108 protein-coding genes, 2 tRNA genes and 1 pseudogene (2 of these 111 running past the window's edge) are annotated in these 112232 nt (G+C 70.6%); 44 read left to right on the forward strand and 67 right to left on the reverse strand.

The window, feature by feature from the left end; all coding sequences use genetic code 11:
* The 5 genes from QOL88_RS13570 to QOL88_RS13590 form a co-directional block, all read right to left on the reverse strand.
* A protein-coding gene (locus tag QOL88_RS13570; protein ID WP_097216674.1) for a hypothetical protein crosses the window boundary here: on the reverse strand, positions 1-300 show its 5' portion. Its footprint begins 171 nt before the window's first position; only the first 300 of its 471 coding nucleotides appear in the window; its start codon is at positions 298-300; its stop codon lies off the left edge, out of view.
* A 187-nt stretch (positions 301-487) separates the two neighbouring features.
* A complete protein-coding gene (locus QOL88_RS13575; RefSeq protein ID WP_097216675.1) occupies positions 488-1894 on the reverse strand; it encodes a Cys-Gln thioester bond-forming surface protein in 1407 nt (468 codons plus the stop codon).
* 278 nt (positions 1895-2172) lie between these two features.
* Positions 2173-2649: a single-stranded DNA-binding protein gene (locus tag QOL88_RS13580; RefSeq protein ID WP_097216676.1), complete on the reverse strand. Its 477-nt coding sequence runs from the start codon at positions 2647-2649 to the stop codon at positions 2173-2175.
* A 368-nt stretch (positions 2650-3017) separates the two neighbouring features.
* Complete coding sequence (locus tag QOL88_RS13585) at positions 3018-4643, reverse strand: YfjP family GTPase (RefSeq protein WP_373559282.1); 1626 nt, start codon at positions 4641-4643, stop codon at positions 3018-3020.
* A gap of 312 nt (positions 4644-4955) precedes the next feature.
* The gene (locus QOL88_RS13590) at positions 4956-6563 is read right to left on the reverse strand and encodes a dynamin family protein (protein ID WP_097216678.1); all 1608 of its coding nucleotides are present in this window, start codon (positions 6561-6563) and stop codon (positions 4956-4958) included.
* A 321-nt stretch (positions 6564-6884) separates the two neighbouring features.
* On the opposite strand from QOL88_RS13590, the gene QOL88_RS13595 reads away from it, so the two are divergent.
* Positions 6885-6957 (forward strand) — tRNA-Arg (locus QOL88_RS13595).
* 181 nt (positions 6958-7138) lie between these two features.
* On the opposite strand, the gene QOL88_RS13600 is transcribed toward QOL88_RS13595, so the two are convergent.
* The 11 genes from QOL88_RS13600 to QOL88_RS13650 form a co-directional block, all read right to left on the reverse strand.
* Entirely contained in the window at positions 7139-8533 is a 1395-nt protein-coding gene (locus QOL88_RS13600; RefSeq protein ID WP_097216679.1) for a tyrosine-type recombinase/integrase, read from the reverse strand.
* Entirely contained in the window at positions 8533-8730 is a 198-nt protein-coding gene (locus QOL88_RS13605) for a helix-turn-helix transcriptional regulator (protein WP_097216680.1), read from the reverse strand. Before QOL88_RS13605 ends, QOL88_RS13600 begins: the two co-directional genes overlap by 1 nt.
* Complete coding sequence (gene repSA / locus QOL88_RS13610) at positions 8727-10091, reverse strand: replication initiator protein RepSA (protein WP_097216681.1); 1365 nt, start codon at positions 10089-10091, stop codon at positions 8727-8729. The genes QOL88_RS13605 and repSA overlap by 4 nt, the downstream gene beginning before the upstream one ends.
* Entirely contained in the window at positions 10084-10269 is a 186-nt protein-coding gene (locus QOL88_RS13615; RefSeq protein ID WP_097216682.1) for a hypothetical protein, read from the reverse strand. The genes repSA and QOL88_RS13615 overlap by 8 nt, the downstream gene beginning before the upstream one ends.
* An 88-nt stretch (positions 10270-10357) precedes the next feature.
* Positions 10358-10681 (reverse strand): SpdD-like protein, encoded by a 324-nt coding sequence (locus QOL88_RS13620; RefSeq protein ID WP_097216683.1) that lies wholly within the window; start codon positions 10679-10681, stop codon positions 10358-10360.
* Between the two features lie 18 nt (positions 10682-10699).
* Positions 10700-10855 (reverse strand): hypothetical protein, encoded by a 156-nt coding sequence (locus tag QOL88_RS13625; RefSeq protein ID WP_097216684.1) that lies wholly within the window; start codon positions 10853-10855, stop codon positions 10700-10702.
* 11 nt (positions 10856-10866) lie between these two features.
* A complete protein-coding gene (locus QOL88_RS13630) occupies positions 10867-11058 on the reverse strand; it encodes a mobile element transfer protein (protein ID WP_030894994.1) in 192 nt (63 codons plus the stop codon).
* A gap of 1 nt (position 11059) precedes the next feature.
* The gene (locus tag QOL88_RS13635) at positions 11060-11254 is read right to left on the reverse strand and encodes a hypothetical protein (RefSeq protein WP_097216685.1); all 195 of its coding nucleotides are present in this window, start codon (positions 11252-11254) and stop codon (positions 11060-11062) included.
* Between the two features lie 19 nt (positions 11255-11273).
* Positions 11274-11954, reverse strand: coding sequence for a DUF2637 domain-containing protein (locus QOL88_RS13640; RefSeq protein WP_097216686.1), 681 nt, complete (start codon positions 11952-11954; stop codon positions 11274-11276).
* An 83-nt stretch (positions 11955-12037) separates the two neighbouring features.
* Entirely contained in the window at positions 12038-13393 is a 1356-nt protein-coding gene (locus QOL88_RS13645; RefSeq protein ID WP_097216687.1) for an FtsK/SpoIIIE domain-containing protein, read from the reverse strand.
* A 2-nt stretch (positions 13394-13395) separates the two neighbouring features.
* The gene (locus QOL88_RS13650) at positions 13396-13749 is read right to left on the reverse strand and encodes an SCO3933 family regulatory protein (protein ID WP_097216688.1); all 354 of its coding nucleotides are present in this window, start codon (positions 13747-13749) and stop codon (positions 13396-13398) included.
* 332 nt (positions 13750-14081) lie between these two features.
* Here QOL88_RS13650 and QOL88_RS13655 point away from each other — a divergent pair, with 332 nt between their 5' ends.
* The gene (locus tag QOL88_RS13655; protein ID WP_097216689.1) at positions 14082-15215 is read left to right on the forward strand and encodes a helix-turn-helix domain-containing protein; all 1134 of its coding nucleotides are present in this window, start codon (positions 14082-14084) and stop codon (positions 15213-15215) included.
* Here QOL88_RS13655 and QOL88_RS13660 read toward each other — a convergent pair.
* Both QOL88_RS13660 and QOL88_RS13665 read right to left on the reverse strand, forming a co-directional pair.
* The gene (locus QOL88_RS13660; protein ID WP_097216690.1) at positions 15199-15993 is read right to left on the reverse strand and encodes an NUDIX domain-containing protein; all 795 of its coding nucleotides are present in this window, start codon (positions 15991-15993) and stop codon (positions 15199-15201) included. The genes QOL88_RS13655 and QOL88_RS13660 overlap by 17 nt on opposite strands.
* A gap of 481 nt (positions 15994-16474) precedes the next feature.
* Entirely contained in the window at positions 16475-18838 is a 2364-nt protein-coding gene (locus tag QOL88_RS13665; protein ID WP_143668856.1) for a hypothetical protein, read from the reverse strand.
* A 286-nt stretch (positions 18839-19124) separates the two neighbouring features.
* Here QOL88_RS13665 and QOL88_RS13670 point away from each other — a divergent pair, with 286 nt between their 5' ends.
* Entirely contained in the window at positions 19125-19670 is a 546-nt protein-coding gene (locus tag QOL88_RS13670; RefSeq protein WP_097216691.1) for a GIY-YIG nuclease family protein, read from the forward strand.
* Positions 19671-20880: 1210 nt separating this feature from the next.
* On the opposite strand, the gene QOL88_RS13675 is transcribed toward QOL88_RS13670, so the two are convergent.
* The 5 genes from QOL88_RS13675 to QOL88_RS13695 form a co-directional block, all read right to left on the reverse strand.
* A complete protein-coding gene (locus QOL88_RS13675) occupies positions 20881-22815 on the reverse strand; it encodes a DNA/RNA helicase domain-containing protein (protein ID WP_097216692.1) in 1935 nt (644 codons plus the stop codon).
* 242 nt (positions 22816-23057) lie between these two features.
* Positions 23058-24599, reverse strand: a complete 1542-nt coding sequence (locus QOL88_RS13680; RefSeq protein WP_097216693.1) for an HsdM family class I SAM-dependent methyltransferase — start codon at positions 24597-24599, stop codon at positions 23058-23060.
* On the reverse strand, positions 24596-25999 hold the full coding sequence (locus QOL88_RS13685) for a restriction endonuclease subunit S (protein ID WP_306456201.1): 1404 nt from the start codon (positions 25997-25999) through the stop codon (positions 24596-24598). Before QOL88_RS13685 ends, QOL88_RS13680 begins: the two co-directional genes overlap by 4 nt.
* Before the next feature lie 346 nt (positions 26000-26345).
* Entirely contained in the window at positions 26346-26642 is a 297-nt protein-coding gene (locus QOL88_RS13690; RefSeq protein ID WP_097216695.1) for a hypothetical protein, read from the reverse strand.
* A gap of 595 nt (positions 26643-27237) precedes the next feature.
* Positions 27238-27516, reverse strand: a complete 279-nt coding sequence (locus QOL88_RS13695; RefSeq protein ID WP_097216697.1) for a hypothetical protein — start codon at positions 27514-27516, stop codon at positions 27238-27240.
* A gap of 78 nt (positions 27517-27594) precedes the next feature.
* Here QOL88_RS13695 and QOL88_RS13700 point away from each other — a divergent pair, with 78 nt between their 5' ends.
* Both QOL88_RS13700 and QOL88_RS13705 read left to right on the forward strand, forming a co-directional pair.
* On the forward strand, positions 27595-28353 hold the full coding sequence (locus QOL88_RS13700) for a GntR family transcriptional regulator (protein ID WP_097216698.1): 759 nt from the start codon (positions 27595-27597) through the stop codon (positions 28351-28353).
* Positions 28354-28428: 75 nt separating this feature from the next.
* Positions 28429-28504 (forward strand) — tRNA-Arg (locus QOL88_RS13705).
* Positions 28505-28651: 147 nt separating this feature from the next.
* On the opposite strand, the gene QOL88_RS13710 is transcribed toward QOL88_RS13705, so the two are convergent.
* Positions 28652-29428: a hypothetical protein gene (locus tag QOL88_RS13710; RefSeq protein WP_257027767.1), complete on the reverse strand. Its 777-nt coding sequence runs from the start codon at positions 29426-29428 to the stop codon at positions 28652-28654.
* Complete coding sequence (locus tag QOL88_RS13715; RefSeq protein WP_257027768.1) at positions 29425-29721, reverse strand: hypothetical protein; 297 nt, start codon at positions 29719-29721, stop codon at positions 29425-29427. The genes QOL88_RS13710 and QOL88_RS13715 overlap by 4 nt, the downstream gene beginning before the upstream one ends.
* A 384-nt stretch (positions 29722-30105) precedes the next feature.
* On the opposite strand from QOL88_RS13715, the gene QOL88_RS13720 reads away from it, so the two are divergent.
* The 3 genes from QOL88_RS13720 to QOL88_RS13730 all read left to right on the forward strand — a co-directional run bounded on the left by QOL88_RS13720 (position 30106) and on the right by QOL88_RS13730 (position 31417).
* Complete coding sequence (locus QOL88_RS13720; RefSeq protein WP_179878855.1) at positions 30106-30375, forward strand: type II toxin-antitoxin system Phd/YefM family antitoxin; 270 nt, start codon at positions 30106-30108, stop codon at positions 30373-30375.
* Positions 30365-30820 (forward strand): type II toxin-antitoxin system VapC family toxin, encoded by a 456-nt coding sequence (locus QOL88_RS13725; RefSeq protein WP_097216700.1) that lies wholly within the window; start codon positions 30365-30367, stop codon positions 30818-30820. The genes QOL88_RS13720 and QOL88_RS13725 overlap by 11 nt, the downstream gene beginning before the upstream one ends.
* 168 nt (positions 30821-30988) lie before the next feature.
* On the forward strand, positions 30989-31417 hold the full coding sequence (locus tag QOL88_RS13730) for a VOC family protein (protein WP_097216701.1): 429 nt from the start codon (positions 30989-30991) through the stop codon (positions 31415-31417).
* A 432-nt stretch (positions 31418-31849) separates the two neighbouring features.
* Here the strand turns inward: QOL88_RS13730 and QOL88_RS13735 are convergent, their stop codons facing one another.
* Positions 31850-32470: a TetR/AcrR family transcriptional regulator gene (locus QOL88_RS13735; protein ID WP_097216702.1), complete on the reverse strand. Its 621-nt coding sequence runs from the start codon at positions 32468-32470 to the stop codon at positions 31850-31852.
* Positions 32471-32573: 103 nt separating this feature from the next.
* On the opposite strand from QOL88_RS13735, the gene QOL88_RS13740 reads away from it, so the two are divergent.
* From QOL88_RS13740 to QOL88_RS13750, 3 genes are all read left to right on the forward strand, one after another.
* A complete protein-coding gene (locus tag QOL88_RS13740) occupies positions 32574-33485 on the forward strand; it encodes an alpha/beta fold hydrolase (RefSeq protein WP_097222982.1) in 912 nt (303 codons plus the stop codon).
* A 491-nt stretch (positions 33486-33976) separates the two neighbouring features.
* The gene (locus tag QOL88_RS13745) at positions 33977-34936 is read left to right on the forward strand and encodes a D-2-hydroxyacid dehydrogenase family protein (protein ID WP_097216703.1); all 960 of its coding nucleotides are present in this window, start codon (positions 33977-33979) and stop codon (positions 34934-34936) included.
* Between the two features lie 149 nt (positions 34937-35085).
* On the forward strand, positions 35086-35367 hold the full coding sequence (locus QOL88_RS13750; protein WP_097216704.1) for a chaplin: 282 nt from the start codon (positions 35086-35088) through the stop codon (positions 35365-35367).
* Between the two features lie 78 nt (positions 35368-35445).
* On the opposite strand, the gene QOL88_RS13755 is transcribed toward QOL88_RS13750, so the two are convergent.
* The 7 genes from QOL88_RS13755 to chpG all read right to left on the reverse strand — a co-directional run bounded on the left by QOL88_RS13755 (position 35446) and on the right by chpG (position 39709).
* Entirely contained in the window at positions 35446-36312 is an 867-nt protein-coding gene (locus QOL88_RS13755) for a tyrosinase family protein (protein WP_097216705.1), read from the reverse strand.
* Positions 36296-36688, reverse strand: a complete 393-nt coding sequence (locus QOL88_RS13760; protein WP_373559283.1) for a tyrosinase family oxidase copper chaperone — start codon at positions 36686-36688, stop codon at positions 36296-36298. Before QOL88_RS13760 ends, QOL88_RS13755 begins: the two co-directional genes overlap by 17 nt.
* Before the next feature lie 193 nt (positions 36689-36881).
* Positions 36882-37397: a hypothetical protein gene (locus QOL88_RS13765; protein WP_097216707.1), complete on the reverse strand. Its 516-nt coding sequence runs from the start codon at positions 37395-37397 to the stop codon at positions 36882-36884.
* 137 nt (positions 37398-37534) lie between these two features.
* The gene (locus QOL88_RS13770; protein ID WP_097216708.1) at positions 37535-38140 is read right to left on the reverse strand and encodes a vitamin K epoxide reductase family protein; all 606 of its coding nucleotides are present in this window, start codon (positions 38138-38140) and stop codon (positions 37535-37537) included.
* The gene (locus QOL88_RS13775) at positions 38137-38421 is read right to left on the reverse strand and encodes a hypothetical protein (protein WP_097216709.1); all 285 of its coding nucleotides are present in this window, start codon (positions 38419-38421) and stop codon (positions 38137-38139) included. Before QOL88_RS13775 ends, QOL88_RS13770 begins: the two co-directional genes overlap by 4 nt.
* 170 nt (positions 38422-38591) lie before the next feature.
* Entirely contained in the window at positions 38592-39221 is a 630-nt protein-coding gene (locus tag QOL88_RS13780; protein ID WP_097216710.1) for a hypothetical protein, read from the reverse strand.
* Between the two features lie 248 nt (positions 39222-39469).
* Entirely contained in the window at positions 39470-39709 is a 240-nt protein-coding gene (chpG, locus tag QOL88_RS13785; protein ID WP_030838293.1) for a chaplin ChpG, read from the reverse strand.
* A 405-nt stretch (positions 39710-40114) separates the two neighbouring features.
* Between chpG and QOL88_RS13790 the strand changes: the two genes are divergently transcribed.
* From QOL88_RS13790 to QOL88_RS13825, 8 genes are read left to right on the forward strand one after another with little or no spacing between them, the layout of a single operon-like run.
* Positions 40115-41278, forward strand: coding sequence for a glycosyltransferase family 4 protein (locus QOL88_RS13790; protein WP_097216712.1), 1164 nt, complete (start codon positions 40115-40117; stop codon positions 41276-41278).
* On the forward strand, positions 41275-42699 hold the full coding sequence (locus QOL88_RS13795) for an exopolysaccharide biosynthesis polyprenyl glycosylphosphotransferase (protein ID WP_097216713.1): 1425 nt from the start codon (positions 41275-41277) through the stop codon (positions 42697-42699). The genes QOL88_RS13790 and QOL88_RS13795 overlap by 4 nt, the downstream gene beginning before the upstream one ends.
* A gap of 6 nt (positions 42700-42705) precedes the next feature.
* Complete coding sequence (locus tag QOL88_RS13800) at positions 42706-44049, forward strand: O-antigen ligase family protein (RefSeq protein ID WP_097216714.1); 1344 nt, start codon at positions 42706-42708, stop codon at positions 44047-44049.
* Entirely contained in the window at positions 44046-45803 is a 1758-nt protein-coding gene (gene murJ / locus QOL88_RS13805) for a murein biosynthesis integral membrane protein MurJ (RefSeq protein ID WP_097216715.1), read from the forward strand. Before QOL88_RS13800 ends, murJ begins: the two co-directional genes overlap by 4 nt.
* Positions 45787-46548 (forward strand): polysaccharide deacetylase family protein, encoded by a 762-nt coding sequence (locus QOL88_RS13810; protein WP_097216716.1) that lies wholly within the window; start codon positions 45787-45789, stop codon positions 46546-46548. Before murJ ends, QOL88_RS13810 begins: the two co-directional genes overlap by 17 nt.
* Complete coding sequence (locus QOL88_RS13815) at positions 46545-47696, forward strand: glycosyltransferase (protein WP_097216717.1); 1152 nt, start codon at positions 46545-46547, stop codon at positions 47694-47696. The genes QOL88_RS13810 and QOL88_RS13815 overlap by 4 nt, the downstream gene beginning before the upstream one ends.
* On the forward strand, positions 47693-48343 hold the full coding sequence (locus QOL88_RS13820) for a YveK family protein (RefSeq protein ID WP_097216718.1): 651 nt from the start codon (positions 47693-47695) through the stop codon (positions 48341-48343). The genes QOL88_RS13815 and QOL88_RS13820 overlap by 4 nt, the downstream gene beginning before the upstream one ends.
* Complete coding sequence (locus QOL88_RS13825; RefSeq protein ID WP_097216719.1) at positions 48340-49440, forward strand: GNAT family N-acetyltransferase; 1101 nt, start codon at positions 48340-48342, stop codon at positions 49438-49440. The genes QOL88_RS13820 and QOL88_RS13825 overlap by 4 nt, the downstream gene beginning before the upstream one ends.
* A gap of 37 nt (positions 49441-49477) precedes the next feature.
* On the opposite strand, the gene QOL88_RS13830 is transcribed toward QOL88_RS13825, so the two are convergent.
* Complete coding sequence (locus QOL88_RS13830) at positions 49478-50800, reverse strand: glycoside hydrolase family 26 protein (RefSeq protein WP_097216720.1); 1323 nt, start codon at positions 50798-50800, stop codon at positions 49478-49480.
* A 173-nt stretch (positions 50801-50973) separates the two neighbouring features.
* Between QOL88_RS13830 and QOL88_RS13835 the strand changes: the two genes are divergently transcribed.
* Positions 50974-51183: a hypothetical protein gene (locus tag QOL88_RS13835; protein ID WP_143668857.1), complete on the forward strand. Its 210-nt coding sequence runs from the start codon at positions 50974-50976 to the stop codon at positions 51181-51183.
* 49 nt (positions 51184-51232) lie between these two features.
* Here QOL88_RS13835 and QOL88_RS13840 read toward each other — a convergent pair whose 3' ends face one another.
* The 3 genes from QOL88_RS13840 to QOL88_RS13850 form a co-directional block, all read right to left on the reverse strand.
* A complete protein-coding gene (locus tag QOL88_RS13840) occupies positions 51233-51811 on the reverse strand; it encodes a chaplin (RefSeq protein WP_097216722.1) in 579 nt (192 codons plus the stop codon).
* Positions 51812-51917: 106 nt separating this feature from the next.
* Positions 51918-52145 carry a chaplin gene (locus tag QOL88_RS13845; protein ID WP_097216723.1) on the reverse strand — a complete coding sequence of 76 codons (228 nt, stop codon included), beginning with the start codon at positions 52143-52145 and terminating at the stop codon, positions 51918-51920.
* Positions 52146-52336: 191 nt separating this feature from the next.
* A complete protein-coding gene (locus QOL88_RS13850) occupies positions 52337-52732 on the reverse strand; it encodes a rodlin (protein ID WP_030838260.1) in 396 nt (131 codons plus the stop codon).
* A 244-nt stretch (positions 52733-52976) separates the two neighbouring features.
* On the opposite strand from QOL88_RS13850, the gene QOL88_RS13855 reads away from it, so the two are divergent.
* Positions 52977-53372 carry a rodlin gene (locus QOL88_RS13855; protein WP_097216724.1) on the forward strand — a complete coding sequence of 132 codons (396 nt, stop codon included), beginning with the start codon at positions 52977-52979 and terminating at the stop codon, positions 53370-53372.
* A 63-nt stretch (positions 53373-53435) separates the two neighbouring features.
* On the opposite strand, the gene QOL88_RS13860 is transcribed toward QOL88_RS13855, so the two are convergent.
* From QOL88_RS13860 to QOL88_RS13875, 4 genes are all read right to left on the reverse strand, one after another.
* Positions 53436-55361, reverse strand: a complete 1926-nt coding sequence (locus QOL88_RS13860) for an AMP-dependent synthetase/ligase (RefSeq protein ID WP_097216725.1) — start codon at positions 55359-55361, stop codon at positions 53436-53438.
* Positions 55362-55457: 96 nt separating this feature from the next.
* A complete protein-coding gene (locus QOL88_RS13865; RefSeq protein ID WP_097216726.1) occupies positions 55458-56951 on the reverse strand; it encodes a vWA domain-containing protein in 1494 nt (497 codons plus the stop codon).
* Positions 56952-57099: 148 nt separating this feature from the next.
* The gene (locus tag QOL88_RS13870) at positions 57100-57966 is read right to left on the reverse strand and encodes an ABC transporter permease (protein ID WP_097216727.1); all 867 of its coding nucleotides are present in this window, start codon (positions 57964-57966) and stop codon (positions 57100-57102) included.
* Positions 57963-60617 (reverse strand): CocE/NonD family hydrolase, encoded by a 2655-nt coding sequence (locus tag QOL88_RS13875; protein ID WP_097216728.1) that lies wholly within the window; start codon positions 60615-60617, stop codon positions 57963-57965. Before QOL88_RS13875 ends, QOL88_RS13870 begins: the two co-directional genes overlap by 4 nt.
* A gap of 1193 nt (positions 60618-61810) precedes the next feature.
* On the opposite strand from QOL88_RS13875, the gene lxmK reads away from it, so the two are divergent.
* From lxmK to QOL88_RS13915, 7 genes are all read left to right on the forward strand, one after another.
* Positions 61811-62932 (forward strand): class V lanthionine synthetase subunit LxmK, encoded by a 1122-nt coding sequence (lxmK, locus tag QOL88_RS13885; RefSeq protein WP_097216729.1) that lies wholly within the window; start codon positions 61811-61813, stop codon positions 62930-62932.
* A complete protein-coding gene (locus QOL88_RS13890; protein ID WP_097216730.1) occupies positions 62929-63990 on the forward strand; it encodes a T3SS effector HopA1 family protein in 1062 nt (353 codons plus the stop codon). Before lxmK ends, QOL88_RS13890 begins: the two co-directional genes overlap by 4 nt.
* 63 nt (positions 63991-64053) lie before the next feature.
* Complete coding sequence (locus QOL88_RS13895) at positions 64054-65871, forward strand: ABC transporter ATP-binding protein (RefSeq protein WP_097216731.1); 1818 nt, start codon at positions 64054-64056, stop codon at positions 65869-65871.
* On the forward strand, positions 65868-66509 hold the full coding sequence (locus QOL88_RS13900) for a flavoprotein (protein ID WP_097216732.1): 642 nt from the start codon (positions 65868-65870) through the stop codon (positions 66507-66509). Before QOL88_RS13895 ends, QOL88_RS13900 begins: the two co-directional genes overlap by 4 nt.
* Positions 66510-66529: 20 nt before the next feature.
* The gene (locus QOL88_RS13905; RefSeq protein ID WP_097216733.1) at positions 66530-67333 is read left to right on the forward strand and encodes a class I SAM-dependent methyltransferase; all 804 of its coding nucleotides are present in this window, start codon (positions 66530-66532) and stop codon (positions 67331-67333) included.
* Between the two features lie 68 nt (positions 67334-67401).
* Positions 67402-68415: an ABC transporter ATP-binding protein gene (locus tag QOL88_RS13910; protein ID WP_097216734.1), complete on the forward strand. Its 1014-nt coding sequence runs from the start codon at positions 67402-67404 to the stop codon at positions 68413-68415.
* A complete protein-coding gene (locus QOL88_RS13915; RefSeq protein WP_097216735.1) occupies positions 68412-69716 on the forward strand; it encodes an ABC transporter permease in 1305 nt (434 codons plus the stop codon). The genes QOL88_RS13910 and QOL88_RS13915 overlap by 4 nt, the downstream gene beginning before the upstream one ends.
* A gap of 320 nt (positions 69717-70036) precedes the next feature.
* Here QOL88_RS13915 and QOL88_RS13920 read toward each other — a convergent pair whose 3' ends face one another.
* Together QOL88_RS13920 and QOL88_RS13925 are read right to left on the reverse strand one after the other, a co-directional pair.
* A complete protein-coding gene (locus QOL88_RS13920; RefSeq protein WP_097216736.1) occupies positions 70037-71380 on the reverse strand; it encodes a M16 family metallopeptidase in 1344 nt (447 codons plus the stop codon).
* A complete protein-coding gene (locus QOL88_RS13925; RefSeq protein ID WP_097216737.1) occupies positions 71377-72699 on the reverse strand; it encodes a M16 family metallopeptidase in 1323 nt (440 codons plus the stop codon). The genes QOL88_RS13920 and QOL88_RS13925 overlap by 4 nt, the downstream gene beginning before the upstream one ends.
* 181 nt (positions 72700-72880) lie before the next feature.
* Here QOL88_RS13925 and QOL88_RS13930 point away from each other — a divergent pair, with 181 nt between their 5' ends.
* Positions 72881-73060, forward strand: coding sequence for a hypothetical protein (locus QOL88_RS13930; RefSeq protein WP_179878856.1), 180 nt, complete (start codon positions 72881-72883; stop codon positions 73058-73060).
* Between the two features lie 103 nt (positions 73061-73163).
* Here QOL88_RS13930 and QOL88_RS13935 read toward each other — a convergent pair whose 3' ends face one another.
* Together QOL88_RS13935 and QOL88_RS13940 are read right to left on the reverse strand one after the other, a co-directional pair.
* Complete coding sequence (locus tag QOL88_RS13935) at positions 73164-73631, reverse strand: hypothetical protein (RefSeq protein ID WP_143668858.1); 468 nt, start codon at positions 73629-73631, stop codon at positions 73164-73166.
* A complete protein-coding gene (locus QOL88_RS13940) occupies positions 73628-73900 on the reverse strand; it encodes a helix-turn-helix transcriptional regulator (protein ID WP_097216740.1) in 273 nt (90 codons plus the stop codon). Before QOL88_RS13940 ends, QOL88_RS13935 begins: the two co-directional genes overlap by 4 nt.
* Before the next feature lie 95 nt (positions 73901-73995).
* Here QOL88_RS13940 and QOL88_RS13945 point away from each other — a divergent pair, with 95 nt between their 5' ends.
* Together QOL88_RS13945 and QOL88_RS13950 are read left to right on the forward strand one after the other, a co-directional pair.
* Entirely contained in the window at positions 73996-74985 is a 990-nt protein-coding gene (locus tag QOL88_RS13945; protein ID WP_283445893.1) for an LLM class flavin-dependent oxidoreductase, read from the forward strand.
* A complete protein-coding gene (locus tag QOL88_RS13950; RefSeq protein WP_143668859.1) occupies positions 74978-76105 on the forward strand; it encodes a phosphotransferase family protein in 1128 nt (375 codons plus the stop codon). The genes QOL88_RS13945 and QOL88_RS13950 overlap by 8 nt, the downstream gene beginning before the upstream one ends.
* A 44-nt stretch (positions 76106-76149) precedes the next feature.
* Here the strand turns inward: QOL88_RS13950 and QOL88_RS13955 are convergent, their stop codons facing one another.
* The 7 genes and pseudogenes from QOL88_RS13955 to iolC form a co-directional block, all read right to left on the reverse strand.
* Positions 76150-76842, reverse strand: coding sequence for a GOLPH3/VPS74 family protein (locus QOL88_RS13955; protein ID WP_097216742.1), 693 nt, complete (start codon positions 76840-76842; stop codon positions 76150-76152).
* A 350-nt stretch (positions 76843-77192) separates the two neighbouring features.
* Positions 77193-78584: an APC family permease gene (locus QOL88_RS13960; protein WP_097216743.1), complete on the reverse strand. Its 1392-nt coding sequence runs from the start codon at positions 78582-78584 to the stop codon at positions 77193-77195.
* 203 nt (positions 78585-78787) lie between these two features.
* The gene (gene mmsA / locus QOL88_RS13965) at positions 78788-80290 is read right to left on the reverse strand and encodes a CoA-acylating methylmalonate-semialdehyde dehydrogenase (protein WP_097216744.1); all 1503 of its coding nucleotides are present in this window, start codon (positions 80288-80290) and stop codon (positions 78788-78790) included.
* A 14-nt stretch (positions 80291-80304) separates the two neighbouring features.
* The gene (iolD, locus tag QOL88_RS13970) at positions 80305-82188 is read right to left on the reverse strand and encodes a 3D-(3,5/4)-trihydroxycyclohexane-1,2-dione acylhydrolase (decyclizing) (protein ID WP_097216745.1); all 1884 of its coding nucleotides are present in this window, start codon (positions 82186-82188) and stop codon (positions 80305-80307) included.
* Positions 82189-82280: 92 nt separating this feature from the next.
* A pseudogene (locus tag QOL88_RS38845) lies at positions 82281-82397 on the reverse strand (5-deoxy-glucuronate isomerase); the annotation flags it as partial.
* Between the two features lie 64 nt (positions 82398-82461).
* Positions 82462-83343 carry a Cgl0159 family (beta/alpha)8-fold protein gene (locus QOL88_RS13975; RefSeq protein WP_097216747.1) on the reverse strand — a complete coding sequence of 294 codons (882 nt, stop codon included), beginning with the start codon at positions 83341-83343 and terminating at the stop codon, positions 82462-82464.
* On the reverse strand, positions 83340-84290 hold the full coding sequence (iolC, locus tag QOL88_RS13980) for a 5-dehydro-2-deoxygluconokinase (RefSeq protein WP_097216748.1): 951 nt from the start codon (positions 84288-84290) through the stop codon (positions 83340-83342). Before iolC ends, QOL88_RS13975 begins: the two co-directional genes overlap by 4 nt.
* Before the next feature lie 376 nt (positions 84291-84666).
* Between iolC and QOL88_RS13985 the strand changes: the two genes are divergently transcribed.
* Complete coding sequence (locus QOL88_RS13985; protein ID WP_097216749.1) at positions 84667-84864, forward strand: helix-turn-helix transcriptional regulator; 198 nt, start codon at positions 84667-84669, stop codon at positions 84862-84864.
* An 83-nt stretch (positions 84865-84947) separates the two neighbouring features.
* On the opposite strand, the gene QOL88_RS13990 is transcribed toward QOL88_RS13985, so the two are convergent.
* A complete protein-coding gene (locus QOL88_RS13990) occupies positions 84948-85991 on the reverse strand; it encodes a zinc-dependent alcohol dehydrogenase family protein (RefSeq protein ID WP_097216750.1) in 1044 nt (347 codons plus the stop codon).
* 235 nt (positions 85992-86226) lie between these two features.
* Between QOL88_RS13990 and QOL88_RS13995 the strand changes: the two genes are divergently transcribed.
* Entirely contained in the window at positions 86227-86466 is a 240-nt protein-coding gene (locus QOL88_RS13995; RefSeq protein ID WP_097216751.1) for a heavy-metal-associated domain-containing protein, read from the forward strand.
* A gap of 109 nt (positions 86467-86575) precedes the next feature.
* Positions 86576-88816, forward strand: coding sequence for a heavy metal translocating P-type ATPase (locus QOL88_RS14000; protein ID WP_097216752.1), 2241 nt, complete (start codon positions 86576-86578; stop codon positions 88814-88816).
* A 747-nt stretch (positions 88817-89563) separates the two neighbouring features.
* Here the strand turns inward: QOL88_RS14000 and QOL88_RS14005 are convergent.
* Positions 89564-90853 carry a citrate synthase gene (locus QOL88_RS14005; protein WP_097216753.1) on the reverse strand — a complete coding sequence of 430 codons (1290 nt, stop codon included), beginning with the start codon at positions 90851-90853 and terminating at the stop codon, positions 89564-89566.
* A 179-nt stretch (positions 90854-91032) separates the two neighbouring features.
* Positions 91033-93312, reverse strand: a complete 2280-nt coding sequence (recD2, locus tag QOL88_RS14010) for an SF1B family DNA helicase RecD2 (protein ID WP_097216754.1) — start codon at positions 93310-93312, stop codon at positions 91033-91035.
* A 526-nt stretch (positions 93313-93838) separates the two neighbouring features.
* Between recD2 and QOL88_RS14015 the strand changes: the two genes are divergently transcribed.
* Positions 93839-94009, forward strand: coding sequence for a hypothetical protein (locus QOL88_RS14015; protein WP_157851227.1), 171 nt, complete (start codon positions 93839-93841; stop codon positions 94007-94009).
* A 72-nt stretch (positions 94010-94081) separates the two neighbouring features.
* Entirely contained in the window at positions 94082-94585 is a 504-nt protein-coding gene (locus QOL88_RS14020) for a GNAT family N-acetyltransferase (protein WP_097216755.1), read from the forward strand.
* On the opposite strand, the gene QOL88_RS14025 is transcribed toward QOL88_RS14020, so the two are convergent.
* The 6 genes from QOL88_RS14025 to QOL88_RS14050 form a co-directional block, all read right to left on the reverse strand.
* Positions 94566-95078 carry a hypothetical protein gene (locus QOL88_RS14025; protein WP_097216756.1) on the reverse strand — a complete coding sequence of 171 codons (513 nt, stop codon included), beginning with the start codon at positions 95076-95078 and terminating at the stop codon, positions 94566-94568. The two genes, QOL88_RS14020 and QOL88_RS14025, sit on opposite strands and share 20 nt — an antisense overlap.
* A 256-nt stretch (positions 95079-95334) precedes the next feature.
* The gene (gene rbsD / locus QOL88_RS14030; protein WP_097216757.1) at positions 95335-95724 is read right to left on the reverse strand and encodes a D-ribose pyranase; all 390 of its coding nucleotides are present in this window, start codon (positions 95722-95724) and stop codon (positions 95335-95337) included.
* A complete protein-coding gene (locus QOL88_RS14035; protein ID WP_097216758.1) occupies positions 95721-96623 on the reverse strand; it encodes a ribokinase in 903 nt (300 codons plus the stop codon). Before QOL88_RS14035 ends, rbsD begins: the two co-directional genes overlap by 4 nt.
* Before the next feature lie 75 nt (positions 96624-96698).
* The gene (locus QOL88_RS14040; RefSeq protein WP_097216759.1) at positions 96699-98648 is read right to left on the reverse strand and encodes an ABC transporter permease/substrate-binding protein; all 1950 of its coding nucleotides are present in this window, start codon (positions 98646-98648) and stop codon (positions 96699-96701) included.
* Positions 98638-100182, reverse strand: coding sequence for a sugar ABC transporter ATP-binding protein (locus QOL88_RS14045; protein ID WP_097216760.1), 1545 nt, complete (start codon positions 100180-100182; stop codon positions 98638-98640). Before QOL88_RS14045 ends, QOL88_RS14040 begins: the two co-directional genes overlap by 11 nt.
* On the reverse strand, positions 100179-101198 hold the full coding sequence (locus tag QOL88_RS14050; RefSeq protein ID WP_097216761.1) for a LacI family DNA-binding transcriptional regulator: 1020 nt from the start codon (positions 101196-101198) through the stop codon (positions 100179-100181). Before QOL88_RS14050 ends, QOL88_RS14045 begins: the two co-directional genes overlap by 4 nt.
* A gap of 229 nt (positions 101199-101427) precedes the next feature.
* Here QOL88_RS14050 and QOL88_RS14055 point away from each other — a divergent pair, with 229 nt between their 5' ends.
* Entirely contained in the window at positions 101428-101793 is a 366-nt protein-coding gene (locus QOL88_RS14055) for a cupin domain-containing protein (protein ID WP_097216762.1), read from the forward strand.
* Between the two features lie 119 nt (positions 101794-101912).
* On the forward strand, positions 101913-102560 hold the full coding sequence (locus tag QOL88_RS14060) for a dihydrofolate reductase family protein (RefSeq protein ID WP_097216763.1): 648 nt from the start codon (positions 101913-101915) through the stop codon (positions 102558-102560).
* Positions 102561-102567: 7 nt separating this feature from the next.
* Here the strand turns inward: QOL88_RS14060 and QOL88_RS14065 are convergent, their stop codons facing one another.
* Positions 102568-103368 carry an MBL fold metallo-hydrolase gene (locus tag QOL88_RS14065; protein ID WP_097216764.1) on the reverse strand — a complete coding sequence of 267 codons (801 nt, stop codon included), beginning with the start codon at positions 103366-103368 and terminating at the stop codon, positions 102568-102570.
* Positions 103369-103454: 86 nt separating this feature from the next.
* On the opposite strand from QOL88_RS14065, the gene QOL88_RS14070 reads away from it, so the two are divergent.
* A complete protein-coding gene (locus tag QOL88_RS14070) occupies positions 103455-104048 on the forward strand; it encodes a CGNR zinc finger domain-containing protein (protein ID WP_097216765.1) in 594 nt (197 codons plus the stop codon).
* An 11-nt stretch (positions 104049-104059) separates the two neighbouring features.
* On the opposite strand, the gene QOL88_RS14075 is transcribed toward QOL88_RS14070, so the two are convergent.
* On the reverse strand, positions 104060-104368 hold the full coding sequence (locus QOL88_RS14075) for a hypothetical protein (protein ID WP_097216766.1): 309 nt from the start codon (positions 104366-104368) through the stop codon (positions 104060-104062).
* A gap of 329 nt (positions 104369-104697) precedes the next feature.
* On the opposite strand from QOL88_RS14075, the gene QOL88_RS14080 reads away from it, so the two are divergent.
* Together QOL88_RS14080 and QOL88_RS14085 are read left to right on the forward strand one after the other, a co-directional pair.
* Positions 104698-105522, forward strand: coding sequence for a helix-turn-helix domain-containing protein (locus QOL88_RS14080; RefSeq protein WP_097222985.1), 825 nt, complete (start codon positions 104698-104700; stop codon positions 105520-105522).
* A complete protein-coding gene (locus tag QOL88_RS14085) occupies positions 105509-105718 on the forward strand; it encodes a DUF397 domain-containing protein (protein WP_097216767.1) in 210 nt (69 codons plus the stop codon). Before QOL88_RS14080 ends, QOL88_RS14085 begins: the two co-directional genes overlap by 14 nt.
* Here the strand turns inward: QOL88_RS14085 and QOL88_RS14090 are convergent.
* From QOL88_RS14090 to QOL88_RS14100, 3 genes are read right to left on the reverse strand one after another with little or no spacing between them, the layout of a single operon-like run.
* Positions 105715-105885: a hypothetical protein gene (locus QOL88_RS14090; protein WP_179878857.1), complete on the reverse strand. Its 171-nt coding sequence runs from the start codon at positions 105883-105885 to the stop codon at positions 105715-105717. The two genes, QOL88_RS14085 and QOL88_RS14090, sit on opposite strands and share 4 nt — an antisense overlap.
* Complete coding sequence (locus QOL88_RS14095; protein ID WP_097216768.1) at positions 105882-106685, reverse strand: sugar phosphate isomerase/epimerase family protein; 804 nt, start codon at positions 106683-106685, stop codon at positions 105882-105884. The genes QOL88_RS14090 and QOL88_RS14095 overlap by 4 nt, the downstream gene beginning before the upstream one ends.
* Positions 106686-106729: 44 nt before the next feature.
* Positions 106730-107722, reverse strand: coding sequence for a bifunctional helix-turn-helix transcriptional regulator/GNAT family N-acetyltransferase (locus QOL88_RS14100; protein ID WP_097216769.1), 993 nt, complete (start codon positions 107720-107722; stop codon positions 106730-106732).
* Between the two features lie 247 nt (positions 107723-107969).
* Here QOL88_RS14100 and QOL88_RS14105 point away from each other — a divergent pair, with 247 nt between their 5' ends.
* Complete coding sequence (locus QOL88_RS14105; protein ID WP_097216770.1) at positions 107970-108542, forward strand: dihydrofolate reductase family protein; 573 nt, start codon at positions 107970-107972, stop codon at positions 108540-108542.
* Between the two features lie 594 nt (positions 108543-109136).
* Here QOL88_RS14105 and QOL88_RS14110 read toward each other — a convergent pair.
* The gene (locus QOL88_RS14110) at positions 109137-110186 is read right to left on the reverse strand and encodes a LacI family DNA-binding transcriptional regulator (RefSeq protein WP_097216771.1); all 1050 of its coding nucleotides are present in this window, start codon (positions 110184-110186) and stop codon (positions 109137-109139) included.
* Between the two features lie 338 nt (positions 110187-110524).
* On the opposite strand from QOL88_RS14110, the gene QOL88_RS14115 reads away from it, so the two are divergent.
* Both QOL88_RS14115 and QOL88_RS14120 read left to right on the forward strand, forming a co-directional pair.
* Complete coding sequence (locus QOL88_RS14115; RefSeq protein ID WP_097216772.1) at positions 110525-111676, forward strand: Gfo/Idh/MocA family protein; 1152 nt, start codon at positions 110525-110527, stop codon at positions 111674-111676.
* Positions 111673-112232, forward strand: the 5' end (the start) of a protein-coding gene (locus tag QOL88_RS14120; RefSeq protein ID WP_097216773.1) for a dihydrodipicolinate synthase family protein. The gene runs 592 nt beyond the window's last position; the window shows 560 of its 1152 coding nt (coding positions 1-560); the start codon lies at positions 111673-111675; the stop codon falls past the right edge of the window. Before QOL88_RS14115 ends, QOL88_RS14120 begins: the two co-directional genes overlap by 4 nt.

The raw sequence follows: 112232 nt of genomic DNA on the forward strand, positions 1-112232 counted from the left end.
TATGTCGGCGGTCGCAGTGAGAACCAGCCGCTCTCGCGCCTCATCGCACCCGGAGGCCTGGAACACCTGCCGGATCTTGGCCGCCCTCGTCTGCGGATCCGTGTGGTTCTCGTCGGCGACCAGTCGCATCGCCTCGTGTGCTCTGCGAAGAGCGACCAGGCAGTCCACGTACATGGTCCGGCGGTCCTGCAGCCTGCTGTCCCTGACAGTACGTCGCCACCGCAGATGCTCACCGGCCAGCGTCGCCCCGACACCGAGCACCGCCCCCAGAGCCGTACCCACGAGAGTCACCCACTCCACGCGGTGGATCGTGCCACACGGGGACCTCTGGCGTCGCCGCTTTCGACCTCCGCCACCGAGACCGGCCGGGGCCCTCGGAGCCTGCACTGAACAGACCTCCGGCCCCCCCCTGGTCGAATGGGCCGACGGCGGACCGGCGGCCGCTGTCAGCTGACGTGATTGATCAGCGGCCGGCCGTGCGCCGCCGTCACTCCCCCGCCGCCTCCCTGCGCCGCAGCACGATCAGGGTCGTTCCGCCGATCAGGACCAGGCCGATGGCGACGCCTGCGATCAGGGGGGTGATGCCGGAGCCGCCCGTCTCGGCGAGGTTGGTGTCGGGGGCCGTGCCGCCCACCGTCGCCGGGCTCGGTTCGCTGAGGGTCTGGGTGGTGGTACCGGTGTCGCTGCCGCGCGTCTGGCAGTCCAGCACGCCGGTGAAGCGCTTCTCCAGGGCGCCCGGGCCGTGGATCGTGAAGTCGTAGGCCTGGTCCTCCTGGATCGGGACCGTCACCGTGCGGGACTCGCCCGCGGCGATGGTGTGCTCCAGACCGGCCAGTTCGAAGGTGAACGGCTCGTCGCCCTTGTTGGAGGCGATGATGTCGACCCCGCCCTCGGCGCAGTTCTTCGCCGCCGACAGCGCCGGGATCGGGCCCTGCTGCGCCCAGGTCACCCCGGCCGTCGCGGACACGGTCGACTCGCTCGAACCGGCCAGGATCTGCGTCTGGCTGCGGCTCTCGGAGGCGAAGGCCCGGCCGACCGGCACGGTGGTCGAGGCCTGCACGGTCAGCTCCGCCGTACCGGCTGCCGCGTCCGCGGGGACGTCGAAGAACACCTGCCCGCCGTCGGGCGTGGAGGTGACGGCCTTGCCCTGCTTGTCGACGAGCCGTACTCCGCTCGTTGCGGCGTCCGCGGGCGGGGTGACCGTCGCGCTGCCCGCGTTGGTGCGCACCGTCACCGGTCCGATCCGCTCCCCCGGCCGCCCGGAGACCGCGGAGGGCTCCACGGTGAGCGAGGCACGGGGCTCGGGCAGATTGCGGGCGTGCTTCTCCAGGTAGTCGGCGAGCTGCTCGGCCTGCGGGTCGAGGGCGTCGACGGCGATGTCGTCCGAGTAGCGCCAGATCGCCACCTGCGTGCCGGCGGCGGCGTCCTGCTCGGTGAGCGCTCCGCGCACGCCCGCCTTGCGCGCGAGCGTCGCGAGGTCGTTGACCTGCGGGTAGGAGTTCTGCAGGATCCAGCGGATCTTGCCGGCGTCCTTGTTGGCGCCCAGGGACGTGCCGCTCCAAGACGTCTCGTGGTACCTGGCGTCCCGTTGCGTGGGGTTGTGGAGGTCGACGCAGTACGTCTGGAGCATGCCGCCGCCGTCGACGGACATCTCGAACAGGCCCGCCGAGATCTCCTGGTCGCCGGTGCCGGCGTGTATGACGGCCGCGCCGTACGTCTTGAGGCCGCCTATCGTCGCGGCCGCGCCGCCCTGACTCTGCGTCGTCTCGTCGGCGGCGGCCGGGCCGGCACCGGCCAGCCCGGCCGCGGCGACGAGGCCGGTAAGGACGGTCGCGGTAGCGAGGCGGGTCGCCCCTCGCCTGCGTACGAACAGCTCAGAGAACGAAGCAAACACCAAATTCCCCTTCGAGCAGGACCGTTGACGTGGGGGGACGGTCCCACCAGCAGAATCAGAGGACTCTCAGGACACAAGAGTCCCAAGAGCCATGTCCGGCATCCTAGGGACGTGGGGGAGCCCGCCCGCCGGTCGGACGGTCGGACGAGTGATCCGAATCGGAATCGTTATCGCCAAGATCCCTGGTGAGCAGGGCGTATCGACAAATCAACCCCTCGTAGTTCGGTGCGCACTCGTCGATATGCCGCAGTTCGGGCAGGCGGGGCCAGTGAGTGACGTCACGTCAGTACCGCTGCCTCCGGCGGGTGTTGCACGCGAGAGACGCCCGGCTCTGCGGAACCATCCGGCGGTGTCTCCCAGTTGGGCTCCGGTTGCGTCGGCGAGGGCGCCGTCTCCGCCTTGCCCGCCCGCCTGAAGGCCGAGGTGCCCCATGCCAGGTCGTGGCCGATCGCCACCGCGTCGATGTCCGCCGACGTCCAGCTCTGTCCCTCGCGCACGTCGGTCCGCACCTTCAGCCTGCCCTGCACGATCACGGGCTCGCCGACCGTGAGCGACGCCGCCGTGTTCGTGGCCAGCTGACGGTTGGCCCACACCGTGAAGAAGTTGGTGTGCCCGTCCGTCCACGTGTTCTTCTCGCGGTCCCAGTAGCGCGCGGTCACCGCCATCCTGAACCTCGCCGACGGGCCGGACGCCATCTCCCGGTACACCGGCTGCGTCGCCACCCTGCCGACCGCGCAGACCATCGTCTCGTTCATCGCGAACCCTCCCTCGCCCGGACCACGGCACCCGCGCCGGGCCGACACGCGTACGGGCCCGTCCCGTACGGCTGTGTCTGCCAGACTGCCGCCGCCGGGCCGGGCCCGCTGAGCGCTGTGGATCACCGAACGCCTGTGGACAACGCCGCCGCCCGCAGGGGTGATGCCCCCGGGTAGCCGTTGCGTCAGTGCCGCGCCGCACCTTCGAAATGGCCGTAGCGTCCGCGCCCGGCCCTCACCCTTGGGTGGCCGTACCGTCAGCGCCGCGCCGCGCCTCGCCCCCGGGACGGCCGTACCGTCAACGCCCCGTCCCACCCCCGGCCAGAATGCTCCTCAGCACCCCGCCCCGCCTCCAGCCAGGACGCCCGTCAGCGCCCCGTCCCCACCACCCTCCCGTACTGCTCCCGGACCTCCCGGTACCGCAGCAGCTCCGCCGCCACCGGGTCCAGAACCCGGGCCCTGCCGCATCCGGCCGCCGCCTCCCGCAATCGGCGTTCCGCCTCCAGGCCGTAGCGCCGGGCCGGGCCGCGGGCGGCCATCCGGCAGCTCCACTCGATGAGCGGGCCGCCGACGATGCCGATCACCATCAGCAGCACCGGCACCCCCAGGTTGGGCGCCACGACCCCGATGATCTGCCCCAGCAGCCACAACCCGCCCAGGAACTGCAGGATCGTCATGGACGCCTGGACGAGGACGGCGACCGGCCACCACCCCGGGCGCGGCGGCCGCCCCGTCGGCACGCCCGCGCGCGCGGTCAGCTCGTCCAGCGCCTCCGGCAGCCCCTGTGAGCCGCGGACGGCCGCCTCGCGCACCGCCTGCGCCCAGGGCGCCGGCAGCCCGGCCGACGCCCGGTCGGCCACGGTCCGTACCGCCTGTTCGACCCGCTGACGGGCCGTCGCCTCCTCATCGGACTGCGTACGTCCGGGGAGCCGGCCCGTGGTGGGCTCGCCGCGGTCCTGGTACCAGCGCCACAGCCGCAACCAGGGCGTACCGCAGGCACGGTTGGCGTTGCGCAACCACGCGCGTTCGGCCGCCTCACCCGCCGCCGTGGCGCCCACCGCGTCCGCGAGCCGGTCGGAGAACTCCTCCCTGGCCTGTTCGCTGAGCCCGGTCCGGCGCTGCGTGGCGTAGACGGGCCAGAGGCGGGCCGCGGCGATGTCCACGTCCGCCGCGATACGGCGGTTCGGCGCCCCGCGTTCCGAGACGAACTGACCGAGGGTCTCGCGCAGTTCGCCGACGCCGTCGCCGGTGAGCGCGGACAGCGCGAGCACGGTCGTACCCGGTTCGCCGTACTCGCCGAGGGCGATGCCGTCCTCGTCGAGGAGCCGCCGCAGATCGTCGAGGACCTGCTCGGCGGCCTCCCCGGGCAGCCGGTCGATCTGGTTGAGGACGACGAACATGACCTCGGCGTGCGCCGCCATCGGCCGCAGGTAGCGCTCGTGGAGGACGGCGTCGGCGTACTTCTCCGGGTCGACGACCCAGATGACGGCGTCGACGAGCGCCAGGATGCGGTCCACGTGCCGGCGGTGCTGTACGGCCGCGGAGTCGTGGTCGGGAAGGTCGATGAGGACGAGTCCGCGCAGCGGCGATTCGCCGTCCCCGGTCGGCAGCGGCCGGCGGCGCAGCCGGGGCGGGATGCCGAGCCGCTCGATGAGGCTGGCGGCCCCGTCGCTCCAACTGCACGCGATGGGCGCGGCGGTGGTGGGACGGCGTACGCCCGTCTCCGAGATGGTCACCCCGGCGAGCGCGTTGAACAGCTGTGACTTGCCGCTGCCGGTGGCGCCCGCGATGGCGACGACGGTGTGCTGCCCGGAGAGCCTGCGCCGCGCCGACGCCTCGTCGAGCACCCGGCCGGCCTCCGACAGCGTCCGGCTGTCGAGCCGGGTGCGGGAGAGCCCGACGAGTTCGCGCAGGGCCTCGAGCCGGGAGCGCAGCGACCCGTCGTACACCAGGGGGGTGACCGTCTGCGGGGCGGCGGAGCGGTTGTCCGTCATGGGGAACCGGTCTCCTTCGGCTGTCTCGTTGACCCGGCGCGCGATGAGTCCGTCGTCCCAGGCCGCCTCGGTCGAATCGGTGCGAGGGGCGCGCTCGCCGTCCGGGGCGCCTCGGGAGGAGTCGCGGGCGCTCCCCGTCCCCGCGTCGCGGACGCCCGGCTCATGGGCGCCTGCGTCGCGGGCGTCTGTGCTGCGTGCGAATGCCCGACGGGCCGTACGGGAGTCTGTCTTACGGGCGTCTGGCTTATGTGCGTCGTCGTCCGGCTGATCGGTGTGCTCGGTGTGGTCCTGGTCAGTGACGGCGGTCACCGGTCACCTCTCCTTCTGCAGTACGGACAGCGCGGCGATGAGTTCGGCCTGGGGTTCGGGGTGGACGTCGAGCGCGTCGAGGGGGGCGAGCCGGCGTTCGCGCTCGGCGTGCAGGACGCGGTCCACGTGCTCGGTGAGCAGCCGCCCGGCCCGGTCGCGCAGCCGCAGGGCGCCATGGGCGCCGATCCGCTCGGCGAGCCCCTCTCCGGCCATCCGGCCCCGGCGGCCGCCCAGCAGGGAGGTGGCGACCAGGGCGGCGACCAGTTCGGGGTCGGGTGCGAGGTTGCGGTCGAGTTCGCGGACCTCGTCCTCGGCGTGCTCCTCGAGCTCTCGCCGCCAGCGCCGTACGGCGAGTCCGATGCGGTGCTCGGCGCTGTCCGCGCCGGTCTCGCGGGCGGCGAGTTCCGGGGCGGCGGACGCCGGTTCGCGCCGCCAGGCGTCGTCGACGCGCTCGTCGGCGGCGGTGACGGCGCACAGCAGCAGCGCGCTGAGGCTCTCCACGAGCGCGTCGAGGAGTTCGGCGGCGGTGCAGTCCAGGGGGAAGGCGCGCCACCGCTTGAGCGCGTCGCCGGCGAGGACCGCGCCGCTCTGCAACCGGCCCCGCACGCGCGCGTGCTCGTTGTCGTACGCCCCCTCCACGGCGGAGGTGAGCCGCAGAGCGGCGGCGTACTGCGCGGCGGCGGCACCGGCCAGCTCGGGCATGCGGGACTTGAGGGAGTCGAGGACGCCGTACGCCGTACGGGCGAGGACGTGCTGCCGGGCCGCGGGGTCCTGGGCCTGGTGGATCAGCCAGTTGCGCAGCTGGGCGACGGCGGAGGCCGGCAGGAGCCCGCCGCCCCAGGCGGACTCGGGCAGTTCGGGCACGGTGAAGCGCGGTACCTCGCCGAGTCCGGCCTTGGTGAGCAGGGCGCCGTACTGCCGTGACACCTCGTTGACGACCTGGTGGGGCACGCGGTCGAGGACCGTCACGAGGGTGACGTCGTAGTCCTTGGCGGTGCGCAGCATGTGCCAGGGGACGGCGTCGGCGTAGCGGGCGGCGGTGGTGACCATGACCCAGATGTCGGCGGCGCAGATGAGTTCGGCGGCCAGGACGCGATTGTCGGCGACCAGGGAGTCGATGTCGGGCGCGTCGAGGAGGGCGAGGCCGGGCGGGATGGTCTCGGCGGTCTCGACGCGCAGCACGCGCGCGGGGTTCTCGCCGGGGAGCAGCAGGTCGTCGGTGGAGTCCTGCTGGGGCACCCACACGCGGGTGAGATCGGGCAGCACTCTCATCCCGCTGAACCAGTGGTGGTCCTCCGGATGGCAGACCAGCACGGGGGTGCGTGTCGTCGGCCGCAACACGCCCGCCTCGCTGACCCGCCGTCCCACGAGGGAGTTCACGAGCGTCGATTTCCCGGCTCCGGTCGACCCGCCCACGACGGCCAGAAGCGGCGCTTCGGGCTCCCGCAACCGGGGCACCAAGTAGTCGTCGAGCTGCGCGAGGAGTTCGTCGCGGTTGGCACGCGCGCGTGGGGCCCCCGCCAGGGGCAGCGGGAAGCGTGCGGCGGCGACACGGTCGCGCAGGGCGGAGAGTGCGTCGAGCAGCTGAGGCCGTACGTCCAAGGTCACCACATGTGAAGAATGCCCAATTTTAGGGGAATTCTGAAGCATATGAGCATGTCTGCGCGCCGACAGAACACAAGGGATGGAAGGGACGACTGGGACACGGGCACACTCCAGGCATAACGAGTGCACAACACCCGATGCCTGTGACGCCAAAAGCGGTGCACGATTCGTACCTGCCTGCGATTATCAGGACCGCTTCACTGAACCTCCACATCGAGCCACGGAGGCGAAGCAACAGGGACACGGACGCGGGAGCCCTATCCTTGTCCCCGGCGACGTCACGGATCGGCCCACACCAGGGCACCAGGACAGAGGCCACCACACCCGGCCCCCGTAGCTCAGTGGATAGAGCAGGCGCCTTCTAAGCGCTTGGCCGCAGGTTCGAGTCCTGCCGGGGGCGCAAGTCTCCGCCCTCCCTTTGGGGAGGGCTTTTTGCTGGTCAGGGTGGGTGCGGGGCGGCGCGGCGAAGCCCCGGGCGTCCCCTTGATGATCAAGGGCGTGCTCCGGGGCTGTCCGGCTGTTACCGGGTTTTTGCGGGTGGCCGTGTCGAATACGTGTCGAAGTTTCTGCGGGCCGCGAGGTCAGTCGGCGGACGACCGCTCGGGGAGATCTCCGGCAGCTTCGAGCCGCCTCTTCAGGTCGGGCAGCTGACCCTCGACGCATCGGGCATAGGTCGCCAGGAGCACGGCAACGCTGTTTCCGGCCCACTCGGCTACCTGGGCGGGCGGGATGCCGTCGTTCAGCCACTTCGTCAGGCGCGTGTTGCGGTTGTCGTAGACACGCCGTCCGGTGGGTGACTCGAAGACGTGCGGGGGCAGTACGGCCTTTCGGGCGTTGCGCCACGCTCGACGGATGACGGAACCGGCGAGGATGCCGCCCGACTCGCCTTGGAACAGCAGGTCACCTGGCTTGAGCTCTTCGGTCTCGATGTGCTGCCGCAGGATGCGCGTGAGGGCGGGATGCCCCGGGACAGTGCGGGTCTCACCCTCCGCACGGCCTTTCAGGTCGCGTTGTTCGTGGATCTCCCCCGTGTCTGTCCACTGCTTTCCGACCTCGGGGGTCGCGGTGTGGATCAGCAGCTCGCACCACTGGTCGGCAGCGTCGGGCTCGGGCAGGGTCACGTCCTCCACTCGCATCGCTACGGCCTCCTCGGGCCGGGGACCGCAGTAGTACAGCGTGGCGAAGAAGGCGTGAAGTCGCTCGCCGCCGCGTGGCCGGCGCCGTATCCAGTCGAGGATGGCCGCCGCTTGCTCCGGGTTAAGCAGGGACCGTTTGTCCACGGCGTTCGTGGTCTTTACGACGGCCGTCGACTCCTTGCCCTTGGGAAGCGGGTTGGTCCGTAGGATGCGCCGCCGGATCGCGTACTTCATAGCGACGTTGAGGATGCGGCGGTTGCGCTTGCGGGACCAGGCCGCCGCTTGCTTGCCGTCGAGGCGGGTGTCGATGGCGCGTAGGACCTGGTCGACCTTCTCCGGGTCCTCCCAGGCCGAGACGGGCAGGGAGTTCCGCTCGACCCATCGGAGGATGGCCACCACGTCTCGGGGTGCGTCGGGGCGTCGGTTGGTGTTGAACGCCCACTCACGCAGGGCGGTGCGCACGGCCGGAGGTGCGAACTGGGTGGGCTTGGCCCGCAGCAGCGCAATTGTGGTCGCCGTCAGGGTCTTGGCGATGTTCTTACGGCTGTTGCCGCCGAGCTGAGGCCAGCGGGCATCCACGTACTCGACGGCGAACTTGTACCAGCTCATGGCAGCCGACTTGGAGCGGTGGGACACCGGGAGCCCGGTGGCGATGACGAACGCCTCGCCCTTGCCAGTGGCCCGGATGAGGTCGGAGCGGAAGCCCTCGGCGAGGGCGACGGTGTCGAAGGGCTCACGCCAGCGCTTCCCCGCGACCACCCAGCGCACGGTGTATGTGGTCTTCCGGGCGCCCTTGTAGGTGAGGATCTTGTAGACCTTCACGTCGTACGTCGTCTCCATCAGGCGGCGTCCTCACGGTCGTCAAGCCAGTGGTCGAGGTCGCTCCGCCGGATCCTGAGGTCGCCGTTCGGGAGCTTGATGCAGCGCGGTGCGCGCCGCTTGGCCCGCCAGTCGTAGAAGGTCGAGCGCGAGATGGCCAGTTCCTCGCAGACCTCCGCGAGGGTGAGCATGGTGCGCGATCTGGTGGCCGTGGTCATGTACTGCTCCCTTCGCTGAGCAAGGCTTCGCGGGCGGTTTCGCGGTTGAGCTGGAGGTCGCGGGCGATGGTGGCGGCGAGTGCGGATTCGCCGGGGGTATGGCCGTGTCCGGCGTACTGCCAGTCGGCCAGGACCAGGACGGTGTCCGGCTCGCGTTCCTCCAGACCGAGGGCGGCGTGTTCCTGGGCGGCGCGGTAGTCGGCGCGGGCCTGGCGGAGGGCGCCGAGGGTGGTGGAGTAGCGGCGGGACTTGGAGGAGAAGTGGCCGCGGAAGCCGAGCATGTGTGCCCAGGCCCACAGGCGCCGGTCGGGGTAGAGCGGGTCGAGCTGCTTGCAGGCCTCGATGAGGCGGCGGGTGTGGTCGGGGACCTGGTGGCGGTCGAGCTCGGAGAGGTCGCCGATGCGGCGGTCCAGGGTGCCGGTGTTCTCGGCGGCCTTGGTGGCGTACTTGGCCACGTAGGAGGCGACGGCCTGTTCGGTGATGTCGGAGCCGTCCCCGAAGGCCTTCACGGGCCGGACGTCGAGCTGCGTGCCCCAACGGAAGGTGCGGGCGGGCTGGTCGTCGGCGGCCGGGACGGAGACCGAGGTGTATGAGTGCGCGGTAGCTGCTCGGATCGCGTCGGCGAGGAGGTCGACCGTGGCCCAGGACGGCGGGGCGGTCTCGGGTCCGTCGGGGCCGTCGATGCGGATCACGGCATGGAAGTGAAGGGCGCCGCGCTTTTGGAACTCGGCGACCTTGCCGTACGAAAGGCGGGCGCACTCCTTCAGGTCCCGCTGTGTGATGCCGGCGCGGGCGGCTATCTCGCGGCGGAGCCGGTTGGTGAAGCGCTGCCACAGCTGCCCGGCATGGTTGTTGAACAGCACGGCGCCCGCATAGTCGTACGTCGCCGGGTCCAGGGCGGTGCCCAGTTCCGGGGCGTTCGGGGCATGGCGGGTGCCGCAGCGGCATGTGCCGTGGTCGGGCCGGTTGTGCACGCGACCGAACGAGGGGGCGGTGAGCGTGGCGAAGACGCGCGCGTGGTCGCGGACGGTGGCGGGGATGTCGCGTCGGTCGTCTCCGGCCAGGCCCGCGCGGATGAGGTGGTAGGTGTCGCCCGCGTAGGTCCAGGCGCAGGACGGGCAGCGGGAGGCCCGGCGGTTGCCGCAGGCGAGGCGGAGGCGTCCCCCCGGCTCGTTCGCGGTGGTGTAGTGGTGCAGGGTCTGGCCGGTGGTCTTGTCTTTGGTGAGGGTCCAGCCGGTGAGGTGGATGGGGTCGGCGCAGCCGCCGGTGCGGCGGATCTGCTCGTGCCAGCGGTCGTAGTCAGAGGCCGAAGCCACCCTCAGCAGGTCGCCGAGGGTGGTCGGGTCGAGCAGGTCAGGCACGCGCAGCCTCCCGGACACGGCGGCCGGGGACGGTGCCCTGGCCGTGGCAGGCCGGGCAGTTGGCGGTGATGGTGTGCCGGTGGCCGTGCCGGTCGCGGCTGCCGGTGGTGATGGCGGCGGTGGCGAAGCCGTCGCAGTTCGGGCAGATGCGGGCCGTCGGTGTGGGGTGGTGCGTCATGCTGGGGGTTCCTTCCGGTTGTGAGATTGGACAGGGACGGCGCCCGGAGCGGACGAGACTTGGCGGTTGAGGCCGCTCCGGGGGCCGGTCAGCGCCGCTTCATCTCCGAGGCGAGCAGCGAGCGCAGGACGACGGCGCACACGGCGACCGAGGCGCCGGCGATCGCGACGGCGAGCAGCATGGAGACCAGGACGGCGCCGACGACCAGGACCACGGCGGTGCCGCCGCCGACGAGGGCGAGCGCGGTCCCGGGAGTGAGCTGCACCGTCGGCCGGGACGGCGCGGGCGCCGGAGCCGCCGGGGAGGGCTGCGAGGTCTGGACGGCCGGGACGATGGTGGTCGGCTCGACCACGGCGGGCGGCGTGACCTGACCGGTCGGCGTGGGCATGGTCGGGATCTTCGGACGGAACATCAGCGGTTCTCCCTTCGGCTACTTGATGAAGGTGTCGATGGCGGGGGCCAGGACGCTGTCGGCGAGGAGGAAGCCGCCGAGCAGCAGGATGGCGATGAGCCAGGCGGGCGGGCGGATGAGCTTGACGCCGAGGTAGCCGACGACGAGCAGCGCGAGCCAGAGCGGTACTTCCATGGCGGTGCCTCCTAGCGGACGCGGCAGCGGTGGGTGCGGGCGGCGAGCTGGGCGGCGGACTGGCTGCCGTAGTCGGAGGACCAGCCGCACCGGTCGGCGGTGCATACGGCGGCGTACTTGGTCTGGCCGTGGCGGTCGCGGTGGGTGCCGATCTGCACCGGGCCGATCCGCATCACGGAGTGGAAGTGGTCGCGAGCGGGCATGTCAGTCGGTTTCCTCTCGGGTCAGGGCCGGGTCGGGGAAGGCGGCGCGGATGCCAGCGGCGGTGGCCGGGTCGGTGGTGCGGCGGGCGGCTTCCTCGGCGAGCAGGTGCGCGAGGAAGGGCCGGTTCGCGGCGGCCATCTCGCGGGCGGCGTCGAGGTGGTCGGCGGCGGTCAGGTCGGCCGGGTCACTGGTCATGGCGTGTCTCCCGTCGATGTCAGGCGAGTTGGGCAGCGATGGCGTCGGCCAGCTGAGGCGGGACGCCGAGGCGGGCGCGCAGGGTGTCGGTGTCGATCGGCGCACCGGTACGGGCCTGGTGGTCGTCGGCGACCTTGCGGGCGTGGTCGACCAGCGCGGCCGGGACCGGCACAGCGGGAGCGGGCGCGGCCGGGGCGGGGTCGGCAGCCGGAAGTGCGGGAGTGTCGTCGACCGCCGGGGCCAGCTCGGGCTCACGCTCTGGTTCGGTCTCGGTAACCGGCTCAGGGTGCGGCTCGGTGACCGGGGCTGCGGGTGCCGGCGGATCCGGCACCGGGTCTGTGGCGGAGTGGGCGAGGAGGGTGCCGCCCATGAAGGCCAGGGCGGGCCAGGCGGCGACGAGGATGCGCAGCCAGGCCGGGACGTCGGTCAGGTCGAGGAGTCCGGCGGTGGCGACGTTGGCACCGAGCGAGGCGACCAGGGCGATCACGAACCAGCACCAGGCCAGTCGGGACGGGCCGTCGGAGCGGAGCCGTCGCCAGGCAGCGACGAGGAGCAGGTCGACGCTGATGGGGTAGGCCCAGGCTTTCCAGCCGTCCTGTCCGGCAGCGGCGGCGAGGTCGTGGAGGTGGGCGAAGGACAGCGCCCCGGCGATGACGGCCTGGACCAGGACGGCATCTATGCGGAGAGCGGGGCGGGCCATCACGGCTCCTTCCTGTCGTGAGGCATGGGAGGGGTAGGGACCTGGCGCGAAGCGGTCACGCCGACCGGTGCAGCAGGGGAAGGTCAGGCCGTGGCGGGGGCTGTCTTGGACAGCGGCACCCGGGCCGAGGGCAGCGCGGCGACCGCGGGCCGGTAGGCGGTCAGGGCAGGCACGTCGGGGGTGCGGTCGGCGTACTTGTTGCAGGTGTTCACGGCCTGGCGCAGCGAGGTGTGCGGGGCGCGGATGCGGTACCAGCCACCGGTGGAGTCACCGGCGATCGCGATACCGCGTGTCTCAGCAGGGATCTGGATGGCGGCCAGGACGGCGTCCGGGGAGATGTCACCGAAGGCCATGTTGGCGGAGGTTTCGTCGTTGACGCGGTGGGCGGTGCGGCCGGTGAGCTGGGCGCGGAGCATGGTGATGCCCTTGCCGAGTTCGGAGCCGAAGCGCTGCCCGCAGATCTCCAGGTAGATGCCGGCCGCGCGGCCGAGCTGGGCGAGACGCACCAGGGCGGTGATGATGCGGTCCCGGCGCTTCTCCTCGTCCTTGCTGGCGAACAGGGCGAGTTCGGCGACCTCGTCGACCAGGACCACGACCGGGACGGGGCGGATGTCGTCGGGCAGGTCCCAGATGTCGGCGGCGATCTCCGCATCCGGCACGGCGACGCTGATGCGCTGCTCGGCCCGGATCAGTTGGTAGACCTCCTCCATGTGGGACACCAGCGCTTCCAGCAGCTCCAGGGCGGTGTCCGGGTTGTCGGCCAGGGCGGAGAACCGGCGGGCAAGCGGGAACAGCTCAACGCCTTGCTTGCAGTCGATGCCGACCAGGGCGACGTCCATCGGGGCGAGCCCGGCGACCAGGTTGCGCTGGTAGACCGACTTGCCGGACTCCGTCGCCCCCAGGGTCAGCCCGTGGGGAACGGCGCGGTAGTCGCGGTAGTGCACCGAGCCGTCCTCCCGCAGCGCGACCGGAACCCGCATCGGACGCGTCTCGGTCTTGGCGGGCATCTGGACCTGCTTGAGCACGTCATAGCCGGTCATCCGCACCTCAACGACGCCGGAGCGAACCTCTCGGGAGGTCACGCCGTACATCCCGAAGGAGTGCCGAAGCCGGTCCGTCGAGGCCGCCACGTCGAAGGCGTCCTGTCCCGGCCGGAGCTTGAGCCGCAGGACCAGGCCGGTCCGGGTCGGCCGCAACCGCAGGATGCGCGGCACCTGGGACTCCGGCACCGGACGGTAGGCCACCCGGGCCAGAGCCAGGCGCCAGCGCGAGGGCGGGACCGTCAGGCCGCAGGCGTCCATGACCGAGGCGTAGCGGACCAGGACCCGCACGGTCGCGACGAGGACCCCGAAGGTCAGCCAGTACCAGGCGGGCCGCCGCCACCGCAGGAGACCCGCAGCAGCGACGACCACAACCACAGCGACCATGAACCAGGTCATGATCAGGCCGCCTCAGACGCCGACCCGGCGGCGGCCAGCGAGGTGACCGCGACCGCACGGAAGGCGATGCCGTGGCGCTTCTGGCCGTTGAACTCGTTCTCCCACGGCCGGGCGATCAGGCCCGTCAGCGCCACGGGGGTGCCCATGGCCAGGTCGCTGGAGATACCGGGCTCCGGGACGGTGATGGACAGGATCTCGACTTCGTCGTTGGCCGCGAACATCACGTCCACGGTCATCAGCTTGACGCCGTCGGCATCGATAGCGATCTCGCCGGTCCTACGGTCGCGGACCTTGGGCTGCGGGGCCTTGGCGACCATCACGGTCGCGCCGGACGTCTCAACGGGAATCTGACGCATGATGGAACTCCCTTGCGAGGGGCGGGAGCGGCGCACTTGCTTGGCGGTGGGTCGCCGCTCTCGTGCATTGACAGATGAATGCAGCAAAGCTGCGGGGAGTGCGCCCTAACTGGTGCGCACCAGTAGGCTGCATCTGGTGCGCACCAGATGTCAAGCGCTGTCGCTGCTTCGGCATCTCAACTCGCCTTGCTGCGATGGTTCTAGGGAACCGTCTCCGCCAACGCCCCGGTAGCCAACAGGGGTTAACACCTGACGCGTTAACCCCTGCCGACCTGCGGTGATCTCAGGCATGCTGCAATGAGGTCTCTGTAACCCAGGCAGGGCGGCGCCACGTGACGAACGGACTCAAGACAGCAAGGAGCGCACGGGAGTGGTCGCAAGAGCGGCTCGTTCGGGAGATCGAGCGCTATGCGCGACAACACATGCTCGACGTCGCATCAACAGCCAGCCTGCGCGTGTACGTCTCAGAGTGGGAAAACGGCCGGCGCTCCATCTCAGCCCGCTACGCGAAGATACTGCGAGCGCTGCTGGGCATCACGGACGACGAGCTGGCGGGCAGGACAGAGTTGCTGGTGCCTGCCGCCACGACCGACGGATACGACGAGCTCATGGGACGTATCGACGCGGTTCGCAGCATCAGCGTGACCATGGTGAGCACGTTCATGGATCAAACGGAACTGCTCCGGACCGTGGACCGACAGATGGGTGCAGCAAGCCTGGTCGACCAGATGACGGCCCACCTTGCGACGCTTGAGGACGCTCTCACCTTCGCCGTCCTGCCCGAGACACGGCGTCCAGTCGCACGCGCCTTGGCTGGAGCAGCGACACTGGCCGCCTGGCAAGCACTTGACGTCGGAGCCATCGAGCGAGCCTGGCGGCACTACGAGTTGGGCAAGCGAGCCGCCCAAGAGGCTGAAGAGCCGATGTACCTGGCACACGCCACAGCCGAGCAGGCCTACGTCCTCTGCGACGCCGGACGCGCACCCATGGCAGTGCAGCTCATCCACGAGGCCCAGCGACTCGGCGGAAAGGCCATGTCCCCCCGCCTTACAGCCTGGCTGTACGCCGCAGAAGCCGAGATATGCGCCCGGGCGGGTATGCCCGACGCCTGCAAGCGCGCATTGGAGAGCGCGGCGCGCTCCCTGCCCTCGGGTGACGAAGCCCGTGACCCCGACATGCTGAGCATCTTCCTCAACGGCGGGCACCTCGCCAGATGGCGAGGTAACGCGCTGGCTCTGATCGGGGACGAAGAAGCGGTAGAAAGCCTCTACACCGCTCTGGACACCGCCGACCCGACGTTCATACGGGCCTCCGCAGGTATGCGTTGCGACCTGGCCCAGGCACACATAGCCCGCGGCGAGTACGACCAGGCGCACAAGCACCTCCGCCAGGCCCGCTTGATAGCGAACCGCACCGGGTCCGTACGCCAACGGCGTCGAGTCGAACAGCTCACGCAGCGTTTGTAGGCGGAGCTCCAGCACCTCGTGCGGAGAGGACATGGAGCAAGGCCACGAGCGTGCCGGAGCCCATGAGTTCACCCCCGGCCATGAGGCCAGGAATGTCGGCAAGCGGCACCCAGGCGATGTGCCCGGCCTCCTCCAAATCGGAAGGCTCACCAACGAGCTTGGCGCCCTTGCCCACGAAGATGTCGTGCGGCGAATCGACCATGCCCACCATGGGCTGATACGTGACCACGTGCTCCAAGGAATCCGGCCGCCAACCAGTCTCCTCCTCGACCTCACGCAGCGCCGTCTGCAAGGAGTCCTCCCCCTCGTCGACAATGCCGCCCGGGAGCTCCCACCCGAACGAGTCGGGCACGAAGCGGTAGCGCCACATCATCAGGACACGGTCCTGGTCGTCGATGACGGCCGCGATGGCCACGTGGTGAAGTTTCACGACGTGGTGCTCGAAGCGGTCGACCCCTGGCGGTTCGACGTCGACGAGGCTGAGCTTCACCCAGCGGTTGTCATACAGAGTCCGCTCGCCATGGATCTGCCACCGTTCGACATCCGCCGGCGCCTGAGTCGTCACAGACCGATCCGGCACCCGGTAGGAGCTGCGACCGTGCACCTCGATCACACTCTCCGCAACGAGCTTGGCGAGCACCTGCCGTAGCGCGGTCCGGCCGATGGCCAGCTCTTCCGACAAGGTCCGCTCGGACGGGAGCTTGGAACCTGGGGGGTACTGTCCCGTCGCGATCCACTCGCGAATCGTGCGGTAGACCCGCTCCGACTTGGGTCCCATCCGGTTAGCACGCTCCCTGTCGTCCTCTTATGTCGGCTGGCACAAGCGTAGCCCGGAGCCCACTCTCAAGAGTAGGCACTGACGGCGTGGACGATCAGTAGCCAAGAGCGCGGTAGAACTTTCTCTACTTCATCAAGGCGGCTCGCTCCGCTCCCCGCGCGCGGCCCGGCCCCCGGCCGGGCCTGCGCTCCTGTCTCCGCCCCGCTCCAGCCCGGCCGGCGCCCGTGCCGCGCCCCCAGCGATCAGCCACCTGATGCCAGGGAAGGGGTACGTCGTGGCTGGGGCGGTCGGCTCCTCGGCTTTAGGCAGCCACTTTGGCGCGAGCCTCGAAGATCATGGCCCCAACGTCGTGCTTTACCGGGCAGGTCCACAGACTGCCCGACGCGCCGGAAGCTTACGGGGCCATGATCACTCGCACCAAAGCAGCTCCAGCCCAAAGCCGCTCCGCCGACCTCAACTGGTCGATCTACCAAGCACCTACCTAGGAATCGACGTGACTGTTACTGCCGGACTTTGCCCTCGCGCCGCGACGCTTCGGATAGTTAGACCACCGCTTCGTATACTCAGAGTCCTCACGAATAGAGAGACGAAGCACCTCGCTCGAATTCTCATACATGGCCGACCTGAGAACATACTGCGCCTCTGACACAGCAGGCAAGCCCGTCAAATAGTAGGACGAGGGGCGAACCAGTCGAAGAGTTTTTCCGTTTGCAGTGCCTAGTGTCAGCGTGCGGCGACCGTAACTATCCGTTTGCGATTCGCGAAGGCGCGAAACTACTGGCAGAAACCCAGCCTCCTCCGCCTCAGCAAGAACCGTCTCCGCCGCGTTGATTGCACCCAATACATCATCCTGCGTCGGGAATTTTGGGTTCGTATGCTGAAGCACATTTCTGATCTCATCAACCTTACCTGCGTTCAACTTACGCGACGCAGTGGTCAACATCGCTACGATTCGAGATCTCGCGGTCGAATCTAGGTCTAGGTAGGGGTAGATGTGCTTGAAGAGGAACGTGTACGGAGATGCGGAGCGCAGAATTTTAGGGTAATCACTAACACTGCGCTTGGTAGTATCGTCGGATTTCAAAAGCTTCAAGCGGTTAGCTAGAACATCGAACCCTCTAACCATTGGGAAAAGCGTCCACTTACCGTCGCTGGAGAAGTGAATATCTGACTGCTCGCGACTTAGTTCCTCGATAGTGAAAGCAACAGCCTCCTCGGGCGAGTAGACGAACCCCGACGTCGCATAATGATCACGCAGAAGGGCCCAGGTCGCTAGCTTGAGATATTCCTGAAGCAGACCCTCCAACTTCACGAAGAAATTCGAAGCGACTGCTCTGATGTCTGCCTGATCCGCCGACGCGTAGGTGTGGGTCCGCATTGCTAGTTCCCTCAACCTAGTGCCATATTGTCGAAAGTCCAGCAAGACATCGGATTCGGACGGTCCGTCGATACCCAGGCGCCAAGTAATCGCCCGCCGAAGTGCTTCCTCGTTCGACAAGCGCTCCCTGGCACGGGGGCCAATTCCGACGAATTTTTCCGCAGCTACGAGGTTCGCGCCGCTGTCAAAGATCAGCGATCCCAGCGCTCCATCTAGCGGACCGCCGCACACAAACTGGTCCAATTGCTCCTGGAACGAAGTGCCGTCTGTTCCCCTGATCAGCCACTCAAGTCTCTCTCGTTCTGCCGGGTTCCCGAGGTCAAAGAGGTTTGAAATCAGATGGCGACTCCGCAGCAAAGCCAACGAAGAGCTACCGAGAAACCTGACACCTCTACTCGCACACTCAGGCACTAGGTCGAAGTACCCCGTCGCCTTAACGCCTCTAGGAGACTTGCGAATCTCGGCAGGCGGAATATTGATGCTGCCGGACAGAATGAGCGAGTCCAAGGAATCAATGATCTCGTCATCTCGACACAAGAGGATCAGTTGAAGCATCTGAGCCTCATTGAGATCCTCGGTAAACTTTTCGGCTTCCTTGACTTCCCGCCCAAGTTCAGAGATCGATGCTCGCAGTCTGCCTTGGGTAAAGTTGAGTAGGTCGTGCAGAATCAGGCGCATTTCTTCAACGGAAAACGCATCACCGACAAGGCTCGGAATCCCTGCTGAATGCTTCCACGAGAAAGGATTAACATGAGCAGCAATCTGATCACGCAGGAAGTCTTCCCACTCACCTTCCGCGCTATCTTGCCGTGACAGCACCTCGCGCATCTTAGTACGAACCTTCGAAATCTTCGATGTACCCGTTTCGAGGAGGACGTTATGCACCCGCATGCATGACAGGTCATCACAGTGATAAAGGGGAACCCAAACCGAAGGGGGACAGTACCTAACCTCCCGAGAGCGCAGGAGCCCCCACGGTCCAACTACGTAGTCATGCAGCTGAAATACCCCTTGGGGGGACCCAGCCAACAAAGTCATTGTGTCTTTGTGAGTCAAAGTATCGTTGTTGTCTTTGAGCTCATCGAAGGCCTTATCGTAGAGCTCTCGCCCGTAAATATACGGGAAAAGAACTCTCTCCTTTTTAATCTCGTCTGAAACCACCTTCTCAATCGACTCGATGTTGGTTTCATCCGCATCTACTAGCAGCTCATTCCAAGAGACTTGCAGGAACGTAGCCAGCGTGCATTCATTGCGGGGGTTGGCGTTGCTCTGCACTCGCGCAACGAGCCCTGCACCAGCAGAAGTGAGTCTGATTGCCGCCGTCAAACGGGGCGGGACCTCATAAGCTTCTGAGATAATGCAAGACCTGAGGAGGTCGGCCAGGCAATCGATCCGAAGGATTCGTTCCTGTGTCTCAGGGTTCGAATAGAGCTTCTGGATCTGCTCACGCGTCAGCTTTTCGGCCACCTTCTGCCTCCCCAGGCCTTGGAACTCTCACCAGGCTACGGACGGCCACGAGTGTTCGCAGGGGTTTCCGTCTTAAACATGTGGGCAGGCGACAGCTTGACTTGCATCCGATGCGGGAAGGCAGGTTGCCCCTCGGGTGTTCTGCCAACGGGACACGCTTCTGACCACCCCTCAACCCGAGTGATCGCAGCTTCCCAAGCTGATGTCACGGCAGCTGCGCAGGCCAGGGACCTTGTCAGCGTCGACCAGTAGCCTGCGATGATCAGCCGTAGCACCTGGAGGCTTCGTGGACGCTACCGCTCTCGTCAGTCCCAACCGACTGTGGTCAGCGCAGCAGGTCTTGCTGCGCCCGAGCCCTGTCCCGGGAGTTGCAGGGGTTTACGGGTGGCACTTCGAGCAACCGCCCCATCCGGATCTGGACGGCCGGCGCCTGCTCTACGTCGGAATAGCCCCGCGGTACATGGCCAACCGGACCAGCACCCAGAACCTGCGCAAGCGGGTGCGCTACCACTACCGGGGCAACGCGGCCGGCTCGACACTGCGGCTCACCCTCGGGTGCATGCTCGGCCTTGAGCTGCGCCGCGTGGGCAGCGGCAAGCGGATGACCTTCGGCAAGGCCGGCGAAGCGACCCTGAGCCAGTGGATGGCGGACAACGCGCGGGTGTGCTGGATTGAGCAGAGCGAACCATGGGACCTGGAGTCACAGCTCATTGCCCAGCTCGACCTCCCGCTGAACCTCGACCAGAACCGCCACAACGCGTTCCACAGTCGTCTGAAGGAGATGCGAGCCCAAGCACGTCAGCGAGCACGAGAGTTGCCCATCAGCTCGTAGGCCGCCGAACGGGCCGTTGTCTGGGCCGTCCCTGGGCCGTCCGACGCTGCTCAACAATGGCCAATGACGACCAACGACGACCACCAGGCGCACGAGCCCACCGCCCCTGACCAGCAAAAACCCAGCTCACCAAGATCCCCGACAACACCCAGGGCAAGAAGACAGGCCCAGAGCACCCTTCGCAAACCCGGTCCGTCGTTGGTCGCAGGTGGTGCGTGCGCCGTGACCAACGGCGGATCACGGGCCTCAACCAGCAACGCACGAAGGTGCTGGGGGTGGGCCGCTCTCGTCGCCGAAAGCACGCCTGGCCGTGTCTGACATACGCCCCACGGCTCGAAGCCTGACCCGACCAGCGGTGATCACTTCGTCTGCTGAGCCCGTGCCGGAGCGCCACGCATGCACAGCCTTGAACTCGTTGTCGAGGCTCCTACGCGCATGGACGGCCGCCTGCGCCACCCCAGCAGGTCCTTCAACGCTGACGATCGCTTGTGCCTGGATAACGTCAGACAATGCGCTCCGTACGATGGAGGCGCGATCACGGTACTCGTCGTCAGTGATGTTCTCTTCCCTCGCCTCACCGATAAGGCCGGCACATCGGATCGCTGCAGTAATGAACTGCGTGTATGCGTCACGTCGGACGGAGCGCTCCTCAACCGCCCGACGCTCGGCTCTATCTGCTGCAGCTAGCTCTCGTTGTGCTGTGGTCTGATGGCGTACGCTCCGCAACGCAATCCAGGAGGCGAGTCCCGACGCTGCAAACGCAGCACCGGCACTGACGGCGGCGGTGACCAATGTGTCGCTCACTCATCAATCTCACCAGATCTCGGCCGGACAGAAAGTTCCGTGCTGGAGACTGATTGGCAGCGTACGGCTCCAACCTCCGACCGCCCAAGCTCCCACGAGCAGTGGTTGTCGCATCAGGTAGGGCGGCGGCGACACCGGTCAACCACGGTCACAAAGAAAGGCCACCATGCATCCCGATCACCGCTGTTTCCGCAGGTCAGCGGGCTTATAGCGCTGGCCAGCCGGTGATTCCCAAGCTCAGGTTGCGTCTCCCTGAGTCTCGGAACGCTTGCCGCCCCGCCGATAGTTGTCGGCGCGGGGATGCAGGCTCCGCCCTCATTCAGCGCAAGCGGGAGTGGGCTCCCACGGAGTCTGCCCTCATTCGGCCCTTCTTGATCCTGTCGACTAGCGGGTGACCTACGCCTGGTCAGATCTTCGGAACACCGAGGTCCGCGAAGAGCTGCCTCGTAGCCGGGTCGACCGAGTAGAGAACGGTGCCACGGATCGAACGCGTCATCAGAACGCCGTAGGCGTTACGGATTCGCTCCGCCAGCTCGTCATCCGAACGGACTCGGCTGGCTTTGCTTCGCACATGCTCACGATCCAGGACCCAGCAGCCGCCGTCCCAGGTGAGATCGGGTCCCATAATGACGCCGCCCCACTCGTACTCAAGCCCTTGCGCGGTGTGAACACAGCCGATCTGCCCGAAGCCGCCCGGGTCCGTGGCCCAGAACCGGCGCTTCGGTACCCCTGGCGTCGGGTGGTTGTCTCCAGCGTTCCAGGGGCGTGCCCAGTTCTTCTCTGGTGCGACGTCTGGAACAGTGCCGGTATCGTCAGTCCACTCCCAGCACATGCCGGCGGTCATTCGAGCGCTAGATCCCGCATCCACCTTTGCCTGCAGGAACTTCTCCATCCGCGCTGCGCTGTCCGTGTAGTACAGCTCGAACGGTTCCGGATCCTCGTCATCGTCGGTGTCCCATGGAAGGGGCGCGCCCAGGAGGAGACGTTGCACCCACGTGTCGTAGGTGGCACTCCCCACGGCCCGCAGCGCCCTGTCTAGCCGGATCGGCACGACCTCCGCCCTCAGGTCCTGGATCGCCTCAATCAGGTCGGCTTCAGACCACACCTCCTCAGCGAACAGCCGCTGATCGCCGTCGATGAAGAAGACAGGGACCCTCGCCCGCGTCACGATCACGGATACAGACGATTCGCCAGGACGCATGGAGAACGAGCCCGTCTGCGGACGCTCGGTGAGCCGATGCGCCTCGTCGCACAGCAGCAGGTCGAGCTCGTTGGGCCCCATCTTGTCCGCGACCTGGTTCAAGGTCATGAAGGCCTTGCCCTTGCCCTTGACGCCACGCTTGAAGTTCTCCCTGGAGGCGACACCCCCCGACACGAAACGCGCGTCGTAGCCCTCTCTGAGGGCGTCACCTAACAGGGTGAGTGCGACGAGCGACTTCCCTGTGCCCGCGCGACCGCTGACGACATAGACCTTCTTAAGGCCGGATGAAGAGGTCTCACGCACCGAACGCATGATGCCGTTTACAGCTTCGAGTTGTCTCTCCACCAAGCTGAACTTCGTGTGACCATTAACGATGGCCCCGGCCTCGGAGGTGAGGAGCGCACTCGAGCGACGGCGTTGAAGGAGCGCCTGCGCGGCTTCGTCACCCGCAGCCGAACTGAAGTTGGCTTTCAGGAATTTCCGGAGATCTGCGGGCTGGCGCGCGGTGAAGGTGGGGATCCCACGGCATGGAACGACCCGGCTGACCCACTGGGACTCCAGGTCCTTGAGGTTGTGTAGATAAGCGGCGCCGACAAGATGCACATACCGGTCGTCGAACATGCTGTGATAGCGCTTGAGCGAGTCCAAGGCGCCCTTCACCTGCACGGCCGGATGCTTCTTGTGCTCTCCGTACCCAGGCGCGAAGACGAATTCGAGGGCACACTGATCGCAAAGCATGACGGCGGCCGGGTCTTTGCACTGCGAGCAAAGACGCTTCCTGCTTGCCGACAAGGTCGGACGCTGCACCTCGCGCCACTGCTTCAATTCGACGGCGGCAAAGCTGAGCCCGCCCTTCGGGTGAAGGCCAGCGAGGACCACGTCGATGCCGTCCATCCCCGGGTGAACCCGGTACTCCACGAACATCCACACCTTGCCCAGGCCGACGTCGACCAGTGCCGTGGCAACCTCATAGACGCTTTCCCGCCACGAGTCGACTTCACCCACCGAGGGTTGCTTGTCGTTCGGGTGAGCGTCGCGGTAACACTGCTCAATTTTCGGAATCAGCCGATCGTTGTCCCGCAACAGCTGCTCGGCAGGCCAATACGCCTCCAATTCCGACCATGCGCCCCCGCCGGCCATCCTGCTCCCACTCCCCGATGTTGAACGCCTGGCTCAGTGACACACCGGTAGCCTTCAGTTCGCTAGTCGGTGTCCCAGGGACGAGCGAGTATCCCAGCAGCCAAGAGTGTCGGCAAGCGATCATCGGTTGGCTGGGGTGCTAGCCTCAACCCTCCCCGGCGGCGGACACGCGACCGAGCTACGGCTCACCGACTCGCTTCCGTTCCGCCGGGCCCCAGCTTCATCCGGCAGGACGGTTGGGATCAGTCGGCTTCGCCACGCAGCTCTGCGGCGAGCTCTTCGAACTCCTCGAGGGCGAGACGCAGATCCTGCACGACGTCCCGGGCAATCTCCTCAGGAGGCGCCAGCCAGCCGACGCCGGTCTGCTCCAGGGACCACGTGAGGTCCAAGCGTGCCTGGTCCTGGTCCAGCACGTCCTGGACGTCGAAGCATCGAAAGCGGTCCGTCTCGACCCGGTCCGTGCGCGGTCGGCCCGGCAGATACGCAGAGACGAAGTCGTCTAGATCGGTCTGGAGAAGTGGGTCATGCGCGGGCGCGGACTGCCGGCCCGAGCGCATGTCGTAAACCCAGACCTTGGCTGTCTGGGGGCGGTCGTCCGTGCGGTGTGCCGGTCGGTCGAAGAAGAGGACGTTCGCCCTGATCCCGCTGCTGTGGAAGATGCCGACAGGCAACCTGAGCACGGTATGGACGTCGAAGTGCTCGAGTAGATGCCGTCGCACGGTCTCGGCTGCGCTCCCGGCGAAAAGCATGCTGTCCGGTACAACAACGGCTGCACGACCCGGCGTCGCCGTAAGCGACATCACGTGTTGCAGGAAGTTGACCTGTTTGTCGATCGACCCGGTCACGAAGTCTGCTCGCGCGAGCGCGTCATATCGGGCGGTGCTGAAGGATCCGACCGGTACTGCTGCATGCCTGCCGAAAGGCGGGTGCGCAAGCACCAGTGAGGCTCGCCGCTCGGGCGGTTGAGCGAGAGCGTCGCCCACAGCGATCAGTGTCGGCTGCCCGGCAGAGGCGACGCTGTGCAGCAGCAGGTTCGCCGTCGCCAACCGAGCTGTGCTGGGCACCAGTTCGTTTCCCCGGATTTGCTGTGTGCGGTAGCGGACCCACTCTTCGGCGGTCGCGTGAGCCATATGATGCTGCATGAGGTACGCGTGCGCGCCGATCAGGAACCCGCCCGTACCGCAGGCCGGGTCGGTGATGGTGTCGGTCAGCTCCGGTTGGATCGCGTCGACAATGGCGTCGATGAGCGGACGAGGTGTGAAGTACTGGCCTGCGCCGCTCCTGACATCGTTCATCGCCCTCTCCAGGAGGGCGTCATAGGCGTCGCTCAAGACGTCAATGCCGTGCACGCTCCATGTGGACGCGTCGAAGAGGTCGCGCACAAGGCGGCGCAGCAACCCTGCGTCCTGGATATGGTTCTGCGCTCCTGCGAAGACACCATCCAGCATTGAACCGGTCCCATGACGCGATCGATAGTAAAGAACCTCGCTGAAATGGGCTCGAAGATCTTCTCCCTGCCGCTGGGTCAATGAGCCCCACCGGTACGGCTCAGGGGGAGCTGGCCAGCTTTCCCTGAGCCCGGTGAGAGGCGGACTTAGCCGTTCGTCCTCGAGCTTGAGCATGAGTAGATAGGTGAGCTGCTCGACAGCTTCCACGGTGGACAGCCCGCGGTCACACAGCACGGTGCAGTAGTCGACGAGTTTGTCGGCCAGTCTCGCCACCTTGCCGTTCGATACCGCCACTGGCTGGGAGAAGTGACGGGAGAAGGGAAGTGTGCCGGTCATAGCTCGAGCTCCAGCTGCACAGCGGCGATGTTGGTGTTGGGGTCCCGGGCGGCCGTCGGCCATAGGGTGGGCCTCTGGCCTGATCGTTGGATGCTGTCGTCCACCCGGTGCAGCGCCGGCTGGACTGGCAGCACGCCCTCTTGCTGCGGTGTGCCGACGCCAGCGGGACCGACGAACTGCCCGGTACAGGCCGCATCAGTAAGTGCTCGGCGCAACTGCTCCGACTTCTCCTGGGCCATCTCCACCTGGGCATAGAGTCGTTGTGCTCCCAGCGTCCAGGCGGTGGCTTTCTGCCCCAGCCGTTCCTGTTCGCCTGGAGGTGCGATGGGAATCGAGATGCCTCTCAAGCCAGCCTGAGAAATGTGTTGCATCGACGCGACGACGCCCCTGCTCCGTTGCGCGATCTGAGTGCGCACGTAGGTGGTGGCAAGCAGCCGTGCCAGCCAGCGCCCATCGACGTTTTCCTCTGGCACCAGCCGAAGACTCTTGTCGCTCAGGAGCAGGCGCCGGCGGCATGCTATGACTTGGACCGCCGCACCGACATGGTCAGGGGAGTTGGCGCGGCACAGCAAGACATCGCCAGCTCTGATCTCATGTCTCTCATCGATGGGTGCGCCGGCTCGAACAGCCTTGTTCTCGGTCTCCCGGAAGACGCCTCGTGTCATGGCGCTGGTCTTGATCACCCCCCACTCGTTATCCCGCGCGGGCCGCCTGTTGTACTCCAGTGACCGGCCCGCTTCGATCCTCTTGATGACATCGCCGAGCTGCCCCCAGGACCAGCCGGGAGGAAGATCTTCAAAGGGCGCATCACAGCACGGGGTCAGGGCATCATGGGCAGCGTCCTGCAGGAGTGTCACTCCTGCGGCCGCGCGACGCAGAGCCTCACCACCGCGATCCAGGCACCGGAGCCGTTCCCCCAGCATGTCGAGGATGCGATGCTGCTCCGCCAACGGCGGCAAGGGCAGTCTGATCTCATGCAGTGTGCGCATGGCCAGCGAGCGCATGCGGCCGCCGCCCGAAGCTGCATCGAGCTGGTCACGCACCTGGGAGGACTGCCACAGATGACCCAGATACTCAGGGTGCAGGATCTCGGGTCGCACTCGTACACGCACGATGCTGCTCGGAAGGGCCACCGGCGCGGACCCGTCCCCGATCAGCGCCCCGCGACCGAGCCGGTCCAGAGTCCCCGCGCTACGACAGATGAGAAAGTCGCCCTCACAGGCAAGAACCGGAGCCCCTCCCCCAGCACCCCTCACGCTCTCGTCGACATCTCTGCAGTCCACCCCTGCTGGGGACAGTGCCGTTGGACGCAGCACCTTCCATCGGCCGTTGGCTCCGTTCGCCTTCGATCGCCCGCTCGCCAGCGGGCTGCGCAAAACGTCGGCCAGCCGAATCTCCACCCAACCGGGAGGCAGCTCTAACTCCGCCAAAGCGAAATCCCCTCAACGCTCCCACGAGTGTCCGGCACGGCACCCCTGCAACCCAGCCCGAAACCAGCGCACTCACACCCGGCACGTCATATCGCCGCCCTACTGCACAACGTGCCCCTCTGTGGCGATAGCTCTCCGGGAGCTCACCAGGGTAGCCGTGACAATCATGCCTGAGAGGGACGGGCTGGAGCTGGAATCGGCCGTCCCTCGGAGTCGTCCTCATCCAGCGCGAGAGGGAATCAAGGGCAGGGAGCCGGGAGCCCCGGACCGTCACCGGGGCTCCCCGCGGCGCTGCAACAGCGGCCGTTCAGTTTTCTCAGTGGCGACCAGGCGGGACCGGCCTGCGTACGCGGCTGGTCGCCACGCGCAGCACGTCCCGCAAGGCGGTGGTCAGCTGGGCGGCGAGAAGATGCAGCTCCTCCAAGTCTTCGGTCTCGTCGTCGAGTACCTGACGTGCATGTTCCAGCAGTTGAGACGCCATACCGAGTTGGTACGCCTCGATGTGGTCTGCCAGGCGAGACACGTAGCCACCTTGGTCGTCGGTGCTCAGGTAGCACGGTTTGCCGTCCGGCCCCGCCCAGGGGAGGAGCCTCAGTTCGTCCCGTGTCGTCATCTCTGAGCTCGTCCCTCGGTGGCCTCGATGGCGGGCGCCAGCGGGCCGCTGGATGCAAAGTTCGTCACCGCGTCACCCCCAGGCCGAGACTGTTGAGACGCCGCGTGGCACACACAGCCGCAAGCCTCGTAGATCAACGGAAGGTCGACCGGTGCTGCATCCGGAGTGGACTCCGTGCAGGCCTGGTGCGTGCCGATCTGGCAAGCAGTCGAGCGATACGAGGTGGCTGAAGCGTCCGGGCGAAGAATCTGCCGCCGTGTGGGCATCAGTGAGCCCCCAGGCGTGCCGACCATGCGTCGGTCGGCAGGTAAGGAGCAATAGCGACCGTCGAGGGCCGTCGGGCGGCGCGCTCTTCGTGCACCAGTACATATGGGCGGACCAATGCAGCGTCCTCACCCCTGAGCGGGTGATGGTGACCCGGCTTAAGCACGGCCTGCCCCAGGACGAGCGTCGGCTCGTCAGACGCCGAGCGAGCTGGGGCGATCGGTGGCTGGGAGGGCCATAACGGGCGGCGGTGCCTGCCGCCCCCGGGGAAGTGCCGCGCTCTGGTGAGAGCCACGGCACGGCGGATACGGTTGAGCACGCTGGTCAGCTCCTATCGCTGATGGCTCGGTCCCCCGACATCGCCCGTCGTGGGGACCGCTTTGCGTACGACCGCCCAGAGGGTGCGGCCGTTCATGCTGGTGGCGAGGAGCCCGAACCGATCGGCCTCGGCCACCACCTCCAGGACCTCCCGCCATAAGTCGGCGGAGAGCGAGTCCGGCACCTCCGCCTCGACCGACGTGAACTGGTCGTGCTCCCCCACGCGCGCGGGAAGCCCGAGGTCGGACAGCCGGGCAGCGATGGCTGCCGTGCGATCTCCCGAAGCGGGCACAGGGCAGCCTCCGTCACCGGCGATCACTTTCAGTAAAGCTAGTTAACTAGGTTAGAGCTAGTGGACTAGATTTTCTATATGCCTGAGCAGCCGCCCTACCTCCGCATCGCCGACGAACTCCGGCGGCGCATCGCGGAGCACGTGTGGGAGCCGGGGGACCGGCTTCCCTCCCGCGCCCAGATCGGCCAGGATTGCGGCGTCGGCGAGAACGTGGTTCGTCGCGCGCAGGAGTTGCTGATCGCCCAGGGTGTGCTGGAGGGTCGCGCCGGATCAGGTACGTATGTCGCCGAGCCCCGGCAGCGGGTACGGGTTGTCCGTTCGTCGGCTCGCGAGCAGCCCGATGGGTCGCCGTTCCGCGCGGACATGAAGGCCATGGGCAAGCAAGGCGACTGGGAGAGCAGGACCGACGCCAAGGTGCCGTCCCCGGCCGACGTCGCGGCCCGACTGGGCATCGCCGAGGGCGACCTCTGCGTCCGGACTGCCTATGAGTTCCTGGCCGACGGCAGGCCGGTGCAGTTGTCCACGAGTTGGGAGCCGTACGACCTCACCGCCGGCACACTCGTCGTCCTCCCCGAGGGAGGCCCGCACGCAGGCGCGGGAGTCGTGAACCGCATGGCCGCGATTGGCGTCACCGTCAGCCACGCCGTCGAGCAGCCGGAGCCGAGGCAAGCGACCGCCGAGGAGGCGTCCCTACTCGGTATCCAGAAGGCCGCGCTCGTGACGCACATCCGGCGGACGTACTACAGCGACGACGGGCGGCCCGTGGAGACGGCGGACATCGTGGTGCCCGCCGCTCACTGCGAGATCGTCTACGAGATCCCGATCAACCGTCACTAGCCCTGCCCGCCCTCTGTCGAAGTCGAATGCGTGTCGAAAGCAGTTCGACGCGACGCCCGACACCGGAAAAGAAGCAGGTCAGCCGGGGCGGGACACCCGACCCACCAAGCGCCTTCTAAGCGCTTGGCCGCAGGTTCGAGTCCTGCCGGGGGCGCACACACCCTCTCCCTGCGGAAACGCGTGAGGGGTTCTTTGATGTCCGGATGCACATCGCTGTGAGACCAAGCGCCTTGACTGTCCACGCTCGTGGATACATACCCCGAGATCGGGGTTGCAGTTCGCGCCGACGGATGCCTGGCTACCGCTCCTCGTTCAGTACCTGGGCAGCCGCGCGTGGGTCCATGAGGTTGGACCACGCCTGTTCGGCCGGGAGCAGGTCCCGCTCTGGCAGGGCGTACTCCGGATACCAGCCCTCAGCCTCGCAGCCGGGGACGTTGCGCAGAATCAGCACGGTCAGGTTCGGCGGCACGGAGCCGGTGATCCGGACGGCGAGGTAGGTCTCATGGCCGTCGTCCGCGCGCACCTGGAGGCCAAGGGTGAAGGTGTCGAACTCGCGTGTGTGCTCACGGCCGTCGCGCAGCGTGGCGTGCGCCAGGTCCAGCAGAGTCGCCCGCAGGCGGCGCACGAAGCGGACACCAGCCTCGGCACGGTACCGGACATGGTCCTCGCGTTCGGGCAGGAGGTGAGCGGTGTGTGTCGCGGTCTTCAGCCCGTCGGAATGTTCCGCGTTGTAGCGAGCCCGGACGGCGCGGCCGTCGGCCTCCAGGGCTGCATAGAAGTCCTCGCCCGAGCCGTCCTCGCGCCGACCCGCCGCGACCAGCCACGGCAGATCGGCGTCCAGCCATACCGCGCCGCGCCATCGCTGCACCTTGACCTTGAACAACACCTGGTCGTCCACGGACCGGATGCGTTCGTGCTTGCCATCCTCGTCCGCGAACTGCTCGGATGCCTTGGCCAGCACCGGGTGGTCGATCTCGTCCAGCGGCACCGTGACCGGCGGCACCGCGAGGCACAAATCCTCGCGTAAGCAGCGCAGCGTCGGGCGGGCCGGGCGCAGCGGGCCGGGTCCGCTCATTCCTCGATTCCCCCGACCGCGTCGATCTCCTCCGCGGTCAGCCCGGTCAGCAGCATCACATCCGATTTCAGCGAGCCATCCAGCACACTGAGCGCCTCCACCATGCCGGACCGCAGATCCTCACGGCGCTGCTCCAGATACACCCGGACCGCCTCGGCCACCAGGTCCTTCTTCGTCAGCCCCAGGAAATGAGCGCCCTGGCTGATCAATTTGTCCGTCGCCGGGTCCACCTTCAGCGGGGACTGGCGCACCGACTTCGCCGCCGTCGTCATCGTCAACACCTCCGCCGCCATGGTACCCAAATACCTCACGGTGTAGTTGTTCCGGCGTCACCGCCGGCGAAACGCCCTGGCTCCGGCCGACGGCACGCGCCTCGCTACCCGAGACGACCATCGAGCAGGCATCCCGGAATCGTCAGCAAGCGCTTTGACGATTTTCGTTCGTAGGCGACCTGCGAACCCGCAGGTGAGCACATCGCTCAGGCCCGCGCACCTTCTAAGCGCTTGGCCACAGGTTCGAGTCCTGCCGGGGGCGCCTATAGCCTCTCACCTGCGAAAACGCGTGAGGGGCTCTTTTCGTGTCCGGATGTACATCGCTCTAGGGCAGGCGCCTTCACCTGTCCGCGATCGCGGGTAACGGTGTAGCACCGGGTAGCACGCCTTCGTATCGTGGACAGCATGACAGCGCAGCCGGAGATCACTCAGCGCGATCTGCGCACCCGCTCCAAAGAGATCATGGATGCCGTTCAGGGAGGACAGGCGTTCACCGTCACCCGCGACGGGCACCGTGTCGGCGAGCTGATCCCGCTCCGCCGCCGTCGCCGCTTCGTTCCCCGCGCCGAGTTCGCGGCCATGTCACGTACTGCCCCTGACATCTCGCTGGACGCCTTCCGCGACGACCAGGACACCGTCGTCGATCAGGAGTTGGACGACCCGTATGCCCGTTGAGCACGAGCAAGGCCTGCTCGACACCGACATCATGATCCTGCGCAAGTGGATCGACGCCGACGAGCTACCCGCGGAGATGGCCATCAGCGCCATCACCCTCGCGGAACTCTCCGCAGGCCCCCACCAGGTGCGCGGCGGCGAGCAGAGCGACTACGGCGAACACGCCGAGCGGGCCCGCCGCATGGACGTCCTGCAGCGTGCCGAAAATGAATTCGACCCCATCCCCTTCGACGTGGAGGCGGCCCGCATCTACGGCAGGATCTGCGCCGCCGTCGTCTCCACAGGCCGCAAGCCCCGTCGCCGTGTGGCCGACCTGATGATCGCCGCCGTCGCGGCCGCCGAGGGACTCCCCCTGTTCACCACCAACCCCGACGACTTCAAGGGCCTCGACGACTTGATCACCATCGTGCCCGTCACCCGGCCCGAGATCCGGCACGACCGGTAGTACCCCGTCCGCCCCTCCCCGCCCCGCCCTGCGCCGGAAACCAAGCTGGTTCCACTCCCGGTCCACGGACACCACCGCCCGTCACCAACTCACGTCACGCGAGACCTCGATCCGCACGGAGATGGCGCCCCGAGCCTCGATGCCGGCACGCGCCCATACAGTTGCCCGATGACGCCGATCAAGAAGTTCCAAGTCACCTTCGACTGCGCAGAACCCGAGCGGCTCGCTCGTTTCTGGTGCGAGGTGCTGGGGTACGTCATACCGCCGCCACCGGCGGGGTTTGCCACTTGGGACGATTTCACGCGCTCGCAGCCACCTGAGCAGCGGGATTCCTGGTTCGCCTGCGTCGATCCCTCAGGTGTGGGCCCGCGGCTGTACTTCCAGCGCGTCCCCGAGGGGAAGGCGGCCAAGAACCGGGTGCATCTTGATGTGCGGGTCGGCACCGGGCTCATGGGGGAAGAGCGCCTCGCCGCACTCGAGGCGGAATGCGCACGACTGGTCCCGCTCGGTGCGGTGCACGTGCGCACGCTGTACGACGGCCAAGATTCGTGTATCCCGATGCTGGACATCGAGGGCAACGAGTTCTGCATCGACTGAGAGGCTGAACGTGCCTTCGCCCTGTCCCGATGAGCCAGAGCGAAGGCACGGGGCGCGGTCATCAGCCAAAGGTCCCCGGGAAATGACGGCAAGCGCTTTGACGGCAGTCCGTCGCGAGCGACCAGCGAAGACGCAGGTGAGCACATCGCTCAACCCCTGACACCTTCTAAGCGCTTGGCCGCAGGTTCGAGACCTGCCGGGGGCGCAAGTCTCCGCCCTCCCCTTGGGGAGGGCTTTTTGCTGGTCAGGGCACATGCCAGCCGACCCGACGAAGCCCCGGACGCCCTCTTGATGATCAAGGGCGGGCTCCGGGGCCGTCCGGCTGTTGCCGGGCTTTCGCGGGTGGCCGTGTCGAATACGCGTCGAAGTTTCTGCGGGCCATGAGGTCAGTCAGCGCACGGCCGCTCGGGGAGATCTCCGGCAGCTGGTCACTCACGTCAAGACCGCGTCACCGCTACGGAAGACTCGGTTCAGGTGGTGGTCCAGGACTGCGGTCGCGGACTCCGGGCTGCGCTGGCCGACGAGGATGCTGGTGCCGAGTCCCGCAGACATGGCAAGCAGGCCGGCCGCCTCCAACCGTGCGTCCACACCGGGCTCGAGCAGCGCCGCTTCTTGCGCCTGCCGGAGGAGTTCGGTCAGCGCGTCTTCGGCGGCATCGGGGTTCTTGATGAAGGGCTGGGCTGCGAGCGCCGGGTCGTTCACGGCCAGAACCGCATATGACGTGTAGAGGTGGTGGAAGGTGCGGCTCTCGCCGTCTGTCGGTAGCGCCGCCATCAGCAGCGCCTTGACCATCGCGCGCGGACCAGGACTGTCTCCGGCGACCCGTAGACGGGCGGAGACCCGCTCCCCGAATCTCTCCGCCAGAAGCTCAAGCCCGAAGAGCAGCAACTTCTCCTTGGTCTGGAAGTAGTACTGCACCAGCCGCAGCGATACGCCCGCCTCCGCTGCCACATCGCGCATCCCGACGGCATGCAGTCCGCGTCGGTCGGCGACCCGGACGAGGGCCTCGGCGATCTCGGTGCGCCGTTCTGCGTGGTCCACGCGCTTGGGCATCGGCCGGTTCTCCCCTCCTGCTACGACTATCGCATCTTGATGATACAGCTGTACCAACTTCGTGGTACGTTCGTATCACAAAAATGAGACGCCGGAGGTGGCCATGCCCGAGACCGCTGCCCGACCCCGGGCCGATGTCGGCCGTTATGCGAGCGATGCCTGGCGGGATCGCTACTTCACGGCCTGCGACGCGGTGTACGCGATGGGGGCGCCCGCGCTCGCGGAAGAGGACGTGGAGACGTCCTTCGGTACGACTCACGTCTACCGCTATGGCCCCGCGAACGAGGCCGTCCGATCCCGAACCCCCGTCGTCCTGGTGCACGGGGCGGGCTCCTGTTCCGCCATGTGGTACCCGAACACCCCCGCTCTCAGCGCGGACCGCCCGGTCTACGCGATCGACACCTTGGGCGATCCCGGCCGCAGCGTGCAGCGCGAACCCATCCACCACCCCGAACATGCGGCGCAGTGGCTGGATGAGACGCTCGCCGGGCTCGGACTCGACCGCGTCCATCTCGTCGGCTCCTCCTACGGAGGCTGGCTTGCCCTGAACCAGGCGCACCGCGGGGCCGGTCGCCTCGCCTCGGTCACCTTGCTCGACCCCGGCGGCCTGGAGAAGGTGGGGTTGCGCTTCTTCGTCTGGATCTTCGCCAGCCTCTTCGCAACCTTCGCGCCCAAGGTGCTCCGTCCGCGACTCGCCGCCTGGCTCGAACAGCCGGTCCTCGTCGTGCCGGAGCTGCGCGCGATGATCAGAACGGCGGTTCGCGCCTACCGCATACGCCGTCCAGCGCCGCTTCCCCTGTCCGAGGAGGAGCTGTCCACCATCAGGACTCCGCTCTATCTGGTGCTCGGCAGGCGAAGCCTCCTCGTGCACCCGCAGCGGCAGGCAGAGCGTGTGCCGCGTCTGATCCCCGAAGCCCGAGCCGAGATCATCTCCAGCACGGGCCACGGGCCGCAGATCGACCACGCGGAGGAGATCAACCGCCGGATGCTGGACTTCATGGCCTCCGTCGACTGACAACCGCCCCGCCGACGGGCCAGGACAGTGACCAGGGACGGCCGGCCAGAGCCCGGGCCGGTAGCGCCCGGCCGGTTCGGCGTCGGCGGTGACCCCGAGGGGTTCGAGCAGCCCGGCCGCCACCCGTGCCTCCCGCTCCAGGCCCGGCACGCGGTACCCGGCGGACACCGCCCGCACCTCGGAGAACGCGTCCCGGGCGAGGGCCCGGGTGCGTGCCAGTTGCTCCTCGGCGCGCTGCGGATCGCTGCGGACGAGCCACCGGATCTGCTCGCTTCCCGGTCAGCGCCGCCGCACTGCCGACCGAGAGCCCGACGCCAGGTGGCGGAAGCCGGGGTGGCCGACGCGACGGAAGGCCAGGTGGTCCTGGCCGCCACCGTGGACGTGCGGGGCGCGATCGGGTCTGCGGGTGCCAAGGGGAGGCTTCCCGCGCCGTCCCCGAGGCGCGATCATGGCCCGGGGAACCGATCCACAGGCCGTGAAAGGGGCACGACGTGCGGCTGCGATGCGCTGTACTGGACGACTTCCAGCAGGTGGCGACCGAGGTCGCCGACTGGGCGGTGGTCGCGGACGACGTGGAGGTCGTGTCCTTCGACCGGCACATCGAGGGCGAGGACGACCTGACCGCGGCCCTGGCCGGTTTCGACATCGTGGTGACCCTGCGCGAACGCGTGCCGTTCCCCGGGTCGCTGATCGCCCGGCTGCCCCGGCTGAAACTGATCGTCGCCTCCGGCATGCGGAACTCGGTGATCGACTACGCGGCCGCCGAGGCGCACGGCGTCACCGTGTGCGGCACGGCCAGTTCCTCCACCCCGCCGGTCGAACTGACCTGGGCCCTGCTGCTCGGTCTCGCCCGCGGCATCGTCGAGGAGAGCAACGCGCTGCGCTCGGGCGGCCCCTGGCAGAGCACCGTCGGCGCCGATCTGCACGGCCGGTGTCTCGGTCTGCTCGGCCTGGGGAAGATCGGCAGCCGTGTCGCGCGGATCGGGCTCGCCTTCGGCATGCGGGTGAGCGCCTGGAGTCAGAACCTCACCCGGGAGCGCGCCGACGAGGTGGGCGTGGAACTCGCCGGTTCCAAGGAGGAACTGCTCGCGGACAGTGACTTCGTGTCCGTGCACCTCGCCCTCGGCGACCGCACCCGCGGCCTGCTCGGCCGGGCAGAACTCGCCCTCCTCAAACCGACCGCCTACCTGATCAACACCTCGCGGGCGGCGATCGTCGACCAGGACGCCCTCCTGGACGCCCTGCACGCGGGGCGGATCGCCGGCGCCGGCGTGGACGTCTTCGACGTCGAGCCCCTCCCCGCGGACCACCCGATGCGAACGGCACCCCGCCTCCTCGCCACCCCGCACCTCGGCTACGTCTCCCGCGCCAACTACGCGACGTACTACGGCCACGCCGTCGAGGACATCCGCGCGTTCCTCGACGGCACACCTGTGCGACGGCTCCCCTGAACGTCCCTGACCGCCCCTGACACCCTCGTGGCCGTCCAGGACGGGTGATCCGGCCATGATCGCCGTGACCACCCGTGCACGGGCGCGTTGAACGGGAAGCACGGCGGCGCCACCTGCCGCCGTGCTCACCGAGTCAGAAGGAGAACGTGATGTCTCGCATCGCGAAGGCAACCGGTGTCGCGCTCGGCACGGGTGCCGTGGTCCTCAGCGGGGCCGGCCTGGCCATGGCCGACGCGGGCGCCCAGGGCACGGCCGTCGGGTCGCCGGGCGTCCTCTCGGGCAACGTCGTCCAGGTCCCGATCCACATCCCGGTCAACGTGTGCGGCAACACCGTCAACGTCATCGGCCTGCTCAACCCGGCGTTCGGCAACGAGTGCGAGAACAAGAGCGAGCACCAGGGCCACCCGGGTGGCTACGGGTACGGCAACTGATCACACGCACCACCCCGTGCACCACGCGGAGAGCCCTGGCACCTCGAGCGCCGGGGCTCTCCTCGTGTACCCGGAGTCTCACGCGTACCGGTAGATCCGTGCGTGGTCCTCCAGCTGATCCGGTGTCATGTCCCACGGCGGCAGCTTCTCGTGCCGCGCCACGACCCGCCGGTACTGCGCACTGCCCGGAGCGGGCGGCTTCGCCGGCAGATAGCGGTGCTCGCGGTGCCGCCGCTGCCAGCGGGACCACACCAGGTCGATGAAGGCGTGGTGCATCCAGAACACCGGGTCGTTGACGGATGCGCCGCCGACCATGGCCCCGCCGACCCAGCGGTGCACCCGGTTGTGGTTCTGCCAGGAGGCGCTGCCCCGGCCGCTTCCCCATCCCTCCAGCTTGTTGCGGAAGCCCCTGGCGACCGTCGAGTCCCAGGGGGAGGCGTCGTAGACCGGGTCCTTCAGGGCGCGTTCCAGCTCGGCCTTGGTCGGCAGCTGGATCGGGTCGCGGGCACGGCCCAGGTCCCGGGTGAGGAACTCCTCGTCGGTCACGCCCTCCTTGATCTTCCAGTTGCCCTCCGCGTAGGCGAACGGCCCAGTCATCACCTGACGGTCGGAGCGCCGCCCGGTGCCGCCGAGGAGGTCCGCGGTCCAGGGCGCGGACGTGGTCGTGCGGTCGCGCGTCCAGTCCCAGTACGGCACCGACACCGACGCGTCGACCCGGCGCAGCGCCTTCTCCAGGTCCAGCAGGAACTGCCGGTGCCAAGGCAGGAAGGAGGGCGCCATGTGGGCCGTGCGCAGGCCGTTCTCGCCGTCGGAGGTGTAGTACTCGATGTGGGTGCGGACGAACTCGTCGTACTCGCCGCGCCGTTTCACCTCCAGCATCGCCTTCACGAAGCGGCGCTTCTCGGTGCGGGTGAGGGTGCTGACGTCCTTACGCGTGTACGCCATGGGCTCCCCCGTCCAGGTGTCCCGGGGCGTGGGCGGGCAGGTCGCGCAGGTGCCGCCCCGGGCCCAGTTCGTCGACGGCGGCGCGGGTGGCCGCCAGCGGGGTGGGGTAGGAGCGGTAGTGGTCGACCATGCTCAGCCAGCTGCCGTCGGCGCGGCGCATCAGGTGCAGCGGCCGGCCGTCCACGGTGACGTGCCAGTCCTCGTCACCGGCCTGCTGCTCCGGGGAGGGGATCGGCACGCCGCGGATGAGGCGGCCCCGATAGGTCTCCTCGAACATGCCGTCGCCGGCCCGCACGTCCGTGTTCTTGCCGTCGGTCTCCTCGGGCCAGGCGGCCACGGCGAGGGGGGTGAGCGCGGCGCCGGCGGCCACGGCCATCAGCCCCCGCAACACTCCCCGCCGGGTGCCTCTGGCATCCCCGTCTCCCGCCGCTCCCACCGGTACTCCACCGACGCCTACGACCATGTCGTGCTCCTCGTTCCGCTCGGGTTGTCACTGCGGTAACAGCCCGAAGGCCCCCGCGGTCACCACCGCGGGGGCCACACGAGAACACCCGGTGCGATCCGGCGTCCTACAGGCCGGGGCCGATGCCCAGGTCCGCGGTCGGCACCGTCTGCACCAGCGGGGCCAGTACGCCCACCTGCGGGAGCTTGGCCTCGGGCAGGCCGAAGCCGTCGGCGCTGGGCGAGGTGAGCGGGGCGTCGACGGAGGCGCCCGGGGCCAGCGTCCGCAGGTCGGAGGCGGGCGCGTCGACGCCGACGTGGTCGAAGCCGGTGCCGAGGATGTGCGGCAGGGGTGCGCGCAGGTCCGCGCCGGGCAGGCCACCGTGGACGGGCAGCTGCGGGACGGCGCGCTCGGGGAGGAGCCGGCCCTCGACGTAGCGGGGCCCCTCGGGCGAGCCCGGCACCGGCACGGGGAGCTGCCCGGTGGCCTCGGGCAGTTCCACGTCGAGCGCCTTCTCGGCACCGCCCAGCGGCAGGGGGACGGGGACCGTGCCGACCGCGGCGGCGGGGGTGGCGGCGGCACCGGCCGCGGCCGCCACACACGTGATCACTGCGGCGAGGGTTCCTCGGGTGGTCGACTTCATCTGGGGTACGGTCCCTTTCGCGTGTCGGGGGCTCAGCGTGCGTACCGAGTAACGAGCCGGGGAACCGCACCAGCGCACAATTCCCCCGACTGCCGCAGTAATACGACGGACCGGCCCCGCCTTCCGACGGGTGTGCGTCAGCTCGTCCAGAAGTCCCACCAGCGCGTGAGGACCAGCATGCCGACGACGCCGAGGTGCAGCACCGGCGGCACCCAGGTGAACTCGTCGAGGAAGCGGCGCACCGCCCCGGGCGCGGGCAGGAACCCCTGGCGCACGGCGAACGACGTCACGTACCAGAACAGGGGGATCGTCGCGGCCCACGCCAGACAGCACCACAGGCACAGCGCGTTGATCCGGTACAGCGACTCGAACTGGAGCCACGTCACGAAGCCGACGCCGAACAGGCATCCGGCGTCGAAGGCCAGCCAGTACCAGCGGGGGAAGCGGGCGCCGGCGAGCAGGCTCAGGCCGACGCAGATCACGACGCCGTAGGCGACCAGTCCCAGCATCGGGTTGGGGAACCCGAAGGCCTCGGCCTGGTCGCTCTCCAGGACGCTGCCGCAGGACACCACCGGGTTCAGGCTGCAACCGGGCGTGAAGTCCGGGTCCTCGAGCAGCTTGAACTTGTCGAGGGTGATGATCCAGGACGCCAGCAGCCCGGCCGCGCCGGTGACGACGAGCAGCAGGGCGAACGCCCGGCCGGCGCCCGCCGTGCGCGCTCCGGCGGGCGCGGGCGGGGTCACTTCGGCAGCGGAAGACCGCCGAGGAGCCCGCCGTTCGAGTTGAGCTGGGTGGTCGCCTGCTTGACGGTGCTGAGCATCGAGTCCTCGTTCTCGGTGTCGAGCGCGTTGGACTGGTGCTTGAGCGGCATCGGGTCGATGGGCTCCCTGGTGAGCGCGTTGACGGCGCCGTTGAGGCTGGTGGGGGTGACGTTGGCGGGGTCGTAGGCGGCGTGCGCGGGTGCGGCGGCACCGGCGACGACGAGGGAACCGGCAACGACGGCGGCGGCCTTCAGGGACTTCATCGAGAATCCTTTCTTCGGCGACGGATGTCACCGGCGGGGAATTCGGACGCCGTGCCTAACGATGCCCGTGCGGAGCGGAAACCCCGTCGCCGGAACCTCATATGAGTCGCTGAACAGAAGTCGTGCCGGTCCGGGAGGGCCGGCACGACGACCGCCGGGGCGGGCGCGGCTCAGGGGGCCTTCGGCAGGGAGGGCAGTCCGGCCAGGTCGGGGGCGGGCAGTTCGCTGCCGACGAGCGTCGCTGCGACGGCGTTGACGAGCCCGGCGACGACCGCGTTGACGGCCGGGGTGACCTGGGCCGCGTCGTCGGAGGTGACGGCCTTGACCAGCCCGTCGGTCGCCTTCTCCAGGGCCGTCAGCGCCTCGCCCGCGAGGCCCTCGGGCAGCTCGGCCCGGCCGTCGACGGGGGCGGGCAGCGTGCTGGCCTGCGGGAGCGGGCTGCTCGGGGCGGTGGTGCCCGGCGCGGTCGCCGGGGACGCGGCGTGCGCGGTCGCGTGGTCGATGGCGTCCTGCACCGAGGTGCTCAGCTTGGCCGCCTGCGAGTGCGGCAGCTGGCCGCCGTCGGCCTTGAGTACGGCGGTCAGCAGATCGGTGACCGGGACGACGACGCCGCCGAGGTCACCCAGGCTCTCGACCTGGCCGAGCAGTGCGTCCGCGTCGGGGACGGGAGCCCGGGAGGCCGCGTGGGTGTGGTCCGGGGCGGATGCGCTGTCGGCGGCCACGGCCGCGGGCCCGGTGACCCCGAGCAGCAGCGTGGCGCAGAGCGCGGAGGTCGCGATTCGCCGTGCGGGCAGACGCATGGGGGTTCCTTTCGGTGGTGCGTCGGATCTTGTGCCCACCGTGCGAGCGGCCACAACGCTCCGCAACCGAGCGAACGCCCCAGGTCAGCGCCCCTGCTCCCGGGTTCGCGGCGTCCCCCCTGGTGAGGCGGCGTGCGCGAGGCCCGTCCATCGGGCGGCGCGCCCGCCCCCGTTCGGGGCAACGGCGAACCGGCCGTTCTCCCGCGTGGTCCCGCGGGAGAACGGCCGGTCAGGGTTTCGAGGCGACGTCAGTCGTTCTCGCACTCGTTGCCGAACGCCGGGTTCAGCAGGCCGATGATGTCGACCGTGTTGCCGCAGACGTTGACCGGGATGTGCAGCGGAACCTGGACGACGTTGCCCGACAGCACGCCCGGGGAGTGGGCGGCGGCGGCCTGCGCGCCGCTGTCGGCGGCGGCGATGCCGGTGCTGCCCGCGACAGCGGCAGCGGCAGCGGAGGTCAGGACCAGGCCCTTCGCGATACGCGACATGGAGAGGTGCTCCTTGGGGGTTGACACAAACATCCGGGCGGATGCCCGGCGCTGTGTCAACGCGTGGCGTGCACGCGAGTTGTGCCGCCAAAGGAGTGATCTCGCCGGAGGGCCCGTCTTCACCGTTCCGACACACACGCCCGGTTTTGAAGGAAGAGTACGGATAGCGTCTAGAGTCGCAAACCTCTCAACACACCCCTACGGCAAGCAAATCGCACTCAGGGACGAGGGGGGACACCACGGTCCGCGAAGCCCTCCGGTGCGGTGGTGACCAGGTGGCCGTCCGGCTCGTTTCCCAGCGGGACGCGGCGTGCGCCGGGCGTGCTCTTCGGCGCTGTCGGCACCCGGCAGTTCAGGCGCGTTCCCGCCGTCCCGAGCGCCATCCGTGAGCGAGGAATACCGCGCATGCACCTGTCACCGACCGCCCCTCCGCCACGTGTCCTCCACGTCACGCAACCCGTGGACGGCGGGGTCGCCCGCGTCGTGACGGACCTGGCCGGGGCGCAGCTCGCCGCGGGCCTGCACGTCACGGTCGCCTGCCCCGACAGCCCCCTCGCGGCCCGGCTCGCGGACGTCGGCGCGGACGTGCGGCACTGGGCTGCCACCCGTGCGCCGGGGCCGTCCCTCGCGGACGAGGCGCGACGGCTCGCCCGGATCGTCGAGGACGTCCGGCCCTGCCTCGTGCACGCGCACAGCGCGAAGGCCGGGCTGGCCGGACGGCTCGCCGTGCGGGGCCGGATCCCGACCGTGTTCCAGCCGCACGCCTGGTCGTTCGAGGCCGTGGACGGCGTCACCGCGGCTCTCGCCCGCGGCTGGGAGCGGTGGGGGGCCCGGTGGGCCGCACGGGTGGTGTGCGTGAGCGAGGCGGAGCGTCGGCGCGGGGTGGAGGCCGGGGTGCGGGGGCGGTGGAGCGTCGTCCCCAACGGGATCGACGTCGAGCGCTTCCGGCCGGCCGACGCGGATGCCGTACGGGCGCGGCTGCTGCCGGACGGTGACCCGCGCGGGCCGCTCGTGGTGTGCGTCGGGCGGCTGTGCCGGCAGAAGGGGCAGGACGTCCTGCTCACGGCGTGGGAGTCCGTGCTGCGGCGGGTGCCCGGGGCGCGGCTGGCGCTGGTCGGCGACGGACCGGACCACGGTCGGCTGCGGGCCATGGCCCCCCGCTCCGTGCTGTTCGCGGGGGACGTCGCCGACGTCGTGCCCTGGTACCAGGCGGCCGATCTGGTCGTCCTGCCGTCGCGCTGGGAGGGCATGGCGCTGGCCCCGTTGGAGGCCATGGCGTGCGGGCGGCCGGTGGTGGTGACGGACGTCGGCGGGGCCCGGGAGAGCCTGCCGCCGGATCTCCTGCCGCACTGCCTGGTCCCCGCCCTGGCCCCGGCGGCACTGGCCGCGGCCGTCGCGGGGCTGCTGCTCGACCCGCCGCTGCGCACCGCGCTCGGCGACCAGGGGCGGCGGCACGTCCTGTCCACGCACGACGTGCGCCGCACGGCTCAGGCGGTCGCGGACGTGTACCGCGAACTCCTGGACGCGCACGCCGTGTCCACCGAGCGCAGGGAGTCTGTCGCCTCGTGACCGCGGAAAGCACCGTTCCCACTTCGACCGGGCCCTCGCGGGATCCCGGATATCCGCCCGTGTCGGTCCTGCCGCCGCGCGGCGCCGCGGCGGGCTTCCGCTTCCCCGACCGGCGCCCGCCGGTCCGGCCCGTGTCGCCGCTGCCGCTGCTCGCCGCGGACGGCACCGCCGCGGTGCTGGGCGGACTGGCGCTCTCCGGTGCCCAGCGCCACCCGCTGCTGCTCGCGGTGCTGGTGGTCGCCTCGCTGCTGTTGCGCCCGCCCCGGCCCGGGCGCGTGCCGGCCGTGCTGGACGAACTGCCCGCGGTGAGCGGCCGGGTCGCGGTGGCCTGGCTGGCGCTCGCGGCGTTCGTGGCGGCGTACACCCCTCAGCACGTGCTCTCCGCTTCGACGCTGCTCGCCGGTTTCGCGCTCCAGACGGCGGCGAGCTGTGCCGGGCGCGGCGCGGTGCACGCCTGCCGGCGCGCCGAGCTGCTGCACCGGCCGCAGGCCGCGCTGGTGGTCGGGCCCGCCGGGACCGCGCAGCGGGTGGCCGCGGCCGTGCTGCGGCATCCGCGGGACGGCGTACGGCCGGTGGGCGTCGTCACCGACGAGCCGGACGGCATCGCAGGGCTGCCCGTGCTGACCACGGGCGAGGAGGTGCAGCGGGCGCTCATCCAGAACGGGGTGCGCGAGGTGCTGGCCGTGCCCCCCTCCGTGCGGGCCGGGCAGGGGCCGCTGCTGCGGGCGCTGGCCGAGTCGGGCTGCACGGTGTGGGAGGTCGACCCGGACGTGCCGTCGTTCCGGACGGGTGACCGGCTCGCCGGGTTCTCCTGCCGGCGGCTGGACCTCGGGACGGGGCGGCGCGGCAGGACCGGCAAACGGGTGCTGGACGTCGTGGTGTCGGGGACGCTGCTCCTCCTGGTCAGCCCGTGGCTGCTGCTGTGCGCGGCGGTGCTGCGGATGAGCGAGGGGCCGGGGGTCGTCTTCCGGCAGGAGCGGATCGGCAAGGACGGGCGCCCCTTCACGCTGCTGAAGTTCCGCACCCATCGCCCGGTCGACGCGCACGAGTCGGCGACCCGCTGGAGCGTGGCGAACGAACGCCAGATGTCGTGGTTCTGCCGCTTCCTGCGCCGCACCTCCCTCGACGAGCTGCTCCAGCTGTGGAACGTCCTGCGCGGCGACATGAGCCTGGTCGGACCGCGTCCCGAACGCCCGTACTTCGTCGCGCAGTTCGGCCAGACCCACCCGGGCTACTCCGCTCGCCACCGGGTGCGCACCGGCATCACCGGACTCGCCCAGGTGCACGGGCTGCGCGGGGACACCTCGATCGAGGACCGGGCCCGGTTCGACAACGCCTACATCGACGACTGGTCGCTGTGGCAGGACATCTGCATCGTCCTGCGTACGGCGGCCGCGCTCGTGCGTCCGACGGGGAGCTGAGCGCGGATGACCCGGATCGGGGCCCAGGCGCCCGTCCTCGCGCTGCTCGCCGTCGTGGTCCTGCTCGCCCTGCCACTGGCGCCGGGCGGCGAGGGCGGCGCCGGACCGGCCGACGCGGTGTCCGCGCTGGTCGTGCTGTTCTGCGCGGTGCGCCTGGTACGGGAGCGGCGGCGGCCCCTGTCCCGTACGGCCGCCGTGGTGCTGGGACTTCCGGTGCTCGGCGTGGCCGTCGCCGCCGTGGGTGCGGTGTCGCCGGGCGAGGGGCTCGCCGGCCTCGGCCGCTATCTCCAGATCTTCGTACTGGTCCCGGCCGCCGTGCTGCTGCTGGTCCGGGGCCAGGGCGACTTCCGGTTGCTGGCCTGGGCGTTCGTGGGGCTCGCGGTGTGGCAGGGGGCGGTCGGCGTGCACCAGTACGTGACCGGGACGGGTGCCTCGTACCAGGGGCGTCCGGTGCGGGCCGTGGGCACGTTCGGCGCGCAGGACGTGATGGGGATGGCCACGGTCGTCTCTCTCGGGCTGGTGTGCGCGGTGGGGCTGGCACTGGGCAGTGCGCCGGTGCGGCAGCGGGTCGTCGCCCTCGCCTGCGTGCTGGTGCTGCTGCCGCCGCTCGCCCTGTCGTTCAGCCGCGGGGCGTGGATCGCGACGGCGGTGACGTGCGCGGCGCAGCTCCTCCTGGGCGGGCTGCGGCGGGCCTTCGCGACCGGGGCCGTGGTGGCCGCGGCGGGCGTGATCCTGGTGGGCGGCTTCGGCGTCGGTACGGCGATGCTGCAGGAGCGGATCAGCAGCATCACGCAGGTCGCCGACGCACCCGACCAGTCGGTGACCGACCGGTACACCATGTGGGCGGCGGCGACCGGGATGTGGAGCGAGCACCCGCTGACCGGTGTGGGCCTGAAGGGCTTCCCCGAACACCGCGACTCCCACGCCTCGTTGGCCCTCTCGGCGGGCAGCGACACGGAGGGCGCGGGCGCGGCCTTCCGCAAGCAGCCGCTGCTCTCCCCGCACAACATGTATCTGCTGATCCTGGCCGAGCAGGGGCTGCTCGGGCTCCTCGCGCTGGTGGGCAGCTGGCTGGCCCTCCTCCTGTGCGCGGTGCGCGCCCTGTGGCGGACCCGGCGGGCCCGCGCACCGGGCCTGGACTGCGGCCTGGTCGCCTGCGGCCTGCTGGTCTGGCAGCTGACGGACTTCGCCTACGCGGACATCGGGGGCCCGTCCACCGTCCTGACGGCGATGTGCTTCGGGCTGACGGCGTGGTGGGGCCTGGCGGCCCCGGCCGGCCCGGCGACGACCGGCCACGACCGGCCCGGCCCGACCGCACGGGATCTGCCGGAGGAGGCACGGACCCGATGACGGTGACACCGGAACACACGAACACGGACGGCGGACCGACGCTCCCCCGGCCCACGAACGGGGCGACCGTTCCCCGGGCCGCCGCCGCACACGAGCCTCCGGCCGTTCCAGCGGCAGTGGCCGGCACCGGGGCTCCGGCCGCCGGGCCGGCCACACCGTCCGAGGCCCCCCAGCCCTCCCCCGCGGACGCCCCCGTCACCCGCGGGTTCCTCGCCCGGGCCGCCCTCCTCACCGCTGGTCTCTCCTTCGCCGGGGCCCTGCTCGGGCTCGTGCGGGATCAGGCGCTGGCGCGGATGTTCGGGGCCGGGAGTGCGACGGACGCGTTCCTCGTGGCGTGGACCGTGCCGGAGTTCGCCGCCACGCTGCTCATCGAGGACGGGCTGGCCATCGCGCTGATCCCGGCGTTCGCCCTGGCCCTGGCCCGGCGGGCGCGGGGTGCGCCCGGCGACCCGGTCCGGACGCTGGTCGCCGGTACGCTGCCCCGGCTGGCGCTGGCCTTCGCCGGTGCCGCCGCGCTGCTGGCCGCGTTCGCCCCGCAGGTCGTGCGCGTCCTGGCCCCGGGCCTGCCCGACCCGGCGCTCGCCGTGGACTGCACCCGGCTCACCTCCACCTGCGTGCTGACCTTCGGCCTCGCCGGGTACTGCAGCGCGGCCCTGCGCGCCCACCGCCGGTTCCTCGCCCCGGCGGCCATCTACGTCGTCTACAACGCCGGCATCATCACCGTCGTCCTCACCCTCGGCGCACGGTGGGGCGTGCGCGCGGCGGCGGCCGGGGTGGCGATCGGCGGCTGTCTGATGGTCATGGCGCAACTGCCCGTTTTGGGGCGCCTGCTGCGGGTGCGACCGGTGGCCGAGGCCGACGGCGAGGAGAGCGGCGGCCGCCCCGTCGGGGTCGCGCTGCTCGCCGCCGTGCTGCTGTTCGCGCTGTGCCGGCAGTCCCAGGTGCTGATCGAGCGGTTCCTCGGCTCCACGCTGCCCTCCGGCGCCATCTCGCACCTGAACTACGCGCAGAAGATCGCCCAGATCCCCATGACCCTGTCGCTGATGCTGTGCACGGTCACCTTCCCGGTGGTCGCGCGCGCCCTGGCCGACGGGGACACCGAGCGGGCCCGGGACCGGGTGGAGCGGGACCTGGCCCTGGCCGCGAGCATGGTGCTGGCCGGTGCGTCGGTCGTCGTGGCCTGCGCCCCGCAGATCGTCGAACTGCTCTTCCAGCGCGGCGCGTTCACCGGCGAGGACACGGCCTCGACGGTCCGGGTGATGCGCGTGTACGCCTTCGGGCTGCTCGCGCACACCCTGGTCGGCGCACTGATCCGCTCATACTTCTCGGCGGGGCGCGTCACCTGGTACCCGCTCGGCGCGATGGCCGTGGGGCTCGCCGTCACCGCCGGGATCGGCGCGTCTGCGGTGGGCCCCTGGGGCGTCATGGGCATCGCCGCCGCCAACGCCGTCGGCATCACCGTCACCGCCGCCCTGCTGCTCGCCGGCATGGGTCCGCGCAGCATCCCGATCCGCACCCGGCGCGTACTGGCCGAGCTGTCCAGGCCGTTGGCCGCGGCGGCCGTCGCCACGCCCGCGGGCGCCTGGGCCGCGGGCCGGGCGGACACGCCCGTCCCCTCTCTTGTCGCCGGCGGGCTCACCATCGCCGCCGTCTTCCTCCTGCTCGGCCGGGCCCTGGGCGACCAGGGCTGCGTCACCGCGCTGGCATCCCTCCGTTCCGTCTCACGAAGGCTCCCTCATGGCCGCTCCCGTTGACTCCCCGGACACCGGCACCCGCACCAGACCCGGTCCGGCCCTGTTCGTGCCGATGTACCACTCCGTCGCCGACCCCACGGACGACCCCTACCGCATCACGGTCACGCCCGAGCGGCTGGACCGGCAGCTGGGCTGGTTCCGGCGGCGCGGGCTGCGGGGCGTGTCCATGACCGAGTTGCTCGCCGCCCGGGCCCGGGGCGAGGGCCGCGGCCTGGTCGGGCTGACCTTCGACGACGGCTACGCCGACTTCGTCTCCGAGGCCCTGCCCGTCCTGCGCCGGCACGACTGCGGCGCCACCCTGTTCGTGCTGCCGGGCCGGCTCGGCGGCGACAACGCCTGGGACCCGCTGGGCCCGCGCAAGCGCCTCCTGACCGCCGACGGCGTCCGGCAGGCCGCCGCCGAGGGCATCGAGATCGGTTCGCACGGCCTCACGCACGTCGACCTGACCAAGGCGGACGACGTCACCCTGAAGTCGGAGACCGAGGGCAGCAGGACGGTGCTCGCGGAGCTGACGGGCGCCGTACCGGCCGGCTTCTGCTACCCGTACGGCACGCTCGACCAGCGGGCCGTCGACGCCGTACGGGAGGCCGGTTACGCGTACGCCTGCGCCATCGACCCCGGCCCGCTCGGCGGCCCGCACGCCCTGCCCCGGGTGCACATCGGCCAGAACGACACCGCCGTACGGCTGTTCCTGAAGTACCGGCTGCACCGGTTGCGCCGCCGACCCGTCGTGGAGCCGCGGTGAAGGCCCTGCACATCATCACCGGCCTGGGCGTGGGCGGGGCCGAGCAGCAACTGCGGCTGCTGCTGCGGCATCTGCCCCTCGACTGCGACGTGGTGACCCTGACCAACCCGGGCACCGTGGCCGCCGGACTGGCCGCCGACGGGGTGCGGGTCCTGGACCTCGGCATGGCGGGCAACCGGGACCTGGGCGCGCTGCCCCGCCTGGTGCGGGTCATCCGCTCGGGCGGCTACCAGCTCGTGCACACCCATCTCTACCGGGCCTGCCTCTACGGCCGGATCGCCGCGCGCCTCGCGGGCGTCCGGGCGGTCGTGGCCACCGAGCATTCCCTCGGCGACTCGCAGATGGAGGGCCGCCCGCTGAACGCCGGGGTGCGTGCCCTGTACCTGGCGGGCGAGCGGCTGGGCCGTACGACGGTCGCGGTCTCCCCCACGGTCGCCGAGCGGCTGAAGCGCTGGGGCGTGCCCGGGCCGCGGATCGAGGTCGTGCCCAACGGCATCGACGTGGCCCGCTTCCGCTTCGACGCGGCCCGCCGCCACGACACCCGCCGCCGGCTCGGCCTGCCGGACGACGCCTACGTCATCGGCGCCGTGGGCCGCCTCGCCCCGGGCAAGCGCTTCGGCGCGCTGATCCGCGCGCTCGCGCAACTCCCCGAGGACCACTGGCTGCTGCTGGTCGGCGGTGGACCGGAGGAGGACGTGCTGCGCCGCACCGCCCGTGCGGCCGGGGTCGCCGACCGGGTGCTGTTCACCGGTGAGCGCCCCTGCGTCCCGGACGGCACGCCCGGCCCCGATCTGCCGTCGCTGACCTGCGCGATGGACGTCCTCGCCTCACCGTCCCCCGAGGAGGCCTTCGGCCTGGCGATCGTGGAGGCCCTGGCGTCCGGCCTGCCGGTGCTCTACGCCTCCTGCCCGGCCCTGGAGGACCTGCCGCCGTCCGCGGCGCCCGCCGCCCGGCGCGTCACCGGCGGTCCCGGCGCCTACGCCCGTGCCGTGACGGAGGTACGCCGCCAGGGCCCCGCACCACGCACGGCTCCCGAGGCCGCCCGCCACTACTGCATCACCCGCAGCGCCGCCCGGCTCATGGACGTGTACGCCGCCGCGGTCTCCCGTCCCCCGTCCCCCTCCCTCCAGGAAGCCCGCACCTCATGACCGACACCCCCGCAAGGCAGCACCGCCAGGTCACCGCCCGCTCCAGAGCCCTGCCCCCCTGGTCCCTGCTCGCGGCCGGGGCCGTGGCAGGCGGTCTGCTGGGCGGCACGTACGGCCTGGTCAGGACACCGGCGTACACGGCGACCAGCTATGTCGTCGCCGTGCCGACGGAGAAGTCCGACACGGCCACCGCCCTCGGTTTCGCCCAGGTGTACGGCCGGGTCGCCCCCCAGCTCGCGGTGCTCGGCGACGCCCAGGTGTGGGCGGGCGTGCCCGTGCAGACGCTGCGGGACAACGTGCGGACGGCGACCTCGCCGGACGCGCCGATGGTGTCGGTCACGGCCACCTCCTCCCGCCCGGACGAGGCAGCCGACATGGCCAACGCCGTGGCCCGCGCGCTGACCCGGCACGCGGGCGACACCGAGCAGTCCACCCATGTCGAACTCCAGCAGTTCGCCCGGGCGGTGCGGCCCACCGAGCCGTCCTCCGCGTCGGCGGCGGTGACGGGGCTGGTGGGCGCGAGCGCGGGCGCTCTGCTGGGCGGTCTGGCGGTGCTGGTCCGGCCGCGGCGGGCCGCCGACCGCGCCGGGCGGCCCGCCGCCGTGCCCGGTCCGGCCGTCGCCGCCGGCACTCACGGCCAGCTGTGACCTACACGGCGGAACTGGTCACCGACGAGCGGGCCTTCGCGGGCCTGGCCGCCGACTGGGACCGGCTGTACCGGCGGTGCGCGTCCGCCACCCCGTTCCAGAGCCACACCTGGCTGCACTCGTGGTGGCAGTCGTACGGCGGACGCGGCCGGCTGCGGCTGGTGCTGGTGCGGCACGGCGGCGACCTCGTCGCGGCGGCCCCGCTGATGCGCGTACGGCGTCCGCTCCCGGCCCTGGTGCCGCTCGGCGGGGCGATCTCCGACTACGGGGACGTGCTGCTGGACGACGAGCACGGCGAGGGGGCGCTGGCCGCGCTCACCGGCGCGCTAGCGGCCGCCGCCCGGGCGGCGCTGATCGACCTGCGCGAGGTACGGCCGGGCGGTGCGGCCGAGCAGGTCTACGAGCAGTGGTCCGGGCCCCGGAGCCGAGTGAACGACTCGGTGTGCCTGGAGTTGCCGGCCGGGCCGATGGGCGAGCTGCTCGCCCGGCTCCCGGCGAAGACCCACCAGCGGCTGCGCGCCAAGCTGCGCAAGCTGGACGCGCTCGGCATCCAGCGGCGTGTCGTCTCCCCCGGGGAGGTGGAGACGGCACTGCTGCGGCTGCTGGAGCTGCACCGGTTGCAGTGGCAGGGCCGGAAGGTGACGTCGGAGCACCTGCGGGCACGCTTCCGTGAGCATCTGGTGCGGTCGGTCGGGCCGATGGTGCGCGCCGGCGACGCGGTGGTCACCGAGTTCCGGCTCGACGACGAGGTCGTGGCGGTGGACGTGACCCTGCTCTCGCCCCTGCTCGCGGGCGGCTATCTCTACGGCGCGCATCCGGGGCTGCGGGAGCGCAAGGCGGACGTGGCGGCGATGCTGCTCGACTCGACCGCGACCCACACCAAGGACGGCACGCCCGCCACGCTGAGTCTGCTGCGCGGCAACGAGCCCTACAAGCACCACTGGCGCCCGCGGGTGGTGGTGAACCAGCGGCTGCTGCTGGCCCGGCGGCGCACGGCGCCGCTGCTGGGGGCGGCGCTGTGCGACGTGGCCGTCCGGAGGCGGGGCAAGGAGCTGCTGCGGCGCCTGCGGAGCCGCGGTCGCGGCGGCGGCCCCTGACCGGGTCCGCCGCCGACGGCCGCACGTTCCGTCCCGGCTACCTCGTGCGCGACCACCAGTCGAGGCGCAGGCACAGCTTGCCGCCGATCCAGTACTCGACCCAGTCGCCGAGGCTCAGCGGCGAGCAGTTCGCCGGATGCTCCGGGGTGGGCGTGGTCGGCTGCGGTGTGGGGGTGGGCGCCGGGGTCTGGGCCGGGGTGGAGGGGGTGGTGGGGGCCGGGTCCGGCCGGTCGTCGCGGCCGAAGAGGAAGGACCGGTAGACCTGGGAGGCCCGGGGGTTGTCGTCGCACTGCCACACGCCGTGCGGGCAGTAGTCCGTCAGCGTCTGGTACAGCGGTTTGTGCTCGTCCATCCAGGCGAGCATGCGCTTCATGTACTCGGAGTTGTCTCCGTTGCGGAAGAGGCCCCATTCCGGGAAGGAGATGGCCTTGCCGTGTGCCTTGGCGAACTCCACGTGGTGCTGGAGTCCGTAGGGTTCCGTCACCTGCTCGTCGAACGACATCCCGCGCGGCTGGTCGTAGGCGTCCATGCCGATGATGTCGACGGTGTCGTCGCCGGGATAGCACTGCGTCCAGGGCACGGCGTCCCGGCCTCGGCTCGGGGTGAAGTCGAACCGGAACTTCTGGCCCGGCACCGCGCGCATGGTGGTGACGATCCTGTTCCAGTACTGCTTCCAGGACTCCGGGTCCGGCCCGCAGCGGTGGGTGTAGGTGATGCCGTTCATCTCCCAGCCGAGCACGAGGACCGTGTCCGGCACCCCCAGCTCGACCAGCCGCTCGGCGAGCCTGCGGAAGTGGTGGTCGAAGCGGCCTTCCGCGGCCTGGCGCAACAGCCGGCGCACCTCCCAGTCGGAGAGGCCCTCCTCGTTGCGCTCCATCAGGGGCACGTTGAGGACGAGCAGCCGGTCGGCCCGCTCGCGCCGCCAGTTCGCCCACACGTCGAGGAAGCCGGGCAGGCCCTCGATGTTGCTCCAGCGGTCGCCCGGCAGATAGGTGTGGCCGACGCGCAGTTCGGCACCGCCGAGCCAGGTGCTGAGCTGTGCCATCCGGGCCACGCCGCGGGGGCCGTAGTCGAGGTAGGCGCCGAAGGCGGGGACGTCCGCGGCGGGAGGAGCGGAAGCCGAGGCCGAGGGCGCGGCGGATGCCGTGCCGGGTGCCGCGGCGGCCGGGGCGGGCGGCTCGGCCGGGACGGCGGGTGCCGCCGGTGTGGCCGCCGGTACCGGTCCGGGGGGCTCGGCGTATCGCGCCGAACCCGCGCCCGCGGCGACCATGTGACCCGACGTCAGCACAGTCGCCGCGGCGACCGCCGCCGCGACGACTGCCAGCCGCCGGGACCGTACGCGTCGCTGCTGTGTGGCCATGGCAGCCCCTCTCGCTCTTCTCCGCTTACTGACACCCAGTCATATGAATCGCCTGGGTGCCACCTTCGCTGGAGCTTTCGAGTGGTCCGCTCCGCCGCACCGGTGACCCGGTGTCACTCGGCTGGCCTGACAGAAATACGTGCTTTTTACTAAGAAATGCCTAATTTATTCTCATGACTCACATGAAGCGCACCGCCACGGTGCTTTCCAGCCTGGCCCTGAGTGTCGCCGTCCTCGGCGGCACCGCGACGGCCGCCGACACCGACCTCCTCCCCCAGACCGCCGACCAGTCGACCTCCCGGGAGTGCGACGAGTACGACAGCCTGGGGCTGACCCTGCTGGGCATCCCGCTGCTCGGGTTCTTCTTCCCGGACCAGTGCTGATCCCACAGGCCTCACGGGTGCCGGGCGCTTGCGTCCGGCACCCGCTGTGTCAGCGGTGGGTCGCGGCCCGGCCCCGCCGGTAGAGCACGACACCGCCCACGATCAGCGCGGCACTCGTGCCCGCGGCACCGAGCAGGGCGTCGGCGCCGGTCTTGGGGAGACTGGGCGGCTGCTCCTGGCCACCGGGGGGCGGCGGGGGGGTGTGCCGGTCGACCGGGGGCGTCGCCGGAGGGGTCGACTGGTGTCCGCCCGGCGGGGGTGTGTGCGGGGGCTTGGTCGGAGGGGTGTGCGGGGGTTTCGTCGGGGGTGTGTGCGGAGGCTTGGTCGGCGGGGTGTCGTCGTCCCCGTAACCGCCGTCGTCGTCCCCGTAGCCGCCGTGGCTGCCGGCCTCGTCGGCGCAGGAGTTGCCGAAGGCCGGGTTGAGCGCGGCGATCACGTCGACGGTGTTGCCGCAGGCGTTCACCGGTACGTCGATCGGGGCCTGGACGGTGTTGCCGGACACGGCGCCCGGCGAGTCCTTGGTGACTCCGTCGGCCGCGGTGTCGGCGAGAGCGGTGCCGCCGCACAGGGACAGGATGCCCGTCGCAGCCGCTGCCGCGACCATTCCCCTGCTCAGGGTCTGTCGCATCTCGTGATCTTCCTGCTGGTAGAAGTGGGAAAGGCCGGCCCCGGAACGAACGGTGCTGTCCCAGGGCCGGCCGAGTCGCAGCCGATGCTGCTCGTGCGTTACGGCGTCAGTCGTTCTCGCACTCGTTGCCGAACGCCGGGTTCAGGGCGGCGATGACGTCCACGGTGTTGCCGCACAGGTTGATCGGGATGTGCACGGGAATCTGGATCACGTTGCCGGAGAGGACACCCGGGGAACCGACGGCGGCACCCTGGGCCCCGGAGTCGGCGATGGCCGGCCCGGCCATACCCAGAGCCATGATCGCGCCCACGGCGACAGCAGCGCTCTTCTTCATGAACTTTCCCTTCTCTGCGGTCATGCCCACCATGACCTGCAGCCTGCAAACGAGGAATTGACAGCCGAAGAAACTGAACAACGTACGGGGTGGGGGAATTCACTCGATTGCCCCACGAAAAGTTGACAAAGTACGGCCGGGCGGCCCGCCGTGGAATTCGGCGGGCCGCCCGGGCTGCGTACTGGTACGGCTCAGTCGCCGTTCGCCGACAGGACCGACAGGTCCTCCAGGATGTGGTTGAGCGCACCGTCCCGCTTGGTGTTCGTGGAGTTGTCCGCGCACTGCTGCTGGACGTGGTCCGACAGGACGGGGATGTCCTGGACCACCACGCCGATGAGGGCGGCGACGCCGACGTCGAGGTCCTGAACGGCGAGACAGGGCTTGTTGAGCGTGCCGTCCACCAGCGAGAGCTGGGGGCTCATGTCGCCCTTGGTCGCCGAGTTGCCGAACGACGACGAGGCGCCGTTGCCGTTGGCGACGGACGGCCCGGAGTCGTCCCCGACGGCAAGAGCCTGGGGAGCAGCCGCCACCGACATTCCGATGACAGAAGCGGCGGCTGCCGCGGCGACCATTGCCTTCTTGAGCACTTCGCGTTCCTTTCCTCGTAGCGACGCATGTCCTACGGCCTCATCAACCGGGCTCCGGATGAATGGTTGCGGGTGTTCACCCGGTTGGCCCGCAGCGCCGAAAAGCCCTGATAATCACCGGGAACGAAGAACACACAAACTGTCCTGGCATGGGCTGACAGAGTGATGGGGAGAAACCAAGCACCGCCCGGGCAGTTGACCAGAACGCTCCGGAGGACGGGGTTTCCTCAGAAAGGACTGGTCAGTGATCAAGAAGGTTATTGCCACCGCGGCGATCGCCGCTTCCGTCATGGGAGCCTCCGCTGCCGCGGCCCCGCAGGCCCTGGCTCTCGGTGACGACAGCGGCCCCACGGCCGTGAACGGCAACGGGGCGATGCAGAGCTTCGGCAACTCCTCGACGTACGGCAACATGAGCCCCCAGATGGCGCTCATCCAGGGCTCGTTCAACAAGCCCTGCATCGCCGTGAACGACCTGCCCATCGGCGTCGGCGCGCTCATCGGTGTCCCGATCCAGGACATCCCGATCCTGTCGGACCACCAGCAGCAGCAGTGTGCCGAGAACTCCACCAACGCCAAGCGCGACGGTGCGCTGGCGCACCTGCTGGAGGACGTGTCGGTCCTGTCGGCGAACGGCGAGTGACGCACCAGCGCCGAAAGAGGGCGGGTCGTCGAGCGATTGCTCGGCGGCCCGCCCTCGCCGTGTTCAGCGCTTGTTCGCGTACAGCGCCTCGATCTGCTCGGCATAGGCGGCCGTCGCCGCCTTGCGCTTGACCTTCAGGGACGGGGTCAGCAGCCCGTTCTCCTCGGTGAAGTCGCCCTCGACGAGGGTGAAGGCGCGGATCGACTCGGCGCGCGAGACGGCCTCGTTGGCGTGGTCCACCGCCTTCTGGACGTGGGCGCGCAGGCGTTCGTCGCGGACGAGGTCGGACATCGGGGTGTCGGCGGGGAGTTTGCGGACCGCGAGCCAGTGGGCGAGGGCCTCGGGGTCCAGGGTGATGAGGGCGGCGACGTAGGGGCGGTTGTCGCCGACGACGAGGCACTGGCCGACGGGCGGGCGGCTGCGCAGGCGGTCCTCCAGGACGGCCGGGGAGACGTTCTTGCCGCCGGTGGTGACGAGGATGTCCTTCTTGCGGCCGGTGATGGTGAGGTAGCCGTCCTCGTCGAGGGAGCCGAGGTCGCCGGTGGCGAACCAGCCGTCGTCCAGAACCTCCCCGGTCGCGTCCGGGTTGTTCCAGTAGGCGCCGAAGACGATGCCGCCCCGGATGAGGACCTCGCCGTCGTCGGCGATGCGGACGGCGGTGCCGGGGACCGGCAGGCCCACCGTGCCGGGGCGGGGGTCCAGGGGCGGGACGATGGTGGCGGCGGCGGTCGTCTCGGTGAGGCCGTAGCCCTCGTAGATCAGGATGCCGGCCGCGTAGAAGAAGAGGTTGAGGTCGCGGTCGAGGGGGCTGCCGCCGCTGATGGCGTAGCGCATGCGGCCGCCGAGCTCCTTGCGGATACGGCGGTAGACCAGCAGGTCGTACAGGGCCCACGCGGCGCGCAGGCCGGGGCCCGGACCGGGGCCCTTGCCCAGGAACCTGTCCATGTGGGCCGCTCCGAAGCGGACGGCGATGCGGTGGGCGCGCTCGAAGGACGCGCCGCGGCCGAGCTTCTCGGCGGTGGCGCGGCCGGTGTCGTGGATCTTCTCGAAGAGGTACGGGACGCCGACCAGGAAGGTCGGGCGGAACGCCCGGAGGGCCGGGCGGAGTTCGTCGGGCTTGATGCTCGGGCAGTGGCCGATCTCGATCCGGGCCATCAGGCAGGCGATCTGGAGGGTGCGGCCGAGGATGTGGGCGAGCGGGAGGAACAGCAGAGTCGAGGCGGTCTCGCCGGTGACCTCCTTGAACAGGGGGTGCAGGAGCTCCACGGTGTTGGCGGCCTCGGCGTGCAGGTTGGCGTGGGTGAGGACGCAGCCCTTGGGGCGGCCGGTGGTGCCGGAGGTGTAGCAGAGGGTCGCCGTCGTGCCGGGGGTCAGGGCGGTGCGGCGCTTGGTGACCTCCTCGTCGGTGATGTCCCGGCCGAGGGCGGTGAGGTCGTCGAGGGCGTCGCCGTCGAGCTGCCAGATCCGCGGGGGTTCGGGGTGGGCGGCCGTGCCGGTGCGGACGGTGTCGGCGTTCTCCGCGGTCTCCGTGACGACGTACCGGGCGCCCGAGTCGCGGACGATCCACTCCACCTGGTCGGCGGAGGAGGTGGCGTAGACCGGGACCGTCTGGCCGCCGGCGGACCAGATCGCGAAGTCCAGGACCGTCCACTCGTAGCGGGTGCGGGACATCACCGCGACGCGGCCGCCCGGTTCGAGGCCGGCGGCTATCAGTCCCTTGGCCACGGCGGTGACTTCGCGGGCGAAGGCCGCCGCCGCGACGGGCTGCCAGGTGCCGTGCCGTTCGCGGCGCAGGACCACGGCGCCCGGGGCCTCGGCCGCGTTGGTGTACGGGATGTCGGCGATGCTGCCGGTCGTCGGGCGGGGCGCGAGGGGAGCCACGCGGGCCTCGCGGACGACGCCGCGCTCGTCCCTGACGGTCTCGGCTTGCGTGCGGATCGTCAGATCGGTGCGCTGCTTCGCCCGTTGCAGATCCTTGCGTACGCCCATGACGGCTCCCGGTCGCGGATGAGGCTGACGTGCTGCCGTAGTTACTTACTCCAGAGTAAACTTACTCAGAAGTAAGCTCAGGTCAATGGCAGCGGGTCACATCAGGCGGTTCGCGGTGTCGATCGCCTCGGCGAGCCCGCGGATCTCCTCGCTCTCCGTGCTGTCGGCCAAGTCGTCGGCGTGGTCGGCGAGTTCGTCGAGCCGCGGGGCGTCGGGCAGGTCGTGGTCGCCGAGGGCGTCGGCGAAGTAGGCGGCGGTGGCGGTGGTCCGCAGGCCGCGGCTCGCGCTCCAGACGGAGTCGTCGAGGGCGTCGGTCTCCAGGTCGCCGGTCTCCTCGTGCGGGTCGCGGGTCTCGGGGTCGAGCCAGCGGACGGTGGCGGTGGCGAGATGGCCCTTCGCGCCGGGCTCGGTGCGGACGGCGTACAGGGCGGTGACGGTGTGGCCGGGGCCGACCTCGCCGCCGTCGACGCGGTCGTCGCGGAAGTCCTCGTCGGCGACGCGGCGGTTGTCGTAGCCGACGAGGTGGAACTCCTCGACCGTCTCGGGGTCGAAGGCGACCTGGGCCTTGGCGTCGCGGGCGGTGAGGTCGACGTTGCGCGGGAGCTGCTCGGAGAAGACCTTGCGGGCGTCGTCGGAGTCGGACACATAGACGGTGTGGCCGTCGCCCTTGTCGGCGAGCCGCTCCATGAGGGCGTCGCCGTAGTCGCTGCCGACGCCGACGCCGAAGAGGGTGATGCCGTGCTCGCGGCGCTCGCCAGAGACCCGCTCCAGGATGCTGTCCGCGTCGGTGTCGCCGGTGTTGGCGAGGGCGTCGGAGATGAGGACGACCCGGTTGGTGGCGCCCTCGCGCAGGCCCTCGACGGCCGTCTCGTAGCCGGTCTCGACACCGGCGCCGAGGTTGGTGGAGTCCTGGGTGTCCAGGTCGGAGACGGCGTCCTGGATCTCGTCGCGGTTGCCGTCGAGGCGGGTCATCGGCAGGACGGTCTCGGCCTCGTCGCTGAAGGTGACCAGTGCGACCGAGTCGTCGTCGCGCAGCCGGTCCGTCATCACGGAGAGGGACTTCCGGGCGAGGTCGAGGCGGCCCGGTTCGGCCATGGAGCCCGAGACGTCGATGACGAAGGTGAGGGCGGCGGGCGGGCGTTCGCCGGTGCGCTCGGTGGTGCGGGTGGCGAGGCCGACACGGACGAGGGACCAGTCCTCGTCGTCGGTGCGGGCGCCGTCCACGGTGACCGAGAAGCCGTCGCCGTCCGGGCGGTCGTAGTCCTGGCGGAAGCTGTTGACGAACTCCTCGGGGCGGACCGTCGACGGGTCGGGCAGCCGGCCGTCGGCGAGGGCCCGGCGGGCGTAGTCGTAGGAGGCGGTGTCGACGTCGAGGGCGAAGGTGGAGAGGTGGCCGGGGTCTTCGCGGCGGTCGTCCCGTTCGTCGGCGTCCTGGCCTTCGGCGGGGGCGGGCTGGCCCGCGCTGTAGTCGTGGCGGTCGGCCGCCTTGCTGCTCTCGCCGGTGTCGGCGCCCCCGCTGCACGCCGTGAGCAGCAGGCCGCTCGCCGCCGTGAGCGCGAGCAGCGCTGTTCGTGTGCGGAATCGCTCCATCGTCCGTACCCCCTGCGTCCGTTGACGTCGGCTTCTTGCGACTGTGACGGCGCGGGGGGCCGGAACGTGCGGTACGGGGGGTTGCGGAAGCGTCTCGAAGCGGCCACGGAGGCGGCCCTTCGAGACCGGTGGGTGATCTTCCGTTGACCTAGGAGACGACGTCCTTGCGGGCGAAACCGCGGAAGGCCAGGGCGAACAGCACGAGCGCGTACGTTACGGAGATCGACGTGCCCTGGATCATGTCCGACCACTCCGGCTGGGGCCGGACGGCGTCGAGCCAGGCGTACTGCCAGTGCGCGGGCAGGAAATGGCGCCAGTCGCCGAGGGCCGTCACTTCGTCGAGGACGCTGCCGATGATGGTGAGGAACACCGCGCCGCCGACCGCGCCGAGCGGGGCGTCCGTCCGGGTCGACAGCCAGAACGCGAGGGCGGCGGTGACCAGTTGGGACACCATGATGTACGCGACGACGATCAGGATGCGCTGGGCGGCCGTACCGGTGGACAGGCTGCCCCCGGTGGGGAGTTCGAGCGGTCCCCAGCCGTAGGCGGCCGTCCCGACGAGGAGGGCGACGACCGGGAGCAGGACCATCGCCGCCAGGCTCAGGCTGAGTCCGACGGCGAGCTTGGACCACAGCAGCCGGGCCCGGGGCACGGGGGCCGCGAGCAGGTAGCGCAGGGAGGACCAGCTCGCCTCCGAGGCGACGGTGTCGCCGCAGAACAGGGCGACGGGGATGACGAGCAGGAAGCCGGCGGCGGAGAAGAGGTTGACCGCCGCGAAGTTGGCCCCGGACGCGGTCGCCGTGTCCATGAGGTTCACGCGGTTGTTGTTGCCGCCCGGGTCGCCGCCGACCTGGAAGGCGATGAGCAGGATGATGGGCAGGGCGAACAGGACGCCGCCCATGACCATCGTGCGGCGCCGCTTCAGCTGCCGGACCAGCTCGACGCGGAAAGGCAGGGTGCGGCCCGCGCGGTAGCCCTCGGCGACCTCGACGGGCGGCTCGGCGAGCGTGCTCATGCTTCGGCTCCGATCAGGGTGAGGAAGGCGTCCTCCAGGCGGCGGTGCGGGCCGACCGACCGCACCGGCACGTCCAGCCGTACGAGGTCGGCGACCAGGCGCTGCGGGGAGCCGTCGGCGTCGAGCTGGACGAGGAGGCCCTCGTCGGTGCGCACGGCCGAGGCGACGCCCGGCAGCGCGGTGACCTTCTCCACGACGGGCTCGTCCACGGGTGTGGCCGTGCCGACGAGGAGGGTGTCGCCCGAGCCGACGATGTCCGCGACCGGGCCCGCCTGGACGAGCTGCCCGTGGTCCATCACGACCAGGTGGGTGCAGGTCTGCTCGACCTCCGCGAGGAGATGGCTGGAGACGATGACCGTGCGGCCGGCGGCGGCGTAGCGGATCATCACCTCGCGCATCTCGCGGATCTGGGGCGGGTCCAGGCCGTTGGTCGGTTCGTCGAGGATGAGCAGGTCCGGCAGGCCGAGCATGGCCTGGGCGATGGCCAGGCGCTGACGCATGCCCTGGGAGTAGGTGCGCACCGCGCGGGCGAGGGCGTCACCCAGGCCCGCGATCTCCAGGGCCTCCTCCAGGTGCGCGTCCTCGGCGGGCCGGCCGGTGGCGCGCCAGTACAGCTCCAGGTTCTCGCGGCCGGAAAGGTGGGGCAGGAAGCCCGCGCCCTCGACGAAGGCGCCGACCCGGGACAGGACCGGAGCACCGGGGCTGATGGCGTGGCCGAAGACGCGGATCTCGCCGTCGTCGGGCCTGATCAGGCCCATCAGCATGCGCAGGGTGGTCGTCTTGCCCGCTCCGTTGGGGCCGAGCAGGCCGAGGACCTGGCCCTTCTCCACGCGGAAGGAGAGGTCCTTGACGGCGTACCGGTCGGCGGACTTCGCGTACCGCTTGGTGAGGTCCGTGATCTGGAGGGGGACTTCGGCGAGCGCGGGGTCGGGCGGGGCGGGGGCCGCGGTGCGGCGGCGGCCCGTGATGATCAGCGCCGAGGCGATGACGGCGCCGGCGATCGGCATCCACCACACCCAGGCGGGCAGCCCGCCCTCGGTGTCACGCTGACCGAGGACCGAGGGGACCTTCAGGTCGCCCTTGAGGGAGACGGTGTACGTGGCCGGGGAGACCGGGGAGGCGTAGCCGAGGTCCGTCGAGGCGAGGACCAGGCGCAACCGGTGGCCGTCGTCGACCTCGTGGTCGATCGCCGGGAGGGTGACGGTGACGTCCTTGCCGGTCTTGGCGCCCTCGACCTTGAGGGGCGTGACGAGCTGGGAGGGCAGCACCTGCCGCATGCCGCCGCCCGGGCCGACGTCGTAGAGCTTGGCGAAGAGCACGGCGTCGTCGCCGGTGGACTTCACGTGGACGGTGGCGGTGGGCGAGCCGGTGATCTGGACGTCTTCGCCGAAGGGCTTCGACTCGAACGCGGCGAACTGGCCGGGGAAGTCGAGGGAGACGCCGATGCCGAGCGTGGAGAGCTGGCTGAGGCCGCCGGCGCCGCCGAGGCCGGGCAGGGCGGAGATGCCGGGCGGGCTGGCGCCGGGCGGGTTGTCGAAGCTCTGCTCGCGGCCGGCCAGGGCGATGGAGCGCTGCTCGGCCTCCAGGCCGGGGTAGCGGTCCGAGGTCACTCCGGTCAGGCGGGGTTCGCCGTCGCCGGAGCCCTGGCCGAGGGTGCGGGTGACGCGGAAGGCGGGGCCGGTGTCGGCGCCCTTGTCGTCCTTCAGGTAGCGGTCGAACCAGGACGTCACGCGGCCTTGGACGCGGCTGGTCTCCATGTCGCCGCCGTCGTGCCCGCCGGCGATCCAGTCGACGTCGACGGGGGCGCCGCCCGCGCGGATCGCCTTCGCGGCCTGGTCGGCCTGGCCGAGGGGGAAGAGGGAGTCGGACTGGCCCTGTATCAGCAGGGTCGGCACCTTGATGTTCCTGCCGACGGCGGAGGGGGAGCGCTCTTCGAGCAGCTTGCGCGCCTCGGCGTCCGGTTCGCCCGACTCGGCGACCCGCTCGTACATCCGGCACAGCGCCGGCTCGAACTTCTCGCAGCCGCCGCCGGAGTTGACGAAGATGCCGGCCCAGAGCTTCTTGAACACACCGTTCGGGAAGAGGGCGTCGGCGAGGTTCCAGTAGGTGATCGCCGGGGCGATGGCGTCGACACGGTGGTCGTGGCCCGCGGTGAGCAGCGCTATCGCGCCGCCGTAGGAGCCGCCGGCCATGCCGACGCGGGGGTCGCCCTTCGTGTCGAGCTCGACCTGGGGCTGCTTCGCCAGCCAGTCGATGAGCTTCGAGACGTCGGCGACCTCGCCCTTGGGGTCGTTCAGCCCGATCCTGCCGTTCGACGTGCCGAAGCCGCGGGCCGACCAGGTCAGCACCGCGTAGCCGTCCCGGGCGAGGTCCTCGGCCTGCTGCCGTACGTCGTTCTTGCTGCCGCCGAAGCCGTGTCCGAGCAGGACGGCGGGGCGGCGGCCGGCTCCGCCGGAGGTGAAGTACGAGGTGTCGATGCGCACCCCGCCGCCCACGCCGAGGGCACGGTCGGCGCGGTGCACCGCGGGCGGGTCGTCGGACGCGACGGCCGTCCACGTACCGGCACCGGCGAGCACGACGACGACGGCCGCGGCGAACAGCCGCCGCGGCCGCCGGGTCAGCCCTCGCAGCCCGGGCAGGTGAAGATCCATGCGTCAACGGTACGGGGTGAACCTGTCGGTCAGTTGTCGACCGAGGGCCGAACCCGCACCCCTCCCAGGGGAGTACGGAGCCCCTCGGCATACCGCGTCCGCGGTACGGCGACCAGGGGCACTCCGCCTTCACTCGGGGTTCCTTTTTGCCCTTGGATTGGTGAGTACCGATCGGCACGGTCCTTTTACAGGCGAACAAATCGCGAGAGGAAAACCAACCACAATCGGAATCTCAAATTCCGCGAAAGTAATTGTGGTGTGACGTCGATCACATGGGTAAAGCGTTGCCCAAGCGGAGACAGGTCTTCGTATACTGTCCGGGCGGAACGAAGCCGCAGACAGAAAGACCCTTCAATCTCCCGCCCGCGAGGCGCCATCGAAGGGCCGTCTGCACAGTTCGCGTGACCGAACGGCAAGGGGGAAAGCATGCTTCACGCCAACCAACGTACCGTTAGTCCGTACCAGTTCAGTTTCTGACCAGTAGCTCCGCCTGACGCGCGTCCCGGGGATCTTCGTTTCACCGAATTCCTCTCCCTTGACGGCGTGGTGGGCGTGCCGGCCTGGCGAACCGACTGCGGACGTATAACGCCGACATCGACGCCGAGAGAGAACACGGCGTTTTAGCATGCTCGCCCGCGGGACAGTTGAGCGGCCAGGCGATCAGCGCAACTCTCACACCAACAGGCGGAGATCCGATGCCCCACCGTCGGACGAAACCATGAGGTTTGACAGGTGACATTGAACAGTTCCTTGAGAGAGCCCCACCTCATATTTGGGAACGATCACTTGAGAATACTGCAACTCATCTCCCAGGGCTGCACCATGACGCAGGTCGCCCGTCGAATGGAAATGAGCGACCGCACGCTCCGGCGTAAACTCCGGTCGATCTGCGAGCGCGTCGACGTGGAAACCCCGATAGAAGCAGTGGTGTGGGCCGTGCGCCGAAGAGTCATCTGACCCGGGAGCGTGCGCCGGCAGGTCGATGCGGCGGCGGATGACGGTTAGCGGAGGAAACCGTCACCCGCCGCCCTTCTTCCCGCTCCGCCCGGGTCCCGCGACACCGCGCCGGGCGCGGTGACCTGTCACGCGGCCGGGCGGGCGGGGCGAACCGCATCCCACACGGGTCCTGCCGACGGTGGCCGATCCCGGTCAATTCGTTGTCCGGCGGCAGCGCCCCGCGATAGAAACCCCCTGTGGCAGGAGAAAAGACTAAATATCCGCAGGGCCGGTCTTCCGCGTCGGTTGTCGACACTCCCGTGGACTCATCGGTCGAACAGCTGCTGAACCGGATCGGGTTGGGATCGCTGAGCACCTCGGAGATCTACTCCTATCCCGGCCGGAACGACAACTGGTCGGGCATCACGGACACCGGCAATTCGGTATTCGTGAAAAAGCTCAAGGGGAGCCCGAAAGAATCCCTGAAACGGTACCGGAGGGTCCTGCTCTTCGAGCGCCTCGCACGGGACGGCGGCCGCCCTTTCCCTCGCCCCGAGTTCCTGGGGGGCGACGAGGAGCAGCGGCTGCTGGTGTTCCGGATGCTGGACGGCATCAGATCCGGCAGCGAACTCGCCGCGGACCAGGAGTTCACCGAGTCCATGTCGGCGGAGGCCGGACGGACGCTGGCGGCGCTGCACCGGCTCCCGTACAGAACCGAGGACTTCCCGGAATCGGATCCGCATCCGTTTCCACCGGTCGAGGACCTCCGGTCGCTTCCGCTGGAGAGCTACGTCAACGCCACCGGTGCTTTCGTCGAGGCGTGGGGGCTGCTGCAGCGCGACGCCGTGCTGGTCGAGGAGCTGGAGCGGCTGCGAGCGACCGAGGCCGGGGCCGCTCGCGTGCCCGTTCACGGTGACCTGCGGCTGGATCAGTTCCTGGTCACCGACGCCGCGTTCTACGTCAACGACTGGGAGGAATTCCGGCTCGGCGACCCGGCACGCGATGTCGGATCGTACGTCGGCGAGTGGCTGCACCGTGCGGTGCTGCGGATTCCCGCGCAGGAGACGGACGACGCGTTCTCGGCCGTGCTCACCCATGAGGAGGTCGTGGCGCGGGGCAGCGAGGAGCTGACCCGCGTACTGCCGCTGATCTCCGCCTTCCACCGGGGGTACCGCGAGGGCGGCGGTCCCGACGACGACGGGCTTCTGGTGCGTGCCACGTCCTACGCCGGATGGCACCTGATCGACCGGCTGATCGCCTCGACCAGGGAGAGCGGCCGGCTGTCGGCCATCGTCCGGGCGGCGGCGGGCATCGGCAGGACCGCACTACTGGATCCGCGGAGCTTCGTCTCCACGGTCGGACTCGGGGAGGCAGCATGAGCACACGCGTCGAGGAGACCCTCACGGCCGACCGACCGCCGGAGCCGGCCGGCGCACAGGAAGGGGCGCCGGAGCTCGCGGCCGGGCTCCGCCGTGCGCTGGAGGACGTGACGATCACGCCGGACGGCAGGACGGCCTGGGTACGCGACGACGAGGTGACCGCCGAGTCCGCGTCGGCGATGCGCTTCCTGCTCGCCCGCACCCTGTACGAGGTGCTGCACACCGGGCGCGGCGTCAAGGACCGCGAGGCGCCCAGGACACTGCGCGCGCCGGACTTCGAAGCACGACTGGCGCAGGCGACCCCGCACCGCGAGACGGTCGCCGCGGGGATCCTCACCGGGCAGCGGACGGCCGCCGGCCGGCAGGTCGTGCAGATCGACGGCCTGCGCGTGAACGTGCCGGACTCGGTCACACCGCGGGACAGCGGGCGTACGGCGGGCGATCCCGCACGCCCGGTGGTGCGGATGAACCTCCCGTCGGCCCGCCCGCTCGTCTCTCCCGGGTTCTTCCTCGTGGACAGCGGCGCGGGCCGCACCACCGGCGGCGGCGCTCTGCTGCGGCTCTATCTGAGGGTGGCCGACGCCGACGCGGCGCCCGAGCTGTGGCATGCCGTGCTGAGCGCACTGGAGAGCCGCTCGGCGACCTACCGGGCGAAGATCATCTCGAATCCGGCCAGTCTGCCGCGCAACGACGGCATGGTCGTCTACCTGGGCTCGGGTTCCTGGGACGCCGTCGGCACAGTGGTCGAAAGCGCCCTGGCCACCGCCCTGCCGGAGGGACCCGCCCCCGCTTTCGCCCATGTGCTCGCGCCGGGTGTGACGGCCGCGTGGGAACCGAAGGACAACCGCACGGGCATGCGCGGTCTGAGCTTCGGCGAGCACCGGGCGCATGTGGTCGCGCGGGCCTTCGTGAACGCGGCGGAACGGCGCCGCGAGCGTCCGACGGCCGCCGAACTGGCTGCCGCGTGCGTCGCGGCGAACGTGGACCCCGCCGACCCCGCCCGCAATCTCGACTCCGGCGACTGGCCGTGGGAGACGGCCCTCCGGTCCTCGATCTGAGCCGTCCGCCGTGCCGTCGACGGCCGACCGGATGTCACCGCCCCCTGCAGGAGGTCCCTCACCATGGCCAGAGAACCACGCCCGGCCGGCACCGGCGAACTGCGCGTCTTCGCAGAGCTTCTGAAGGGCCGTAAGGCGCCCGTCGCCGCCGCGGTGGTGCTGAGCCTGCTCTCCGCCGCCGCCACCCTCGTCCTTCCCCTCCAGGTGCGCGACCTGGTGATGGCACTCTCCGAGGACGAACGTCCCGTCGGTCCGCTGCTGATGATGGCGGGACTCGCGGTCGGTGCCGGGCTCGCGTCGGCGTTGTCCTCCTACCTGCTCGCCCGTGCCGGTGAGGGCCTGGTCTCCGAGGCACGGCTCCGCATCGCCTCGCACGTGCTGACCCTGCCGCTGCGGCGGGTGCGGCGGGAAGGGGCCGGCAACCTGGTCGCCCGGGCCAACTCCGACAGCACACAGCTGCGTTCCGTGGTGGACGTCGGCGTGGCGCAGATCCCGTCCTCGCTGTTCCTGGCCGTCGGCACCCTGATCGCCATGGGCCTGCTGGACGGAGTCCTGCTGCTCGTCGTGCTCGCCACGTTCACGATCGCCGGTGTCGGCATCTTCCTGTGCGTACGGTCGATCCGCGGCGGTGTGGAACGCCAGCAGAACGCCGTCGGGACCATGTCCCAGCACATGACGGCGGCCGTGCTGTCACTGCCCACGGTCAAGGCGTTCCTCGCCGAACGCCAGATGGCGGCCACGCTGGGCCACAGCGTCGAGGACGCGCGCAGGGCCGCCGTGTCGGTCGCGCGGGTGACCGCTCTGGTCGGACCCACGATGCAGCTCGGCCAGCAGCTCTCGATCGTCGCGGTGATGGTCACCAGCGGTGCCCGGCTCGCCTCGGGGAGCCTGGGCATCGGCGAGTTCGCCGCCTTCATCGTCTACCTCCTGCAACTCGTCGCGCCGCTGACCCTGCTGGTCTCGGGGGTCGCCAGAATGCAGAGCGGCCTGGCGGCGCGCGCACGCCTGAACAGCGTGCTCACCATCGCGCCGGAGGACCCCGGGGCCGCCCACCCGGTCGAGCCGTCACCGACCGCGTCCGCCGTGGAGTTCGATGCGGTCACCTACCGCGACGGCGGGCGCCCCATCATCAACGAGGCGACCTTCGCGGCCCCCGCGCGGGGGCTCACCGCCATTGTCGGGCCGTCGGGGGCGGGAAAGACGACGCTGCTCGGCCTCACCGAACGCTTCCTCCTGCCGGAGTCCGGCCGTATCTCCGTGTGCGGACTGCCCGTCGAGCGGTGGCCCCTGCACCAGTTGCGCGGCGCGATCAGCTACGTCGACCAGAGCTTCACCCTCGTGGAAGGCACGGTGCGGCAGAACCTCCTGCTCGGGCGGGAGGACGAGAGGGATGCCCTGCCGGACGCGGAGCTGTGGCGGGCGCTGGAGGCACTGGCGCTGCGCGACGCCGTGGAAGCGCTGCCGGACGGTCTGGACACCGAGCTGGGACGGGCCGAGGACCTGTCGGGCGGTCAGCGGCAGCGGCTGGCGGCCGCCCGCGTCCTGCTGCGGGACTCGCGCGTCGTCCTGTTCGACGAACCGACCTCCCAGCTCGACAGCGAGAACGAGGAACGGCTGCGGACGCTGATGCGCACCCTCGCCGAGGAGCGCGCGGTGCTGGTGGTCGCGCACCGCATCTCCACGGTGCAGGACGCCGATCTGATCGTGGTCGTAGACGAGGGACGCACCGTCGACCGGGGCACTCACGAGGAGCTGCTGACGCGCTCCGCGCTCTATCAGGAGCTGGTGCACGGACAGTCGCTGCGCGGCGGTGGTGCGCGGCAGCCGGTCGGCGGCGAGCCGGTGCCGGCCACGCCGGCGGTCGGGGCGGTGGTCCGGTGACCGGCGCGGCGACCGCGGCCGAGCCGGTGGAGGCGCGGCGCCTGCTGGTGATCGGGACGGGTTCGGTCACCGCCGCGCATCTGCCGTTCTGGGCGAGCTGGCTGAAGGTCGGGCACCCCGGGACGGACGTGCGGTACGTGCTGACCGGAGCTGCCACCAGGTTCGTCACCCGGGAGTCACTGGTCGCCATCGGCGGCTGTGAGGTGCTGGCGGACCGGTGGCCCGACGAGCCGGAGCCGAGGGCACGGCATGTGGACCTCGCGCAGTGGCCCGACACGGTCGTCGTCTTCCCGGCGACGCTGAACTACCTGGCCAGGCTGGCCCTGGGACTGGGCGACTCGCCCTCGCTCCTCGCGCTGCAGTGCACGCGGGCGGCGATCGCGCTGGCGCCCGCGCTGCCACCCGGTGGCACGGAGAGCGCGGCGTACACGGAACACACCGCCAAGCTGCGCGCGCGGCGCAACGTGGTCGTCGTACCGCCCCATCCCGGCCGCAGCACGACCAGCGGGAAGCGCGAGGCGTGGGCGCCCGCGTCCTTTCCCGAGGTGCTGTCCGCGGCCGACCGGCTGCGGGCGGCGCTGGAGGCACCGGCCCTCGGCGGCCCCGACGGGGCCGAGCCGGAACCCCTGTTCACCTGACATCGCACGGAGGCAGCACGATGACCACCGAAACACAGCGGCCGGCCGATGCCGAGGCGGCATCCGGCTCGGACGCCGAACCGGGCGGGAACAGCAGCGCGTACGGCGAGGCGCTGGCCGACATCTACGACTCGCTCTACCCCGTCGCGGGCCCCGCCATCGACTCGATGGTCGGCTTCCTCAAGGAGCTGCGTCCCGCCCCGGCCTCTTTGCTCGAACTCGGGGTCGGGACCGGCCGGCTGGCCATCCCACTGGCCAGGAACGGCTACCGGGTGCACGGCGTGGACGCGTCCCCCGCGATGCTGGCGAAACTCCACGAGAACGACTCCACCGGCAAGGTCACCACCGCGGTGGGCGACTTCAGCGCGCTGGTCGTCGAGGAGCGTTACGACCTCGTGCTCACCGCGCTCAACACCTTCTTCATGCTGCCCACCCAGGAGCAGCAGATCAGTTGCCTGCGCGGCATCCACGACGCACTCGCGGACGGCGGCGTCGCGGTCTTCGAGACCTACAACCCGCAGGTGTACCACCGGCTCACCGAGGCGACGACCCGGGTCGGGCATCCGGCGCCGGACGCGCTGCTGCTCGACACGGTCCAGGTGAACCAGTCGCTCCAGTCCGTCCTGGTCGTCCACACGATCATGGGCGCCGGCGGGCTGCGGAAGGTGCCCGAGGTCAGCCGGTACGCCTGGCCTGCCGAGTTCGACGTGATGGCCCGCCTCGCGGGACTGCGCGTGACGGGCCGCTGGGCCGACTGGGACCGCAGCCCGGTCACGGATCGCGCGGAGAAGCATGTCTATGTGGTAGAGCGGCAGAGCGTATGACTACCTTGACGGAGTGATGTGTTAACGCAATACTTCATCGAGTTAGTACATCGCTCTGGAGGTGCGACATGACGGGGTCGGCGCTGGAGGTCGACGGCGTACGAAAGCGGTACGGCAGACGTCAGGCAGTCGCCGACATGACCTTCGGCATCCGTGCCGGTGAGCTGTTCGGCTTCGTGGGAAGCAACGGGGCGGGCAAGACCACCACGATGCGGATCATCCTCGGCGTCCTCACGCCCGACGAGGGAGAGGTCCGCTGGCGCGGCCGTCCGGTCGATTTCGCCGCCCGCAGGCAGTTCGGTTACATGCCCGAGGAGCGCGGCCTGTATCCACGGATGAAGGTCGGCGAACACCTGCGTTACCTGGGCGAGTTGCACGGCCTGCGGCCGGCTGCCGCGCGGACGGCGGCCGATCGGTGGATCGAGCGGCTGGAGCTCTCCCGGTACGCCTCCGAGGAGGTCCAGAACCTCAGCCTCGGCAACCAGCAGCGGGTCCAGCTGGCCGCGGCGCTGGTCCACGGACCGGCGGCGCTGGTGCTCGACGAGCCGTTCTCGGGCCTCGACCCGGTGGCGGTGGACGTCATGCACGACGTGCTCGTCGAACGGGCCGCCGACGGGGTGCCCGTCATGTTCTCCAGTCACCAGCTGTCGCTCGTCGAGCGCGTCTGCGACCGGGTCGGCATCGTCTCCGGCGGGCGCCTCATCGCCTGCGGCACGATCGAGGAGCTGAGCGAGAAGGCCGAACGGCGGCTGATGGTCGACGCCCCGGAGGCGGGCGAGAACTGGGCCGCGGGACTGCCCGGCGTGACAGTCGTGAGCCGCGAGGGCACTCGTACGCGGCTTCGCCTGACCAAGGGTGCGGACGATCAACGGGTCCTGCACGCGGCCCTGGCGACGGGGCCGGTCTCCGCCTTCGTGTCCGAACGGCCGCCGCTGTCCGACCTGTACCGCGACCTGGTCACCAAGACCGGCGCGAGCGGGGAGGACGCCGGGCGGACGGCGGACACGGACACGGAGACGGATACGGACACCGCGGCAGGCGTCGCGACGGCGGCGAACGACACAAACGGGGACGAGACATGAGCGCAGTGACACGTGCGCCGGGCGACACGAACGGCCCGGACGACCCCGATGTCCCGGACGGGGAGCACGCCTCCGTCCGGGACGGTGGCACCGCCGGGCCGCAGAACGGCACCGGCGCGCTGTCGGCCCGCCGAGCCGTCGGCCTGGTCGCCCGGCGGGAGATCAACAGCCGGATGCGGACCAAGTCCTTCGTCCTGAGCACCCTGGGCCTGTTGCTCGGCCTCGGCGTCTACGCCCTCGTGATCGTCCTCGCCGAGGACGGCCCGGCCAGGGTCGGCGTCGAGCGGGAGGTCGCGGCGATGCGCCCGGTGCTCGCCGCGGTTGCCGAAAGGGCGGGCGGGTCGGACGACTTCGAGTTCGTCACCGTCGACGGTGACGGTACCGACCGGCTCCTGCGCGACGGGGACCTCTCCGCCGTGCTCGGCGGCACCGCCGGGCAGCTCACGCTGTCCGTGGAACGTGAGGCGGACGAGAACCTGCTCGCCGTGGTGCGCGCCACGGTCGCCGAGGAGAGCACCACCCGGGAGCTCGAACGCGCCGGTGTGGACCCTGTGGAGTTCAGGGAGCGCGTGGCGTCGTCCACCGTGCAGGTCGACGCGCTGGAACCGTCAAAGACCAGCGCGGCCGAGCAGTTCGCGCTGATCGTCTCCTCCACCGGGCTGCTGTACTTCTTCTTCGTCTTCTACGGGATCACCCTGGCGCAGGGGGTGGTGGAGGAGAAGACCAGCCGCGTGGTGGAGTTGCTCCTCTCCACCATCCGCCCCTGGCAGCTCCTCGCCGGGAAACTCATCGGTGTCGCGGTGGCCGGCGTGACCCAGCTCGTACTGCTCGGCGGCGCCGCGGTGGTGCTCGCTCAGGGCACCGGCGCCATCGCCCTGCCGAACGCGGTGGGCGGGTCTCTGGTGACGCTGGGCGTCTGGTTCCTGCTCGGCTTCTTCCTCTTCGCCGCCATGCTGGCCGCGGCCGCCGCGCGGGTCTCGCGCCAGGAGGACCTGCAAGGGGTGGTGCAACCGGTCATGCTGCTCATCACCACGCCGTTCGTGCTGGGCATCGTCCTGCTGAGCAAGGACGCGCACGACCCGTTGATCGAATGGCTGTCGCTCGTACCGCCGCTCAGCCCGATCCTGATGCCGGCCCGCATGCTGCTGGGTATCGCCCCGGCCTGGCAGATCGCCCTCTCCCTGCTGCTGGCGGTCGCCGCGCTGGCGGGGATGACCCGCGTCGCCGGGCGGATGTACGCGGGCAGCGTGCTGCGCAGCGGCTCCCGCGTACCGCTCACCGAAGCGCTGCGGGTGCGCTAGTTCCCCGTCCCCGACCAGCCCCCTCCTGCCCCCGCCCGAACCCTGTCCCCGACCAGCCCCCTCCTGCCCCCGCTCGAACCCTGTCCCCCACCAACCCCTGTCCCCGACCCACTTCCTGTCTCCGACCCACCCCCTCCCGAAAAGCACTGAAGGAGCACCTCATGAGCACCGCCCTCTGGATCGCCATCGGAATCGCCGTCCTCGTCGCCGTCCTCGCGGGGATCAAGAAGGGCCGGGGCTGACCTGCCCGATCGGCTCCCACCGCCGAGGGGGTTGTGCTTTCCGAGTGGTCACTCGGAAAGCACAACCCCCTCGAGCCGTCAGAAGCCGAGTTCGCCGGCGGCGCCCCTGCGCAGTGGTGCCACCGCCGCCTCGTCGGCGACGATCACCCCGGTGAAATCGGCGGGCCGGAAGAACCGGCGGGCCGCCTCGCCGACCTGGTCGTGGGCCACGCCGTCCAGCAGCGGCCCCCAGTTGTGCAACCAGTCCGAACCGACGCCGACATGCAGCAGGTTCGCCAGCCCGGACGCCAGCGCGCCCGGTGACGACATCGCCGTCGCGGTGGAACCGACCGCGTACCTCCTGGCGGCGTCGATCTCCCGCGCGCCGGGCGGATCGGCGGCCATGCGCTCCAGCTCTTCCCTGATCACCGCAAGAGCCGCGACGGTGTGCTCGGCGGCGGTGTCGGCCTCGACCATCAGCGTCGAGGCCCCCGGCACCGACTCCACGCCCGAACCGAGTTGGTAGGCGTACCCCTTGTCCTCGCGCAGGCGCGCGACCAGCCGGGAGGCGAAGGACCCGCCGAAGACCAACTGGGCCAGGTGCAGGGCCGGATAGCCCGGGTCCGTTCGGGGCAGGGCGGGGGCGGCCAGCCGGATCACGCTCTGGACGGCTCCGGGCCGGTCCACCCGCCGCAGGGACCCGCCCGGGAACCAGGGCGGCACTTCGGGTACGTCGCCTTCGGGCCCCGGCTCCCACGCCCCGAACAGCTCGGTGGCCGCGGCGACGGCCTCCTCCGGCTCCAGATCTCCGACCAGCACGAGCACCGCGCCCCTGGCGCCCAGATGCCGCGCGTGCAGTCGTGCCAGGTCGTCCGGCGTGCAGGCGGCGGCCTGTTCGGGCGTCGGCTGCCACCGGGCGGCTCTCTCCTCGCCGTACCTCCGCCGCAGCAGTGCGTGCTGGGCGAGCGCTGCGGGCTGGTGGATGGCCAGCCGTAGGCGGCGTGCCAGCCGTTCGCGTGCGGGTGCGACGGCTTCTTCGGTCAGCCGCGGCCCGCCGACGGCCTCGGCCAGCAGGGCGAGCACGGCGGGCAGGCCGTCGGCCATGGTGTGCCCGGTGACGGTGAGCTTGCGGGCGTCCGCGGAGGTGTCCAGGGTGGCCCCGTGTGCGGCCAGCGCCGCATCGTGGTCGTCGGCGCCCCGCTGGGCGGTGCCGCGCAGCAGCAGCTCGGCCATGAGCTGGCAGTGCGCCACCTCTCCGGGTGCCGTGGCGGCGTACGGGACGGTGAGCCGGATCTCCACCAGAGGGACGACGGGCGCCGAACACACCACGACACGCAGCCCGTTACCGAGGGTGAGGTCGGCATCGGGCAGCGGCAGCCGCCCCTCGTTCGCCTCCGGTCGCCTGCCGTATCCGGGGAGTTTGTTCGCCACACTCCCGGTCATGCCGTCAGCTCCCGTGCGATGTCCCGCTGTACGGCCTGGCGTCCTGGCACGAAGTGCACGACCGCCCGGTGGGAGGACCTGAGCCGGGCCGCCGCCCGGCTCACCTGTTCGCCGGTCACGCCGCGTACCAGCTCCGGTAGCGCTTGGGTCAGCTCTGCCTCGCCGAAGAGCGTCTCGCGCAGGCCGAGCAACCGCGCCCGGGTGCCCGGATCACCGAGTTCGCGCATCGCCCCGGCGGCCTGGCGGGCGGTCGTGGCACGCAGCTGCCCGGCGGCGACGGGGTTCGTCGCCAGTGCTTCCAGCGTGCCGTCGAGCGCGTCCAGGATGTGCTCAGCGCCTCGCTCGTGCTCGTGCACGGCGAACAGCGTCAGCATGTCCGGCCCCACCGTGTCCAGTGGCAGCCCGAAGAGACCGCAGCCCACCGAGAGGCTCGATGCCGCCGCGGCCGCGGTCGGCCCTCGGCGCAGCAGGGCGTGCCTGCCCTGTCCGAGCAGCGCGGCCAGGACGAGGTGCGCGAGGTAGTCGGGGCGCTCGGTGACCGGGTCCGGCATCCGGTAGGCCACCGCCACGGCGGGTGAACCGGCGTGCGGGTCGGCGACCGTCAGCCGCCGCTCCTCTCCCGGCAACGGCTCGTGCGGGTCGGGCGACCGCACCGTCGAACGCGCCGGCAGGTCCTCGAAGTGGCGGCGTACGAGACGTTCCGCCATTCCGCGGTCGAAGGAGCCGGTGATGGTCAGCACGGCATTTCCGGGGCCGTAGTGGTCGGCGAAGAACCTTTCGCACAACGCGATGTCGAAGCCGGCGAGGTCGACGGTTTCGCCGTACCCGTCCCTGGCGTTCTCCGCGCGCCGGTGCAAGGCCCGCGACAGCGCCCAGGGATGAGTCCCGTACGGGCGATTGCGGACCATGAGCCGGATCTCCTCGTCGATCACCGCGGTTTGCGTGCGGAGGTTTCGCGCGGAAATACAGGGCGAGCGCATTCGGTCCGCTTCGAGCGCGAGCAGCATTTCCAGGGCGGAGGCGGGAGCGGCGGCATAGTAAACCGTCACGTCCTGGCGGGTCCGGGCGTCGCCGAATCCGCCGGCGCTCTGCACCCGTGGCAGATAACCCTCGGGCTCGGCACCCCTGCCACCTTGGAACATGAGGTGCTCGAAGAGATGCGCCAGGCCCGTACGGCCCGTGGGTTCCGTGCGGAAACCAACGTCGTAGTGCACAGCAACACCGATCGAGGCGCCCACGGGATTCGGTGCCAGCAACACCCGGAGGCCATTGTCCAATACCAAGCGATGCAGCTGATCTCGGCTCATCCCGGCGAGCATAGGACCGAGTCAAGTACCCGCTCAACAGGGGGCGTTGACCGATTGCGGACAGTGTCCGCATGCGGTCAACTCCGTTGCCAGCACGGCACCGGTCGAGGAATGGTTCTGCCACGGCCGGAGAACGCGGTTGCAGAAATCGCCAGTCCGGTCACCATTCGAATCCGAGAACACGGGAGTCAGCATGAACGCCCAGTCCCTCATCAGCGGTTACTCCACCTACGCCGCCGCCGACGAGATCGTCCCGGCCGTGGAGGCCCCGGCCGCCACGATCACGATCACCACCTCGTCGCAGGCGTGCATCTCCGCCGCGTCCGCCGTCTCGGCCGTCTCGGTCGACAACACCTTCGACCACTCCTGCTGAACCGCGTGACCCGCTGAGAAAAAGGGGCGGGTGCCCACCGCCGCAATCGGTGGGCACCCGCCCTGTCGCACGAGAACCTGATTCCCGCTCCGCGCCGGCCGAATCACTCGTCCTCGTCGTCGTCGGCGTCCTCGACGCCCACGCCGGACATCCCCAGGATGATGGAGGGCACGGCGGACGCGGTCAGCATGAGAGTCGTCAGCAGCGCCGGCATCCGCTCGATCATGTCGGGCTGGTTCTGGAAGACGACCATGAGCAGCACGACGACCATCCCGGCGCCGACCGCGCACTGGTAGCCGATGAAGGAGACCCGGTCGCGCAGCCCGCGCTCGCGTTCGTCCAGTCCCATCTGCGGCCGTTCGGCCACTCCGCGGGTCATCGAGCGCAGCACGCCCCACAGCAGCAGCCAGAGCACGAAGGCCACGAGCCACCACGAGTCGGAGAACGCGTTGCCGTCCGAGATGAACGACAGCACCACCATGGACGCGCTCAGCACACAGAGGGAGAGCGCCACAGGGCGCATGGGGCTGCGCGCCAGATCCGTCGTCCCGTTGGTACCTTGCCGGCTCACGAGCGGTCCTCCTTGTTGTACAGCTGGGCGGAGAGGGGGGCGAAGGGCTTGCGGTTGAAGATCGCTTCCACCGGAAGCTCGAACACGTCGCTGAGCCGGAACGCCAGGTCGAGACTCGGGAAGTAGTCGCCCCGCTCGATGGCACCGATGGTCTGGGGGTGCACCTCCACCAGCTTGGCCAGCGCGACGCGGCTGAGGCCACGCTCGGCGCGGAGCACTCTCAGCTGGTTGTAGATCTGCATTCCCTCGCGATGACTCACTGGGCTCATGGAAAAAACGTAGTAGAAACACAACAGTTCGTCAAGGAACAGCAACAGCTCCGGCAGATGTCAGAGCACCAGCGACATAAGGAAGGTGTCCAGCCGTGATCGCCGACAACGTGCTCCCGAGCGTGCTCGTGCCGAACATGCCGGAGGCCCCGGACTCCCTGCGGCCCTATGCCGAGTTGGTCCGCGACACCGGAGTGCGCCGCCTGTGGACAGGGCAGTCGCTCAAGGTGGAGGCCCACCAGGCGTTCGCCCACCTCGCCGGTGCCGGGATACGCGTCCCCGTCGGCCTCAGCGTGGCTCTCATGCCGCTGCGCCACCCGTACGAGGCCGCCCTCCAGGCCCGCTCGCTCGCCCTGCTGACCGGCCTGCCGGTGGTGGCCGGCTACGGCGTCGGCTCGACGGCGTTCGTCCGCAGCCTCAACGGACGCCCGTTCACCAGCCCGCGCACGATGGCCGCGGACTACCTGCGCACGGTCCGGGCCCTGCTCGACGGGGAGATCGTCGACCACGCGGGCGACTACCACAAGCTGCAGGGCCGGTTGATCCCCATGGAGCATCCGCACGTGGAGGTCGGCGTGGGCGTGCTGCGCCCCAACATGGCCCGGACCGCCGGTGGTGTCGCCGACGTCGCCATCACCTGGATGACCCCGCCCGGGTACGTCGCCGAAACCCTGCTGCCCGCCCTGGAGGAAGGGGCCAAGGACAGTGACCGGGACACCCGCTGCCGCGTCGCGACCGTCGTGCACGTCGGCGTGGAGCGCGACGGCCGGGACCCGCACGTGCTCGCGCACACGGCCGCCTCCGGTCACCTCACCATGGAGCACTACACGGACATGCTGCGCCGGGCCGGTGTGCCCGTCGATCCGGCCGACCCGGTAGCCGGCGCCGCCGCCCTGGTGGACAGTGGCACGTACCTGTACGGCTCGGCCGACCACATCGCCGCCGGGCTGGAGGAGTACCGGAACGCCGGGGTGGACGAGGTGATCCTCAACTGCGCCGGAGTGCTGTTCACCGAGGGGCAGGCAGCCGCGTTGCGGGACGTCCGGGAGATCATCGAGGCGGTCGGGCGACGGAACAGTGGCTGAGCCGGTTACCCCTCGGTCCTCGGCGCCCGCCGGTCCGCCGGCGACACAACCGCCCTCGGAAGCGGCGCCCGTCACCGTACGCGAGTACGGGACCCGCTATCTGCGGATCACCGTGCGCTACCACGGCGAGGCGGGATTCAGCTGGCTGCGCACCCCCGGACCGGCCCACACGGCTCCGCAGCGCCTTCCTCCGGCGGTGGCCTGCGCGGCACTGCGCCGCGTCGACGAGGCCGTGGCCGGCGCCCGCGTCACCGCCGAAGCCCCGCGCGGTGCCCGGCTCACGCTGGGCGAACCGGCCGCCGGCTCCGCGCGGGACGGCGCGACCCCGCCGGGCTCGGGCGTGCTCTACCGCGTGCCGGGCGCCGTCTCGGTGGCGCGGCTGCTGTCCTTGGGCGACGACACCGCCTTCCGGCTCGCGGTCGAGGCGCTGGCGGATCTGGGCAGGACCCTGCGACGGCTGCACCAGGAGCCGTGGGGCCTCCCTGAACGGCCGCCCCACCACGGGGCGCGACGGCTTCTGGCCTGGCTCTCCGGAGAGGAGAACGCTCCTGGAGCGACCCGGCTGCGCGAGCTGGCGCGTACCCGGCTCGGCCCCTCGCTGTGGGCGCGGCTGGCGGACTGGTCCGAAGCCGCGGAGGAGCCACCCGGGGGTGGCGCGGTCCTGCTGCACGGTGCGCCCAGCACCGGCTGGCTGGTCCCCTCCCCTGCCGGTGGCCACACCGCCCTGCTCACCGGCGAGGAGGTCACCGGGGGCGATCCGGCCCTCGATCTCGGCTGGGTCCTCGGCGAGTTGCACGAACTGCGCGCCGCCGCCGCACGTGGCCTCGGCTCCGCCGGAAAGGGCCCGCGGGTCGACCACGCGACCGCGGTCCACGCCCTGCTCTCCGGTTACACCGGCGGCGACGGCACCGCCGCCGTCCCGCCGGGCACCGCACGCGCGGCCACTCTTCGACTGGCCGTCCACATGCGGGACTTCGCGTCGTTCGTCGGCTGGCACGAGGACCTGCGCCACTACTGCGACCTGCTGGCGGAAGCGCTCACCGAGGACGGCGCTCCCTGTCTTCGGTGGCCCACGCCACGGTCGTTGTCCGTCGAGGGCGGCCTCATCCAGTACCTGTGACGAGGCGTTTCCGCGGCGACCCGAGGAGGGGCTGTCGGCTGTCGTCAGCCGCCGGCGATGACGTTCGTCGTCACTGTCACGGCGACGATCACCGCCAGCGCCTCCTCCGCCGCCCGCACGACATGGCGCACCGCCGTCGCGGACCACTGACCGTGTGAGATCGACTCCATGGCCGCCCGGACCTCACGCGCGTCGGCGTCCGGGAAGGCCAGTCGGTGCAGTTTCGCTCCGTGCAGCAGGGCCACCAGGGACGCCGTACGCTCGTCCGGCGCCGCGCCCCGAAGGACGACCGCGTCGAGCCGCTGCCGTACCGCCGCCTCCACCGAGCCGTCCGTCTCCGGATAGCGGCGCACGGAGAAGAGGCCGAGCACCTTCTTCTTCTCCTCCCGGACCAGACCCTTCTCGATCAGGCCCCGGTTCGCCCAGGCCATCGCGTCCGTCTTCAGCCGGGTGATCCAGTCCTTGGCACTGCCCGGCTTGTCCCGGCCGGCGATGTCGGCGAGTGCCGTGTCGAGGGCCGGGTCGCCCAGCGGCGTGGCGTCGAGGACGGTCACCCTGTCGTCGGTCACGCCGATCCGGCCGGCCAGCGCCAGCTCCACCAGCAAGGCACCGGAGATCGCCGGCGCCACCTTCGCCGACTCCTTCGCCGCTCCGGACTCGTCGTCCAGCGAGAGGAGCATGAGCTGCTCGCCCAGGGTCGTGGGGGTCTCCGCGGGGGGTTGCGTCGGTGTGTGCATGCCCACAGTCTCCCCGCTCGACTGCTCGCCCAATGAAGAGTGGCCGGTAGCGGTCAGTGGTTGCGCGGGAAGCCCGGGTCCAGCCCGCACGGCTCACTTCGGGGCGTGCCCGCGGACCGTGTCGCGGAAGGCGGTCGGGCTCTGGCCGGTGCGCTGCTGGACGTACGTGCTGAAGTGGGTGGCACTGGAGAAGCCGAGGCGGTCGGCACCTGGGCGTAGTCCTCGACCCGGCGGGTGCGGGCGGCGAGAGGGTCGGCGGCCAGTCGCGGGGCCCGCGCGTCCTCGGGCAGGGGCCGGGCGCAGGATCGGTGCGTGCGGGTCCGCTACGGCGTACTGCGGACCGAAAGGCCCTACGCCTCGGGTACGGAGACCAGCCACCGCGTCTCCCTGCGCGGGCGCAGGTACAGGGCCCAGTACAGGGTCGCCACGGCCGTGATGCCGCCCGTCCAGAGCAAGTACGCCGGGTCCTGCTGGATCAGGATGTAGACGAGGACCACGATCAGCAGGAGCGGGGCCGCCGGCCACAGGGGCATGCGCCAGGCCTGGGTGTGCTTGTGGTGGCCCCGGCGGGACAGCAGCGCGGCGATCGCGACGAGCAGGTACATGCCCGTCACCGAGACGCCCGTGACGCCGTAGAGGGTGTCCAGGTTCACGAAGCACAGGGCCGCGCCGGGGACGCCCACGGCGAGGGTGGAGACCCAGGGGGAGCCGAAGCGGCCGAGGCGGGAGAAGAGGGTGTTGACCGGCTCCGGCCAGGCCTTGTCGCGGGCCGAGGCGAACAGGACGCGGGAGTTCTGGATGACCATGACGATCCCGGCGTTGATGATCGCGAGAGCCACGCAGAGGCTGACGAACGTACCGACGGCCGAGTTGGACCAGGCGGTGACCATGGCGGAGATGTCCCCGCCGGTCAGGGCGGCGAGGTCCGGGGCGCCCAGCGTGATGGCGGCGACCGGGACCAGGATGATCACGGTGGAGATGGCGAGCGTGGCGAGGACCGTACGGGCCACCGAGCGGCGCGGGTTCTCCAGTTCCTCGGAGAGGTAGACCGCGGTGGAGAAGCCCTGGGTGACGAACAGGGCGATGGCGAGGCCGGAGACCACCAGGAGGGCGGTGACGGTGTCCGGGGCGCCGCTCGGGCCGGCCACGTCCATCGAGACCAGGCTGTCCGGGCCGCGTTCCGCGTGGCTGAAGCCCAGGACCGCCACCACGGCCGCCGCGATGACCTCCAGGACCAGGAAGACGCCGGTGATCCAGGCGTTGGCGCGCAGGTCGAGCAGACCGGCCAGGGTCGCGAGGAGCATGACCGAGGCACCGGTCCAGGACGGGTCGAGGTGGACGAGGGGGGCGAGGTAGTCGGCCGTGCCCATCGCGATGACCGGCGGGACGATCATCACGACCAGCAGGGAGAGCACGAACACCAGCCAGCCCGCGAGGCGTCCGGCCATCGTCGAGACCATGGCGTACTCGCCGCCGGCGCTGGGGATGAGGGTGCCCAGCTCCGAGTAGCAGAACGCCACCGCGACGCAGAGCAGCGAGCCGATGGCGATGGTGAGGCCGGTGGCGGTGCCGAGCGAGCCGAACAGGTCGGGGACCACCACGAACAGCGTGGAGGCGGGGGTCACGCAGGAGAGGGTGAGGAGGGTGCCGCCGACGACTCCGATGGAGCGCTTGAGCTTCCCGGGATGACGGTCCGGCGCCTGCGCGACGGCGGGCTCGACGGGGCGGAGCGTGTCGGTCATGCGGCGGTTCCCTACGGCTCGGCGGTGAACTGCGCAGCATCACACCCCGACGAAAGCAGCACGTCAATGGCTGTTTGCCTACGAAATCCGCAGCAGAAACACGTCAATGCTGTCGTTTTGGGAAGCGGAGGTCGACGGGAACAGGGCGGGGGCTCCCTGCGGTAACCGCAGGGAGCCCCCGGAAAAAACTCTCGGCCTTCGCCTCAGTGGTTGCGCGGGAAGCCCAGGTCCACGCCCGCGGGGGCGTCGGCCGGGTCGGGCCAGCGGGTGGTGACGACCTTGCCGCGGGTGTAGAAGTGCGTGCCGTCGTTGCCGTAGATGTGGTGGTCGCCGAAGAGCGAGTCTTTCCAGCCGCCGAAGGAGTGGTAGCCCACGGGGACCGGGATCGGGACGTTGACGCCGACCATGCCGGCCTCGACCTCCAGCTGGAAGCGGCGGGCCGCGCCGCCGTCCCGGGTGAAGATCGCGGTGCCGTTGCCGAACGGCGAGGCGTTGATCAGGTCCAGGGCCTCCTCGTAGGTCTCGGTGCGCAGCACGGTCAGCACCGGGCCGAAGATCTCGTCCTGGTAGGCCTTGGCGGACGTGGGCACCTTGTCGAGCAGCGAGATGCCGATCCAGTGGCCGTTCTCGAAGCCGTCGACCGTGTGGCCGGTGCCGTCCAGGACGACCTCGCAGCCCTCGGCCGCGGCGCCCTCGACGTAGGAGGCGACCTTGTCGCGGTGGACCTTGGTGATGAGCGGGCCCATCTCGGAGGTGGGGTCGTTGCCCGGGCCGATCTTGATCTTCTCGGCGCGCTCCCGGATCTTCTCCACCAGTTCGTCGCCGATCGAGCCGACCGCGACGACCGCGGAGATGGCCATGCAGCGCTCGCCGGCGGAGCCGTAGGCGGCCGACACGGCGGCGTCGGCGGCCGCGTCGAGGTCGGCGTCCGGGAGCACCAGCATGTGGTTCTTGGCGCCGCCGAGGGCCTGGACGCGCTTGCCGTTGGCGGAGGCGGTGGTGTGGATGTAGCGGGCGATCGGGGTCGAGCCGACGAAGGAGACGGCCTTGACGTCCGGGTGCTCCAGCAGGCGGTCCACGGCCACCTTGTCGCCGTGGACGACGTTGAAGACGCCGTCGGGCAGGCCCGCCTCGGACAGCAGCTCCGCGATCTTCAGCGAGGCCGAGGGGTCCTTCTCGGACGGCTTCAGCACGAAGGTGTTGCCGCACGCGATGGCGATGGGGAACATCCACATCGGCACCATCGCCGGGAAGTTGAACGGGGTGATGCCCGCGACGACGCCGAGCGGCTGGCGGATCGAGGAGACGTCGACGCGGCTCGCGACCTGCGTGGACAGCTCGCCCTTCAGCTGCACGTTGATGCCGCAGGCCAGGTCGACGATCTCCAGGCCGCGCGCGACCTCGCCGAGGGCGTCGCTGTGCACCTTGCCGTGCTCGGCGGTGATCAGCTCGGCGATCGCGTCCCGGTTGGCGTCCAGCAGCGCCCGGAACTTGAACAGGATCGAGGTGCGCTGGGCCAGCGAGGACTGGCCCCAGGTCAGGTAGGCCTCCTTGGCGGCGGCGACCGCCGCGTCCACCTCGTCGACCGAGGCGAACGCGACCTTCGTCGTCACCTCGCCGGTCGCCGGATCGGTCACCGGCCCGTGCGTGCCCGAGGCGCCTTCGACGGTCTTGCCGCCGATCCAGTGGTTGACGATCTTCGTCATGGCCGGGAACTCCTTCACAGATGGCGGCGTCGGGTGGAGACGTGCCGTTCGTACAGCTCACGTGCCTTGACCGCGGACGGCCGTGTCGCGGTCTCGGCCACGGGTACATCCCACCAGGCCTGCGCGGGAGGCGCGCCCGACACTGTGTCTGCCGTTTGGGTCTCGACGTAGACACATGTGGGAGTGTCGGCCGCCCGGGCCTCGGCGAGGGCCTCCCGCAGGTCCCGGACGGTCTTCGCGCGCAGGACGCGCATGCCGAGGCTGGCCGCGTTGGCGGCGAGGTCCACGGGCAGCGGCGGCCCGGTGTAGGAGCCGTCCTCGGAGGGGTAGCGGTAGGCGGTGCCGAACCGCTCGCCGCCCACGGACTCCGACAGGCCGCCGATGGACGCGTAGCCGTGGTTCTGGACGATCAGGACCTTGATCGCGACGCCCTCCTGCACGGCCGTGACGATCTCCGTCGGCATCATCAGGTACGTGCCGTCGCCGACCAGCGCCCACACGGGCCGGTCGGGAGCGGCCAGCTTCACGCCGATGGCGGCCGGGATCTCGTAGCCCATGCAGGAGTAGCCGTACTCCAGGTGGTACTGGTCGGGCGACCTGGTGCGCCACAGTTTGTGCAGGTCGCCGGGGAGGGAACCGGCGGCGTTGATCAGGATGTCCGACTCGTCGGCGATCTCGTCCAGGGCGCCGAGGACCTGGGGCTGGGTCGGGCGCGTGTCCGGTTCGTCCACCTCGTAGCAGGCGTCGACGCGCTGCTCCCAGCGCTCCTTGTCCTCGGTGTACTCGGTGGCGTAGGTGCCCGCGACCCGGTGCGCGTGCAGCCGGAGGGCGCCGGTGAGCTCCTGGAGGCCGCTGCGGGCGTCGGCGACCAGGGGCCGCCCGGCGAGCTTGTGGCCGTCGTAGGGCGCGATGTTGAGGTTGAGGAACCGGACGTCCGGGTTGCCGAACAGCGTGCCGGACGCGGTGGTGAAGTCGGTGTAGCGGGTGCCGACGCCGATCACCAGGTCGGCGGTGCGGGCGAGTTCGTCCGCGGTGGCGGTGCCGGTGTGGCCGACGCCGCCGACGTCCTGGGGGTGGTCGTGGCGCAGGGAGCCCTTGCCGGCCTGGGTGGAGGCGACCGGTATGCCGGTGGTTTCGGCGAACTCGGCGAGGGCGTCCTCGGCGCGGCTGTGGTGGACGCCGCCGCCCGCGACGACCAGGGGCCTCCTCGCCGAGCGGATGATCCGTACCGCCTCGGCCAGTTCCGCCGGGTCGGCGCCGGGACGCCGTACGGTCCAGACGCGCTCGGCGAAGAACTCCTCGGGCCAGTCGTACGCCTCGGCCTGCACGTCCTGGGGCAGGGCGAGGGTGACGGCGCCGGTCTCGACGGGGTCGGTGAGGACGCGCATCGCGTTCAGCGCCGAGGGGATCAGGGCCTCGGGCCGGGTGATCCGGTCGAAGTACCTCGACACCGGGCGCAGGCAGTCGTTGACCGACACGTCGCCCGCGTACGGGACTTCGAGCTGCTGAAGGACCGGGTCGGCGGGGCGGCCGGCGAAGATGTCACCGGGCAGGAGCAGCACCGGCAGGTGGTTGATCGTCGCGAGGGCGGCACCGGTGACGAGGTTGGTGGCGCCGGGGCCGATGGAGGTCGTCACCGCGTGCGTGGACAGACGGTTCGACTGGCGGGCGTAGCCGACCGCCGCGTGCACCATGGCCTGTTCGTTGCGGCCCTGGTGGTACGGCATCTGCTCGGCGTGCTCAAGGAGCGCCTGGCCGATGCCGGCGACGTTGCCGTGGCCGAAGATGCCCCAGGTGGCGCCGATGAGCCGCTGCCGCACGCCGTCGCGTTCGGTGTACTGGGCGGACAGGAAGCGCACGAGCGCCTGTGCCGCCGTCAGCCGTGTCGTCGAGGTCATCGGTGTCCCTCCCTCTGAGTGGTCACGGATACGCGACGGCGACCACGGGCGTTCAGGGCGTTCACCCGGGGAGGCCGCGTACTCCTCGTCGGGGGGACCTCCGGCGCGGGGCCGTAGCGGGCGGGGAGTTGTCGCTCGCTCTTCGCTCCTGCCAAAGCAAAGCGGCCTCCCGCGCCGGAGGCGATCTGGGCCCGGGACCTGCCCGGGAGAGGGAACGCTCGGTCTTCTGTGCTGTCGCCCGCGGTGAAGGTGCGGATGGTCATGAGGCGGCCCTCACAGCAGTCCGACGGCGGTGTCCACGGCGGCGGCCACGTCCCCGTCCGCCGGGTACAGCAACGAACGTCCCACGACCAGCCCGCACACGGTGGGCAGTCGGAGGGCGCCGCGCCATTTCTCGTACGCCCCGTCCTGATCGTCGCCCACCTCGCCGCCCAGCAGTACGGCGGGCAGCGTGGAGGCCGCCATGACCTCGGCCATGTCGTCGGGGTTGTCGGTGACCGGGACCTTGAGCCAGGTGTAGGCGGAACTGCCGCCGAGGCCCGAGGCGATGGCGATCGACTTGGTCACGGCCTCGGCGGAGAGGTCGTTGCGGAGCCGGCCCCGCTCGTCGCGGTGGCTGATGAACGGCTCGACGAAGACGGGGAGTCGCCGGGCGGCCATGGCGTCGACGGCCCGGGCGGTGGACTCCAGGGTGGTCAGCGAGCCGGGGTCGTCGTAGTCGATGCGCAGGAGCAGCTTGCCCGCGTCGAAGCCGAGGCGCTCGATGTCCTCGGGGCGGTGGCCGGTGAAGCGGTCGTCGAGTTCGAAGCGGGCGCCCTGGAGGCCGCCGCGGTTCATCGAGCCGACGACGACCTTGCCGTCGAGGGCGCCGAGCAGGAGCAGGTCGTCGAGGATGTCGGCGGTGGCGAGGACGCCGTCCACGCCCGGGCGGGACAGGGCCAGGCAGAGGCGTTCGAGGAGGTCGGCACGGTTGGCCATGGCCAGGGCACGGCCGCCTACGCCTAGGGCGCCGCGGGCCGGATGGTCGGCGGCGACGATCATCAGGCGGCCGTCGCCGTTCAGCAGCGGCCGGCGGGGGCGGCGGGCGGCGGCCTCGGCGATCGCCTCCGGGCGGTGGCCGCGCAGGCGGACGAGTTCGCCGACGTCGACGGTCACTGGACGGCCCCCGCGGTGACGGCCGCCTCGATCTCGTCCGGCGTGGGCATCGCGGAGGAGCACTCCAGGCGGGAGGCGACGATGGCACCGGCGGCGTTGGCGTGCCGCATGGTCTTCTCCAGGTCCCAGCCGGCCAGCAGGCCGTGAACGAGGCTGCCGCCGAAGGCGTCGCCGGCGCCGAGTCCGTTGAGGACGTTCACCGGCAGCGGCGGGACCTCGGCGCTCTCGCCGGCGCTGTTCACCGCGAGGACGCCCTTGGGGCCCTGCTTGACGACGGCCAGTTCGACGCCCGCGTCGAGCAGGGCGCGGGCGGCGGCGTGGGGTTCGCGCACGCCGGTGGCGACCTCCACCTCGTCGAGGTTGCCGACGGCGACGGTGGTGTGGCGCAGGGCCTCCGCGTAGAAGGGGCGGGCGGCCTGTGGGTCGGTCCAGAACATCGGGCGCCAGTCGAGGTCGAAGACCGTGGTGCCGGCCTTGGCGCGGTGGGCGAGGGCCGCGAGGGTCGCCGTGCGGCTCGGCTCCTCGCTCAGGCCCGTGCCCGTGACCCAGAAGACCCGGGCGTCGCGGATGGCGTCGAGGTCGAGCTCGTGCGCGTCGATCTCCAGGTCGGGGGCCTTGGGCAGCCGGTAGAAGTACAGCGGGAAGTCGTCCGGCGGGAAGACCTCGCAGAACGTGACCGGCGTGGGCAGGCCGGGGACCGGGGTGACCCAGCGGTCGTCCACGCCGAAGCCCCCCAGGGCCTCGTGGAGGTAGGTGCCGAAGGGGTCGTCGCCGGTGCGGGTGATCACCGCCGTGCGCCGTCCCAGGCGGGCCGCGGCCACCGCGACGTTGCTCGCCGAGCCGCCGAGGAACTTGCCGAAGGACGTGACCTGCGGCAGCGGGACGCCGGTCTGGAGCGGATACAGATCCACTCCGATCCGCCCCATGGTGATCAGGTCGTGCGCCATCGGTGTCCCCTCGATGCTCGGCTCTCCCCGGTTTTGTAGCCCCCCTCTCGAGGCCCTGTCAATGTTTTGTCCAGACATTCGGACCAGATCATGACAGCGCTTTCCGTTCGTCGGGGCCCGTGTCAAGGGCCCGTGTCAAGGCACCCCGCCGACGCCGGGGCCCGCCCATGTGCCGCGGCTGTGTCACAAACGCCTCCCTCGTGTCACGCGTGTCGCGAGTACGCGGGTCTTCCGTCACACCCGGCGCACAGGCCCTGCCCCGTATCACCGGGCGTCGTTGACCGGGCACAGGCTTGTTGATCGCCAGCGCAGCGCCCGGCTCCCCCGGACGGCCGTCCACGGCCGCCGCCGCGGTGCGCGCGGGGAGGTGCACGTCATGACCGACCGAAGGCTCTGGTCCTACAAGGAGATCGCGGCGCACATCCGGGTGCAGCCCGACACCGTGCGGTCCTACCGCAAACACGGGCTGCTGCCCCCGCCCGACCACGTCGAGAGCGGCAAGCCCTACTGGTACGCCGACACGGTCCGGGCCTGGGTCGCCTCCCGGCCCGGCAACCGCCGAAGAGCCGACTGACCCACCCCCTGCCCCTCCCGTGCCCCACCGTCGCGTGGGGCACGGCCGTTCGCGCGTACGTCAGTCCCAGGGTTCGACGACCGTCAGCTCCACGGCCGAATGACCGTCGCCCCCGCTCCCGGCGCGGTCCCCATCGCCGCCAGAGCCGCGGGCACCTCGTCCAGGGTGATCGTGGACGTCACCAGCAGGTCGGGGCGGAGCACCCCGCTGCGGACCAGCTCCAGCATCGGCGGGTAGCCGTGCGCGGCCATGCCGTGGCTGCCGAGGAGTTCGAGTTCCAGGGCGATCGCGCGGGCCATCGGCACGGGGGTCGTGCCGGACGAGGAGGGGAGCAGGCCGACCTGGACGTGCCGGCCGCGGCGGCGCAGGCCGTTCACGGAGGCGGCGCAGGTGCCGGGCGAGCCGAGGGCGTCGAGGGAGAGGTGGGCGCCACCGCCGGTCACCTCGCGGACCGCGGCCGCGGTGTCCGGCACGCCCGTCGCGTCGACGCATCGCGCCGCCCCGAACGTCCCCGCAAGGTCCAGGGCGCCGGGCGACACGTCGACGGCCACGACCCGGGCGCCCGCCGCGGCCGCGATCATCACGGCCGAGAGCCCGACCCCGCCGCACCCGTGCACCGCGACCCACTCCCCCGCCGCGACCCTGCCCTGCCGCACCACCGCCCGGTACGCCGTGGCGAACCGGCAGCCGAGCGAGGCCGCCGTCGCGAAGGACAGCTCCCCGGGCAGCGCCACGAGGTTCACGTCGGCGTGGTCCAGTGCCACGTACTGGGCGAAGGAGCCCCAGTGGGTGAAGCCGGGCTGGGTCTGGCGCTCGCACACCTGATGGTCGCCGGCGGCGCAGGACGGGCAGGTGCCGCAGGCGCAGACGAACGGCACGGTGACCCGGTCCCCGGGCCGCCACCCGGTCACCCGGGCGCCCACCGCCTCGACGACCCCGGCGAGTTCGTGCCCGGGCACGTGCGGCAGCGCGATGTCCGGGTCGTGGCCCTGCCAGCCGTGCCAGTCGCTGCGGCACAGCCCGGTGGCCTCGACCCGTACGACGACCCCGTGCTCCGCGGGCTCCGGGTCCGGCACGTCCCGCACCTCGGCAGCCTCCCCGTACCGCTCGAACACCACGGCCCGCATGGATCCACCCGCCTTTCGCTCATGCCGCGCCCGGCCCCGCCGGCGCACGGGGGTGCCCCGGCGCCCCGGGCGGGCGACGCCTCGGGGCACGCTAGCGGTGGGCCGGGGAACGCCGCCGACCCGGGCGCCGCGTCGGCGGCGGGCGTCGTGAACCGATACCCCCTAGGGGTACAGTGGAGTATGCGGGTCCCCAGCGGACCCCACAGCCCCACATGCCTCGACGAGGAGTAACGACATGACCGCCCAGACCGACACCACGGGCCCCGTCACCACCGTCTTCAAGGTGAGCGGCATGAGCTGCGGACACTGCGAGGGCGCGGTCTCCGGCGAGATCTCCCAGATCCCCGGCGTGAGCTCGGTGACGGCCGTCGCCAAGACCGGCGAGGTCACCGTCGTCTCCGCGGCCCCGCTCGACGACAAGGCCGTGCGCGACGCCGTCGACGAGGCCGGTTTCGAACTGGCCGGCCGGGCCTGAGACGCACCAGACCTGGCACTCGTACCCGTGTACGGGCCGTACGGCCGCCGCCCCGGCCCGTACGGCCCGTTCCGTCTCCCGGGCGCCCCGCATCTCCTGGAGTGAGGACATGACCAGCACCACCGCCCAGGCACCGGCCGCTCGCGAGCCGGCCCTCGCCGAGGTCGAGCTGCTCATCGGCGGGATGACCTGCGCCTCCTGCGCGGCCCGCGTCGAGAAGAAGCTGAACCGGATGGACGGCGTCTCGGCCACGGTGAACTACGCGACGGAGAAGGCCCGGATCACCTGCCCCGAGGGCACCGAGGTCGCCGATCTGATCGCCACCGTCGTGAAGACCGGGTACACCGCCGAGGAACCCGCGCCCCCGCGGGAGGAGGCCTCCGCCACCGAGGACGAGGACCCCGAGCTGACGGCCCTTCGCGGTCGCCTCGCCGTCTCCGCCGCCCTCGCCGTGCCCGTGATCCTGCTGGCGATGGTCCCGGCGCTCCAGTTCGACACCTGGCAGTGGCTCTCGCTCACCCTCGCCGCGCCGGTCGTCGTCTGGGGCGGACTGCCCTTCCACCGGGCCGCATGGACGAACGCCCGGCACGGCGCCGCCACCATGGACACCCTGGTCTCCCTCGGCACCCTGGCCGCCTTCGGCTGGTCCCTGTGGGCGCTGTTCCTCGGCGACGCGGGGACGCCGGGCATGCGGCACCCGTTCGAGTTCACGGTCTCGCGCGGCGACGGCGCCTCCTCGATCTACCTGGAGGTCGCCTCCGGCGTCACCGCGTTCATCCTGCTGGGACGCTGGCTGGAGGCCCGCTCCAAGCGCCGTGCCGGAGCGGCGCTCAGGGCGCTGATGGAACTGGGCGCCAAGGACGTGGCCGTGCTGCGGGACGGACGCGAGGTGCGGATCCCGGCGCAGCGGCTGGCCGTCGGTGACCGGTTCGTCGTGCGGCCCGGCGAGAAGATCGCCACCGACGGCACGGTCGTCGAGGGCGCCTCCGCCGTGGACGCCTCGATGCTGACCGGCGAGTCGGTGCCGGTGGACGTGGCGGCCGGGGACCCGGTCACCGGCGCGACGGTCAACACGGCCGGACGGCTGGTCGTCGAGGCCACCCGGGTCGGTGCCGACACGCGGCTCGCACGGATGGCGAAGCTGGTGGAGGACGCGCAGAACGGCAAGGCCGAGGTGCAGCGGCTCGCCGACCGGATCTCCGGGATCTTCGTGCCGGTGGTGCTGCTGATCGCCGTCGCCACGGCCGGGGCGTGGCTCGGGCTGACGGGCGACGGCGTCGCCGCGTTCACCGCGGCCGTCGCGGTGCTGATCATCGCCTGCCCGTGCGCGCTGGGCCTTGCCACGCCGACCGCGCTGATGGTCGGCACGGGCCGCGGCGCCCAGCTCGGCATCCTCATCAAGGGCCCGGAGGTGCTGGAGTCCACGCGCCGCGTCGACACCGTCGTCCTGGACAAGACCGGCACGGTCACCACCGGCCGGATGACCCTCCTGGAGGTCCACGCCGCCGAGGGCACCGACGAGAAGGAGGTGCTGCGGCTGGCCGGCGCCGTCGAGCACGCCTCGGAGCATCCCGTCGCCCGTGCGATCGCGCTGGGAGCCGAGGAGAGGGCCGGGCGGCTCCCGGAGGTCGACGGGTTCGAGAACGTCCCCGGGCGGGGCGTACGCGGGCGCGTGGAGGGCCGGGACGTCGCCGTGGGGCGGCTCTTCGACGACGTGCCGGAGGAGCTGGCCCGCGTGCGGGACGAGGCCGAGCGGGCCGGGCGTACGGCCGTCCTGGCCGGCTGGGACGGGACGGCGCAGGCCGTTCTGGCCGTGGCGGACGCGGTCAAGGAGACCAGCGCCGAGGCCGTGCGCGAGCTGCGCGCCCTGGGGCTCACGCCGGTGCTGCTGACCGGGGACAACCGCGCGGTGGCCGAGACGGTGGCCGCGGCGGTGGGGATCGAGACGGTGGTGGCCGAGGTCCTCCCCGAGGACAAGGTCGACGCGGTACGGCGGCTACAGGCCGAGGGGCGGGTCGTCGCGATGGTGGGCGACGGCGTCAACGACGCGGCCGCGCTCGCCGCCGCCGATCTGGGCCTGTCCATGGGCACCGGCACGGACGCGGCGATCGAGGCGGGCGATCTGACCCTGGTCCGCGGCGATCTGCGGGTGGCCGCGGACGCGATCCGGCTCTCCCGCCGGACCCTGGGCACGATCAAGGGCAATCTCCTGTGGGCCTTCGGCTACAACGTGGCGGCGCTGCCGCTGGCCGCCGCGGGCCTGCTGAACCCGATGATCGCGGGGGCTGCGATGGCGTTCTCGTCGGTCTTCGTCGTCACGAACAGCCTGCGACTGCGGACATTCCGGTGAAGTCCCCCGAATTCCCCCTAAGTTCACGGCGAACGTGATTTGAGCCCCTCTGGAGTCCCGGGCCGGGCTCACATAAGCTCTTCACAAGGCTCGCGCATCATCCTTACGCTTGGGTCCCGGTCGGCATATCCGGGCTCTTGCGCAGCTAACGGACAAATGCAAGAGACGCAGATCACAGTGATGTGAACGTAACCATCGAAGGGGTTCGAAGGTCTAAGTTGACGATGTCAGGGAGCGTCTTGGGGGGCGCCACCTGGCATCTGGAGATGTCTTGGGGGACTTCTCCAGTTGGGGGTACCTCCCGGCTCGAACGGAGTTGAGAGCTTGGGGGAGCGTTGCCGGGGCACGTACGCCGGGAAGCTTTGAGCGGCCCTCCCGGACGTGCGCTGTCCCGGCAGAGCGCGCACCACAGCACGACGAGTTTTGCTCGTTCTGCTCAACAGCGATTCAGGCGCTGTCCTCACAGACGCCCGGCCGGATCCCGTGGGGGGAATCCGCACCGGGACTGGGAAGGCGCCCTGGACGTCGGCCCGTGGGGGGACCGGCGCCGGGGCGCCTTCTTCATTGCGTAAGAAATCACGTGAGGGATCATGCGAGCCGGTCGGTGATCCACGAACCACGGCGTGGATCACGAGAACGGTCGGTGATCCACGAACCACGCCAGGGCTCACGCGAGAGCCCCCGCATCCGGCAACCGGATGCGGGGGCTCTGGCGGTACCGCGCCTCAGGGCTCCTGGGCGGCAGTCTCAGCGCTCCTCGACGGGCACGAAGTCGCGCTCGACCACGCCCGTGTAGATCTGGCGCGGGCGGCCGATGCGGGAGCCCGGCTCCTTGATCATCTCGTGCCACTGGGCGATCCAGCCCGGCAGCCGGCCGAGGGCGAACAGGACCGTGAACATCTCGGTCGGGAAGCCCATGGCCCGGTAGATCAGGCCGGTGTAGAAGTCGACGTTCGGGTAGAGGCTGCGCTCGACGAAGTAGTCGTCGGAGAGCGCGTGCTCCTCCAGCTTCAGCGCGATGTCCAGCAGCTCGTCGGACTTGCCGAGGGCGGACAGCACGTCGTGCGCGGCGGCCTTGATGATCTTGGCGCGCGGGTCGAAGTTCTTGTAGACCCGGTGGCCGAAGCCCATCAGGCGGACGCCGTCCTCCTTGTTCTTCACCTTGCGGATGAAGGAGTCGACGTCACCGCCGGAGTCGCGGATTCCCTCCAGCATCTCCAGCACCGACTGGTTGGCGCCGCCGTGCAGCGGGCCCCACAGGGCGTTGATGCCGGCGGAGATCGAGGCGAACATGTTCGCCTGCGAGGAGCCGACCAGGCGGACCGTGGACGTCGAGCAGTTCTGCTCGTGGTCCGCGTGCAGGATCAGCAGCTTGTCGAGCGCGGAGACCACGGTCGGGTCCAGGTCGTACTCCTGCGCCGGGACCGAGAAGGTCATGCGGAGGAAGTTCTCGACGTAGCCGAGGTCGTTGCGCGGGTAGACGAACGGGTGACCGATCGACTTCTTGTACGCGTACGCCGCGATCGTCGGCAGCTTGGCGAGCAGGCGGATCGTCGAGAGGTTGCGCTGGCGCTCGTCGAACGGGTTGTGGCTGTCCTGGTAGAACGTGGACAGCGCCGAGACCACCGAGGACAGCATGGCCATCGGGTGGGCGTCGCGCGGGAAGCCCTTGTAGAAGTTCTTGACGTCCTCGTGCAGCAGGGTGTGCTGCGTGATGTCGTTCTTGAACACCGAGAGCTCGTCGACGGTCGGCAGCTCGCCGTTGATCAGCAGGTAGGCGACCTCCAGGAAGGTGGAGCGCTCGGCCAGCTGCTCGATCGGGTAGCCGCGGTACCGCAGGATGCCCGCTTCGCCGTCCAGGTACGTGACGGCGGATTTATACGCGGCCGTGTTGCCGTAACCGCTGTCCAGCGTCACCAGACCGGTCTGGGCGCGGAGCTTTCCGATGTCGAAGCCCTTGTCACCGACGGTGCTGTCGATCACCGGGTAGGTGTACTCGCCGTCGCCGTACCGCAGTACTACAGAGTTGTCGCTCACGTCTTCCCTCACCGACGTTGTGCCTCATCTTCGAGGTTGCCCTGACTGTCTCTACCATCCCCCACTTGGCTCAGGAGAGTGCACTCGGGGTCGACCATCGGGCCTATCGACGGCACTGAGTGCCGTCAACTTGCTCATCCTGCCCCCTGAGTTCCCCTTCTGGAAGTGTCTTGTGACCTTCACGACTCGTTTGATCGATCATTTTTCGTTGAACCGAGCCGGAAGTCGAGTGCCGTGCACCGCCGGCCCGCCGAAACCGTGCGCACCGCCTGGCCGATCGCCTTGCGCGAACCGACGAGGACGACCAGCTGTCTGGCCCGGGTGACGGCCGTGTAGAGCAGGTTCCGCTGGAGCATCATCCAGGCGCTCGTGGTGACCGGGATGACGACCGCCGGGTACTCGCTGCCCTGGGAGCGGTGGATCGTCACGGCGTACGCGTGGGCAAGCTCGTCGAGCTCGTCGAACTCGTACGGCACCTCCTCGTCCTCGTCCGTGAGCACCGTCAGGCGCTGGTCGACGGGGTCGAGCGAGGTGACCACGCCGACGGTGCCGTTGAAGACCCCGTTCTCGCCCTTCTCGTAATTGTTGCGAATCTGGGTGACCTTGTCGCCGACGCGGAACACCCGCCCGCCGAATCTCTTCTCGGGCAGGTCGGGGCGGCCCGGGGTGACGGCCTGTTGCAGCAGGCCGTTGAGGGTGCCCGCGCCGGATGGACCGCGGTGCATGGGGGCGAGGACCTGGACGTCCCGGCGCGGGTCCAGCCCGAACTTGGCCGGAATGCGACGGGCGGCCACATCGACGGTGAGCCGCCCGACGGCCTCGGTGTCGTCCTCGACGAAGAGGAAGAAGTCCTTCATGCCGTCCGTGACCGGATGCTGCCCGGCGTTGATCCGGTGCGCGTTCGTCACCACACCGGACTGCTGGGCCTGCCGGAAGACCCGGGTGAGACGGACCGCTGGGATCGGGCCGCCGTCGGCCAGGAGATCGCGGAGCACCTCCCCCGCGCCGACGCTGGGCAGCTGGTCGACGTCCCCGACGAACAGCAGGTGCGCCCCCGGCGGGACCGCCTTCACCAGCTTGTTGGCGAGCAGCAGGTCCAGCATGGACGCCTCGTCGACCACGACCAGGTCGGCGTCCAGCGGGCGGTCCCGGTCGTAGGCCGCGTCGCCGCCGGGCTTGAGCTCCAGCAGGCGGTGGACGGTGGATGCCTCGGCGCACGTGAGCTCGGACAGGCGCTTGGCGGCCCGGCCCGTGGGGGCGGCCAGCACGACCTTCGCCTTTCTGGCGCGGGCCAGCTCCACGATCGAGCGGACCGTGAAGGACTTGCCGCAGCCCGGGCCGCCGGTGAGGACGGCGACCTTCTCGGTCAGCGCCAGCCTGACGGCGGCCTCCTGCTCGGGCGCGAGGTCGGTGCCGGTACGCCCCTTCAGCCAGCCCAGCGCCTTGTCCCACGCCACGGTCCGGAAGCCCGGCATGCGGTCCTCGGCGGTGCGCAGGAGGCGCAGCAGCTGGGCGGAGAGGGAGAGTTCGGCGCGGTGGAAGGGGACGAGGTAGATCGCGGTGACGGGCTCGCCGCCGTCGGGGCCCGGCACCTTCTCGCGTACGACGCCGGGGTCCTCACCGTCCTCGGGGGGTTGGGCCAGCTCGGCCAGGCACTCGATGACCAGGCCCGTGTCGACCTGGAGGAGTTTGACCGCGTCCTTGATCAGCTGCTCCTCCGGGAGGAAGCAGTGGCCCTGGTCGGTGGACTGGGACAACGCGTACTGCAGGCCTGCCTTGACGCGCTCCGGGCTGTCGTGCGGGATGCCGACGGACTGGGCGATCTTGTCGGCGGTGAGGAAGCCGATGCCCCAGACGTCGGAGGCGAGCCGGTAGGGCTGGTTCTTCACGACGGAGATGGAGGCGTCGCCGTACTTCTTGTAGATGCGCACGGCGATGGACGTGGACACCTCGACCGTCTGGAGGAAGAGCATGACCTCCTTGATGGCCTTCTGCTCCTCCCAGGCGTCGGCGATCTTCTTCGTCCGCTTGGGGCCGAGGCCGGGGACCTCGATGAGGCGCTTGGGCTCCTCCTCGATGATCTGGAGGGTGTCCATGCCGAAGTGCTGCGTGATGCGGTCGGCGAAGACCGGGCCGATGCCCTTGACCAGGCCCGAGCCGAGGTAGCGGCGGATGCCCTGGACGGTGGCCGGCAGGACGGTCGTGTAGTTCTCGACGTGGAACTGCTTTCCGTACTGCGGGTGCGAGCCCCAGCGGCCCTCCATGCGCACGGACTCGCCGACCTGTGCGCCGAGCAGGGCGCCGACGACCGTGAGCAGGTCGCCGCCGCCTCTGCCGGTGTCGACCCGGGCGACCGTGTAGCCGTTCTCCTCGTTGGCGTACGTGATGCGTTCGAGTACGCCTTCCAACGTGGCCAGTCGCCGCTCGCCCGTCTGGGCGGCCCCCGCCTGATCGGTCATGATCCGACGGTACCGCCCGGGTACGACAGTGCGGCCGGGCCGGAGCGCCGGTGACCGGCGCATAAAGCGACCGATCAGTATGCGATCAGGGGCTCAGCTTTCACGGTGAGTTCACAAGAGAGTCCGAAACTTTACAGTTCAAGCATCCTGGTCGCCCCTTTTGTGATTCCTTCCGTGGAAGAATTCAGGCGTTCGAGAAATGGGGGGCGGACTCGATTCCGGAGCGACCGTGATGCCGATGCGTTCCCCTGGCCCGAGCGGTCCCCGGCGCGCCCACACCGCGGGCACGGTGCTCGTCGGACTGTGCGCCGTCGGCACGTTGACGCTGCTCGTGATGGCTCCGGCGATTTCCGGGGAGCACGCGATCGTGGCCCCGGGGTCTTCGACGCCGCACGGGAACACGCCCGACCCTCCCCTGCCGCACCGGGCACCCGCTCCGGAATTGCCGCCCCTTCCCAGCCCCGGGCCGGGTTGATTCCGCCCCTTCCCATTCCATTCCCCCGGCTCCGAATGACGACGAGGAACGATGTCACCCCAGGCCCAGAGCGTCGCCCTGTGGATCATGTCCCTGGCCATCAACATCACGGCGGCGTGCGCGGGCATCGTCTGGGGCTGGGAGGCCTTCGCACAGTTCCTGCTGCCGGCGTTCGGATCGGTGGTGGGGGCGTCGATGGTGAGCTACAGCCTGCGGCGCTGAAGGCGCCGGCGGATGTCCGGACGGCGCGAAACCCATTGCCGCTCCGCCTCCCGCCTGATTAGCGTCCGCCCCATGCCCCCGACCCTGCACACCGCGCGCCTGCTCCTGGACTCCTACACCCCCGACGACGAAGAGGATTTCGTCGCCCTGTTCCAGGACGTCAGGCTGTCCCGGTGGATGGGTGACGGGCCCTCGTCCGAGGCGGAGGACCGGGCCCTGTTCGGGAGGATCTTCACCAAGGTCTACGCACAGGACCTGTTCGACGTGTGGGCGGTCCGGCGCGAGGGGCGACTGGTCGGGCACGCGGAGATCAAGCGCACCGACGCGGTGGACGGGCACGAGATCGTCTACGCGCTGGCTCCCGAGGCCTGGGGAAGCGGACTCGGGACCGAACTCGCCGAGGTACTAGTGGCCTACGGCTTCGAAACGCTCGGGCTCGCCGAGGTGCACGCCACCGTCGCCGCGGAGAACGAGGCCTCGCTGCGCCTGCTCGGCCGGATGGGATTCGCGCACGTGCGCGACGTCGAGGAGAACGACGGGGGCCTCACCCGCGTGCTCACAGCCTGCCGAGGATGACCCCGCGCCAGGTCCAGCCGGCCGTGAGCACGACGTCCCGCAGGGGGTCGCGCAGCTCCGCGCTGTCGAAGCGGTAGGTCTCCGTCGCTTCGAGCCGGCCGCTCTCCCCGCGGCCGATCGTGTAGTGGCGGGAGACGGTCCGGTCGGGACCGCGCGTGTACTGCCCGGAGATCTTCAGCCGCGGCGGATCGCCGACCCGGGTGACCTCCCGCCCCTCCTCGATGACGCGCACCTCGTGGGTCTCCGGGACCAAGCGCATCCGGAACCGGACGGCACGCGTCAGCTGCGACCGGACGAAGAGGTCCTGCCAGGCCGGTTCGGCCGTCCGCCACTCCGCGACCACGTCGGCGCCCTGCGCGGCACCGTCGCGGATCACGTACGGCGCGTCGGCGCGGCCCAGCCCGAGCAGGGCCGCGCGCACCTCCTGGGCCGGACGCGGAACGACCCCGGCGGCGGGATGGGTGGTCCCGGTGAGCTTGTCGAAGAGGCGCATGGTGTCAACCTAGGGCGGCCCGCCGGAGCCACGGCCGGGGCCCCTCAAAAATCCGGCAAGAATTTCTTACGTCGCCGTGCAACCCTTTCGGCCCCAAGGCGGTCGTACTATGCGTCAGGACTTCTGGAGGGGGATCCGGGGGGATCGCGGGGGACCTGACGGGAGGGGAAAGGCCGAGGGGGCCTGGTCGACGGACCGGGCTCCCTCGAAACCGTTCGGGCCTGTTCAGAGGCCGTTCAGGGCCCCTTCGAGGCCGTCAGAAGAAGACGCCGCACCTCAGCAGGACGTTGGCGTACGGCCGTGCCTCGCCCGTGCGGACGACGAGCCGGGCACCCGCCGACAGCTCCTTGAGGCGTTCGTGCGACACGAGGTCCAGTCCGGGGAAGTGCCCCTCCAGCAGCGCCGACGCCTCCGGGTTGGCCTCCCGCAGCTCCTGCGCCGCCGTCGCCCCCTCGACCACCAGCTCGGCCAGCAGCCCGTCCAGCACCTCGGCGAACGCCGGCACCCCTGCGCGGAAGGCCAGGTCCACCACCCGGGGGCCGTCGGGGATCGGCATGCCCGCGTCGCACACCAGCACCCCGTCGCCGTGGCCGAGTTCGGCCAGCGCACCGGCGAGATGACGGTTCAGTATTCCGGTCCTCTTCACGGTGCGGCGACCTCCGCCGCCGTCGGGAAGGACGCCTGCGCGCCCTCCTTCGTCACGGTCACGGCACCCACCCGCGCCGCGTACGCCGCAGCCTCGGCCAGCGACGCGCCCGCGCCCAGCCGGTAGGCCAGCGCGGCGGTGAAGGAATCACCCGCGCCCGTCGTGTCCACCGCGTCCACCTTCACGGCCGGCACGCGCGCGACACCCTCCGCCGACGCCACCAGCGCGCCTTCCGCGCCCAGCGTCACCACCACCGACTTCGGGCCCTTGGCGAGCAGAATCCGCGCCCAGTCCTCGGGGGTGTCCCCCACTGCGGAGCCGCCCAGGATCACCTTGGCCTCGTGCTCGTTCACGATCAGCGGGTCGCAGGCCGCCAGCACCTCCTGCGGAAGGGGGCGCGGCGGGGAGGGGTTCAGCACGAAACGGCTTTCGGGCGACAGGCTCCGCACGGTCTCCACCACCGTCTCCAGCGGGATCTCCAGCTGCGCCGACACCACCCGCGAGCCCTGGAAGAGGCACCCGGCCGCGCTCACGTCCTCCGCGGTCAGGCGGCCGTTCGCGCCGGGCGACACCACGATGCTGTTGTCCCCGGACGGATCGACCGTGATCAGCGCGACGCCGGTCGGTGCGCCGCCCACCAGGACTCCCACCGTGTCGACGCCCGCCGCGCGCTGCGACTCCAGCAGCAGCCGGCCGTGCGCGTCGTCGCCGACCCGGGCCAGCAGCGCCGTACGGGCACCGAGCCGGGCGGCGGCGACCGCCTGGTTCGCGCCCTTGCCGCCCGGGTGGACGGCCAGGTCGGAGCCGAGCACGGTCTCTCCGGCGCCGGGCCGGCGCTCCACTCCGATCACCAGGTCGGCGTTGGCCGACCCCACGACCAGGAGGTCGTAGTCGTACATGAGTTGTCTCCCCACGTGAGTGAGATGGGCGGGCGGTCACGCACACCGTGTGCGACCGCCCGCCGTTGCCCGATGTCAGCCGCTGAAGCCGGCCACGTTCTCCTCGGTGACCACCTTCACCGGCACCTTCACCGTCTCCTCGACCTTCTCGCCCTTCAGGGCCCGCAGGGCGTTGTCCACGGCGATCTTCCCGAGCTGGGACGGCTGCTGCGCCACGGACGCGTACAGCGTGCCGCCCTCGACCGCCTTCAGTCCGTCAGGCGTGCCGTCGAAGCCGACCACCGAGACCGACTTGCCGGCCTTGGAACCCAGCGCCTTGATCGCGCCGAGCGCCATCTCGTCGTTGGCGGCGATGACTCCCTGGACGTCCGGGTGGGCCTGGAGCAGGTTCGACATGACGTCCAGGCCCTTGGTGCGGTCGAAGTCGGCGGGCTGCTGGGCGACGACCTGGATGCCCGGGAAGGCCTTGAGGCCGTTCGCGAAGCCCTGCGCGCGTTCCCGGGCCGCGGACGTGCCGGCCTGACCCTGGAGGATCACGATCTTGCCCTTGCCGCCCAGCTTGTCGGCGACGGTCTTGGCGGCGAGTTCACCGCCGGCGACGTTGTCGGAGGCGACCAGGGCGTCCACCGACGCCTTGTTGACGCCTCGGTCGACCGCGATGACCGGGATCTTCGCCTGGTCGGCGGCCTTGACGGAGTTGCTCGCCGCGTCGGAGTCCACCGGGTTGACGATGATCGCGCCGAGGCCCGAACTGGTGAAGTTCTGCAGCTGGTTGGCCTGCTGGGAGGCGTCGTTCTGAGCGTCGGTGACGGTCAGGTCCACGCCCCGCTTCTTCGCCTCGGCCTGGGCACCCGCCCGGATCTGCACGAAGAAGGGGTTGTTGAGGGTGGACAGCGACAGGCCCAGCTTCGGGCTGCTCGTGGCGGAGGAGCCGTTGTGCAGGAAGGACGTGGCGCCGACGATCGCGACGGTGGCCACGGCCGCGAGCCCGTACGTCGCCGCCTGCTTGCCCTTGCCCCCTTGGGAGGCACCGGCCACCGGGGTCGCCCCCGCCTTGCGCCGCAGCGTGTCGAACAGCACCGCGAGCGCGATGACGACACCGATGACGACCTGCTGCCAGAACGCGGAGACGTTCAGCAGGTTGAGGCCGTTGCGCAGCACGGCGAGGATCAGCGCGCCGATGAGCGTGCCGGACGCCTTGCCGGTGCCGCCCGCGAGGGAGGCACCGCCGATGACGACGGCGGCGATCGCGTCCAGTTCGTAGCCGTCGGCGGCCTGGGGCTGCGCGGAGGAGAGCCGGGCGGCCAGCACGACACCGGCGACGGCGGCGAAGACGCCCGAGAAGGCGTAGATGGCGAGCTTCTGCTTCTTCACGCGCAGGCCGGACAGCCGCGCGGCCTCCTCGTTGCCGCCGATCGCGTACATGGAGCGGCCGATGTAGGTCCGGCCGAGCACGAAGGCCGCGATCAGACCCATGACGATCATCACCAGGACCGGCACCGGCAGCCAGCCGCCGAGCGTGTCGCCGAGGTGGGAGACCGAGTCGGGGAAGGCGATCGGGGAGCCCTCGGAGATGACGAGGGAGAGGCCCCGGGCCACGGACAGCATGGCCAGCGTGGCGATGAACGGCGGGAGCTTGCCGTAGGAGATCAGAATGCCGTTGACCAGGCCGCAGACGATGCCCGTCGCTATGGCGAGCAGGACGGCGAGGAAGACCGGGACGCCCGCCGACGTGGCGCTCCAGGCGAGGACCGTGGCGGACAGCGCGGCGACCGAGCCGACCGACAGGTCGATGCCCGCGGAGACGATCACGAAGGTCACGCCGAAGGCGAGGATGGCCGTCACGGCCGCCTGCACACCGACGTTGAGGAGGTTGTCCGTCGTCAGGAAGTCGCCGGACAGGGCCGACATCGCGATGACGAGGACGATGAGCGCGGTGAGCGCGCCGTTGTCGAGCAGGAGGCGGCGCAGGCCTCCCGAGGCGCCACCCGCGCCCGTTGTGCTCTTGAGCGTGTCAGTGGCCACGGGAGGCCTCCGTTCCGTTCGTGGTCGTCGTCGTGGTCGACGTCGTGGGGGTGCTGACGGCGAGTGCCATCACGGCGTCCTGGGTCGCCTCGTCGGCGGAGAGCTCACCGGCGATCCGGCCCTGCGCCATCACCAGCACCCGGTCGCTCATGCCGAGCACCTCGGGCAGGTCGCTGGAGATCATCAGGACGGCCGCTCCGGCGGCGGTGAGTTCGTTGACCAGCTGGTAGATCTCCACCTTGGCGCCGACGTCGATGCCGCGCGTCGGCTCGTCGAGGATCAGCACCTTGGTGTCGGCGAGCAGCCACTTGCCGATGACGACCTTCTGCTGGTTGCCGCCGGAGAGGGTGCGCACGTGCTGGCCGAGCCCGGCCATCCGCACGCCGAGCTGCTTCGCGATCCGCTCGGCGGACTCGCGCTGGCCCTTGAGGTCGACGAGCCCGGCGCGGGTGGCCGACCGCAGCGTCACCAGGCCCAGGTTCTCCTCGACCGAGGCGTCCAGCACCAGGCCCTGGCCCTTGCGGTCCTCGGGCACGAGTCCGATGCCCGCGGTCATCGCCGCGTTGACGTCGGACTTGGCGATCGGGGCGCCGGACACCTTCACGGTGCCCTTGTCGTACCCGTCGGCCCCGAAGACCGCCCGCACGACCTCGGTACGGCCCGCGCCGACCAGCCCGGCGATGCCGACGACCTCACCGGCGTGCACCTCGAAGCCGACGTCGTGGAAGACGCCGTCGCGAGTGAGGCCCTCGACGGACAGCAGGGGGGCGCCGCGGTCGGCCCGTTCGCGCGGGTACTGCTGCTCGATGGAGCGGCCGACCATGAGCCGGACGAGCTCGTCCTCGGGGGCGGCGGCGGGGACCTGCCCGACGCTCTTCCCGTCGCGGATGACCGTCACCCGGTCGCCGAGGGCGGCGATCTCCTCCAGGTGGTGGGTGATGAAGACGATCCCGACGCCGTCCTCGCGCAGCGTGCGCACGATCGCGAAGAGCTTTTCGACCTCCTCGGAGGTGAGCACGGCGGTCGGCTCGTCCATGATCAGCACACGGGCGTCCAGGCTGAGCGCCTTGGCGATCTCGACCATCTGCAGGCGGGCGATACCGAGGTCACGGACCCGCGCGCGGGGCGAGACATTCACGCCGACCCGCCGCAGCAGGACCTCGGCGTCGGCCTCCATCCGCTTGCGGTCGATCATCCCGAAGCGGCGCGGCTGGCGCCCGAGGAAGATGTTCTCGGCGACCGTGAGGTCGGGTACCAGGTTGAACTCCTGGTAGATCGTGGCGATCCCGAGCCGCTCGGAGTCCTGCGCACCCTGGATGCGCGTCTCCTCGCCGCCGACCAGGATCCGCCCGGCGTCGGGGGTGTAGGCGCCGGAGAGCATCTTGATGAGGGTGCTCTTGCCGGCACCGTTCTCACCGAGCAGCACGTGCACCTCGCCCCGGCGCAGGTCGAAGTCGACGCCGTCCAGCGCGACCACGCCCGGGAAGGTCTTCCGTATGCCCTCGATGCGCAGCAACTCGTCCGCGTTGCTCACGTCGTGCTCCTTTGCACTGGGGTGGGGTTCTCGCCGCACGAGCGGCGTACGACGAGCCGGGCGGGGAGCGTGACGGACTCGCCGGGCCGCCCCTCGATGCGGTCGACCAGGGCCCGTACGGCGGCCCGGCCCAGCTCGCCCGTGGGCTGGGCGATCGCGGTGATCGGCGGATCGGTGTGCACGAACCACCGGATGTCGTCGAACGCGGCCAGCGCGAGGTCGTCCGGTACGCGCAGACCACGCGCGCGTACGGCGTCCAGGGCGCCGAGCGCCATCAGGTTGTCGGCCGCGAAGACGACCTCGGGCGGGTCGGCGAGGTCGAGGAAGCCCTCGGTGACCAGCCGGCCGCTCTCGGCCTGGAAGTCGCCCTGCCCTATGTAGGCGTCGGGAAGTTCGAGCCCGTACGCACCGAGCGCCTCGCGGAAGGCCTCGACGCGCTCCTGGCCGGTGGTGGTCGCCGCCGGGCCCGCGATGATGGCGAGCCTGCGGTGTCCCAGCCGGTGCAGATGCGCCACGAGGTCCCGTACGGCGCTCCGCCCGTCCGCCCGCACCACCGGCACGTCCACGCCCGGGATCCACCGGTCCACGAAGACCATGGGCGTCCCGGCTCGCGCGGCGTCCAGCATCAGGGGCGAGCCGCCGTCCGTCGGGGAGACGAGCAGGCCGTCGATCCGGCGGTCGAGCAGGGTGCGTACGTGGTGGTCCTGGAGGTCCGGCCGCTCGTCGGCGTTGCCGATGATGACGCTGTAGCCGAGCGCGCGGGCCTCCTCCTCGACGGAGCGGGCCAGTTCCGTGAAGTACGGGTTCATCACGTCGCTGATGACCAGGCCGAGGGTGTGGGTCTGGTCGGTGCGCAGGGAGCGGGCGACGGCGTTCGGGCGGTAGCCCAGGGTCGCGACGGCGGCCAGCACGCGGGTGCGTGCGTCGGCGCTGACCGACGGGTGGTCGTTCAGGACGCGCGAGACCGTGGCGACGGAGACGCCGGCCTCGGCAGCGACGTCCTTGATGCTGGCCACCGCCGCTCCACCTCCTTGTGGATCAGTCGTGGGAGCACCGGGTGGGTGCTCGTGGAATCGATTACATCGACGGGAGCATGGAATCGATTACACGCGGCCGAATCAAGCCCCCGGCGGTACCTCTTGACCGGATCGTGATGTCGCGGGGCGCGGCCCGGCGGGCCAGGCTGGAGGTGCGGGGGTTTCCTGTGGGGCGTTCGAGGCCTTGGCGGGCCGGAGTGGAGGAACCATGACGGCGGCGACCCGGAACGACGTACCCGTGGCCCTCGAAGGCGACGGAGTGGAACTGCGCCTGATGCCGATCGGCGGCGGCATGTCGGTCGGCTACATCACACTGCCCCAGGGCACGGACATGGGCCCGGCCCTCAAGGGCCTGCCCGGCGACGCCTGCCAGTGCCCGCACTGGGGCTACCTGCTCAAGGGCCGGATCAGGATGCGCACGGCCACGGGCGAGGAGGAGTACGAGGCGGGGCAGGCGTACCACTGGGGCCCCGGCCACGTGCCGGTGGCGCTGGAGGACAGCGAACTGGTGGAGTTCTCGCCGAGTGCGGACATGCGGCAGGTGATCGACCACGTGGTGGCGCAGGCCGGGTGACGCCGGAGCCTGCCCGGACAGCAGCTCCGACGCCGTATGCCGGTGGACGCGCCGGGCCCGCGCCGATGAGTTTTCCCGGTCCGGGCGGTCTCTCTTGCATCGACCACAGGAGGAGCGCTGTGTCCCAGTTGCTGCGCGTGCAGAACTTCAACGTTTCGAGTGACGGCTTCGGTGCCGGTGAGGGCCAGAGCCTTGAGAGGCCGTTCGGTCACGCCGACCCCGGCACGATGTTCGCCTGGGCCGGGGCCACGGCCAGCTGGCCCAACCGCACCGCCCCGGGCGGGAGCCGCGGCCTCGACGACTACTTGGTGCGCGACTTCCACCACAACATCGGCGCCGAGATCATGGGCCGCAACAAGTTCAGCCCGCAGCGCGGCCCCTGGGAGAACCACGAGTGGCAGGGCTGGTGGGGTGACGAACCGCCGTTCCACACGCCGGTGTTCGTGATGACCCACCACGAGCGCCCTTCGTTCACCCTCTCCGACACGACGTTCCACTTCGTCGGCGGGGATCCGGCCGAGGTCCTCGCCCAGGCGCGCAAGGCGGCCGGGGGCAAGGACGTACGGCTCGGCGGCGGGGCGTCGACCATTAGGCAGTTCCTGGACGCCGACCTGGTCGACACGCTGCACGTGACGGTCTCGCCCGACGTGGTGCTCGGGTCCGGCACACGACTGTGGGAGTCACCCGAGGAACTGCTCGACCGCTTCCACCGCGATGTCGTGCCGAGTCCGAGCGGGGTGACGCACCACCTGTTCTGGCGGAAGTAGCGGCAGGTCAGGCACCCTTGCCCCAGTCCAGCCGGCCGGCGAGCCCGGCGGCGGTGAAGGCCGCTTCCAACTGCTCGCGGCCCTCGGTGAAGTGGGCCCAGCTGTCGTAGTGGACAGGGACGACGCGGCGGGCGCCGAGGATCCGCGCGGCCTCGGCGGCCATCGCGCTGTCCAGGACGATGACCTGGTTGTCGAAGAGGACGGGGAAGCGGGGAGCACCGGCGAAGAGCACGGCGGTGTCGACGGGGGCGAAGCGGTCGGCGATCTCGCGGACGGCGTCGAGCGAGGCGTTGTCGCCGCTGACGTAGACGGTGGGCAGCCCCTCGCCGGTCAGGACGAAGCCGACGACCTGGCCGGTGTACGCCTCGACCTGCTCGCGCGGGCCGGGGCCGTGCAGGGCCGGGACGCCGGTCACGGTGACCGTGCCGCCGCCGGGCCGGTCCAGCTCGACGGCCTCCCAGTCGGCCAGGCCCCTGACCTTGTCCCCCAGGCTCTCGCGCAGCCGCTCACCGCCGCCGGGCGTGGTCAGGGTCAGGGGGATGCCGGGGAGCAGGGCCCGGCCGGAGGTGTCGAGGTTGTCGGGGTGCTCGTCGTGGGAGAGCAGCACCACGTCGACGTTGCCGAGGTCGGCGGGCGTGGTGGTGGCGGGCGCGGTCTTGGTCAGGAGCGGACCCCCGGGCCGGGCGTAGTCGCCGGGCGCGTCGAAGGTCGGGTCAGTCAGGAAGCGCAGGCCGCCGTACTCGAACAGGGCGGTCGGGCCGCCGAGGGCGCGGACGGGGAGGTCGGTCGTCACGGGCAGGGAGGACATGAGGCACCTCACGGATAGACGTGGTTGAACCGTGAGACGACCGTAGCCGCTTCTCACGGATACAAGCAAGCCGTACCATGAGAAGCATGGAGGAGCCCGTGACCGAACAGCCCGCCCCGCCGCCCGCCCAGGGCGAGGAGGAGCACCCCTCCCTTGCCCTCGCCAACACCGCGATCGCCCTGCCCGGCGGGCGCACACTCGATCTCCTGGGCACCCCCGCGCGGGCGAACCACTGGCTGACCCAGCGCGACCTCGCCCCGGTCGACGCCGGCATGCGGGAGATGTGCGCGACCCAACTGCGGTCCCTGCGCGAACAGATCAGATCCCTGTTCGCCGCCCGCGTCGACGGCGTGCCCGCCCTGCCCGCGGCGGTGTCGGCCGTCAACGACGCGATGACCAGGGTCCCCACGGCCCCGCTCCTGCGGTGGGACGACAAGACCGGCCCCTATCGCACCGCCCCCCACCCCACCACCGCGATCGTCGACCTCGCCCTGGCGACCCTCGCCGCGGACGCCGCCGACCTGCTCACCTCCCCCGCGGCCGAGCGCCTGACCGCCTGCGGCTCACCGCCCTGCAACCGCTACCTGCTCCGCCACGGCCGCCGCCACTGGTGCTCCACCCGCTGCGGCGACCGCGCCCGCGCGGCCCGGGCGTACGCCCGTCGTTCCGAGCAGCAATGACGCCGTCCAGGTCACGGCCGGGACCTGTGGGCGAGCCGCGCCCCTCTGCTCTCCGCGACCCTTGCGACGTCCCGCAGCGACTCGCTGAGCCGCCGGGCCAGGTAGTGCAGTTCCTCGCCGGTCACGCGGTGCTCCGCGAGGAGTTCGGCGGCATGCCCGAGCAGCCGGTCCGCCATGTCGATCTGCACGTCCTCGATCTCGTCGGCGAGCCGTGAGACGTAGCCGGTTCCGTCGCCCACGAGGTAGCACGGCTTTCCGTCGGCGCCGGTCCACGGCAGGAGCCGCCCGGCCACCGCGTGATCGCGCGCCCCGCCGGTCATGCACCCGCCTCCGCCATCAGGTAGGGGCGCACCAGTCGGTTGTCCTCTCCCCGGAGCGGACGCGCGTCGGGACGGCAGCAGGCCGCCGGGCACGCGAACGGGGGCGAGGGCGGCGCCGCGGATCGCCGTCGCCTGCCCCGGGGAGGGAGGAGGAGGCGGAGGAGCGGTTCGAGGAGCAGTGCGATGGGGTCTGTCACGTCTGTCTGCCTGCCTTCTCACCTGCGGTGACTGCGTTCTGTTCTGGATCACTCACAGAGTGGGGTCGGCGCTCGCTACGCTGCCAGGGGGTGGAGCTTGACATCGGGCTTGTCAAGAAGAGGGGTTGGCCGATGGACGAACGTCGCATGCTTCGAACACCGCGTCAGAAGTACGGGGAGGAGATGCGCCTGAGGCGGACCGCCGCCCGCCTCACCCAGGAGGAACTGGGCGACCAGGTGGTGTGCTCGCCCACGCTGATCAGTCATTTCGAGGCGGGCAGACGCCTCCCCAAGCCGGATGACGCGCGGCGGATCGACCGGGCGCTGGGGACGGACGGGTTCTTCTCTCGGTGGTTGGAGGACTTGGAGTCGCGGTACACCGACCACTTCGCGGCCGTGGCTGAGCTTGAGCAACTGGCCCTGTGCATCCAGCAGTTCGCACTCACCCTGGTTCCCGGAGTGCTTCAGACCGACGACTACGCACGCGCCCTGTTCCGGGCCTATCGTCCGAACCACACGACCGACGAACTTGACGAACTCGTTGTCATTCGAACACAGCGCCGCCGAATCCTTGATGGGTCGGCGCGGCCTGTCGTGTGGACGCTGCTCGACGAGGCGGTCATCCGCCGTTGTGTCGGCGGCCCGCGGGTCATGGCGGAGCAGTTGCACAAGGTCGCTGACATGGCCGAGTCGGGACGGTTGCGTCTGCACGTCCTTCCCTACGGCGTGGGGGCGCACGCACTCATGCAGAGTCTGCTCACACTCATGACCTTCGAGGACTCGGCCCCGGTGGCCTACGTCGAGGGCTTCCAGACCGGCAACTTGATGGACGATCCGGCTCTGGTGAGTGCCTGTCAGACCGCCTACGCTCTGGCGCTGAGCGACGCGTTGTCGCAGCAGGAGTCACTGGCCCTCGTCAGGGCGGCAGCGGAGGAACACACGCATGATCGACAGTGAGCACAACGCTCTCACCGGCTGGTACAAGTCCAGCTACAGCGGCGGCGATCAAGGCGAGTGCCTCGAAGTCGCCCCCGGCCGCCCCGACGTCCCCGTACGGGACAGCAAGACCGCCCACGGGCCCGCCCTGGCCTTCTCGCGGAGCGGCTGGGCGGCGTTCGTCGCCGCCGTCAAGGACGGGCACATAGGGGCCTAGGAGGACAGCGCGAGGCCGAACGGCGGGCAGCTCTCGCCGCCCACGCGTCCGGCCGCCGCAGCCGTGACCGCATCGCGGCCAGCGACTCGGGACGCATCGCCCTGCTCGCGGTCCCGGCCCTGGGGGCCGCCCAGGCCGCCGAGGGCCGCCGAGGGCTGACGCGTCACGCCGACTCGTTCAGCAGCCTGCTCAGGTGCTCACGTCCGGAGTCCAGGAGGTCGGGCAGGGGGGCCGCCGCCTCGTACCAGCGCTTCTCGTACTCCCAGCAGAGCCAGCCGTCCCAGTTGTGGCGGGAGAGGACCTCGACGCATTCGGCCAGGGGCAGCACTCCCGCGCCGAGCGGCAGGGGGGTGGTGTCCTCGACGGAGGCGATGTCCTTGACCTGGACGTAGCCGAGGTGGGGGGAGAGGGCCGCGTAGGTCTCGGAGGGCTGTTCGCCGCCGAGCCAGGTGTGCATCACGTCCCAGAGGGCGCCGACCTGGCGGTGCCCGACGAGGCCGAGGATCCGCATCGCGTCGGCGGCGGTGCGGTGCGAGTCGTGGGTTTCGAGGAGGATGCGTACGCCAAGGTCATTGGCGTGTTCGGCGGCCGTGCCCAGGCGGCGGGCGGCCGTCGCGTCGGCCTCCTCGGGGGTCTGGACGTCGAGGTCGCCGCCGGGGAAGACCCGGATGTACGGGGCGCCGAGGTCGCGGGCCAGGTCCAGGAGGGCGCGGATCTCGGCCAGGACGGGCTCGTCGTCGCCCGGCGCGGCGACCCGTACATAGCCCGCCAGACCCAGGAGCTCTACGCCCGCTCCCTTGAACTCGGCCGCGACGTCCGCCCGTTCGGCGGGGCCGAGGCCGGTGTGGACCGGTTCCTCGGGATGGGTGCGCAGCTCCACGCCGTGATAGCCGTGGGCGGTCGCGAGCCGCAGGACGTCGGGCAGGGGCAGGCCGGGGACACCGAGGGTGGAGAACGCCAGCTTCATGTCGACGGACCCTACCCGGCACCCCCGCCTTCGACTCCCCTTCGTCACTCGGGTGTTGCGTAAAGATCCAGTCGCCAGTCCTGGCCGGTCAGGTCCCTGCCGAAGGAGTGGTGCGGTTTCTCCGCGACCAGGACGAAACCGTGGCGCTGGTAGATGCGGCGGGCCGAACCGAGGATGTCGTTGGTCCACAGGACGACCTCGCGGTAGCCGGCCTCGCGCGCGAAGCCGACGAGCGCCCCGACCAGGCGGTCGCCGATGCCGAGGCCGCGCGCGTCCGGCTCGACGAGCAGGAGCCGCAGGCGGGCGGCGCCGGGCGTGTCGTCCCGGACGCACATCACGCACCCCACCGGCCGGCCGTCCAGCTCGGCGATCCAGGTCCGCTCCAGGTTCGGGTCGTGGTCCTCGCCGTAGTCGGCGACGATCCTCGCCACCAGTCCCTCGTAGTCGGCGTCGAAGCCGTACTCGGCGGCGTAGAGCGCGGCGTTGCGCTGGACGATCCAGCCGAGGTCGCCGGGGGCGGGCTCGCGCAGGACGACGTCCTCGGGGCGCGAGGCGCTGCCGCCCCCACCCCCGTCGCCGTCGCCGTCGCCACCCCCGTCGCCGTCGCCGTCGCCGTCGCCGTCGCCCAGGATCGTCCGGACGGTCCGCATGGCCTCCGCCAGCCGCGGGCGGTCCTCGGCCCTGACCGTGTCCAGCATCGCCCCGACCGTCTCCCGCGCCCGCTCGTCGAGCAGCGCGGCGGCCTCCCGGCCCGGTGCGGTGAGGGTGATACGGCGGCGGCGCGGGTCGGTGTCGGACGGGCCGCGCTCGACCAGCCCGTCCTCCTCGAACTTGTTCAGGATTCGGGTGAGGTATCCGGCGTCGAGGTGCAGCTGGGCGCGCAGGTCGGCGGCGTCCGTACGGGGTGCGTGGGCCAGCTCGTACAGGACGCGGGACTCGGTGAGGGTGTAGGGGGCGTAGAGCCGGCGGCCGTAGTCGAGGGCGCCGATGACGTTCGTGTAGAAGCGGTTGAAGGAGCGGATGTCCTGGACGGTCATGGCCTCTACCCCCGATGTTTGACTCAGTCAGAGATGCTCGTGGTCGAGCTTAGACCTCCAGGGCAGCCGGAGCCAGGCACGAGGCGAGTAGGACGGCCGAGCCGACGGGAGGACCTGCGACGGCCGATGAGTTTCTCCGCGCTCGGCGGTCGGAAGAGGTGTTGGTGCGTCGCAGCCGCGCGTGTCGTGCAAGCGTGCGGCGACGGCATCCGCCGAGAATCCGACACGAGATACCGAGGAACCCTCGATGCGTACTCTGATCAGCACCGCTTTCATCTCGCTCGACGGCGTCGTGGAGGCCCCTGGCGGCGAGCCCGGTTACCGGAACTCCGGGTGGACCTTCAAGGGTGTCGAGTTCCTTCCCGAGGCATTCGAGATCAAGGGCCGGGAGCAGAAGGAAGCCACCGCGATGATGATGGGTCGCACCAGTTATGAGGCGTTCAGCCAGGTGTGGCCCGACATGGAGGATTTCGCCGACTACAAGGTGATGCCGAAGTACGTCGTCTCCACCACCCTCGCCGAGGAGAACCTGGTGTCGAACTGGGGCGAGACGGTGATCCTGCGCTCGCTCGACGAGGTCGCCGCCCTGAAGGAGACCGAGGGCGGCCCGATCATCATCCACGGCAGCGCCTCCCTCAACCAGGCCCTCTCCGACGCCGGCCTGATCGACCGTTACCACCTGCTCGTCTTTCCGCTCCTGCTCGGGGCGGGCAAGCGGCTCTTCAGCGCCACGGACAAGGACACGCAGAAGCTGCGACTCGTCGAGCACGAGGCCTATCCCAACGGGCTGCAGAAGAACGTCTTCGACGTCGTCCGCTGACGAGCCCTCCACCCCCTCCCCCCTCCGGCTCCCCCGCATACTCGCCCTGCCGGCGCGTTCCCGGGCGGGGCACACGCCGGAGGGCCTGCCCGGCGGGGCTTGGCCGGGGCTTGCGCGGAGGTGCCTGCCCGGAAGGGCCTGCCCGGAGGCGGCTGGGGGCTTGGCCGGAGGCGGTTGGGGGCTTGGCCGGAAGGCTTCCCCGGCGGGGCCTGCCCGGAGGCGGCTGCCCGGAGGTGACTTCCCGGCGGGGTCCCCGGAGGCGCCCGACCTTAGGCACCTGACCGGCGGGCGCCGGGCGGATGAGGGCCGAGGCCGTTCACGCCGGAGCAGGCTCCCGGGGGCGGCAACCGTCACACGGCCCGCGCACCGACACCGAGCACGCGACGAGCCACAGCACGGCCACGACCGGCACCAACGCCGCGCCGTGTCGAGCCACAGCCTTGACACCCCGGCGGCCCCAACGCCCCGAGCCCCTGGAACCACAGCCTCGGCACCCCTCGGCCTCAACACCCCTCGGCCTCAACACCCGAGCCCCCAGAGCCAGCGCCCCGAACCAACCGCCCTCAACGCCGCGCCCCCTCAAGCCACAGCGCCTCAAGAAGACCGCGGCACCCCCGAGGACCCCCGCACCATCAACTCCCCCCGCACCGAGGCGATCCCCCCGGGCGGCGCCTCCTCCCGCCCCATCGCGATCCGCCCGGCCCGGGCCCCGGCCTCCGCCAGCGGCAGCCGTACCGTCGTCAGCGCAGGCACCGCGTCGATGCTGAACGGCAGGTCGTCGAAGCCCGCCACCGACACGTCCTCCGGGATCCGCAGGCCGGAGTCGCGCAGGGCGGCGCACGCCCCCAGCGCGACGGAGTCGTTCGCCGCGACGACCGCCGTCAGCGACGGGTCACGGCGCAGCAGCTCCAGCGTCGCCTCGTAGCCGGACCGCCGGTCGTAGCGCCCGTGCACCGTCCACCGGGGGTCCTCCTCGATCCCGCGCGCGGCCAGCGCGGCCCGGTGCCCTTCCAGCCGGTGGCGCGTGGTCGTGCGCTCCTCGGGGCCGGCGATGTAGCCGAGCCGCCGGTGTCCGAGCCCGATGAGGTGCTCGGTCAGCTCCTGGCCGCCGCCGCGATTGTCGAAGGTCAGCGCGATCGCCCCGGTCTCCGGGGCCGGCGGCCGCCCGCACAGCACGACCCGCGTCCCGGCCTCCGCCAGCTTCCGCACCTTCGCGTCCATGGCAGCCTGGTGCGCCGTGTCCTCGATCGCCCCGCCGGTCAGCACCACGGCCGCGGCCCGCTGCCGCTGGAGCAGCGTGAGATACGTCAGCTCCCGCTCCGGGGAGCCGCCCGTGTTGCAGACCACCGCGAGCCGCTCCCCGCCCGCCCGGCCGCCCGGGCCGCCGATCTCGGCCTGGATCGCGCTCGCCATGATCCCGAAGAACGGGTCGGCGATGTCGTTCACCAGGATCCCGACCAGGTCGGAGGTGGCGGCGGCCAGGGCGCTGGCAGGCCCGTTGAGCACGTAGTCCAGCTCGTCCACGGCCTTCAGCACCCGCTCCCGGGTGGACGCGGCCACGGGGTAGTTCCCGTTCAGCACGCGCGACACCGTCGCGGGCGAGACCTGCGCGCGAGCCGCCACGTCCGCCAGGGTCACCGTCATCTCGTCGTCCTCCGGTCGCGCATCTCGTCTCTCGTCTCCGCCCTCGTACACACCCAGACCACTGGCCATGGTTCCGCGCGGAACAGCAGGTCGACCGCCTCTGTCCCGGCGAACCCATGGCCAAGGTTCCGTGCAGACCTTAAGCCCCCAACCCCGAGTTGTTCGCCCCCTCGAACAACTCGTCCTGGTCACGGTCTTGTCCGGACCGCGGTTCAGAGGCTAGCTTCTTCGTATATAGAAAGCGCTTGCTGCAACGCTCACCAGTCCACGGGTGCCCCAGGGGCCGCTGTGAAGGGTGGGGCGTACGCGGCGCGACGACCGCGTACGAAGGGAACGACGTGACACGCAAGACGGTGCGGATCGCCATGAACGGCGTGACCGGGCGCATGGGCTACCGCCAGCACCTGGTCCGCTCCATCCTCGCCCTGCGCGAGCAGGGCGGCCTCGACCTCGGTGACGGCACCGTGCTGTGGCCCGAGCCGATCCTGGTCGGCCGCCGGGAGCACGCGCTGAAGGCGATGGCCGAGCAGCACGGGCTGGAGCACTGGTCGACGGACGTGGACGCGGTCCTCGCCGACGAGACGGTGGACATCTACTTCGACGCGCAGGTCACCTCCGCCCGCGAGGAGGCGCTGAAGAAGGCCATCGCCGCCGGCAAGCACATCTACACCGAGAAGCCGACCGCCACCGGCCTCGACGGCGCCCTGGACCTCGCCCGGCTGGCGAACGCGGCCGGCATCAAGCACGGCGTCGTCCAGGACAAGCTCTTCCTCCCGGGCCTGCTGAAGCTGAAGCGCCTGATCGACGGCGGCTTCTTCGGCCGGATCCTCTCCGTGCGCGGCGAGTTCGGCTACTGGGTCTTCGAGGGCGACTGGCAGACAGCCCAGCGCCCCTCCTGGAACTACCGGTCCGAGGACGGCGGCGGCATCGTCGTCGACATGTTCCCGCACTGGGAGTACGTGCTGCACGAGCTGTTCGGCCGGGTGAAGTCCGTCCAGGCGCTCACCGCCACGCACATCCCGCAGCGCTGGGACGAGAACGACAAGCCCTACGACGCGACCGCCGACGACGCCGCCTATGGCGTCTTCGAGCTGGAGGGCGGCGCGATCGCCCAGATCAACTCCTCCTGGGCCGTCCGCGTCAACCGCGACGAGCTGGTGGAGTTCCAGGTGGACGGCACGGAGGGCTCCGCGGTCGCGGGTCTGCGCAACTGCCGCGTCCAGCACCGAAGCGCCACCCCCAAGCCGGTCTGGAACCCGGACATCCCCGCCACCGAGGTCTTCCGCGACCAGTGGCAGGAGGTCCCGGACAACACCGAGTTCGACAACGGCTTCAAGGCCCAGTGGGAGCTGTTCCTGCGGCACGTCTACGCCGACGCCCCCTACCACTGGGACCTGCTGGCCGGTGCCCGCGGTGTCCAGCTCGCCGAGCTGGGCCTCAAGTCCTCGGCCGAGGGCCGCCGTCTCGACGTACCGGAGATCGCGCTGTGACGATCCGACTCCCCGGCGCCGGCGGGGCGTTGCGGACCTACGAGCCCCGCACCGAGCCCCTGGCCGTGACCCCCGGCACGCCCTTCACCTCCCGCACGGTCTTCTCGGCGGCGCACGTCGTCGCCGACCCGTTCGCCGACGTCTCCCCCGACTCGCCCGCCGCGGTCGACTGGGACGCCACCCTCGCCTTCCGCCGCCACCTGTGGTCGCACGGGCTGGGGGTCGCCGAGGCCATGGACACCGCCCAGCGCGGCATGGGCCTGGACTGGGCGGGCGCGGCGGAGCTGATCCGCCGGTCGGCGGCCGAGGCCAAGGCGGTCGGCGGCCGCATCGCCTGCGGTGTGGGCACCGACCAGATCGCCTCCGGTTCGCTCGCCGAGGTCCGCGCGGCCTACGAGGAGCAGCTCGCCCTCGTCGAGGAGTCCGGCGCGCAGGCCATCCTGATGGCGTCCCGGGCGCTCGCGGCGGCGGCCTCCTCCCCCGAGGACTACCTGGAGGTCTACGGCCATCTGCTGCGCCAGGCGGCCGAGCCGGTGGTCCTGCACTGGCTGGGCCC

It is taken from the genome of Streptomyces sp. Ag82_O1-12 (assembly GCF_900182715.1).
Taxonomy (GTDB): domain Bacteria; phylum Actinomycetota; class Actinomycetes; order Streptomycetales; family Streptomycetaceae; genus Streptomyces; species Streptomyces massasporeus.

Coding starts and splice junctions, on each gene's coding strand:
- QOL88_RS13580 (WP_097216676.1), bottom strand. CDS start 2,649: ATGAACGAGACGATGGTCTGCGCGGTCGGCAGGGTGGCGACGCAGCCG.
- QOL88_RS13585 (WP_373559282.1), bottom strand. CDS start 4,643: ATGACGGACAACCGCTCCGCCGCCCCGCAGACGGTCACCCCCCTGGTG.
- QOL88_RS13600 (WP_097216679.1), bottom strand. CDS start 8,533: ATGGAGACGACGTACGACGTGAAGGTCTACAAGATCCTCACCTACAAG.
- QOL88_RS13605 (WP_097216680.1), bottom strand. CDS start 8,730: ATGACCACGGCCACCAGATCGCGCACCATGCTCACCCTCGCGGAGGTC.
- QOL88_RS13615 (WP_097216682.1), bottom strand. CDS start 10,269: ATGACGCACCACCCCACACCGACGGCCCGCATCTGCCCGAACTGCGAC.
- QOL88_RS13620 (WP_097216683.1), bottom strand. CDS start 10,681: ATGTTCCGTCCGAAGATCCCGACCATGCCCACGCCGACCGGTCAGGTC.
- QOL88_RS13625 (WP_097216684.1), bottom strand. CDS start 10,855: ATGGAAGTACCGCTCTGGCTCGCGCTGCTCGTCGTCGGCTACCTCGGC.
- QOL88_RS13630 (WP_030894994.1), bottom strand. CDS start 11,058: ATGCCCGCTCGCGACCACTTCCACTCCGTGATGCGGATCGGCCCGGTG.
- QOL88_RS13635 (WP_097216685.1), bottom strand. CDS start 11,254: ATGACCAGTGACCCGGCCGACCTGACCGCCGCCGACCACCTCGACGCC.
- QOL88_RS13640 (WP_097216686.1), bottom strand. CDS start 11,954: ATGGCCCGCCCCGCTCTCCGCATAGATGCCGTCCTGGTCCAGGCCGTC.
- QOL88_RS13645 (WP_097216687.1), bottom strand. CDS start 13,393: ATGACCTGGTTCATGGTCGCTGTGGTTGTGGTCGTCGCTGCTGCGGGT.
- QOL88_RS13650 (WP_097216688.1), bottom strand. CDS start 13,749: ATGCGTCAGATTCCCGTTGAGACGTCCGGCGCGACCGTGATGGTCGCC.
- QOL88_RS13660 (WP_097216690.1), bottom strand. CDS start 15,993: ATGGGACCCAAGTCGGAGCGGGTCTACCGCACGATTCGCGAGTGGATC.
- QOL88_RS13675 (WP_097216692.1), bottom strand. CDS start 22,815: ATGGCCGGCGGGGGCGCATGGTCGGAATTGGAGGCGTATTGGCCTGCC.
- QOL88_RS13680 (WP_097216693.1), bottom strand. CDS start 24,599: ATGACCGGCACACTTCCCTTCTCCCGTCACTTCTCCCAGCCAGTGGCG.
- QOL88_RS13690 (WP_097216695.1), bottom strand. CDS start 26,642: ATGACGACACGGGACGAACTGAGGCTCCTCCCCTGGGCGGGGCCGGAC.
- QOL88_RS13700 (WP_097216698.1), top strand. CDS start 27,595: ATGCCTGAGCAGCCGCCCTACCTCCGCATCGCCGACGAACTCCGGCGG.
- QOL88_RS13710 (WP_257027767.1), bottom strand. CDS start 29,428: ATGAGCGGACCCGGCCCGCTGCGCCCGGCCCGCCCGACGCTGCGCTGC.
- QOL88_RS13715 (WP_257027768.1), bottom strand. CDS start 29,721: ATGGCGGCGGAGGTGTTGACGATGACGACGGCGGCGAAGTCGGTGCGC.
- QOL88_RS13720 (WP_179878855.1), top strand. CDS start 30,106: ATGACAGCGCAGCCGGAGATCACTCAGCGCGATCTGCGCACCCGCTCC.
- QOL88_RS13725 (WP_097216700.1), top strand. CDS start 30,365: ATGCCCGTTGAGCACGAGCAAGGCCTGCTCGACACCGACATCATGATC.
- QOL88_RS13730 (WP_097216701.1), top strand. CDS start 30,989: ATGACGCCGATCAAGAAGTTCCAAGTCACCTTCGACTGCGCAGAACCC.
- QOL88_RS13735 (WP_097216702.1), bottom strand. CDS start 32,470: ATGCCCAAGCGCGTGGACCACGCAGAACGGCGCACCGAGATCGCCGAG.
- QOL88_RS13740 (WP_097222982.1), top strand. CDS start 32,574: ATGCCCGAGACCGCTGCCCGACCCCGGGCCGATGTCGGCCGTTATGCG.
- QOL88_RS13750 (WP_097216704.1), top strand. CDS start 35,086: ATGTCTCGCATCGCGAAGGCAACCGGTGTCGCGCTCGGCACGGGTGCC.
- QOL88_RS13755 (WP_097216705.1), bottom strand. CDS start 36,312: ATGGCGTACACGCGTAAGGACGTCAGCACCCTCACCCGCACCGAGAAG.
- QOL88_RS13760 (WP_373559283.1), bottom strand. CDS start 36,688: ATGGCCGTGGCCGCCGGCGCCGCGCTCACCCCCCTCGCCGTGGCCGCC.
- QOL88_RS13765 (WP_097216707.1), bottom strand. CDS start 37,397: ATGAAGTCGACCACCCGAGGAACCCTCGCCGCAGTGATCACGTGTGTG.
- QOL88_RS13775 (WP_097216709.1), bottom strand. CDS start 38,421: ATGAAGTCCCTGAAGGCCGCCGCCGTCGTTGCCGGTTCCCTCGTCGTC.
- QOL88_RS13780 (WP_097216710.1), bottom strand. CDS start 39,221: ATGCGTCTGCCCGCACGGCGAATCGCGACCTCCGCGCTCTGCGCCACG.
- chpG (WP_030838293.1), bottom strand. CDS start 39,709: ATGTCGCGTATCGCGAAGGGCCTGGTCCTGACCTCCGCTGCCGCTGCC.
- QOL88_RS13790 (WP_097216712.1), top strand. CDS start 40,115: ATGCACCTGTCACCGACCGCCCCTCCGCCACGTGTCCTCCACGTCACG.
- QOL88_RS13800 (WP_097216714.1), top strand. CDS start 42,706: ATGACCCGGATCGGGGCCCAGGCGCCCGTCCTCGCGCTGCTCGCCGTC.
- murJ (WP_097216715.1), top strand. CDS start 44,046: ATGACGGTGACACCGGAACACACGAACACGGACGGCGGACCGACGCTC.
- QOL88_RS13810 (WP_097216716.1), top strand. CDS start 45,787: ATGGCCGCTCCCGTTGACTCCCCGGACACCGGCACCCGCACCAGACCC.
- QOL88_RS13820 (WP_097216718.1), top strand. CDS start 47,693: ATGACCGACACCCCCGCAAGGCAGCACCGCCAGGTCACCGCCCGCTCC.
- QOL88_RS13830 (WP_097216720.1), bottom strand. CDS start 50,800: ATGGCCACACAGCAGCGACGCGTACGGTCCCGGCGGCTGGCAGTCGTC.
- QOL88_RS13835 (WP_143668857.1), top strand. CDS start 50,974: ATGACTCACATGAAGCGCACCGCCACGGTGCTTTCCAGCCTGGCCCTG.
- QOL88_RS13840 (WP_097216722.1), bottom strand. CDS start 51,811: ATGCGACAGACCCTGAGCAGGGGAATGGTCGCGGCAGCGGCTGCGACG.
- QOL88_RS13845 (WP_097216723.1), bottom strand. CDS start 52,145: ATGAAGAAGAGCGCTGCTGTCGCCGTGGGCGCGATCATGGCTCTGGGT.
- QOL88_RS13860 (WP_097216725.1), bottom strand. CDS start 55,361: ATGGGCGTACGCAAGGATCTGCAACGGGCGAAGCAGCGCACCGATCTG.
- QOL88_RS13865 (WP_097216726.1), bottom strand. CDS start 56,951: ATGGAGCGATTCCGCACACGAACAGCGCTGCTCGCGCTCACGGCGGCG.
- QOL88_RS13870 (WP_097216727.1), bottom strand. CDS start 57,966: ATGAGCACGCTCGCCGAGCCGCCCGTCGAGGTCGCCGAGGGCTACCGC.
- QOL88_RS13875 (WP_097216728.1), bottom strand. CDS start 60,617: ATGGATCTTCACCTGCCCGGGCTGCGAGGGCTGACCCGGCGGCCGCGG.
- QOL88_RS13890 (WP_097216730.1), top strand. CDS start 62,929: ATGAGCACACGCGTCGAGGAGACCCTCACGGCCGACCGACCGCCGGAG.
- QOL88_RS13895 (WP_097216731.1), top strand. CDS start 64,054: ATGGCCAGAGAACCACGCCCGGCCGGCACCGGCGAACTGCGCGTCTTC.
- QOL88_RS13905 (WP_097216733.1), top strand. CDS start 66,530: ATGACCACCGAAACACAGCGGCCGGCCGATGCCGAGGCGGCATCCGGC.
- QOL88_RS13910 (WP_097216734.1), top strand. CDS start 67,402: ATGACGGGGTCGGCGCTGGAGGTCGACGGCGTACGAAAGCGGTACGGC.
- QOL88_RS13915 (WP_097216735.1), top strand. CDS start 68,412: ATGAGCGCAGTGACACGTGCGCCGGGCGACACGAACGGCCCGGACGAC.
- QOL88_RS13920 (WP_097216736.1), bottom strand. CDS start 71,380: ATGACCGGGAGTGTGGCGAACAAACTCCCCGGATACGGCAGGCGACCG.
- QOL88_RS13925 (WP_097216737.1), bottom strand. CDS start 72,699: ATGCTCGCCGGGATGAGCCGAGATCAGCTGCATCGCTTGGTATTGGAC.
- QOL88_RS13930 (WP_179878856.1), top strand. CDS start 72,881: ATGAACGCCCAGTCCCTCATCAGCGGTTACTCCACCTACGCCGCCGCC.
- QOL88_RS13940 (WP_097216740.1), bottom strand. CDS start 73,900: ATGAGCCCAGTGAGTCATCGCGAGGGAATGCAGATCTACAACCAGCTG.
- QOL88_RS13955 (WP_097216742.1), bottom strand. CDS start 76,842: ATGCACACACCGACGCAACCCCCCGCGGAGACCCCCACGACCCTGGGC.
- QOL88_RS13960 (WP_097216743.1), bottom strand. CDS start 78,584: ATGACCGACACGCTCCGCCCCGTCGAGCCCGCCGTCGCGCAGGCGCCG.
- mmsA (WP_097216744.1), bottom strand. CDS start 80,290: ATGACGAAGATCGTCAACCACTGGATCGGCGGCAAGACCGTCGAAGGC.
- iolD (WP_097216745.1), bottom strand. CDS start 82,188: ATGACCTCGACGACACGGCTGACGGCGGCACAGGCGCTCGTGCGCTTC.
- iolC (WP_097216748.1), bottom strand. CDS start 84,290: ATGGCGCACGACCTGATCACCATGGGGCGGATCGGAGTGGATCTGTAT.
- QOL88_RS13985 (WP_097216749.1), top strand. CDS start 84,667: ATGACCGACCGAAGGCTCTGGTCCTACAAGGAGATCGCGGCGCACATC.
- QOL88_RS13990 (WP_097216750.1), bottom strand. CDS start 85,991: ATGCGGGCCGTGGTGTTCGAGCGGTACGGGGAGGCTGCCGAGGTGCGG.
- QOL88_RS13995 (WP_097216751.1), top strand. CDS start 86,227: ATGACCGCCCAGACCGACACCACGGGCCCCGTCACCACCGTCTTCAAG.
- QOL88_RS14000 (WP_097216752.1), top strand. CDS start 86,576: ATGACCAGCACCACCGCCCAGGCACCGGCCGCTCGCGAGCCGGCCCTC.
- recD2 (WP_097216754.1), bottom strand. CDS start 93,312: ATGACCGATCAGGCGGGGGCCGCCCAGACGGGCGAGCGGCGACTGGCC.
- QOL88_RS14015 (WP_157851227.1), top strand. CDS start 93,839: ATGTCACCCCAGGCCCAGAGCGTCGCCCTGTGGATCATGTCCCTGGCC.
- QOL88_RS14020 (WP_097216755.1), top strand. CDS start 94,082: ATGCCCCCGACCCTGCACACCGCGCGCCTGCTCCTGGACTCCTACACC.
- QOL88_RS14025 (WP_097216756.1), bottom strand. CDS start 95,078: ATGCGCCTCTTCGACAAGCTCACCGGGACCACCCATCCCGCCGCCGGG.
- QOL88_RS14035 (WP_097216758.1), bottom strand. CDS start 96,623: ATGTACGACTACGACCTCCTGGTCGTGGGGTCGGCCAACGCCGACCTG.
- QOL88_RS14055 (WP_097216762.1), top strand. CDS start 101,428: ATGACGGCGGCGACCCGGAACGACGTACCCGTGGCCCTCGAAGGCGAC.
- QOL88_RS14065 (WP_097216764.1), bottom strand. CDS start 103,368: ATGTCCTCCCTGCCCGTGACGACCGACCTCCCCGTCCGCGCCCTCGGC.
- QOL88_RS14070 (WP_097216765.1), top strand. CDS start 103,455: ATGGAGGAGCCCGTGACCGAACAGCCCGCCCCGCCGCCCGCCCAGGGC.
- QOL88_RS14075 (WP_097216766.1), bottom strand. CDS start 104,368: ATGACCGGCGGGGCGCGCGATCACGCGGTGGCCGGGCGGCTCCTGCCG.
- QOL88_RS14080 (WP_097222985.1), top strand. CDS start 104,698: ATGGACGAACGTCGCATGCTTCGAACACCGCGTCAGAAGTACGGGGAG.
- QOL88_RS14085 (WP_097216767.1), top strand. CDS start 105,509: ATGATCGACAGTGAGCACAACGCTCTCACCGGCTGGTACAAGTCCAGC.
- QOL88_RS14095 (WP_097216768.1), bottom strand. CDS start 106,685: ATGAAGCTGGCGTTCTCCACCCTCGGTGTCCCCGGCCTGCCCCTGCCC.
- QOL88_RS14100 (WP_097216769.1), bottom strand. CDS start 107,722: ATGACCGTCCAGGACATCCGCTCCTTCAACCGCTTCTACACGAACGTC.
- QOL88_RS14105 (WP_097216770.1), top strand. CDS start 107,970: ATGCGTACTCTGATCAGCACCGCTTTCATCTCGCTCGACGGCGTCGTG.
- QOL88_RS14110 (WP_097216771.1), bottom strand. CDS start 110,186: ATGACGGTGACCCTGGCGGACGTGGCGGCTCGCGCGCAGGTCTCGCCC.